General features: G+C 67.5%; 108 protein-coding genes (1 of these 108 only partly in view). 41 read left to right on the forward strand and 67 right to left on the reverse strand.

The window, feature by feature from the left end:
• Positions 1-237 precede the first annotated feature (237 nt).
• Complete coding sequence (dacB, locus tag HFGMBDPB_RS07845; RefSeq protein WP_034363446.1) at positions 238-1,806, reverse strand: D-alanyl-D-alanine carboxypeptidase/D-alanyl-D-alanine endopeptidase; 1,569 nt, start codon at positions 1,804-1,806, stop codon at positions 238-240.
• A 69-nt stretch (positions 1,807-1,875) separates the two neighbouring features.
• On the opposite strand from dacB, the gene tsaB reads away from it, so the two are divergent.
• The 4 genes from tsaB (at position 1,876) to corA (ending at position 5,262) form a co-directional block, all read left to right on the forward strand.
• Positions 1,876-2,616: a tRNA (adenosine(37)-N6)-threonylcarbamoyltransferase complex dimerization subunit type 1 TsaB gene (gene tsaB, locus HFGMBDPB_RS07850; protein WP_016449115.1), complete on the forward strand. Its 741-nt coding sequence runs from the start codon at positions 1,876-1,878 to the stop codon at positions 2,614-2,616.
• Complete coding sequence (rimI, locus tag HFGMBDPB_RS07855; protein ID WP_016449114.1) at positions 2,613-3,137, forward strand: ribosomal protein S18-alanine N-acetyltransferase; 525 nt, start codon at positions 2,613-2,615, stop codon at positions 3,135-3,137. The genes tsaB and rimI overlap by 4 nt, the downstream gene beginning before the upstream one ends.
• The gene (locus tag HFGMBDPB_RS07860) at positions 3,128-4,102 is read left to right on the forward strand and encodes a uracil-DNA glycosylase family protein (protein WP_212645169.1); all 975 of its coding nucleotides are present in this window, start codon (positions 3,128-3,130) and stop codon (positions 4,100-4,102) included. The genes rimI and HFGMBDPB_RS07860 overlap by 10 nt, the downstream gene beginning before the upstream one ends.
• 173 nt (positions 4,103-4,275) lie before the next feature.
• Positions 4,276-5,262, forward strand: coding sequence for a magnesium/cobalt transporter CorA (gene corA, locus HFGMBDPB_RS07865; RefSeq protein ID WP_016449112.1), 987 nt, complete (start codon positions 4,276-4,278; stop codon positions 5,260-5,262).
• Between the two features lie 34 nt (positions 5,263-5,296).
• On the opposite strand, the gene HFGMBDPB_RS07870 is transcribed toward corA, so the two are convergent.
• The 4 genes from HFGMBDPB_RS07870 to HFGMBDPB_RS07885 form a co-directional block, all read right to left on the reverse strand.
• Complete coding sequence (locus HFGMBDPB_RS07870) at positions 5,297-5,692, reverse strand: RidA family protein (RefSeq protein ID WP_212645170.1); 396 nt, start codon at positions 5,690-5,692, stop codon at positions 5,297-5,299.
• Positions 5,682-6,824, reverse strand: a complete 1,143-nt coding sequence (locus HFGMBDPB_RS07875; RefSeq protein WP_212645171.1) for a DSD1 family PLP-dependent enzyme — start codon at positions 6,822-6,824, stop codon at positions 5,682-5,684. Before HFGMBDPB_RS07875 ends, HFGMBDPB_RS07870 begins: the two co-directional genes overlap by 11 nt.
• A gap of 19 nt (positions 6,825-6,843) precedes the next feature.
• Complete coding sequence (locus tag HFGMBDPB_RS07880) at positions 6,844-7,857, reverse strand: tripartite tricarboxylate transporter substrate binding protein BugD (protein WP_016452041.1); 1,014 nt, start codon at positions 7,855-7,857, stop codon at positions 6,844-6,846.
• Between the two features lie 66 nt (positions 7,858-7,923).
• Positions 7,924-8,589 carry an HAD family hydrolase gene (locus HFGMBDPB_RS07885; RefSeq protein WP_016449108.1) on the reverse strand — a complete coding sequence of 222 codons (666 nt, stop codon included), beginning with the start codon at positions 8,587-8,589 and terminating at the stop codon, positions 7,924-7,926.
• A gap of 72 nt (positions 8,590-8,661) precedes the next feature.
• On the opposite strand from HFGMBDPB_RS07885, the gene HFGMBDPB_RS07890 reads away from it, so the two are divergent.
• Entirely contained in the window at positions 8,662-9,570 is a 909-nt protein-coding gene (locus tag HFGMBDPB_RS07890) for a LysR family transcriptional regulator (RefSeq protein ID WP_212645172.1), read from the forward strand.
• A gap of 6 nt (positions 9,571-9,576) precedes the next feature.
• On the opposite strand, the gene HFGMBDPB_RS07895 is transcribed toward HFGMBDPB_RS07890, so the two are convergent.
• The 12 genes from HFGMBDPB_RS07895 to HFGMBDPB_RS07950 all read right to left on the reverse strand — a co-directional run bounded on the left by HFGMBDPB_RS07895 (position 9,577) and on the right by HFGMBDPB_RS07950 (position 22,036).
• The gene (locus tag HFGMBDPB_RS07895) at positions 9,577-10,872 is read right to left on the reverse strand and encodes an MFS transporter (protein WP_016449106.1); all 1,296 of its coding nucleotides are present in this window, start codon (positions 10,870-10,872) and stop codon (positions 9,577-9,579) included.
• Between the two features lie 29 nt (positions 10,873-10,901).
• Positions 10,902-11,969, reverse strand: coding sequence for a porin (locus HFGMBDPB_RS07900; protein WP_013804504.1), 1,068 nt, complete (start codon positions 11,967-11,969; stop codon positions 10,902-10,904).
• 77 nt (positions 11,970-12,046) lie between these two features.
• Positions 12,047-13,006 (reverse strand): PDR/VanB family oxidoreductase, encoded by a 960-nt coding sequence (locus HFGMBDPB_RS07905; protein WP_016449105.1) that lies wholly within the window; start codon positions 13,004-13,006, stop codon positions 12,047-12,049.
• A complete protein-coding gene (locus HFGMBDPB_RS07910; protein ID WP_016449104.1) occupies positions 13,003-14,028 on the reverse strand; it encodes a Rieske 2Fe-2S domain-containing protein in 1,026 nt (341 codons plus the stop codon). The genes HFGMBDPB_RS07905 and HFGMBDPB_RS07910 overlap by 4 nt, the downstream gene beginning before the upstream one ends.
• Before the next feature lie 24 nt (positions 14,029-14,052).
• On the reverse strand, positions 14,053-14,274 hold the full coding sequence (locus tag HFGMBDPB_RS07915) for a recombinase-like helix-turn-helix domain-containing protein (RefSeq protein WP_016452043.1): 222 nt from the start codon (positions 14,272-14,274) through the stop codon (positions 14,053-14,055).
• A 38-nt stretch (positions 14,275-14,312) separates the two neighbouring features.
• Positions 14,313-15,290 carry a Bug family tripartite tricarboxylate transporter substrate binding protein gene (locus tag HFGMBDPB_RS07920; RefSeq protein WP_047217886.1) on the reverse strand — a complete coding sequence of 326 codons (978 nt, stop codon included), beginning with the start codon at positions 15,288-15,290 and terminating at the stop codon, positions 14,313-14,315.
• 52 nt (positions 15,291-15,342) lie between these two features.
• Complete coding sequence (locus tag HFGMBDPB_RS07925) at positions 15,343-16,305, reverse strand: VOC family protein (protein WP_016452044.1); 963 nt, start codon at positions 16,303-16,305, stop codon at positions 15,343-15,345.
• Between the two features lie 12 nt (positions 16,306-16,317).
• Positions 16,318-17,793 (reverse strand): aldehyde dehydrogenase, encoded by a 1,476-nt coding sequence (locus tag HFGMBDPB_RS07930; RefSeq protein ID WP_047217884.1) that lies wholly within the window; start codon positions 17,791-17,793, stop codon positions 16,318-16,320.
• A gap of 35 nt (positions 17,794-17,828) precedes the next feature.
• The gene (locus tag HFGMBDPB_RS07935; protein ID WP_016452045.1) at positions 17,829-19,535 is read right to left on the reverse strand and encodes a thiamine pyrophosphate-binding protein; all 1,707 of its coding nucleotides are present in this window, start codon (positions 19,533-19,535) and stop codon (positions 17,829-17,831) included.
• Between the two features lie 34 nt (positions 19,536-19,569).
• Positions 19,570-20,367, reverse strand: coding sequence for an SDR family oxidoreductase (locus tag HFGMBDPB_RS07940; protein WP_047326348.1), 798 nt, complete (start codon positions 20,365-20,367; stop codon positions 19,570-19,572).
• A complete protein-coding gene (locus HFGMBDPB_RS07945; RefSeq protein WP_212645173.1) occupies positions 20,360-21,253 on the reverse strand; it encodes an IclR family transcriptional regulator in 894 nt (297 codons plus the stop codon). Before HFGMBDPB_RS07945 ends, HFGMBDPB_RS07940 begins: the two co-directional genes overlap by 8 nt.
• Positions 21,254-21,265: 12 nt before the next feature.
• On the reverse strand, positions 21,266-22,036 hold the full coding sequence (locus HFGMBDPB_RS07950) for an SDR family oxidoreductase (RefSeq protein WP_012202888.1): 771 nt from the start codon (positions 22,034-22,036) through the stop codon (positions 21,266-21,268).
• A 554-nt stretch (positions 22,037-22,590) separates the two neighbouring features.
• Between HFGMBDPB_RS07950 and HFGMBDPB_RS07955 the strand changes: the two genes are divergently transcribed.
• The 3 genes from HFGMBDPB_RS07955 to HFGMBDPB_RS07965 all read left to right on the forward strand — a co-directional run bounded on the left by HFGMBDPB_RS07955 (position 22,591) and on the right by HFGMBDPB_RS07965 (position 23,782).
• Positions 22,591-22,866 carry a hypothetical protein gene (locus HFGMBDPB_RS07955; protein ID WP_046989307.1) on the forward strand — a complete coding sequence of 92 codons (276 nt, stop codon included), beginning with the start codon at positions 22,591-22,593 and terminating at the stop codon, positions 22,864-22,866.
• A 263-nt stretch (positions 22,867-23,129) separates the two neighbouring features.
• Positions 23,130-23,477, forward strand: coding sequence for a type II toxin-antitoxin system RelE/ParE family toxin (locus HFGMBDPB_RS07960; RefSeq protein WP_017406311.1), 348 nt, complete (start codon positions 23,130-23,132; stop codon positions 23,475-23,477).
• Positions 23,474-23,782, forward strand: coding sequence for an XRE family transcriptional regulator (locus HFGMBDPB_RS07965; RefSeq protein ID WP_016449816.1), 309 nt, complete (start codon positions 23,474-23,476; stop codon positions 23,780-23,782). The genes HFGMBDPB_RS07960 and HFGMBDPB_RS07965 overlap by 4 nt, the downstream gene beginning before the upstream one ends.
• Positions 23,783-23,794: 12 nt before the next feature.
• Here the strand turns inward: HFGMBDPB_RS07965 and HFGMBDPB_RS07970 are convergent, their stop codons facing one another.
• The 9 genes from HFGMBDPB_RS07970 to HFGMBDPB_RS08010 form a co-directional block, all read right to left on the reverse strand.
• Positions 23,795-24,556 (reverse strand): 5'-methylthioadenosine/adenosylhomocysteine nucleosidase, encoded by a 762-nt coding sequence (locus tag HFGMBDPB_RS07970; RefSeq protein ID WP_016452051.1) that lies wholly within the window; start codon positions 24,554-24,556, stop codon positions 23,795-23,797.
• A 103-nt stretch (positions 24,557-24,659) separates the two neighbouring features.
• Positions 24,660-25,457 carry an aspartate dehydrogenase gene (locus HFGMBDPB_RS07975; protein ID WP_016449818.1) on the reverse strand — a complete coding sequence of 266 codons (798 nt, stop codon included), beginning with the start codon at positions 25,455-25,457 and terminating at the stop codon, positions 24,660-24,662.
• Between the two features lie 54 nt (positions 25,458-25,511).
• Positions 25,512-26,318 (reverse strand): IclR family transcriptional regulator, encoded by an 807-nt coding sequence (locus HFGMBDPB_RS07980; RefSeq protein WP_126311145.1) that lies wholly within the window; start codon positions 26,316-26,318, stop codon positions 25,512-25,514.
• Between the two features lie 22 nt (positions 26,319-26,340).
• The gene (locus tag HFGMBDPB_RS07985; protein WP_212645174.1) at positions 26,341-27,195 is read right to left on the reverse strand and encodes an alpha/beta fold hydrolase; all 855 of its coding nucleotides are present in this window, start codon (positions 27,193-27,195) and stop codon (positions 26,341-26,343) included.
• 14 nt (positions 27,196-27,209) lie between these two features.
• Complete coding sequence (locus HFGMBDPB_RS07990; RefSeq protein WP_016449821.1) at positions 27,210-27,740, reverse strand: cupin domain-containing protein; 531 nt, start codon at positions 27,738-27,740, stop codon at positions 27,210-27,212.
• 198 nt (positions 27,741-27,938) lie between these two features.
• Positions 27,939-29,135, reverse strand: coding sequence for an MFS transporter (locus tag HFGMBDPB_RS07995; protein ID WP_212645175.1), 1,197 nt, complete (start codon positions 29,133-29,135; stop codon positions 27,939-27,941).
• Between the two features lie 22 nt (positions 29,136-29,157).
• A complete protein-coding gene (locus HFGMBDPB_RS08000; protein ID WP_016452055.1) occupies positions 29,158-30,042 on the reverse strand; it encodes an NAD(P)-dependent oxidoreductase in 885 nt (294 codons plus the stop codon).
• Positions 30,043-30,178: 136 nt separating this feature from the next.
• Positions 30,179-30,769: a TetR/AcrR family transcriptional regulator gene (locus tag HFGMBDPB_RS08005; RefSeq protein WP_013804518.1), complete on the reverse strand. Its 591-nt coding sequence runs from the start codon at positions 30,767-30,769 to the stop codon at positions 30,179-30,181.
• Between the two features lie 81 nt (positions 30,770-30,850).
• Positions 30,851-31,342, reverse strand: coding sequence for an Lrp/AsnC family transcriptional regulator (locus tag HFGMBDPB_RS08010; RefSeq protein ID WP_016449824.1), 492 nt, complete (start codon positions 31,340-31,342; stop codon positions 30,851-30,853).
• 143 nt (positions 31,343-31,485) lie between these two features.
• Here HFGMBDPB_RS08010 and HFGMBDPB_RS08015 point away from each other — a divergent pair, with 143 nt between their 5' ends.
• Complete coding sequence (locus HFGMBDPB_RS08015; protein ID WP_212645176.1) at positions 31,486-32,931, forward strand: L-lactate permease; 1,446 nt, start codon at positions 31,486-31,488, stop codon at positions 32,929-32,931.
• 68 nt (positions 32,932-32,999) lie between these two features.
• Here HFGMBDPB_RS08015 and HFGMBDPB_RS08020 read toward each other — a convergent pair whose 3' ends face one another.
• A complete protein-coding gene (locus tag HFGMBDPB_RS08020) occupies positions 33,000-34,679 on the reverse strand; it encodes a long-chain-fatty-acid--CoA ligase (RefSeq protein ID WP_016449826.1) in 1,680 nt (559 codons plus the stop codon).
• A gap of 158 nt (positions 34,680-34,837) precedes the next feature.
• Complete coding sequence (gene dkgB, locus HFGMBDPB_RS08025; protein ID WP_212645177.1) at positions 34,838-35,659, reverse strand: 2,5-didehydrogluconate reductase DkgB; 822 nt, start codon at positions 35,657-35,659, stop codon at positions 34,838-34,840.
• A gap of 142 nt (positions 35,660-35,801) precedes the next feature.
• On the opposite strand from dkgB, the gene HFGMBDPB_RS08030 reads away from it, so the two are divergent.
• Complete coding sequence (locus HFGMBDPB_RS08030) at positions 35,802-36,695, forward strand: LysR family transcriptional regulator (RefSeq protein ID WP_212645178.1); 894 nt, start codon at positions 35,802-35,804, stop codon at positions 36,693-36,695.
• A gap of 101 nt (positions 36,696-36,796) precedes the next feature.
• On the opposite strand, the gene HFGMBDPB_RS08035 is transcribed toward HFGMBDPB_RS08030, so the two are convergent.
• The 6 genes from HFGMBDPB_RS08035 to tkt form a co-directional block, all read right to left on the reverse strand.
• Entirely contained in the window at positions 36,797-37,156 is a 360-nt protein-coding gene (locus HFGMBDPB_RS08035) for a tRNA-binding protein (RefSeq protein ID WP_046985618.1), read from the reverse strand.
• Between the two features lie 70 nt (positions 37,157-37,226).
• On the reverse strand, positions 37,227-37,460 hold the full coding sequence (locus tag HFGMBDPB_RS08040) for a hypothetical protein (protein WP_212645179.1): 234 nt from the start codon (positions 37,458-37,460) through the stop codon (positions 37,227-37,229).
• Between the two features lie 127 nt (positions 37,461-37,587).
• On the reverse strand, positions 37,588-38,589 hold the full coding sequence (gap, locus tag HFGMBDPB_RS08045; protein ID WP_047326356.1) for a type I glyceraldehyde-3-phosphate dehydrogenase: 1,002 nt from the start codon (positions 38,587-38,589) through the stop codon (positions 37,588-37,590).
• A gap of 40 nt (positions 38,590-38,629) precedes the next feature.
• Positions 38,630-39,418 carry a hypothetical protein gene (locus tag HFGMBDPB_RS08050; RefSeq protein WP_152683518.1) on the reverse strand — a complete coding sequence of 263 codons (789 nt, stop codon included), beginning with the start codon at positions 39,416-39,418 and terminating at the stop codon, positions 38,630-38,632.
• 16 nt (positions 39,419-39,434) lie between these two features.
• Positions 39,435-39,896, reverse strand: a complete 462-nt coding sequence (locus HFGMBDPB_RS08055; protein ID WP_209672469.1) for a hypothetical protein — start codon at positions 39,894-39,896, stop codon at positions 39,435-39,437.
• Positions 39,897-39,951: 55 nt separating this feature from the next.
• Positions 39,952-41,988, reverse strand: a complete 2,037-nt coding sequence (tkt, locus tag HFGMBDPB_RS08060) for a transketolase (protein WP_212645180.1) — start codon at positions 41,986-41,988, stop codon at positions 39,952-39,954.
• A 117-nt stretch (positions 41,989-42,105) separates the two neighbouring features.
• On the opposite strand from tkt, the gene HFGMBDPB_RS08065 reads away from it, so the two are divergent.
• Together HFGMBDPB_RS08065 and HFGMBDPB_RS08070 are read left to right on the forward strand one after the other, a co-directional pair.
• Complete coding sequence (locus HFGMBDPB_RS08065) at positions 42,106-42,894, forward strand: nucleotidyltransferase family protein (protein ID WP_034363410.1); 789 nt, start codon at positions 42,106-42,108, stop codon at positions 42,892-42,894.
• A 132-nt stretch (positions 42,895-43,026) separates the two neighbouring features.
• Positions 43,027-43,863, forward strand: coding sequence for a sulfite exporter TauE/SafE family protein (locus HFGMBDPB_RS08070; protein ID WP_034363409.1), 837 nt, complete (start codon positions 43,027-43,029; stop codon positions 43,861-43,863).
• A gap of 55 nt (positions 43,864-43,918) precedes the next feature.
• On the opposite strand, the gene fba is transcribed toward HFGMBDPB_RS08070, so the two are convergent.
• From fba to HFGMBDPB_RS08085, 3 genes are all read right to left on the reverse strand, one after another.
• Positions 43,919-44,983, reverse strand: a complete 1,065-nt coding sequence (gene fba, locus HFGMBDPB_RS08075) for a class II fructose-bisphosphate aldolase (protein WP_013804528.1) — start codon at positions 44,981-44,983, stop codon at positions 43,919-43,921.
• A gap of 129 nt (positions 44,984-45,112) precedes the next feature.
• Positions 45,113-46,498: a histidine kinase dimerization/phospho-acceptor domain-containing protein gene (locus HFGMBDPB_RS08080; RefSeq protein WP_212645181.1), complete on the reverse strand. Its 1,386-nt coding sequence runs from the start codon at positions 46,496-46,498 to the stop codon at positions 45,113-45,115.
• On the reverse strand, positions 46,495-47,193 hold the full coding sequence (locus HFGMBDPB_RS08085; RefSeq protein ID WP_026062623.1) for a response regulator transcription factor: 699 nt from the start codon (positions 47,191-47,193) through the stop codon (positions 46,495-46,497). Before HFGMBDPB_RS08085 ends, HFGMBDPB_RS08080 begins: the two co-directional genes overlap by 4 nt.
• Before the next feature lie 93 nt (positions 47,194-47,286).
• On the opposite strand from HFGMBDPB_RS08085, the gene HFGMBDPB_RS08090 reads away from it, so the two are divergent.
• Positions 47,287-48,063 carry a phosphatase PAP2 family protein gene (locus HFGMBDPB_RS08090; protein ID WP_074920863.1) on the forward strand — a complete coding sequence of 259 codons (777 nt, stop codon included), beginning with the start codon at positions 47,287-47,289 and terminating at the stop codon, positions 48,061-48,063.
• 12 nt (positions 48,064-48,075) lie between these two features.
• A complete protein-coding gene (locus tag HFGMBDPB_RS08095; protein ID WP_046238297.1) occupies positions 48,076-48,660 on the forward strand; it encodes a phosphatase PAP2 family protein in 585 nt (194 codons plus the stop codon).
• Between the two features lie 142 nt (positions 48,661-48,802).
• Here HFGMBDPB_RS08095 and pyk read toward each other — a convergent pair whose 3' ends face one another.
• Positions 48,803-50,239, reverse strand: a complete 1,437-nt coding sequence (gene pyk, locus HFGMBDPB_RS08100) for a pyruvate kinase (protein ID WP_016449840.1) — start codon at positions 50,237-50,239, stop codon at positions 48,803-48,805.
• A 466-nt stretch (positions 50,240-50,705) separates the two neighbouring features.
• On the opposite strand from pyk, the gene HFGMBDPB_RS08105 reads away from it, so the two are divergent.
• Positions 50,706-51,977: a TIGR03118 family protein gene (locus HFGMBDPB_RS08105; RefSeq protein WP_212645182.1), complete on the forward strand. Its 1,272-nt coding sequence runs from the start codon at positions 50,706-50,708 to the stop codon at positions 51,975-51,977.
• A 39-nt stretch (positions 51,978-52,016) separates the two neighbouring features.
• Here the strand turns inward: HFGMBDPB_RS08105 and HFGMBDPB_RS08110 are convergent, their stop codons facing one another.
• From HFGMBDPB_RS08110 to HFGMBDPB_RS08125, 4 genes are all read right to left on the reverse strand, one after another.
• The gene (locus tag HFGMBDPB_RS08110; RefSeq protein WP_016449842.1) at positions 52,017-52,835 is read right to left on the reverse strand and encodes a hypothetical protein; all 819 of its coding nucleotides are present in this window, start codon (positions 52,833-52,835) and stop codon (positions 52,017-52,019) included.
• Entirely contained in the window at positions 52,828-54,210 is a 1,383-nt protein-coding gene (locus HFGMBDPB_RS08115; RefSeq protein WP_016452064.1) for an aminopeptidase P N-terminal domain-containing protein, read from the reverse strand. The genes HFGMBDPB_RS08110 and HFGMBDPB_RS08115 overlap by 8 nt, the downstream gene beginning before the upstream one ends.
• Positions 54,211-54,312: 102 nt before the next feature.
• Positions 54,313-54,843 carry a rhodanese family protein gene (locus HFGMBDPB_RS08120; protein ID WP_016449844.1) on the reverse strand — a complete coding sequence of 177 codons (531 nt, stop codon included), beginning with the start codon at positions 54,841-54,843 and terminating at the stop codon, positions 54,313-54,315.
• A 25-nt stretch (positions 54,844-54,868) separates the two neighbouring features.
• Positions 54,869-55,186 (reverse strand): ArsR/SmtB family transcription factor, encoded by a 318-nt coding sequence (locus HFGMBDPB_RS08125; RefSeq protein ID WP_017404646.1) that lies wholly within the window; start codon positions 55,184-55,186, stop codon positions 54,869-54,871.
• Positions 55,187-55,267: 81 nt separating this feature from the next.
• Here HFGMBDPB_RS08125 and HFGMBDPB_RS08130 point away from each other — a divergent pair, with 81 nt between their 5' ends.
• Positions 55,268-56,164, forward strand: a complete 897-nt coding sequence (locus HFGMBDPB_RS08130) for an MBL fold metallo-hydrolase (RefSeq protein ID WP_017404645.1) — start codon at positions 55,268-55,270, stop codon at positions 56,162-56,164.
• 57 nt (positions 56,165-56,221) lie between these two features.
• Entirely contained in the window at positions 56,222-56,632 is a 411-nt protein-coding gene (locus tag HFGMBDPB_RS08135; RefSeq protein WP_016449847.1) for an OsmC family protein, read from the forward strand.
• Between the two features lie 81 nt (positions 56,633-56,713).
• On the opposite strand, the gene HFGMBDPB_RS08140 is transcribed toward HFGMBDPB_RS08135, so the two are convergent.
• The gene (locus HFGMBDPB_RS08140; RefSeq protein WP_016449848.1) at positions 56,714-57,010 is read right to left on the reverse strand and encodes a hypothetical protein; all 297 of its coding nucleotides are present in this window, start codon (positions 57,008-57,010) and stop codon (positions 56,714-56,716) included.
• A 191-nt stretch (positions 57,011-57,201) separates the two neighbouring features.
• Between HFGMBDPB_RS08140 and HFGMBDPB_RS08145 the strand changes: the two genes are divergently transcribed.
• Positions 57,202-58,140, forward strand: coding sequence for a pirin family protein (locus HFGMBDPB_RS08145; RefSeq protein WP_016452068.1), 939 nt, complete (start codon positions 57,202-57,204; stop codon positions 58,138-58,140).
• A 97-nt stretch (positions 58,141-58,237) separates the two neighbouring features.
• Here HFGMBDPB_RS08145 and HFGMBDPB_RS08150 read toward each other — a convergent pair whose 3' ends face one another.
• Positions 58,238-58,618 (reverse strand): HPF/RaiA family ribosome-associated protein, encoded by a 381-nt coding sequence (locus tag HFGMBDPB_RS08150; protein ID WP_016449850.1) that lies wholly within the window; start codon positions 58,616-58,618, stop codon positions 58,238-58,240.
• Between the two features lie 371 nt (positions 58,619-58,989).
• Between HFGMBDPB_RS08150 and HFGMBDPB_RS08155 the strand changes: the two genes are divergently transcribed.
• Positions 58,990-59,871 carry a gamma-glutamyl-gamma-aminobutyrate hydrolase family protein gene (locus HFGMBDPB_RS08155; protein ID WP_012202849.1) on the forward strand — a complete coding sequence of 294 codons (882 nt, stop codon included), beginning with the start codon at positions 58,990-58,992 and terminating at the stop codon, positions 59,869-59,871.
• Here the strand turns inward: HFGMBDPB_RS08155 and HFGMBDPB_RS08160 are convergent.
• Positions 59,773-60,792 carry a LysR family transcriptional regulator gene (locus tag HFGMBDPB_RS08160; RefSeq protein ID WP_212645183.1) on the reverse strand — a complete coding sequence of 340 codons (1,020 nt, stop codon included), beginning with the start codon at positions 60,790-60,792 and terminating at the stop codon, positions 59,773-59,775. The genes HFGMBDPB_RS08155 and HFGMBDPB_RS08160 overlap by 99 nt on opposite strands.
• 76 nt (positions 60,793-60,868) lie before the next feature.
• Here HFGMBDPB_RS08160 and HFGMBDPB_RS08165 point away from each other — a divergent pair, with 76 nt between their 5' ends.
• Both HFGMBDPB_RS08165 and HFGMBDPB_RS08170 read left to right on the forward strand, forming a co-directional pair.
• On the forward strand, positions 60,869-61,210 hold the full coding sequence (locus HFGMBDPB_RS08165) for a protocatechuate 4,5-dioxygenase subunit alpha (RefSeq protein ID WP_016449852.1): 342 nt from the start codon (positions 60,869-60,871) through the stop codon (positions 61,208-61,210).
• 47 nt (positions 61,211-61,257) lie between these two features.
• Positions 61,258-62,103: a class III extradiol dioxygenase family protein gene (locus tag HFGMBDPB_RS08170; RefSeq protein ID WP_212645184.1), complete on the forward strand. Its 846-nt coding sequence runs from the start codon at positions 61,258-61,260 to the stop codon at positions 62,101-62,103.
• Positions 62,104-62,190: 87 nt separating this feature from the next.
• On the opposite strand, the gene HFGMBDPB_RS08175 is transcribed toward HFGMBDPB_RS08170, so the two are convergent.
• Both HFGMBDPB_RS08175 and HFGMBDPB_RS08180 read right to left on the reverse strand, forming a co-directional pair.
• A complete protein-coding gene (locus HFGMBDPB_RS08175) occupies positions 62,191-62,661 on the reverse strand; it encodes an FKBP-type peptidyl-prolyl cis-trans isomerase (protein WP_026062580.1) in 471 nt (156 codons plus the stop codon).
• A 111-nt stretch (positions 62,662-62,772) separates the two neighbouring features.
• Positions 62,773-63,666, reverse strand: a complete 894-nt coding sequence (locus HFGMBDPB_RS08180) for a LysR family transcriptional regulator (RefSeq protein WP_212645185.1) — start codon at positions 63,664-63,666, stop codon at positions 62,773-62,775.
• A gap of 197 nt (positions 63,667-63,863) precedes the next feature.
• Here HFGMBDPB_RS08180 and HFGMBDPB_RS08185 point away from each other — a divergent pair, with 197 nt between their 5' ends.
• The 3 genes from HFGMBDPB_RS08185 to HFGMBDPB_RS08195 are packed head-to-tail and all read left to right on the forward strand — an operon-like array spanning position 63,864 to position 66,691.
• Positions 63,864-64,817 carry a Bug family tripartite tricarboxylate transporter substrate binding protein gene (locus tag HFGMBDPB_RS08185; protein WP_212645186.1) on the forward strand — a complete coding sequence of 318 codons (954 nt, stop codon included), beginning with the start codon at positions 63,864-63,866 and terminating at the stop codon, positions 64,815-64,817.
• Between the two features lie 16 nt (positions 64,818-64,833).
• Positions 64,834-66,222 (forward strand): lyase family protein, encoded by a 1,389-nt coding sequence (locus HFGMBDPB_RS08190; RefSeq protein WP_212645187.1) that lies wholly within the window; start codon positions 64,834-64,836, stop codon positions 66,220-66,222.
• A gap of 16 nt (positions 66,223-66,238) precedes the next feature.
• Entirely contained in the window at positions 66,239-66,691 is a 453-nt protein-coding gene (locus tag HFGMBDPB_RS08195) for a carboxymuconolactone decarboxylase family protein (protein WP_016452075.1), read from the forward strand.
• 26 nt (positions 66,692-66,717) lie between these two features.
• Here HFGMBDPB_RS08195 and HFGMBDPB_RS08200 read toward each other — a convergent pair whose 3' ends face one another.
• The 3 genes from HFGMBDPB_RS08200 to HFGMBDPB_RS08210 all read right to left on the reverse strand — a co-directional run bounded on the left by HFGMBDPB_RS08200 (position 66,718) and on the right by HFGMBDPB_RS08210 (position 69,306).
• Positions 66,718-67,764: a pirin family protein gene (locus HFGMBDPB_RS08200; protein ID WP_012202840.1), complete on the reverse strand. Its 1,047-nt coding sequence runs from the start codon at positions 67,762-67,764 to the stop codon at positions 66,718-66,720.
• A 132-nt stretch (positions 67,765-67,896) separates the two neighbouring features.
• Positions 67,897-68,619 (reverse strand): glutathione S-transferase C-terminal domain-containing protein, encoded by a 723-nt coding sequence (locus HFGMBDPB_RS08205; protein ID WP_016449860.1) that lies wholly within the window; start codon positions 68,617-68,619, stop codon positions 67,897-67,899.
• A 237-nt stretch (positions 68,620-68,856) separates the two neighbouring features.
• Positions 68,857-69,306 (reverse strand): DUF1439 domain-containing protein, encoded by a 450-nt coding sequence (locus HFGMBDPB_RS08210; RefSeq protein WP_223275342.1) that lies wholly within the window; start codon positions 69,304-69,306, stop codon positions 68,857-68,859.
• A gap of 497 nt (positions 69,307-69,803) precedes the next feature.
• On the opposite strand from HFGMBDPB_RS08210, the gene yjjJ reads away from it, so the two are divergent.
• Together yjjJ and HFGMBDPB_RS08220 are read left to right on the forward strand one after the other, a co-directional pair.
• Entirely contained in the window at positions 69,804-71,156 is a 1,353-nt protein-coding gene (gene yjjJ, locus HFGMBDPB_RS08215) for a type II toxin-antitoxin system HipA family toxin YjjJ (RefSeq protein WP_212645188.1), read from the forward strand.
• A 200-nt stretch (positions 71,157-71,356) separates the two neighbouring features.
• A complete protein-coding gene (locus HFGMBDPB_RS08220; protein WP_034366891.1) occupies positions 71,357-72,004 on the forward strand; it encodes a DUF924 family protein in 648 nt (215 codons plus the stop codon).
• A gap of 80 nt (positions 72,005-72,084) precedes the next feature.
• On the opposite strand, the gene HFGMBDPB_RS08225 is transcribed toward HFGMBDPB_RS08220, so the two are convergent.
• The 3 genes from HFGMBDPB_RS08225 to HFGMBDPB_RS08235 form a co-directional block, all read right to left on the reverse strand.
• Positions 72,085-73,233 carry an acyltransferase family protein gene (locus HFGMBDPB_RS08225; RefSeq protein ID WP_016449864.1) on the reverse strand — a complete coding sequence of 383 codons (1,149 nt, stop codon included), beginning with the start codon at positions 73,231-73,233 and terminating at the stop codon, positions 72,085-72,087.
• Positions 73,234-73,727: 494 nt separating this feature from the next.
• Complete coding sequence (locus HFGMBDPB_RS08230; protein ID WP_212645189.1) at positions 73,728-74,576, reverse strand: tRNA-uridine aminocarboxypropyltransferase; 849 nt, start codon at positions 74,574-74,576, stop codon at positions 73,728-73,730.
• The gene (locus HFGMBDPB_RS08235; protein WP_016449866.1) at positions 74,573-75,184 is read right to left on the reverse strand and encodes a class I SAM-dependent DNA methyltransferase; all 612 of its coding nucleotides are present in this window, start codon (positions 75,182-75,184) and stop codon (positions 74,573-74,575) included. The genes HFGMBDPB_RS08230 and HFGMBDPB_RS08235 overlap by 4 nt, the downstream gene beginning before the upstream one ends.
• A gap of 368 nt (positions 75,185-75,552) precedes the next feature.
• Here HFGMBDPB_RS08235 and HFGMBDPB_RS08240 point away from each other — a divergent pair, with 368 nt between their 5' ends.
• The gene (locus HFGMBDPB_RS08240) at positions 75,553-76,194 is read left to right on the forward strand and encodes a peptidoglycan recognition protein family protein (RefSeq protein WP_212645190.1); all 642 of its coding nucleotides are present in this window, start codon (positions 75,553-75,555) and stop codon (positions 76,192-76,194) included.
• 32 nt (positions 76,195-76,226) lie between these two features.
• On the forward strand, positions 76,227-76,628 hold the full coding sequence (locus HFGMBDPB_RS08245; protein ID WP_016449868.1) for a hypothetical protein: 402 nt from the start codon (positions 76,227-76,229) through the stop codon (positions 76,626-76,628).
• Positions 76,629-76,767: 139 nt separating this feature from the next.
• Here the strand turns inward: HFGMBDPB_RS08245 and HFGMBDPB_RS08250 are convergent, their stop codons facing one another.
• On the reverse strand, positions 76,768-77,154 hold the full coding sequence (locus HFGMBDPB_RS08250) for a VOC family protein (protein ID WP_012202828.1): 387 nt from the start codon (positions 77,152-77,154) through the stop codon (positions 76,768-76,770).
• A gap of 135 nt (positions 77,155-77,289) precedes the next feature.
• Between HFGMBDPB_RS08250 and sbcD the strand changes: the two genes are divergently transcribed.
• The 4 genes from sbcD (at position 77,290) to HFGMBDPB_RS08270 (ending at position 83,897) form a co-directional block, all read left to right on the forward strand.
• Complete coding sequence (gene sbcD / locus HFGMBDPB_RS08255) at positions 77,290-78,567, forward strand: exonuclease subunit SbcD (RefSeq protein WP_212645191.1); 1,278 nt, start codon at positions 77,290-77,292, stop codon at positions 78,565-78,567.
• On the forward strand, positions 78,564-82,061 hold the full coding sequence (locus HFGMBDPB_RS08260) for an SbcC/MukB-like Walker B domain-containing protein (RefSeq protein ID WP_212645192.1): 3,498 nt from the start codon (positions 78,564-78,566) through the stop codon (positions 82,059-82,061). Before sbcD ends, HFGMBDPB_RS08260 begins: the two co-directional genes overlap by 4 nt.
• A gap of 82 nt (positions 82,062-82,143) precedes the next feature.
• Complete coding sequence (locus HFGMBDPB_RS08265) at positions 82,144-83,082, forward strand: GSU2403 family nucleotidyltransferase fold protein (RefSeq protein ID WP_026062422.1); 939 nt, start codon at positions 82,144-82,146, stop codon at positions 83,080-83,082.
• Positions 83,083-83,288: 206 nt separating this feature from the next.
• Positions 83,289-83,897, forward strand: coding sequence for a hypothetical protein (locus HFGMBDPB_RS08270; RefSeq protein WP_046988673.1), 609 nt, complete (start codon positions 83,289-83,291; stop codon positions 83,895-83,897).
• A 102-nt stretch (positions 83,898-83,999) separates the two neighbouring features.
• Here the strand turns inward: HFGMBDPB_RS08270 and HFGMBDPB_RS08275 are convergent, their stop codons facing one another.
• From HFGMBDPB_RS08275 to HFGMBDPB_RS08285, 3 genes are all read right to left on the reverse strand, one after another.
• Positions 84,000-84,458 carry an RDD family protein gene (locus HFGMBDPB_RS08275; RefSeq protein WP_212645193.1) on the reverse strand — a complete coding sequence of 153 codons (459 nt, stop codon included), beginning with the start codon at positions 84,456-84,458 and terminating at the stop codon, positions 84,000-84,002.
• Between the two features lie 113 nt (positions 84,459-84,571).
• On the reverse strand, positions 84,572-85,636 hold the full coding sequence (locus HFGMBDPB_RS08280) for an asparaginase (protein WP_016452086.1): 1,065 nt from the start codon (positions 85,634-85,636) through the stop codon (positions 84,572-84,574).
• 109 nt (positions 85,637-85,745) lie between these two features.
• Entirely contained in the window at positions 85,746-86,252 is a 507-nt protein-coding gene (locus HFGMBDPB_RS08285; protein WP_212645194.1) for a glutathione peroxidase, read from the reverse strand.
• Positions 86,253-86,484: 232 nt separating this feature from the next.
• Here HFGMBDPB_RS08285 and HFGMBDPB_RS08290 point away from each other — a divergent pair, with 232 nt between their 5' ends.
• Entirely contained in the window at positions 86,485-87,054 is a 570-nt protein-coding gene (locus HFGMBDPB_RS08290) for a ferritin-like domain-containing protein (RefSeq protein ID WP_016449875.1), read from the forward strand.
• A gap of 163 nt (positions 87,055-87,217) precedes the next feature.
• Positions 87,218-89,743, forward strand: a complete 2,526-nt coding sequence (locus HFGMBDPB_RS08295) for a penicillin-binding protein 1A (RefSeq protein ID WP_212645195.1) — start codon at positions 87,218-87,220, stop codon at positions 89,741-89,743.
• 627 nt (positions 89,744-90,370) lie between these two features.
• On the opposite strand, the gene HFGMBDPB_RS08300 is transcribed toward HFGMBDPB_RS08295, so the two are convergent.
• Together HFGMBDPB_RS08300 and HFGMBDPB_RS08305 are read right to left on the reverse strand one after the other, a co-directional pair.
• Positions 90,371-91,150 (reverse strand): tyrosine-protein phosphatase, encoded by a 780-nt coding sequence (locus tag HFGMBDPB_RS08300; RefSeq protein WP_016449410.1) that lies wholly within the window; start codon positions 91,148-91,150, stop codon positions 90,371-90,373.
• A gap of 218 nt (positions 91,151-91,368) precedes the next feature.
• Positions 91,369-94,284 carry a DNA topoisomerase III gene (locus HFGMBDPB_RS08305; protein ID WP_034368856.1) on the reverse strand — a complete coding sequence of 972 codons (2,916 nt, stop codon included), beginning with the start codon at positions 94,282-94,284 and terminating at the stop codon, positions 91,369-91,371.
• Between the two features lie 128 nt (positions 94,285-94,412).
• Between HFGMBDPB_RS08305 and HFGMBDPB_RS08310 the strand changes: the two genes are divergently transcribed.
• From HFGMBDPB_RS08310 to HFGMBDPB_RS08320, 3 genes are read left to right on the forward strand one after another with little or no spacing between them, the layout of a single operon-like run.
• A complete protein-coding gene (locus tag HFGMBDPB_RS08310; protein ID WP_016449408.1) occupies positions 94,413-95,063 on the forward strand; it encodes an SET domain-containing protein in 651 nt (216 codons plus the stop codon).
• Positions 95,060-95,890 carry a biotin--[acetyl-CoA-carboxylase] ligase gene (locus HFGMBDPB_RS08315; protein ID WP_016449407.1) on the forward strand — a complete coding sequence of 277 codons (831 nt, stop codon included), beginning with the start codon at positions 95,060-95,062 and terminating at the stop codon, positions 95,888-95,890. The genes HFGMBDPB_RS08310 and HFGMBDPB_RS08315 overlap by 4 nt, the downstream gene beginning before the upstream one ends.
• Positions 95,891-95,924: 34 nt before the next feature.
• Positions 95,925-96,659 carry a hypothetical protein gene (locus tag HFGMBDPB_RS08320; RefSeq protein WP_034368854.1) on the forward strand — a complete coding sequence of 245 codons (735 nt, stop codon included), beginning with the start codon at positions 95,925-95,927 and terminating at the stop codon, positions 96,657-96,659.
• 74 nt (positions 96,660-96,733) lie between these two features.
• Here HFGMBDPB_RS08320 and HFGMBDPB_RS08325 read toward each other — a convergent pair whose 3' ends face one another.
• Together HFGMBDPB_RS08325 and HFGMBDPB_RS08330 are read right to left on the reverse strand one after the other, a co-directional pair.
• Positions 96,734-97,666 carry an N-formylglutamate amidohydrolase gene (locus HFGMBDPB_RS08325; RefSeq protein WP_047218928.1) on the reverse strand — a complete coding sequence of 311 codons (933 nt, stop codon included), beginning with the start codon at positions 97,664-97,666 and terminating at the stop codon, positions 96,734-96,736.
• Positions 97,667-97,841: 175 nt separating this feature from the next.
• Positions 97,842-98,810 carry a Bug family tripartite tricarboxylate transporter substrate binding protein gene (locus tag HFGMBDPB_RS08330; RefSeq protein ID WP_026062916.1) on the reverse strand — a complete coding sequence of 323 codons (969 nt, stop codon included), beginning with the start codon at positions 98,808-98,810 and terminating at the stop codon, positions 97,842-97,844.
• Positions 98,811-98,919: 109 nt separating this feature from the next.
• On the opposite strand from HFGMBDPB_RS08330, the gene HFGMBDPB_RS08335 reads away from it, so the two are divergent.
• A complete protein-coding gene (locus tag HFGMBDPB_RS08335) occupies positions 98,920-99,900 on the forward strand; it encodes a LysR substrate-binding domain-containing protein (protein WP_016454232.1) in 981 nt (326 codons plus the stop codon).
• Here HFGMBDPB_RS08335 and HFGMBDPB_RS08340 read toward each other — a convergent pair.
• The 3 genes from HFGMBDPB_RS08340 to HFGMBDPB_RS08350 all read right to left on the reverse strand — a co-directional run bounded on the left by HFGMBDPB_RS08340 (position 99,884) and on the right by HFGMBDPB_RS08350 (position 102,754).
• The gene (locus HFGMBDPB_RS08340; protein WP_016449402.1) at positions 99,884-101,383 is read right to left on the reverse strand and encodes a sensor histidine kinase; all 1,500 of its coding nucleotides are present in this window, start codon (positions 101,381-101,383) and stop codon (positions 99,884-99,886) included. The two genes, HFGMBDPB_RS08335 and HFGMBDPB_RS08340, sit on opposite strands and share 17 nt — an antisense overlap.
• Positions 101,384-101,478: 95 nt before the next feature.
• The gene (locus HFGMBDPB_RS08345) at positions 101,479-102,153 is read right to left on the reverse strand and encodes a response regulator (protein WP_012202808.1); all 675 of its coding nucleotides are present in this window, start codon (positions 102,151-102,153) and stop codon (positions 101,479-101,481) included.
• Between the two features lie 100 nt (positions 102,154-102,253).
• The gene (locus HFGMBDPB_RS08350) at positions 102,254-102,754 is read right to left on the reverse strand and encodes a MarR family winged helix-turn-helix transcriptional regulator (protein WP_017407164.1); all 501 of its coding nucleotides are present in this window, start codon (positions 102,752-102,754) and stop codon (positions 102,254-102,256) included.
• 147 nt (positions 102,755-102,901) lie between these two features.
• On the opposite strand from HFGMBDPB_RS08350, the gene recA reads away from it, so the two are divergent.
• Both recA and recX read left to right on the forward strand, forming a co-directional pair.
• Positions 102,902-104,005: a recombinase RecA gene (recA, locus tag HFGMBDPB_RS08355; protein ID WP_151019362.1), complete on the forward strand. Its 1,104-nt coding sequence runs from the start codon at positions 102,902-102,904 to the stop codon at positions 104,003-104,005.
• A 202-nt stretch (positions 104,006-104,207) separates the two neighbouring features.
• A complete protein-coding gene (recX, locus tag HFGMBDPB_RS08360; RefSeq protein WP_016449399.1) occupies positions 104,208-104,687 on the forward strand; it encodes a recombination regulator RecX in 480 nt (159 codons plus the stop codon).
• Here recX and yddG read toward each other — a convergent pair.
• Genes yddG through argC form a run of 3 tightly spaced genes read right to left on the reverse strand, consistent with a single transcriptional unit; the run spans position 104,684 to position 108,439 of the window.
• Positions 104,684-105,604 carry an aromatic amino acid DMT transporter YddG gene (gene yddG / locus HFGMBDPB_RS08365; protein ID WP_212645196.1) on the reverse strand — a complete coding sequence of 307 codons (921 nt, stop codon included), beginning with the start codon at positions 105,602-105,604 and terminating at the stop codon, positions 104,684-104,686. The genes recX and yddG overlap by 4 nt on opposite strands.
• Positions 105,605-105,626: 22 nt before the next feature.
• Positions 105,627-107,510, reverse strand: a complete 1,884-nt coding sequence (locus HFGMBDPB_RS08370) for a hypothetical protein (RefSeq protein WP_212645197.1) — start codon at positions 107,508-107,510, stop codon at positions 105,627-105,629.
• Positions 107,507-108,439, reverse strand: coding sequence for an N-acetyl-gamma-glutamyl-phosphate reductase (gene argC, locus HFGMBDPB_RS08375; RefSeq protein ID WP_212645198.1), 933 nt, complete (start codon positions 108,437-108,439; stop codon positions 107,507-107,509). Before argC ends, HFGMBDPB_RS08370 begins: the two co-directional genes overlap by 4 nt.
• Positions 108,440-108,874: 435 nt before the next feature.
• Between argC and sucC the strand changes: the two genes are divergently transcribed.
• Positions 108,875-109,576, forward strand: partial view of an ADP-forming succinate--CoA ligase subunit beta gene (sucC, locus tag HFGMBDPB_RS08380; protein ID WP_016449395.1) — the 5' portion only. 459 nt of this gene lie beyond the right edge of the window; the window shows 702 of its 1,161 coding nt (coding positions 1-702); the start codon lies at positions 108,875-108,877; its stop codon lies beyond the right edge, outside the window.

Here is a 109,576-nt window from a genome sequence, read left to right on the forward strand (position 1 = left end):
TAGCACGACCGTGCTTTTTTTGGTGATTGCCATCGTAGCGACAGTCGCACCTTGGCGACACCGGGCAAGTACCGATAGGAATCGCGGGCCGACCGGGCATTTCGCACGCGGGCGAATAGACGATAAATACCGGTCTGGCGCCCGCAGGCAGGACAAGGCCCTTGCCGGGCAGGAGGCGGAAACACAACGGAAAGGGCCTGCAAAAGCAGGCCCTGGAACAGGAGCGCAGGCGGCGTATCAGCGGTCGTGCGCCGTCCAGTCCACCAGCGCATCCCAGGCCGCGCGCGCGGCGGCCGCATTGGCGTGGTTGGCCATGGCCACCAGCACGTATCGGCGGCCGCTGGCGCCATCCACATAGCCGGCCAGGGCCGAGGCATCGCGCAGCGTGCCGGTCTTCAGGTGCGCCATGCCCTGGACGCGGCTGAGGCTGCGGCGCAGCGTGCCATCGACGCCGACGATGGGCATGGAGGCCACGAACTCCGGCATCACGGGCGAGGCCCAGGCCTGCTGCAGCATGCGGCCCAGGCCGGAGGCCGTGATGCGCGCCTCGCGGCTCAGGCCCGCGCCGTTGTCGGCCACGGGCTGCTCGGCCGCACCCCAGCGCGCCTGCCACCACTGGCCCAGCGCCTGGCGCGAGGCCTCGAAGCTGGCCACGCCGGTGCGCTGCATGCCCATGGTCAGGAACACCTGCTGGGCCATGACGTTGTTGCTGTATTTGTTGATGTCCCGCACCACCTCGGCCAGCGAGGGCGATTCGCTCTGGAAGGCCGGCTGCAGGCCGGCCGGCACGCGGCCGTCGCGCACGGTGCCCGTGAGCTTGCCGCCCAGCTCGCGCCACATGCCCTCGATGGCGCGCGCCGCGAAGGCCTCGGGCTGGGCCGGCGCCAGCGACCAGCTCTTGTCGCCGCAGCTGGCCGGGAACGTGCCGGCAAAGGCGATGCGCAACGGGTCGGCCATGTCCAGCTGCAGCCGGGCGCGCCAGTCGCCGCACTCGCTGCCTGCCGGCGCCAGGGGCACGGTTTCCTGTTGCTGGATTCCGGCCAGCGGCGGATCGTATTGCAGCCGCGCCACGCCCGCCGCGGCGTCGGGCACAAAGCCGACCGTCACGGCCTTGTAGTTGACCAGCAGGGCGTCGGGCGCGACGTTGTAGGGGCGCCAGGGCTCGTTGTCGAAGGTGGAGGGATCGTGGGCGGGGACGGAGAACGCGCTGCGGTCCAGCACGATGTCGCCCACGATGACCTTGATGCCCATGCCCTGCAGGCGGCGCAGCATCAGCCACAGCCGCTCCATCACGAGCTTGGGATCGCCCTGGCCCTGGATGTAAAGCGGCCCGCGCAGCACGCCGTCCTGCACCGGCCCGCCCAGGAAGACGGGCGTGCGCCAGACATGGGCAGGACCCAGCTGGTCCAGCGCCGCATAGGTGGTGACCAGCTTCATCACCGAGGCCGGGTTCATGGCCACATGGCTTTGCCAGTCCAGGCGCGGAGCGGCCCGGCCATCGACCTCCACCACCAGGGCGGAGACCGCCTCGCGCGGCAGCTTGGCGCGCGCCAGGGCGGCTTCCACGGGAGGCGGCAGCCGGCTTTCGCGCGCAGTCTTGGTGGAAAGGGCCGCCGGTGACGTGGGCGCATCGGCCTGGGCAATGGCCATGCCGGGCAGGGCAGCCGCCGCCAGCAGCGCGGCTGCCAGGCCCCGGTGTGAACGCGGCGTTCCGAGTGAGAAGGCGGAGGAAATCGAGGAAATAAGGAAAGAAGACAGCGAAAGATGCAACATGGCCGGCAAGTCTACGCCGGTCATTGCGGCCATGCCGCGCGCGGGCCGGGCGGGGCACCGATAATCCAGGGCTTGCTGCGGCACCGCCGCCTGCCCCACGCCATGAATCTTCTTGCCCTAGACACCAGTACCGACACCCTCTCCATCGCCGTGCAGCGCGGCGATGCCGTCTGGGAACACAGCGGCCCCGGCGGCCCGCAGACCTCGACCGAGCTGATCCCCGCCATCCTGGCCCTCATGGCCCAGGCCGGACTGGAGTTCGCCGAGCTGCGGGCCATCGTCTTCGGCAGGGGTCCGGGCTCGTTCACGGGCCTGCGCACGGCGTGCTCCGTGGCCCAGGGCCTGGCCTTTGCCGCCCGCGTGCCCGTGCTGCCCATGGACAGCCTGCTGGCCGTGGCCGAGCAGGCGCGCATGCAATACGGCTGCACCGACCTCATCGCCGTGATCGATGCGCGCATGAACGAGGTCTACCACGCCGCCTACCACTGGGCCGATGGCCGCTGGAACGACATCGGCGAGCAAAGCGGCGACTTCGGCCTGTGCGCGCCCGAGGCCCTGCAGCTGCCGCCCGGCACCGTGGTGGCCGGCAACGCCCTGGCCGCCTATGGCGAGCGCCTGGCGCCCCAGGCCAGCCATGTGGCTGCGCTGCCCACGGCCGCCGCCATGCTGCGCCTGGCCCCTGCGATGCTGGCGGCCGACCGCGCCCTGCCGGCCGACCAGGCCCTGCCGCGCTACATCCGCGATAAAGTCGCGCAGACCACGGCCGAGCGCGAGGCTGCCAAGGCGGCAGCCGCGCTTGCTTCACCCGTGCAGACCACAGAGACCCCTCCTGCCCAGGCATGAGCACGCACACGCCACAGCCCTCGCGGCCGCTGCCGCCCCTGACCGACGCCTTGGCGTCGGAGCGGGACAGCGTGCGCTTCGAGCCGCTGAACGTGCTGTGGCTGGACACGCTGCTGCCCGTGGAGCAGCAGGCCTATTCCCATCCCTGGACGCGCGGCAACTTCATCGACGCCATGGCGGCCGGCTATGAAACCCAGCTGCTGGTGGATGCCCAGGGCGGGCTGGTCGGCTACTTCGTCGCCATGATCGTGCTCGACGAGGTGCACCTGCTCAACATCACCGTGGCCCCGGCGCGCCAGCGCCAGGGCTGGGCCCGCATCCTGCTGGACGCCCTGGCCCTGTGGTCGCGCCAGCGCCAGGCCCAATGGATCTGGCTGGAAGTGCGCGAGAGCAATGTCCGCGCACGCAGCATCTACGCCGCGCATGGCTACCAGGAGGTGGGCCTGCGCAAGAACTACTACCCCATGCACGACGGCCCGCGCGAGCATGCCGTGCTCATGAGCCTCAAGCTATGGCCCTGAATCTAGACACCCGCCAGCGGGCCATGCTGCATGCCATGGGCATCACTGTCTGGCTGCCCGAACCCGAGACCGCGCCCGCCGTGCTGTCCGAGGCCCTGGCTGCGCCCGCCGATGCGCCTGCAGCGGCGCACCTGGCGGATCCGCTGGTGGCCCGCCCCGTTCCGCCGCCCGTGCAGGAGGCGCCCTCCCCGGCGTCTGCTGCACCGGCGCCTGATGCATCGTCGCCTGTCGCCGCGCCAACGCCCGCACGCGTCCAGGTGCCTGTTCAGGCGCCGGTCCAGGCGCCACCGCCTCCCGCACCCGTGCACGCCTCTCCCGCACCCGTCACCCCCGAGCGCGAACGCCCGCCGCGCCGCTACGTGCAGCAGCCCGTGGCCGGCGCACCGGGCCTGGGCTGGCGGCTGGGCCCCGTGCGTCCCGTGTATGCGGCAACGCCGCCGGCCGGTGATGGCGGCGAAGGAGGCTGGCTGATCCTGCTGGAGCCGCCGGCCAACTCCCTGCCGCTGCCGCCCGCCCGGCGCCCCGGCCCCGACTGCGCGCGCACCGCGCTGGAAGGCGACGCGGCCCGGCTGCTGGACAACATGCTGCGCGCGCTGAACCTGCAGGACCATCCGCGCCTGTACAGCGCCGCCCTGCACCGCGTGCAGCCTCCGGCCGAAGGCCAGGAGGCGCCCGAGGTCCCGGCCCTGCAACCGTCGCTGGAGGCACTGCTGCGCGATCTGCGCCCGGCCTGCGTGCTGGTGCTGGGCCTGGCCACGGCGCGCGCCGTGCTGGGGCGCCAGGAGGCCCTGGGCCGCCTGCGCGCCGAGCCGCACCGCATCGCCGGTGTGCCGGCCGTGGTCAGCTACGACCCCAACTACCTGCTGCGCGCCCCCCAGGCCAAGGCCGGCGCCTGGGCCGACCTGTGCCATGCCCAGGCTTTTGTGACAGGCCGCCAGATGCCCCCTGGAGCCGCTTCCGAATAGCGCGGCCGGCCCGCATGCTGCAGCGCAACGCTGCATAATCCGATGCTTTGCATCTTGGAGAAAGCTCCGTGGAAACCTACCCCAGTTGGTAGCTTTCAACTCCCGGTTGGCCTGTGGGGTTGAAAGCACCCCCGATACCCCGCACGCCTGAGAAGAACACCTGGAGTGAGCCTATGCTCAACATCTTTACGCTGGCCAATGGCCGCCTGGTTCAAGAAGAGATCGAGTCGCTGGAGGAGCTGTCCCGCTTCAAGCCGATCTGGGTGGACCTGGAGTCGCCCACGGTCGAGGAAAAGCGCTGGATCAAGCAGCACTACGAGTTGTCCATCCCCGAAGATGCGATGGACGACGACATCGAGGAATCGGCCCGCTTCTACGAAGAAGACAACGGCGAGCTGCACATCCGCAGCGACTTCCTGATCGACGATGACGAGGACCCCCGCTCCGTGCGCGTGGCCTTCATCGTCAACGAGCACAACAAGAACCTGCGCAGCTGCGGCGTGCTGTTCTCCATCCATGACGAGGACGTGCCGGTCTTCCGGCTGCTGCGCATGCGCGCGCGCCGCGCGCCGGGCCTGATCGACGAGGCCAAGGACGTGCTGCTCAAGCTGTTCGACGCCGACGCCGAGTACTCGGCCGATACGCTCGAAGGCATCTACGACGACCTGGAGAAGGCCAGCAAGATGGTGCTGTCCGGCGACGTGACCGACGACGTGGCCCGCGAAGTGCTGGGCGCCATCGCGCGCCAGGAAGACCTGAACGGCCGCATCCGCCGCAACGTCATGGACACGCGCCGCGCCGTCAGCTTCATGATGCGTTCCAAGATGCTCAATGCCGAGCAGTTCGAGGAAGCGCGCCAGATCCTGCGCGACATCGAATCGCTGGACAGCCACACGGCCTTCCTCTTCGACAAGATCAACTTCCTGATGGATGCCACGGTCGGCTTCATCAACATCAACCAGAACAAGATCATCAAGATCTTCTCGGTGGCCAGCGTGGCCCTGCTGCCGCCCACGCTGATCGCCAGCGTCTACGGCATGAACTTCCGCTTCATGCCCGAGCTGGAGTGGGAGTTCGGCTACGTCTACGTCATCGCGCTCATGGTGCTCAGTGCCGTCGGGCCCATGCTGTATTTCCGCAAGCGCGGCTGGCTGAAGTAGCGGCAGCCGGCCCCCTCCTCGGGCCGGGCTTTCTTCAGGCCAGCGCCACGGCCTCGATTTCCACCTTCAACCCGAAATGCAGCGCCCCGGTGGGCACCACGGCGCGCGCGGGCCGGTGTGCGCCGGCCCAGTCCGCGTAGATGCGGTCGAAGGCCGGCCAGTGCGCCATGTCGTCCAGGTACACGCGCACCTGCAGCAGGCGAGGCACGCCGCTGCCGGCCAGCTCCAGCGCCGCCGCCAGATTGGCCAGCGCCTGGCGCGCCTGGTCCTCGAAGCTGGCGTCCACCAGGCGCGTGCCGTCGGGCCGTATGGGCAGCTGCCCTGACACGAAGACCAGCCCCTGGCCCATGGCCGTGTGGCTGTAGTGGCCGCCCGGCGCAGGCAGCTGCGGCGATGCATGGCGCAGATCGATCCCGTTTTCACCAGCCATGGAGCCGCTCCCAGGTTTGCACCGAGCCATCTGCCGCCAGCGCCTGGTAGGCCGGGAACTGCGCGCCCGTGGCGCAGGCATGGTTGGGCAGGATGCGCAGCCGCGTGCCCAGGGGAAAGCGGGCGGCGATGTCGGCCACTATCGCGCCATCAGCGCGCGCCAGGATGCCGTGCTCCTGGTTGGCGCCGGTCAGCACGAAGCCCGGCATCACCTCGCCATGCAGGTCGCAGACCTGGCCGTAGCCGAAGTCCTGCCGCTGTTTCGCCGTGCCCCGGTCGCGGCTCATGGCCATCCAGCCTGCGTCCACGATGGCCCAGCCCTTGTCGGCCTGGTGGCCGATCACGGTGGCCAGCACCGACAGCGCCACGTCCTCGGCCGTGCACACGCCGATGTTGCGCATCACCAGGTCGAAGAACACATAGACGCCTGCGCGCACCTCGGTCACGCCGTCCAGCCGGCATGCCGCCAGCGCGGTGGGCGTGGAGCCCACGCTGACCACGGGGCACGGCAGGCCAGCCGCGCGCAGGGCTTCGGCGGCCTGCACGCAGCCGGCGCGCTCGCGCTCGGCCAGCGCCTGCAGCGCCTCGGGCGTGTCCAGCTCGTAGCTGGAGCCGGCATGCGTGAGCACGCCGCCCAGGCGCATGCCGCCGTCGTGCAGCGTGCGGCCAATGGCCAGCAGCAGCGGCGCATCTTCGGCGCCCACGCCGGAGCGGTGGCCGTCGGTGTCGATCTCTATCCATACCTCGAAGGCCTCGCCCTGTTCGCGGCCGAACGCGGCAATGGCCTGGGCCGCCGCCACGCTGTCCACGATGAGCTTGAGATCGCAGCCGCGCCGGCGCAGTTGCAGGGCGTGCGGCAGGCGGTGCGGCGCCATGCTGACTGCATAGAGGATGTCGGTGGTGCCAGCGGCAAAGAACTGCTCGGCCTCCTTCAGGGTGGAGACCGTGATGCCCGAGGCCCCGGCCGCGCGCTGCGCGGCGGCCACGGGCACGCTCTTGCTGGTCTTCACATGGGGGCGCAGGCGCACGCCCTGCGCGTCCATGCGCTGCTGCATGCGGTGGATGTTGCGCTGCATGCGTGCGAGGTCGATCACGGCAGCGGGCGTGTCCAGGGTCAGAAGTGTGTCTTGCATGGTGTTTCTCTCTCCATCGTCAATCCAGGTATTGGCCTTTGGCCTTGAGGGCAGGCACGTCGTTGCGCAGTCCCTGTTCGATCAAGGCGGAGACCGTGGCCGGCACGGCCTGCTCGGGCGACGGCAGCTCCACCCCCAGCGCGGCCATCTGTGCGCGCAGGCCCGCATCGCCCATGGCGTGCTGCAGCGACCGCGTCAGCCGCGCGAGCACCGCCGGCGGCGTGCCGCGTGGTGCGAAGATCGCGTTCCATGAGCGCGCCTGCAGGGGGTGGCCGGCCTCGGCGCTGGCCGCCGTGCCCGGCAGCTGAGCCAGGCGCTGTGTTCCCAGCACCGCAATCGCCTTGATGCGGCCGCCCGCGATCTGCGGCAGCGCCGTCGTCGTCTGGTCGCACATGAAATCGGTCTGTCCGCCCATGAGATCGTTCATGGCAGGCGCGATCCCGCGATAGGGAACATGGGTGGGGCTTTGGCCCAGCGCCGACAGCAGCAGCACGCACCCATAGTGCGATATCGAGCCCACGCCGGCACTGCCATAGGAGGCTGCGGCCTGGTTGCGCTTGAGCCAGTCGGCGAACTGGCGCAGGTCGGAGGCCGGCAGATTGGCACGCGCCAGCAGCAGCATGGGCGCCGCGCCCGCAGGTCCCACAGGGGCGAAGTCGGCCACGGGGTCATAGGGCAGCTTGCGGTACAAGGCCACATTGACCACATGCGTGCCTATGCCGCCAAAGGACAGGGTGTAGCCGTCGGCGGCAGCCTTGCGCGCCTGGTTCAGGCCGATGGTTCCATTGGCGCCACCCAGGTTCTCGATCACCAGGGGTTGGCCCAGATGCTCCCCCATCTTCTGAGCCACGGCACGGGCCAGCGCATCGCTGGGGCCTCCCGGGGGAAACGGCACGACCAGCGTGACCGGCCTGGCCGGAAAGGCAGCGCCGGCCTGCGCCAGGGCTCCCTGGCTCCACGCCATGGCACAGACGATGGACAGGACCGGGAATGCGGACACAAGGGACAACGGCAGGGCTGGACGCAGCTGCATGGCAGGATCCTCACAAGGGTGGACAGGATAGGAGGGCGGGCACAGCACCGGCTGCACCCTCGGGGTTCAACCCTGCTGCAGGGAAAAGTCCCTGAGCCAGGGCAGTGCCGGCGCCAGCGTGGGTGCTTCGGCCTCGGCCTGCGGCGCGCCCGTGGGCCGCGACAGGCCCACGCGGTTGTGCCAGAAGGTACGCAGGCCCACGGCCGAGGTGCCGAACAGGTCATAGCCCGATCCGGCCACGAAGGCGGCCTGGCCCGCAGGCAGCCCCAGCCGGTCCAGCGCCAGCTGGTAGGGCCGGGGGTCGGGCTTGTAGAAGCCTGCTGCTTCCGAGGTCACCACCACATCCCAATCCACGCCCAGCAGCGCGGCGGCACGTTGACCCAGGCGCTCGGAGCAATTGGTCACCACGGCCAGGCGGCAGTGCGGGCGCAGGGCGGCCAGCAGCTCGCGTGCGCCATCCCAGGGCTGCAGCTGCTCCCATTGCGCCTCCAGCCTGTCGGCCACCGCCTCGGGCAGGCCCCGGTTGCGGGCCGCCGTGCGCACCAGGTCCTCATAGGGCTGGTAGGCGCCGCAGCCATAGGTCAGGCGAAGGTATTCGGCGCGCCAGTCGCGCCCGGCAGCCTCGCTGCCGGCGGCCGCATTCCAGACGGTCCAGGAGTCCAGCAAGGCGGTCAGCAGGTCGAAGAGCACGGCCCGGGGCCATGCGGCAGAGGTGGGGTATGGGGTGTTCATGCCTTGGCACTGTACGGACCAAGACCATGGTCGTGGTTAAATCCGCCGTCATCAATCGTTAAGGCAAATTGAATGATTGCCATCGAAGACCTGCAGCTTGCCGCCGCCTTGCTACGCGAAAGCTCGCTGAGCGCGGCGGCCCGTGCGCTTGACGTGACACCGCCTGCACTGTCCATGCGCCTGCGCCGGCTGGAGGCCGAACTGGGCCTGTCCCTGGCCAACCGCAGCGCGCGGCGCCTGGCGCTGACGCCCGAGGGCGAGCGCTTTGCCCGCGAGGCCGTGCGGCTGCTGGGCCAGATCGAGGAGCTGCGCGACTCGCTGCACGGCGATGCCCGCCAGCTGGGCGGCACGCTGCGCTTGGCCGCGCCCTTTGGCTACGGGCGCAGCCGGCTGGCCCCGGCCCTGGTGCCCTTCACGCGCCAGCACCCGCAACTGAAACTGCAGCTGGACCTGCGCGAAACGCCTTTCCCCGACCGCCACGATGCCGATGCCGTGGTCCACATCGGCACGGTGCGCGACTCCTCCTGGGTGGCGCGCGAGCTGGCTGCCAACGACCGCTGGCTGTGCGCCAGCCCCGGCTACCTGCGCCGCCATGGCACGCCCGCCACGCCGCGCGAATTGCTGGAGCACGCCTGCATCTGCATCCGCGAGAACGAGGAGGATGTGACGCTGTGGCACCTGCGCCCGGCCGCCAACCGGCGTGCCGTGGACGGCCAGACCCTGCGTGTGACGCCGTCCTATGTGACCAACGATGGCGGCGTGGCCCGCCACTGGGCCGAACAGGGCCTGGGCCTGGTGCTGCGTTCGCAATGGGACATGGCACCGGCCATTGCCGAGGGCCGGCTGGTGCGCGTGCTGCCCGACTGGCATTTCGGCAGCGCGCCCGTCACCCTGCTGGTGCCCACGCGCAAGGGCCGCACGGCGCGCGTGCAGGCCCTGGTGACGTTTCTGGAGCAGTGCGCCGCAGCGGGCGCGCTGTAGTGCCGGTCAGGCCGTGCGCGCGGACGTATCCCGGGCATCGCTGGCACCGTGGGTGCCCTGGCCGCGCTCGCGCAGCCACAGCACCAGGCCGCAGACCATGACCACCAGCTGCGTGCCCACCAGCAGGCCGAAGCCGGCAACGAAACCGCCGCCGGCCGAATGCGATGTCCAGCCGATGACCGCCCCCATGAGCGCAGGCATGAAGCCCGCCACCAGGGTCGCCGTGCCGTTGACGACGCCATAGGCGCTGGCCACATGCTCGGGCCGCGCGCAGTACTGCACGGTGCTGGGGATGGCCGGGCTCATCAGGCCCCAGCAGAAGTTGGCGGCGATCAGGCAGTAGGCCGCCGCGTAGCGGTCTTCCATGTGGATGGCCAGCCATATGGCCAGCGCCAGGCCCAGGCTGCCGCCGACGAAGATCAGCGGCACCTGGCGGCGCGGCAGGCGGTCGATGACGATGCCACCGACCAGCACGGCCAGCACCGTGGCGTACTGGGGCAGCGAGGCCAGCCAGCCCATCTCGCGCAGCGAAAAGCCGCGCGACTCCAGGTAGGCCGGCAGCCAGTTGCTGCTGCCCCAGAGGTAGGAGAAGAAGGCCGCCGACAGCACGGCCACCAGCACCAGATAGCGCGTGTGCATGGCGCCGCGCACGATCTGCCCGACCTGCCCCACCGCCTCGCCCAGCGAGCGCGGGCGCGGCATGCCGGTGTCCACGCGGGGCATGCGGATGAAGGCCAGCACCAGCGGAATGCCGATGGCCACATTGATCAGGCCCAGCACGTGGAACGAGGTCTGCCAGTCATGGCCGGCCACCAGGTAGCCGATCAGCGGATAGCCCACCGCCAGCCCCAGTCCCGTGCCCATGTTCACGAAGGAGTTGGGCAGGCCGTTCTCGTGGCTCTGGAAATGCGCCTTGATGTAGCTGCCCGCCAGCGAGTACAGAGGCCCTTCGGAGATGCCCAGCAGGATGCGCGAGGCCAGCAGCAGGCCATAGCTGTTCATGGCCGGGGACAGAAAGGACACGGCGCCCCACAGCAGCAGGCCGACCACCAGGCTTCGGCGCACGCCGAAGAGCGCCGCGCAAAACGGCGTCAACACGAAGGAAGAAACGCCGTAGCCCACCATGAAGGCCGTGGCCAGCAGGCCCTGGCGCGTGCGGTCGTCGTGCGTCAGCCCGATGTGGTCCAGAAATCCCTGGTCGAGGATGAGGATCGAAAGGTTGATCCGGTCCACATAGGAGATGGCGACGATGATGAAGAGGCTGATCACCCCCCACCAGCGGGCCGCACGCATATCTTTCATGGCAAGTCTCTATCGCCCGATGGGCTGTATCAGAAGAAGTGGCGCACGCCCACCTCGAAGCCGGAGGAGCGGCCGCCCAGCGTGGTGCCCGGGGCCGACAGGCCCTGCACGCCGATGGACTTGGCCGCGCCGTCCTTGTTCTTGAGGAAGGCCACCGTGCCGTAGACCTGGGTGCGCTTGGACAGGTTGTGCCCGTAGCCCACGCTGATCTTGTTCCAGTCGGCATTGCTGCCGTCGGTGTTGTAGTGGCCGTAGGAGGCCTTGAACTCGCCCATGCCCACGGGCGCGGTCACGCCCAGCTGCAGGGCGGTGACCTTGAGGGCGCCGCGCTTTTCGCTGGCCCACAGCAGCATGGGCTTGGCCACGCCGAAGTCCCAGCTCAGGCCCACGTTGCTGGCCGTGAGGTTGGTCGCATCGCTGTCGCCATAGAACTTGCCCGTGGCCAGTGCGCCGTTGAAGGGGCCCTGGCGGTAGCCGAAGCGCAGGCCGCGGTAGTCGCCCTGGTTCTTGTTGGGTGCGCTGCGCGCCTGCTCGCCCATGGCCACCTGCACCTGGCCGTAGAAGCCGCCCAGGTTCTGCGGCAGGAAGTAGCTGACCGCGTTGCTGATCTGGATGGGCGCGCCGCCCGTGGCCGTGCCCGTACCGGGAATGCCCAGCATGGTGAAGCCCATGGTGCCGCCCACGCCGTTGGTGAGGAAGGGGTCGAAGATCAGCGTGCTCAGGAAGGTGGCCGAGTCATCGCGGCCCAGGCGCACTTCGCCGAAGTCGCCCGACAGGCTCACGGTGGAGCGGCGGTTGAAGCTCAGGCCGCCACCGCTGGCCTTGCCCGAGCCGCTGTCCACGTCCATGCCCGCCTCCAGCCAGAAGCCAGCGCGCAGGCCGCCGCCCAGCTCTTCCGTGCCGCGAAAGCCGAGGCGACTGATGTTGGCGCCGCCCGTGGACAGGCCGGTCTTGGAGGGGCCGGAGCCGTTCAGGTGCGTGACGCCGACATCGACGACGCCGAAGATCTCGACCTTGGACTGCGCCGAAGCGGCACCGGGCAAGGACGCCAGGCAGGCTAGCGCCACGCCCAGCATGGGCGTATGGATGGTTTTCATGGGGTTGTCTCCTCTGGGGTGGTGGCTTGGGGGGCTTGGGGGTGGTGGGTTGTTGCCGTGCAGGTCTGATTGCCTGCTCAGATATCGAGCACTAAACGTTCGCTCTTGCAGCCGGAAACGCAGACCATCATCACTTTGTTGCTGGCCTTTTCCTTGGGGCTGAGCACCGAGTCGCGGTGGTCCGGAATGCCTTCGAGCACGCGCGTCTCGCAGGAGCCGCAGACACCTTCGCAGCAGCTGTGGTCCATCTGGATGCCGGCATCCAGCAGGGTGTCGAGCAGCGACTTCTCGGGCGTGATCTCGATGAAGCGGCCGCTGCGCTTGAGTTCCACCGTGTAGTTGCTGCGCGCATCGTCGGCGGCCTTGACCTCCACGGGCGTGAAGCGCTCGATGTGGGCGTTGGCGTGGCCCAGCTCGGCGCAGAACTTCTCGAAGGCGTCCAGCATGGGCGTGGGGCCGCAGGCGTAGTGGTGCGTGCCCGCGTCGGGCTGGCGTTGGGCCAGCAGCGCGCGCAGGTCGGGCGGGCCGCCGGCCTCGCTGTCGAAGTGCAGGTGCAGCGGCATGCCCAGCGCCTGCAGCTCTTCCAGGAAGGCCGCGCCCTTGCGCTCGCGGGCGAAGTACAGCATCTCGAACGAGCGGCCCTGGCCCTTGAGGCGGCGTGCCATGCACAGCAGCGGCGTGATGCCGATGCCGCCGGCCACCAGCACGGTGTGCGCGGCGCTTTCGTCCAGCGCGAAATGGTTGCGCGGCTCGGAGATGGTGATGGGCATTCCCACGCGCAGCGACTCGTGCACGCAGCGCGAGCCACCGCGGCTGGCGCGGTCGCGCAGCACGCCGACCACGTAGCGGTGGCGCTCCTCGCTGGGGTTGCTCAGCGAGTAGCTGCGCACCAGGCCGTTGGGCAGGTGCAGATCGATGTGCGAGCCCGGCGTGAAGGCGGGAAGCTCCCCGCCCGCCACGGGCCGCAGGTCCACGCTGATGGTGTCCTGGGCCTCGAAGCGCAGCGTGTGCACGAAGGCCTGGAGGTTGGTGCTCATGATGCGGCGCCTTCGTCGATCTGCTCCTGGGCCAGGCGGCGCAGGTGGCGGCGCAGGCGCACCAGGCCGATGTCGTGCTGGTAGAGGTTCTCGCGCTCGTTGGCGTCCAGCTCCATCTGCTCCATCATGATCCGGTCCTGCTCCAGCACGGCCCAGTGGCGCGCCTCCAGGCGGTTACGGTACAGGAAGCGCCAGGTGTCGCGCATCCAGCCCTGCACCTTGCGGCAGCGCCAGAAGAACACGGCGCACAGGTCGGCGCTGATGGGCGTGACGCAGGCCACGATGGCGAAGTTGCCGCCGGGGCCGCCGGTCTTGGGGTACGGAATCTCCAGGCGCATCCAGTGCACGCCCGTGCTGCCCCACTCGGTCCAGTCGAAGTTCACGCCGCGCTGGCCCACCTTCTCGAAGACGAAGCCGTCATCGGTCTCGCGCACCTGGAACGTGGCCTTGCTGTCACCCTCGGCCATGGAGTGCGACTGCTTGTGCAGGAAGGTGCCGTGCATGGGGTCCATGACGTTGTCCAGCGCATAGCGGTAGTCGCTGCGCCACTCGGCATAGCACAGGAAGTTGGAGTACTCGGGCGAGGTCAGCTCCTCGGGCAGCGTGAACTCGGGCGCCTCGTCAACGGCCTTGTCGCTGTTGTAGAGAAAGATGGCGCCATGCGCCTCGCGCGCATGGAAGGCCAGCGCCGCGCGCGAGCCTTCGAGCTTGCAGCCGGGGCTGCCGGGCACCTTGGTCACGGTGCCGTCGCAGCGCACTTCCACGCCGTGGTAGGGGCAGGCCAGGCGGTCGCCCAGGATCACGCCCTGCGACAGCGGCGCGCCGCGGTGCGGGCAATGGTCTTCCAGCGCGTGGACCTGGCCGGCGGCATCGCGCCACAGCGCGATCTTGCGGCCGAAGCGGCGCACGGACACGGGCTGAGTCTTCACGAAGTCCGAGGGGCAGACCGCGTACCAGAGGTTCTTCAGGCCTTTGTTGAGCAGGCCGTCCACCGGATCGATGGTGATGGTTTGTACGTTCATGGGGCTCTCCAGTCCTGCTCGGTATCAATAGCCCAGCCGCGCCATCAGCGCCTGGAAGCTGTCTTCGGTCCAGGCCTCGCCGTTCTCGCCGGAGGGGCCGCTGCGGTTGAGGTAGGCCACCAGTTCGGGCAGGGTCTGCACGCCTTCGCCGAAGGCGCGTTCGATGGAATCGCCCAGCAGGTCTTCCATCAGGGTGGGGGCACGTTCGCGCGCCTGGTGCGGCTCGAGATAGCGATCAGCGGCCATGGTTCTCTCCTTCGAAAACTGTCTTGTGTGGGGGGTGCTCAATCAGCCCTGATATCCAGGTCTTTGATGAGCTTGCCGAAGCGATTGAAATCGGCGGCATTCGTCTTTTCCAGGCGCGCGGGCTCGCCGCCTGCGGGCAGCGCGCCGAAGGTGGCCATCTTGGAGACCACGTCGGGCATCTTCAGGATCTCGTTGAGGTGCGTGTTCAGCAGCTTCACGGTCTCGGGCGACATGCCCTTGGGGCCGAACAGGCCCTGCCATGCGGACACTTCCACATCCTTGACGCCCAGCTCGGCCAGGGTGGGCACATTGGGGGCCAGCGCGCTGCGCTGGCTGTCGGCCACGGCCAGGGCGGTGACCTTGCCGCCGACGTAGGGCGCGATCGGTCCCCAGGTCATGAAGGTCGTGGGCACATGGCCGCCGATCAGGTCGTTGACGGCAGGTGCCACGCCCTTGTAGGGAATGTGGGCGATGCGCGTGCCGGCTGCGCGGTTGAACATCTCGCCCAGGATGTGCATGGGCGAGCCGCTGCCGGGGCTGGCGTAGGTCAGGCCGTCGCGCTTGCCCTGGGCGATCAGGGTCTTCATGTCCTTGATGCCCGAGGCCTGGTTGGTGGCCACGAACATGGGCTGCACGCTGGTCTGCACGATGGGCGTGAAGCCGTGCAGCACGTCGTAGCTGGAGCCCGAGGCCGTCTTGAGTACGAACTGCGCGATGGCGAAGGTATTGGGCGCCAGCAGCAGCGTGTAGCCGTCCGGCGAGGCCTTGGCCACATGCACGCTGCCGATGGTGCCGCTGGCGCCGGGGCGGTTGTCCACCAGCACGGGCTGGCCCAGGCGCGTGGACAGCTTCTCGGCATACAGGCGCGCCATGGCATCGGTGTCGCCACCGGCCGGATAGGCCACGATGATGGTGATGGGCTTGGCCGGATAGGCCTGGGCCATCGCGGTGCCGGACAGCGTGGCTGCAGCCAGGAATGCAGCGGCAAGAGAAACCTGGCGACGTGTCTTGTTCATGGTGGGGGCCGTGGGGTGGTTGGGTTGTGGGGGTAGGCCGTCAGGCGCGGTCTCAATGCCGCTTGTCGGTGATGAATTTCCCGTCGCTGGTACCCACGCCCTTTTGGCGCCGGGTGTTGCCGTCGATGCCGCCATCGATGGCCCATTCGGCAAACACCGTGGGGCCGGGCTCGAACTCGCGGGGCTGCCAGTCGGCGGTGAGCTGGTCCTCGTCGGCGTAGTACTCGACCAGGGCGCCGGCCGGATTGCGGAAGTACCAGAAATAGGCCGAGGACACGGGATGGCGGCCCGGGCCCAGCTGGGTGTCCCAGCCGCAGCGCGAGATGTGCATGCCGCCGCCGAAGACCTCGTGGATGTCGCGCACCGTGAAGGCCACGTGGTTCAGGCCAGCGTCCTTGGCGGGGCGCTGCAGCAGGAAGATGTCGTGGTGGCCGCCGTCGGGTGCGCAGCGCAGGAAGGCGCCGCGCTCGGGGTAGCGGTCCGAGGCCGCGAAGCCGAAGTTGTCCACGTAGAAGCGCTCGCAGGCCTGCACGTCCTTGACGAAGAACACCACATGGCCGACCTCGATGGGCTGGGCGCGCTCGTAGGCCGGGCTGGCCTGGTTGACGCGGTCCTTGCGGTCCCAGGTGTTGTAGGCGGCGCCTTGCACATCCACATCACGCTTTTGCGTGACCTGCAGGCGCACGGACAGGCCGTTGGGGTCGGTGCAGCCTATGCGCCCCTGGCCCTGTGTGAAGCCCGGCAGCGCGGCAATGCGGCTGGCGTACAGCGCAAGGTCCGCCTCGCTTTCCACACCCCAGACCACCTCGCGCAGCGTGGGGCCGGCCTCGATGGCAGGCGGCAGATCGGGATGGTCCACGGTGGCCACGATCACGCGGCAGCCGTTGAGGGTCTCGAACACCAGCCGGTCGTCCGCTTCCTGCACCAGCGCCAGGCCCCAGTCCAGGAAGAAGCGGCGGCAGGTGGCCAGGTCGTCCGCTCCGTAGGTGATTTCGTCTATGCCCAGTACGCTCATGTCGATTCCCTTTCAGTTCGCCCAGGCCAAAGGCTGGTCGTTCAAGCCCCAGTACATGCTCTTCTGCTCCATGTACTGCTGTATGCCCAGCCGTCCCTTCTCGCGGCCCAGGCCGCTGTCGCGCCAGCCGCCGAAGGGCGTGGAGATGGAGAACTGCTTGTAGGTGTTGATCCAGACGGTGCCGGCCTGCACGGCGCGGCCAATGCGCCAGGCGCTCTTGTAGTCGCGCGTCCAGATGCCGGCGGCCAGCGCGTAGACGCTGTCGTTGGCCTGGGCGAGCAGGTCGTCCTCGTTGTCGAAGGGCATGGCCACGAGCACGGGGCCGAAGATTTCCTGCTGGCAGATCTGCCAGTCGTTCTTCACGCCGTCGATGATGGTGGGGCGGTAGTAGTAGCCGCGCTCGAACTGCGCGCCCTCGGGCCGCTGGCCGCCCGTGAGCAGCCGGCCGCCCTCGGACAGGCCCAGGGCCACATAGCTCTCTATGGATTCGCGGTGCTTGGCGGTGATCAGCGGCCCCATCTGCGTACGCTCGTCGGCCGGGTCGCCCACCTGCAGCGCGGCGGCCTTGGCCGTCAGGCGCTGCATGAATTCGGCATGCAGGCTGCGCGCCACGAACAGGCGCGAGCCCGCGATGCACGACTCGCCCGAGGAGCTGAAGATGCCGTAGAGCACGCCGTTGACGGCATGGTCGATGTCGGCATCGGCCAGCACCATGGTGGCCGACTTGCCGCCCAGCTCCAGCGAGACCGGCATCATCTTGTCGGCCGCGATGTGGGCGATGTGCTTGCCCGTGGACGTGCCGCCCGTGAACGACACGCGCTTGACCAGCGGGTGCTTGGTGATGGCGTCGCCGATCACCGAGCCCCGGCCCGGCAGCACGCTGACCAGGCCCTTGGGCACGCCGGCCTCTTCGCAGATCTTCGCCAGCTCCAGCGCCAGCAGCGGCGTGGCCTCGGCGGGCTTGACGACCACGGCGTTGCCGGCGGCCAGCGCCGGAGCGAGCTTTTGCGCCTCGCTGGCGATCGGCGAGTTCCACGGCGTGATGGCCGCCACCACGCCCATGGGCTCGTACACGCTCATGGTCATGAAGTCGCCGCGCGAGGGCGTGATGGTTTCCTCCATGGTCTCGCAGGCGGCTGCAAAGAACTGGAAGGTGGCGGCGGCGCTGGCCACCAGCATGCGTGTTTCCTTGATGGGCTTGCCGTTGTCCAGGCGCTGCAGCTGGGCCAGGGGCTCGGCGCGCTCGCGGATCAGCTGGGCCACGCGGTGCAGCACGGCCGCGCGTTCATGGGGCTTTTTCTGGGCCCAGCCGCTGGTGCGGAAGGCGTGGTCGGCCTTCTGGATGGCCTCCTCCACATCCTCCAGGCTGGGCGCGCGCAGGCGGCCCACCACTTCGCCGGTGGCGGGATAGAGCGTGGTGGATTCGCCACCGCCGCCCAGGCGCCATTCGCCGGCGATGTTGATGGGGAGCAGTTCCAGGTTCGACATGGTGAGCCTCTCTCGTTCGTTCGAATCCAGCCGCCTCAGGCGGCCTTGGTGGCCGTGGTGGTGGCCGGGATCTGGTCCAGCTTGTTCACGGGCGGGCCAGAGAACGTGGCCTTGAAATTGCCGATGGCGCGCATGTCGATCTCCAGCAGGAAGGGGCCCTTCTTCGTCCAGGCCGACTGCAGCACCGCCGGCAGCTCCTTGAGGTCTTGAACGCGGGCATGGGGCAGCTGGATGGAGGCGCACAGCTGCGCGTAGTCGGGCGTGTGCAGCTCCACATAGCAGCGGCGGCCGCCGTAGGAGGCGTCCTGGATGTTCTGGATCACGCCGTAGCGCTGGTCGTTCATCAGCACGATCAGGGTGTCGCACTCTTCCTGCACCAGCGTGGCCAGCTCGCCCAGGTTCAGGATGAAGCCGCCATCGCCCGCCAGGCCCAGCGTCTTGCGGCCCGAGCCGCTGACGGCCGCGCCCACGGCTGCGCCGATGGCCATGGGCATGCCCATGCCGATGCCGCCGCCCGTGGCGTGCACACCCGCGTTGGGCTCGAAAAAGCGCAGCTCGCGGTTGCCCCAGGTGCTGTTGGAGACGGTCACGTCGCGCACCCAGTTGAAGTTGCGGCCCACGGCCTTTTGCAGCTCCTGCACCAGCACGCTGTACGGGCCCAGGCCGTCGCGCATGGTGGCCACGGCCTCGTCGTGCACCTGGCGCAGGTCGGCCAGCAGCTCGGGGTCGGCCTTGTAGCCGCGTGCCTCCAGCCGGTCGGCCAGGCCCGTCAGCGCCAGGGCCGAGTCGCCGCAGACAAAGCCGTCGTCGGCGTAGCAGCGGCCCTGCTGGGCGGCGTCCACATCGATGCGCAGCAGCGGGCGCGGCAGCTTCAGTTCGTACTTCAGCGTCTCATTGCTGCGCAGGCGCGTGCCCACGGCCAGCATGGCGTCGCAGCGCTGGTAGAAGGCCTCCACGGGCTTTTGGATGTTGTAGGCGCCCAGCGAGGCCGGATCGTCCTCGGCCACGATGCCGCGGCCCTGGCCCGTGCTGACGATGCCGAAGCCCAGCGCCTTCAGGCGCTGCACGGCAGCGACTGCGTGGCGTGCGCCGCCACCCAGCCACAGCAGCGGGCGGCGTGCCTTGGCCAGCGTGTCGGCCAGCGCATCCAGCGATGCCTCGCTGGGGGCCAGCACGGCCACCGGCAGCGGCGACAGGTCGGCCGGCATGTCGATCACGGTCTGCTGGATGTCGATGGGAATCTCAACGCTCACCGGACCGGTCGGCGCGGTCATGGCGGCCTGCACGGCGGCCTTCAGGGTGGACAGGCAGGTCTCGGCGCTGCGCACGCGGAACGCCGCCTTGGACACGGCGCCCAGCATGGTCAGCTGGTCGGGAGCCTCGTGGATGTACGACAGCTTCTGGTCCAGGTACTGCGTCTCGATCTGCCCCGTGATGTGCAGCAGCGGCGTGCCGGCCGTATAGGCCTCCACCAGGCTGCCCGCAATGTTGCCGGCGGCCGGGCCGGTGCTGGTGATGCACACGCCCAGGCTGGAGGTGGAACGCGCGCAGGCATCGGCCATGTTGCCGGCGCCGGCCTCGCCGCGCGCCATCACGAAGCGGACCCTGCCGCGCGCATGCATCGCGTCCAGGATGGGCATGTTGTGGATGGAGATCACCCCGAACGCGGCCTGCACGCCGCAGTGTTCGAGGAACTGGGCCACAACGGCGCCGACGGTGATTTTGGATGCGGAAGAAGTCATGTTCTGCTTTGAATCGGGTGAAGGGGCTGAAGCACTACGCTTGCCGTGCAAGACCACCGGAGACGTCGATGTGGCTGCCGGTCGTGTAGGAGGACAGGGGCGTGGCGAGATAGAAGATGGCGCGCGCGGCCTCGTCGGGCGAGCCCAGGCGGCCCAGCGGAATGGACTTCTTGCGGGCGAGGTCGGCGCTCCAGGCGTTCCAGTCCTGGCTGCGGTCCTCGCGCGCCTCGAAGCGGCGGCGCCACTGGCCGGACTCGATCAGGCCGACCAGGATGCCGTTGACGCGCACGCCCTTGGGCGCGAACTCGGTGGCCATGGAGCGCACCAGGTTCTTGAGGCCGGCGCGCGCGGCCGAGGTGGCCACCATGTGCGGCTCGGGCTGCGAGGCCAGCAGCGAATTGACGCAGACGATGGCCGGCTCAGCCGTGCGCTCGAGCTGCGGCAAAAAGGCGCGCGTGGGATGCAGCACCGAGAAGAACTTCAGGTGCAGCTCCTCGGTCCAGGCCGCATCGTCGGTGCTGGCAAACGTCGAGACCCGGCCCTGGCCCGCGTTGTTCACGAGGATGGAGGCCGGACCCAGCGCAGCCTCGCTGTCGCGCGCGAATTGCTGCACCTGGGCGGCGTCGAGCACGTCGCAGGCCTGGGCGAACAGGCGGGCCTCGGGATGGCGTCCGCGCAGTTGCTGCACGGCCTGATCCAGGCGTTCGGCGCTGCGCCCGCACAGGGCGACACGCGCGCCCTGCGACAGCAGCAGATCGACCGTGGCCAGGCCAATGCCCGAAGAGCCGCCGGTGACGACGGCCGTGGTGTCCTTGAGTTGGGAATCAAACATGGCCGCCTCCTGCGCGCCGGGAATTGAGGGAAAGCAGCTGTGCCGTCTGCGTCTGCGTCTGCGCTTGCGGTCGGTAGTTCAGCAGCTCGGACAGCTCGGCCGCCGCGTCGCAGACGCCGGCGATCAGGGTCTCGGCACGGCCCTCCTCCACATGGGGCGCGGGGACCGTCGTGCCCAGCGCCGCCACCACGCGGCCGCTGTGGTCGCGCACGGGGGCGGCGATGGTGCAGATGGAGCTTTCGTAGAAGCCTTCGCTGAACACATGGCCGCGCTCGCGGTCGGCCTCGACCAGGTTGAACAGGTCCAGCACCGTGCGCGGCGTCTTGGGCGTGTGCGCTTCCAGGTGCTCCTCGGGGTAGAGCGCGCGCAGCTCGGGCAGGGACAGGTCGGCCAGCAGCACGCGGCCCAGTGCCGTGGCATGGGCGGGCAGGCGCGTGCCCACGCGCACCGAACTGGTCAGCGGCGTGGGTGGCGTGACCTTGGCCACATAGACGATGGAGCGGCCATCGCGCACCACGATGTTGCAGGGGTAGCGAATCTCGCCGCACAGCCGCGCGATCACGGGCTGGCCCAGCTCGGTCAGGTCCATGGACGACAGGAACTCGAAGCCCAGGCGCAGCACGGACAGGCCCAGCCGGTAGTCATTGCTGCCCTCGGCACGCTGCAGAAAGCCCATGGCCTCCAGCGTGTTGAGCATGCGGAACACCGTGGCGCGCGGCAGCTGCAGGCGGCGGGCCAGCTCGGGCGCGCCCAGCGTGGCATTGCCGCGCCCGAACTCCTGCAGCAGGCGCAGGCCGCGCTCCAGCGCGGGCACCATGTACTTGTCGGCGCCGTTGTCCGCGCTCTCGGCGCTCTCGGCATTCCCGGAAGAGGGGGTGTCGGTCATGGCGAAACCCCTTCAATTCATGACGAAGCCGCCGTTGACGGGCAGCACCTGCCCCGTCACGAAGCGCGCGCCATCGGACAGCGCATAGGCCACGGCGCCCGACACATCCTCGGGCCGCTGCTCGCGCTGCAACGCGCGCTGGTCGATGTACAGGCGGTGGCGGTGCTCGGGCACGTATTCCGTGGCCTCCACCAGCACCAGGCCCGGCGCCACGGCGTTGATGGTGATGCCGTCGGCGCCCAGCTCGCGCGCCATGGAACGCGTCATGGCCATCACCGCGCCCTTGCTGGCCACATAGGCCATCAGGTTGGGGGCGCCCCACATCGCGGTATCGGACGCCAGGTTCACGATGGCACCCCGGCCGCTGTCGCGCAGCGCGGCGCGGCAGGCGCGCGTCATCAGCCACACGCCGCGCACGTTCACGTTCATCACCTGGTCCCACTTGTCCAGATCGATGTCGTCCATGCCCTTGCCGCCCGAATCGGTCACGGCCGCGTTGTTCACCAGGCCGTCCAGCCCGCCCAGCGCCTGCACGGCCTGCTGCGCGCAGCGCTCTATCGACTCCGGATTGCCGGCATCCAGCCCGAAGCCATGGGCCTCGAAGCCCTGCGCACGCAGCCGGGCCACGGACTCGGCCAGCAGCTCCTCGCGCAGATCGGCCATGGCGACACGCGCGCCCTGCTCGCAAAAGGCCTTGGCGAACGCAAAGCCCAGGCCGCGCGCCGAGCCTGTGACGAGGATGCGGCGGCCGGCAAGCTGGCCTGTGGAGGGCGTGGTGTTCATGGCGTACCTCAATCGAAGGGGGTTTGTGTCTGTTTCAAATTTGAAATGACACTTTTTTCTTGAAACAAGCGTGAGTTTAGGACTGATGGGGCGGGGGGGGATTGGGGAAAACACGGAGACGTGTGGGAAATGGATGACAGAGGTGTGTCTGGGTGTGTTTTGGATGGGGGCGTTTTTATGGCTTGCGAGGACATGCCCGCCCTGCGGGCGCGTTCATACGGGGAGTGGGGTGCGGGCCGTCGCTTCGCTCGGCCTGGGGTTTGAGGCGGGGTTGTGGAATGCCTCTATGATTTCGGTGGCCCCCTGTTCCGGGGCTGGTGCTTGAAAACACCATCAACACACAGCGGCAGAGCCTCCCCGAAAGTGAGGCCTCGTCACGTCTGAACACTTGGACAGTGGGCATCGCACCCGCACGTCCACACGGTTTTGGATGGGATGGGGCTACCCGCAAGGCTGCCCGCACGTCTGTGTGCGTGTTTTCAACATCCCATCCACCCTTTCTGCGCTTGAAAACGCAGGTCGGGTGTTTCCGTCTCGCACAGGAGTACGAAAACATGAACGATCAGCGCACCGCTCTTCCCACACGCGCCAGCTTCGAGCAACTGGCTCGCACCATCACCGAAACCAATGGATGGGTACAGGAAGGCTGCAACGAAATACGGGCCCTGGCCCAACTTGCATTGGCCAGCCTCCATGCCCCAGAAGACTTGCGACGTCCGCAAGCCATGGCTCACGCACTGCGCGCCATCCGCGATGGCGCTGAGTCACTGGCCGACTATGTGCAAGGCGAAGCCAGAAGCGTAGGTTGCGACCCCACTCAAAGCCCATAGCCACGAGTGCGGCCACATCCGGCCGAGCGCAGCGAAGGGGTCGCGGGCATTCGGGTTGCCGTCTTTGACCTGACCTTTATTGGCGCATCAAGATGGGCCATCGGCTGCCAGGCCAGGAACCAGGCATCGAAACCAAGCAATCGCAGTAGCAGGAATTCCCCTCGCGTCCAGCGTCAAGGCTTTGGCCTCCGATGACACACGGGCTACACGGTCATCAGTAAAGATACGCAGCAAAATAGTACTTTTTTAGATACACTTTTCCGATGGAAGAGCCCATTCTTTCCGTTGTCTTCTACCGGTCCGATGCCGGCAAGGAGCCCGTGCGTGACTGGCTTCTTGAACTTACGGTGGAAGACCGCAAAGCCATCGGCGCCGATATCAAGACTGTCCAATACAACTGGCCTCTGGGCATGCCCGTAGTACGCAAGATGGAGCCAGGACTGTGGGAGGTGCGGTGCAGCATTGGCGATGGCATCGCACGTGTCCTATTCACGGCCCAGAATGGAAAAATGGTTCTGCTGCATGGCTTCATCAAGAAGTCGGCCAAGACCCCCGCGCCGGATCTGACAACTGCCAGAAACCGGCTCAAGAAGCTGAGGAATACCCCATGAACAAACATCTAGGCAGCAATTTCGATGACTTCCTCGAAGAAGAAGGCCTGCTTGAGGAGGCCACAGCTATCGCAGTGAAGCGGGTGATTTCCTCGCAATTCGCACAGGCGATGAAAGCCCAGAAAGTCAGCAAGACCGAGATGGCGACACGCATGCGCACCAGCCGCATGGTGGTGAACCGCCTGCTGGACGAAAACGACACCGGCGTCACCCTGGCCACGTTGGCCCGCGCCAGCGTGGCGCTTGGCACGGCTTTGCACTTTGAACTGGACGATGCGACGGTTCTCCAGGCATCAGCGGCATAAAAGCACGACCGCTCAGCGCTGCGCTGACAGCCGCCGCAAAAACCCATCCACCACCCGCAACGCATACCGACTCGCCACCACCCTCACAAACTCCGCAAAGTCCACATGCGCACTGTCATCCGCCCGATCGGAAACAGTCCGCATGGCCGCAAACGGCACGCCATAGTCCAGGCAGGCCTGCGCCACCGCAGCCCCTTCCATCTCCACCGCCAGCACTTCATGCCCTGCAGCACGCAGGCCCTGCGCCAGGGCGCAAGAAGCGCCCGCCGTGCCCACGAACTGGTCACCGCTGGCAATCAGCCCCTGGTGCGCGCGCGGCGCCGTGGTGGCGTGGGCAGCGCGCAGGTCTTCGCCCGCCTCGGCCACGCAGGCCTGGGCAGCCGCCAGCAGCGCGGCGGTCATTTCAGGGTCGCAGGGCAGGCGCGTGCGTCCGTAGCCGGGCATTTCCCAGCGCGGGAAGATGGGCGAGGCGTCCAGGTCGTGCTGCAGGTATTCGTCGGCCACGACGACATCGCCCACGCGCACGCCTTCGCCCAGGCCGCCGGCCACGCCGGTGAAGGCGATGCGGCGCACGCCGAAGCGCTCGATCAGCGCCGTGGCCGTGGTGGCGGCCGCCACCTTGCCTATGCCCGACAGCGCGCAGACCACGTCGTGCCCGTGCAGGCGCCCGCGCCAGAACATGCGGCCGGCGTGGGCCGTGCCCTGGGCGTCGGACAGGGCATGGACCAGGCCTTCCTGTTCCTGCGGCAGGGCACTGAGGATGGCGATGGTCATGGTGGCTTCTCTTTCAACGGCACAGGGAAAAAGCAAAGGCGGCCCGGGGGCCGCCTGCGGGGCGAAAGCGCCCATTGTGCCGCGAGCCTGTGCCCGGCGCGACTCAGATGGCGATGGCCGTGGCCTGGTTGAGCACGGCGCGCACCACGCTGTACACGGTGAGGGCCGAGGTCTTGGGGTTGGCCGCCAGCGGCTTGCCGCGCATGGTCAATTCCATGGACCCGAAGGCGCCGCGCGCGGCCACATGGTGCACGTTCTCGTCCACGCCCGGGTCGGCGTACAGGCGCACCGTGGTGCGGTCCAGGCCCATGCCGGCCAGCGACAGGGTGGCGGCCACGTTGGCGTTCTTGGGGTAGAGCTGGGCGGCCTCGCGTGCGCTGCCTTCGAAGATGCAGAAGGCTTCCTTGAGGCTGGCAAGGTCGCAGCGCTGTTCTGCGGGCGTGCCGGTCCAGGCCAGGGGCGGCTTGCGGCCGGTGTAGACCACTTCATCCAGGCCGCCGATGCGCGCAGCGGCCAGCGCATCCACGCCGCCGATGGCACCCGACAGCAATTGCACCTGGGTGCCTCCGGCCTCGGCCGCCGCCTGCACGGCCTCGGCCATGCCCGGGGCGCTGAGTGCGCCGATGGAGGCCACGACGGCAGGAATGCCGCGCCGCAGGGCGGGCAGCACATGCTCCTCGATGGCGGCATGGCCCGCGCACTCCACGATGAGGTCGGGCCGGTCTTCGGCCGCCAGCGCAGGCACGGCACGCGCCTGGGGCGCATGCAGGGCCAGGGTGGCGCGCACGGCGTCGGTCACTTCCGGCACAAGCACCCAGCCCACCTGCACGGCGGCATGTCCCTTGAGCAGTTCGAGCACGCTGGCGCCAATCGCACCGCAGCCAATCACAGCAATCTTCATCGTCATATCTTTCTGGGAAGGAATGCGCTGGCGGCCGGTGTGCCCACCATCCGTTCAGCGCAGAAAACCGGGATGCTGGGTGCGCAGGTGGCCGGCCAGCTCATCGGCGGCGGCACGTACCTGCTCCACCCAGTCGGCCATGCGGCCGGGAGCGATTTCGGTGAAGGCCACGGCCATGCCCAGGCCCGCCACGATGCGCCCCTGCGCATCGCGCACGGGCGCGGCGATGCTGGAGACGCCGGGCTCGTAGAAGCCCTCGCCCATGGCGTAGCCGCGTTCATGGTCCTGCTGCAGCAACTGCAGCAACTGTTCCACGCTGCGCGGCGTGCTTTCCGAGAACTGGGGCAGTTCGCTGCCGCCGAACAGGGCGCGCAGCTGGTCCGCGTCCATGTCCTGCAGCAGTGCCCGGCCCAGCACGGTGGCATGGGCCGGCAGCCGCGAGCCCACGCGCACGGCGCCCTGGAAGGCGCCGGCCGGCGCGATGCGCGCCACATAGACCACGGAGGTGCCGTCCAGCAGCGCCAGGTTGGTGGTGAAGCCCAGCCGGTCGCACAGCGACTGCAGCACGGGCTCGGCCAGCTGGGCCAGCGGCTGGGTGGACAGGTAGTCGTAGCCCAGGCGCAGCACGGCCAGGCCCAGCCGGTATTCGGTGCCCGAGCGTTGCAGATACCCCATGCCCTCCAGCGTCGTCAGCATCCGGAACACCGTGGACCGGGGCAGCGCCAGGGTGCGCGCCAGGTCGGGCGCGCTCCACACGGGCTGCGAAGGCGTGAAGCAGGCCAGCAGGCGCAGGCCGCGCTCCAGCGCGGGAACGGTGTAGCGGTCGTTGTCGGTGGAGAGGGTTTCGGAGGTATCGCTCATCGCAATTCGGGCAGGTAGGCCATCAGGTCAGCAGGGTGGCCAGCCTCTGTGCGACATCCGCAGGTTGTTCGACGACAGAGGCATGGCCGGCTGCCGCAAGCGTAACGTACCGCGCCCCCAGTCTTGCGGCCCAGGCCGCGCAGGCAGCCGGCGGCGTGACGACGTCGTGCTCTCCCACCCAGACCTCGACCGGCATGGCAAGGTGCCCCTCCGCCTGCCCCAGGTCGCTGCCGCACAGCAGCTCCACGGCCTGGGCGTAGCCTGCGGCATGCAGGCGCGCCGTGTTCCAGCGCACCCATTGGCGCACGGGCTCGGGCGCGGCGGGCGAGACCAGGCGCTGGTCGATGGCGGCGGCCAGGCCTTCGATGCCTTTTTCCTGCAGGGCCGCAAGACGGCCCTGGCGTACCTTGGCCTGCTGCTCGCCCATGCCGGGTGCGCCATAGCCGCCAGCGGGGCTGATCAGCACCAGTTGCTGCACGCGCCCGGCACCGGCCTGCACCGCCCAGGGCGTGCCCATGAGCGCACCCAGCGAGTGGCCCACCAGCAGGCAGCGGCGCACGCCCAGCGCCTGCAGCGACTGCTCCAGCACGCGGGCGTAGTCGGCGCCCGTGGGCGCGGCGGGTGCCAGCGGCGTGGAGCGGCCATAGCCGGGCGCGTCCCAGGCCAGCACACGCGTGCGCGGCGCCAGCGCCAGGGCCACGTCCAGCCAGGAGGCGGCGCCCGAGCTGATGCCGTGCAGCATCACCACGGCAAAGTCCGAGGCCGTGTCGCCGGCCTCGCGCCAGGCGACCTGGGCGCCACCGGGCAGGGCGATGAGGTGTTCGGGAAACTGCGCCTGAAGGCGCTGCTCCATGCGTTGCAGCGTCTGCGCGGTCATGGCAGGCCCGCTACTCAACGTTTGATTTTTGCCAGGGGGTGTTCTGGGGGATAGGTGGGCGTGATGGGCTTCTTGGCACCCAGCATCACGCACATTAGCGCGTCTTCGTCGCCGATGTTGATTTCCTCGCGGTACACGCCGGGCGGCACGGAGACCACGTCGCGGTCGGTCAGGATGGTCTCGAAGCGCTGGCCGTCCTTCTCCAGCACGAGCTTGAGCTTGCCGCGGATCAGGAAGAAGACTTCCTCCACATCGGTGTGCAGGTGCGAGGGGCCTTCATTGCCGGCCGGGATGACCATGGTGGAGAAGGTGAAGTGCTCGGCCGGAATGGTGTTGCTGTCCGCAGCCACGCCCGTGCCGCCCGTGCCGATGTAGCGCATCTGGCCACGGCGGTACTTGGGATCGAAGTCGGCCTGGAACTTCAGCGCGTCGAAGTCGTACTTGCGCGTGGAAAACCGCGCCACGCGCGACTCCATCCATTGTTCGAAGCTGGAGCCTTCGGGCTGGTCCCAGGTGCGGGGCGTGTTCTGAGCGGATTCGGACATGTGTCTCTCCATCAACGTCGGTGGACATGGCGGGGAAGGCGCCATTTGTTTTATCCATGAATCACAGTTCATGGGGTAAAACAATTATAGGAAGATTGATCGCACGCAACAAGGGCCACATGCGCAGCGGCATGTGGCCCCTTTGCTGCCCATCTGTTGAGGGAACAGCGATGCGGGTGCAACAGCGATGCGGGTGCCTCAGGCAGCCATGCTGCGCCGCCCAGGCCGAAAGCCCGCATGGCTGGCCGGCCAGACCACGGACAGGCAGGCCAGTGCCAACACCGCCAGCGCCCAGGGCAAGGCGCGGGCACCCAGCCAGCCCAGCAGCAGTCCGCCGGCCACGCCGCCGCTCGCCACGGCCAGGTTGAAGACCGTCACCAGCATGGACTGGGCCACGTCGGCGCCCTCGCCTGCCGCGTCGGCCAGCGCGGTCTGAAGCAGCGTGGGCGCGCCGCCAAAGCTCAGGCCCCAGGCCGCAACGCCGATCAGAACGGCCACGGCCGACTGCCCGGCCAGGCCCAGCACCAACGCAGACACGGCGAACAAGGCCAGGCTCAGCACGGTGAGTGCGCGCAGCCAGCGGTCCACCAGCAGGCCCGTGAGCCAGATGCCGGCAATGGCCGCAAGGCCGAACAGCAGCAGCACCCCATCCACCCTTTGCCCCAGACCCGCCGAAGCCAGGAAGGGCGCGATGAAGGTGTAGAGCATGTTGTGGGCCAGCATCCAGCCGAACAGCGCCAGCAGCACGGGGCGCACGCCGGGCATGAGCAGGATGCGCGCCACGGGCAGGCGCTGCTGCGCCGTCTGCCCGGCGTAATCCGGCACACCCAGCCGCACCCAGGCCAGCAGCAGCAGGCACAGCGCCGACAGCGCCCAGAACACGCCGCGCCAGTCGAACAGGCTGCCCAGCCAGGCGCCCAGCGGCACGCCGGCCGCCAGGGCCAACGGCTGGCCCACGCCCGCCACGGCCAGTGCACGCCCCTGCAGATGCGGCGGCACCATGCGCCGCGCATAGCCGGCCACCAGCCCCCAGATCACGCCCGCAGCCATGCCTGCGGCAAAGCGGGCGACCAGGGTCAGGCCGTAGTGGCCGGACAGCGCGGTGAGGCTGTTGAACAGCAGCAGCCCGCCCACCGCCGCCATGAACAGCGGCCGGCGCCTGAGGCCGCGCGTGGCGGCCACGACGGGAATGGCGGCCAGTACCGAACCCAGCGCGTACAGCGTGACCATCTGGCCGGCCATGGCTTCGGACACTGCCAGTCCCGTGCCGATCTGGGGCAGCAGGCCGGCCGGCAGGGCCTCGGTCATGATGGCCAGAAAGCCTGCCATCGCCAGGGCCAGCAGCCTGCCCAGTGGCAGGCCTGTGTCGAAGGAGGTGTCCATGGGCGAATTCATTGCCTTGTCCTTGCTGCGCATCTCAGGCATGGGAGGCTGGATGGGATGCCAGGTGGGATGCCGCCATGTCCTTGTCGCCATGCCCGGCGGCCAGCGCGCGCTCGAAGCGGCGCAGCCCGGCCTGGGCGCCATCCAGCAGCAGGCCTGCGCCGGCGGCGGCATCGGCCACCAGCTGCGCGTCCTTGACGGCATTGGCCACGGTGAAGCTGGCGTCGTAGCGGCCTGACAGCATGGCAGCGGCCTTGGCCTGGAAGAAGCCGCTGTCCATGGGCCCGCCCGTGACGGCATCGACCACCAGGGCCGGTTCTATGTCCAGCCCCTTGGCCAGCGCCAGGCTTTCGGCCAGGCCATGCGTGAGTGCGAAGGCCCAGTGGTTGAGCGCCAGCTTGAGCCGGCTGGCGGCGCCTGCCTGCTGCGCAATCCACAGGCTGCGTTTGCCAATGGCATCGAACACCGGCTGCACCTGGCCGCGCTGCGCCAGCGGGCCTGCGGCCAGGATGACCAGCTGGCCCTGCTCGGCCGGCTGGCGCGTGCCCTGCACGGGGCAGTCGTAGAACGCCAGGCCATGCCGATCGGCGAACTGCGCCAGCGGCGCGATGGCGTCCACCCCCACCGTGCTCAGTTGCAGCCACAGTGTGCCCGGCTGCAATGCGGGCGCTGCAGCCTGCATGGCCTGCAGCACGGCCGGCCCGTCCTTGAGCACAGTGACGACGATGCGGGCGCCACGCACGGCGTCGGCCGCGTCGCCACAGGCCTGAACGCCGTCGGCCGCAAGGGCCTGGGCCTTGGCGGCCGTCCGGTTCCAGGCCCGGACGGTGAAGCCCTTGCGTTGCAGGTTACGCGCGACGGGCGCACCGATCAGGCCCGTGCCGAGCACCGCAATGGTGGTTTGAAGGTTTGAATGCATGGGAACTCCTGGGTGATGAGAGAGTGAAACAGACACGGAAAACTGAAATCCGCATTACTGGAACGATCATTCCAATTCAAGGAAAATAAAAACCCGCAACGGCACGACATGCGCGCGGCGGGTGACGGGTGGCCGGCTATTGCGCCTGCAGCGCCATGTCGACCACGTCGACCACGTCCATCAGGCACTGGCGGCGCTGCGGCGCGCTGCTGCCCTTGCCCAGCACGCGCAGGCCCTGCACGGTGTTCAGGACGAAGCGCGCCAGGGCGCGCGGCTTTTTGCTGTCGGTGATGTCGCCTTCCTGCTGGCCGCGCAGGATGAGCTTTTCCAGCGCCTTTTGCAGGCGCTGGAAGTTGCCGGCCACCCTCTCGGCCACGGCCTCGTCATGGCCGGCCAGCTCCAGCGCGGCATTGGCGACCAGGCAGCCCCGGCGCCCGGCATCGCTCAATTCGTCCTGCACGATGCGCAGCAGCAGTTGCCGCACCAGGTCCCGGGCGCGTCCCGGGCCGGACAGCAGTTCCACGTTGGAGGTGGTCACGGCCTCATAGCGGCGCAGCGCATGCTGGAACAGCCCCTGCTTGTTCTCGAAGGTGCCGTACAGGCTGCTGCGCGACAGGCCCGTGCCGTCCACCAGGTCCTGCACCGAGGTGGCCGCGTAGCCGCGCTGCCAGAACACCTGCATGGCGGCGTCTGCAATGTCATCGGGGTCGAAGTCCTTGGTGCGCATGGTGGCTCATTGAATTGGAACGATCATTCCATTCAATGTAGGCGGCCGTTTAGCGGCTGTCAAGATTGCGCCAAAGGGCCTTCACTCGCAGGGAATTTCCAGCCCGACCTTCACGCGGTCCAGCGCCACGATGGTCTTGAACCATTTGACGTTGGGGTTCTCGGCAAACAGGCGCCTCGCCAGCGCCTCGTACTCCTGCATGGTGGCCACGGTGAGCACGAGCACGAAGTCCACCTCGCCCGTGACGTAGTAGCACTGCTGGACCTCGGGCACGGCGAAGTGCGATTTCATGGCGTTGAGCGCGTCGATGCTGGTGCGCTCGGTCATGACCTCCACGATGATGGTGATGGGCCGGCCCACGCGCGTGGGGTCCACGGTGGCGGCCTGGCCGGTGATCACGCCTTCGGCCTGCATGCGCTTGAGCCGGCGCTGCACGGCGGCCGTGGACAGGTTGACCTGCTCGGCCAGCAGGCGCAGCGGCACCGTGCTGTCGCGCTGGACGATGGCCAGGATGGCGCGGTCGAAGCCGTCGAGGTCGGCCAGGTGTGCAGGGTGGGCGGTGTGCTTGGTCATGGGACGCGAGGATTTTTGGAGGGTGAGAAATTTTCTCGCAAACACCCTAAATTCAGAGACCAAAAAACAGGTGCTGCGAAATAGTATTTCGTCGTTTTCCGCATCCAACGCATGCGGACCTGCCTGCCGAGAAAGCCCATCCCATGGCCACCCTGCTCCACCTGTCTCCCGTGTTTCTTGTGATGTCCATGCTCATGGTTTTGCGCCGCCCGCCTGTGCAGGCGGCCATGGCCGGGGCGGCGCTGGTCGCCCTGCTGTGGCTGGTCGATGCCTGGATGGCCAAGGGCACCGCCGCTTCCGGCGCCGCCCTGGCCGCAGCGCGCGACACGGGCGTGCTGTTCCTGAGCACGGCCTTCGTGATCGTGCCGGGCCTGGGTTTCGTGATCCTCATCGAACGCATGGGTGTCAACCAGGCGCTGAGCCAGTGGGTGCGCTCGCTGGGCCTGGGGCCGGCCGATCAGGTGGTGTTCATCGTGCTGGGCCTGGCGCCGCTGCTGGAGGCGATGACGGGTTTTGGCGTGTCGCTGATCGCCACCGTGCCGCTGCTGCTGAGCCTGTTCGAGCGGCGCGCCGCACTGCGCATGGCGCTGGCGGGCATGGCCATCATGCCCTGGGGCACGCTGGGCCTGGCCACGGTGATCGGAGCCTCGCTGGCCCATGTGGATGCGGCCGCGCTGGCCGCTGTGTCCTCGCTGACCAGCGCGCCGGTGTTCCTGGTGCTGGGCGCCCTGTCCCTGCACCTGGCAGGCGAGCGCGGTGCGCGGGCCTGGCTGCTGCTGGGCGGCTTTGGCCTGCTGTTCGTGGGCGTGCTGCATGGCATCAGCCGCTGGCTGGGTCCCGAGGTGGCGGGCGTGGGCGCAGGCTTTGCGGTGGCGCTGGGCATGCTGGTACGCGCACTGCTGCTGCGCGGCACGGCCCAGGCGGCACCCGGCTGGCCGCGACAGGCCTGGCCGTATCTGGCGCTGGCCCTTGCCATCGTGCTGCTCAAGCTGCTGGCCCTGGCCACGCAGTGGGACCAGCGCTGGATCGTGCAGGGCGCCCAGGTGGCCTGGAAGCCGCTGGCCTCGCCGGGTGTGGCGCTGACCCTGGTGCTGGCCCTGCTGCTGGCGCGCGGGGCCGGCCGTGGCGTTGCCCTGGCTGGTGCACTGGCCGCCCGCGCCAAGCGCCCGCTGCTGACCATCTTCTTCTTCCTGGCGATGTCCCAGATGATGGTCAAGGCCGGTTTCCTGTCCGGCCTGGTGCAGATGCTGGCCGAGCTGGCGCCTGCGGCCCTGGCGCCGATCGTGGCCGCCTTCGGTGCGCTGGCCGGCTACATGACGGGCTCCAACGTGGGCGGCAACGCGATCTTCATGCCCGCCATCGCCCTGCTGCCCGAGTCCTCGCGCCTGCTGCTGGCCGCCGTGCACAACAGCGCCGCCGGGCATGCGGCGCTGGGCTCTTTGTCCATCGTGATGCTGGTGCTGGGCTTGGCACGGACCACCGCGCAGGAAGAAGGCGAGCTGGTGCGCTTCGGCTTTGCGCTGGCCTGCCTCAATGCGGCGGCCGTGGCGCTGGCGGCGCTGGTCCTGGCGGGTCCGGGCGTGTTCTGAAGACGTGTTCCCTCCCAATGAAAAGAGGCGCCGCAGCGCCTCTTTGCAAACACGGCAAGCCGCCCGCGTTACTTGCTGTCGCGCAGCTCCCGGCGCAGGATCTTGCCAACCGGGGTCTTGGGCAGTTCGGTGCGGAACTCGATCACGCGGGGCCGCTTGTAGCCCGTGAGGTTGTCGTGGCAGAAGTCGCGCACGGCCTGTTCGGTGAGGCTGTCGTCCTTGCGCACGATGACCAGCTTGACGGCCTCGCCGGTCTTCTCGTCGGGCACGCCGACCACGGCGCATTCGAGCACGCCGGGGCAGTTGGAGACCACGTCTTCCACTTCATTGGGATAGACGTTGAAGCCGCTGACCAGGACCATGTCCTTCTTGCGGTCCACGATCTTGAAGTAGCCGCGCTCGTCCATGGTGCCGATGTCGCCGGTGCGAAAGTAGCCGTCGGCGGTGAACACCTTGGCGGTTTCGTCGGGGCGCTGCCAGTAGGCGGCCATGACCTGCGGGCCCTTGATGGCGACCTCGCCGCGCTCGCCGATGGTGGTCACGTCGTTTCCTTCGTCATCGACGAGCTTCATCCAGGTGCTGGGCAGGGGCACGCCGATGGTGCCCGAGAACTCGGTGGAGGTGACGGGGTTGCAGCTGACCGAGGGACTGGTCTCCGACAGGCCGTAGCCCTCGCAGATGGGACAGCCGGTCTTTTGCAGCCACAGCTGGGCCACGGCGCTTTGCACCGCCATGCCGCCGCCGACCGAGACCTTCAGGTGCGACCAGTCCACGGTGTTGAAGTCCGGGTGGTTGGCCAGGCCGTTGAACAGCGTGCTCACGGCCGGGAAGCTGTGAAAGCGCTGCGTGGACAGCTCCTTGAGCGTGGCCTTGAGGTCGCGCGGATTGGGAATCAGGATGGTTTTGCCGCCCGTGCGCATGGACAGCATCATGTTCACCGTGAAGGCGAAGATGTGGTACAGCGGCAGCGCGCAGATGCTGGTGGGCTGCTCGCCGGCCGGCACCTTGCCCATGGCGGGCTGGTTCCAGGCCTCGGACTGCAGCACGTTGGCGATGATGTTGCTGTGCAGCAGCACCGCGCCCTTGCTCACGCCCGTGGTGCCGCCCGTGTACTGCAACAGGGCCATGTCGGAGGCCTGCAGCTGCGGCGCCTGGAAGGGCGAGCGCATGCCCTTGGCCAGCGCGTCGTTGAAGCGCACGGCCCCTGGCAGCGAGAACGGCGGCACCAGCTTCTTGACCTTGCGCACCACGTAATTGACGATGGCGCCCTTGAGCATGCCCAGCTGGTCGCCCATGGTGCACAGCACCATGTGCTGCACGGGCGTGGCGGCCTTGCAGGCCTGCAGCGTGTGGGCGAAGTTCTCGATGATGACGATGGCCTTGGCGCCCGAGTCCTTGAGCTGGTGCTCCAGCTCGCGCGCCGTGTACAGCGGGTTGACGTTGACCACCACGAAACCGGCGCGCAGCACGGCGGCCACGGCCACGGGGTACTGGGGCACGTTGGGCATCATCAGCGCCACGCGGTCGCCGCGGGCCAGGCCCAGGCTCTGCAGATAGGCAGCGAAGGCGCGGCTTTGCGCATCGACCTGGGAGTAGGTCAGCTCCTTGCCCATGAAGGAATAGGCCACACGGTCCGCGTAGCGGCTGAAGGCCTCCTCCATCAGGGCCACCAGCGAAGGGTATTGGGAGGGATCGATGTCGGCGGGCACACCTGCCGGATAGGCACCCAGCCATGGGCGGTCACTCATGCTGCTTGTCTCCTGGTTGTCTCGACTAATCGTGCATTCTCATAAAAAGCACGGTCGTTCGATACTGTGATAACCCTAGTACTACCCCTAGGGTCCGCATTGCGTTGCTCCAGGTCAAAGCTCGCCGGGCCACCCAGGCCCTCCGTCACGACCGCGGTTCAATCCCAGGCCGGAGCCAGCCCGTCTGGGCTGACCTGGCGGTCGCCGCGCTCCAGCGCGGCGATGCGCTGCATGTCTTCGGCGCCCAGCACCAGCTGGCAGCTGTCCAGGTTGGCCTGCAGGTGGGCGCGCCGGGTGGACGAGGGAATGACGGCATACCCCATGGCCATGGCCCAGGCCAGCGCCACCTGGGCGGGCGTGGCGCCGCGGGCGGCGGCGATGTCGGCCAGCACGGGATCGGCCAGCAGCTTGCCGTAGCCCAGCGTCATGTACGAGGTGGTGTGGATACCCTGCTGGCGTGCGAAGTCGGTGACGGCGCGGTTTTGCAGATAGGGGCTGAGCTCGATCTGGTTGGTGGCGATGTTCGTGGCGCCCACGGCGGCGATGGACTGCTGCAGCAGCGCGATGTTGAAGTTGGACACGCCGATGTGGCGCGTCAGCCCCTGCTCCCTGGCGCGCATGAGGGCGCCCAGGCTGTCCTCCAGCGGCACGCTGCGCGAAGGCCAGTGGATCAGCGTCAGCTCCACATGGTCGGTGCGCAGGGCTTCAAGGCTGAGCTCCAGGCTGGGGATCAGCGCGTCGGCGGACAGGTTCTCGGTCCAGATCTTGGTGGTGAGGAACAGCTGATCGCGCGGCACGGCGCTGGCGGCGATGGCGGCCCCCACATCGGCCTCGTTGCCGTAGATCTGGGCGGTGTCGATGGCGCGGTAGCCCACTTCCAGGGCCTGGCCCACGGAGTGGCGCACCACCTCATCCTTGAGGCGGAAGGTGCCCAGGCCGAAGGCGGGCACCACGGAAGCGAGAGAGGCAGTCGATGTCATGCAGGACTTTCAAAAAAAGCAAAAAAGGCGCGGAACAACGCCTCGAAGACTGCAGTCTGGCGCGTTCACGCTTGCAGATAAAGCCTGGTATCGGCAGAAAATATTTGACGCTGCAGCAACAATTGCGCCAAGCTGGCATCCCATGAAAACCACGCTGGACGAACTGCAGGCCTTTCGCGCCGTGATCGACTGCGGCAGCATCACGGCGGCGGCCGAGCAGTTGGGACAGACCACCTCGGGCATCAGCCGCAGCCTGTCGCGCCTGGAGAAAAAGCTGGCCACCACCTTGGTGCGGCGCACCACGCGCAGCCTGGAGCTGACCGAGGAAGGCGCGCGCTTCCTGGCCCGCACGCGCGAGGTGCTGCAGGCCCTGGACGCGGCCGAGGAGGAACTGGCCGCGCGCCGTGAGGCGCCGGCCGGGCTGCTGCGCGTCAACGCGGCCTCGCCCTTCATGCTGCATGCCATCGTGCCGCTGGTGGGTGAGTTCCGCGCGCTCTATCCGCTGATCACGCTGGAGCTGAACACCGATGACCTGCACATCGACCTGCTGGCCCAGCGCACCGACATCGCCATCCGCATCGGCGAGCTGCGCGACTCCACGCTGCATGCGCGGCTGCTGTGCCACAGCCTGCTGCGCGTGCTGGCCAGCCCCGCCTACCTGCAGGCCCATGGCCCCGTGGCGAGCGTGGCCGCGCTGGCGCGCCACCAGCGCATCGGCAACAGCCAGGTGCCGGGCCTGAACCACTGGCCGCTGCGCACGCCCGAGGGCGGCGACCGCTGGGATGCCGCGCCCCAGCTCACGGCCTCCAGCGGCGAGACCATGCGCCAGCTGGCCCTGGCCGGCCAGGGCGTGGTCTGCCTGGCCGACTTCATGACCGTGCGCGATCGCGCCCAGGGCGAGCTGGTGCAGGTGCTGGCGCGCGAGACCGTGCAGCAGCGCCAGCCCATCCACGCCGTCTACTACCGCAACACGGCGCTGGCCGCGCGCATCACGGCCTTCCTGGACTTTCTCGCGCAGCGCATGGCGTCAGGTTGAGAGGTGGCGTCGCATTCCGGCGCCGCCCCGGGAACGACTGGGAGGCAGCCGGCCGCATCGTCAAGGCGGCCGGCGCGCGCATCGAATAGTCCGCAAGGCCGTCACAGCAGCTTGGTGCCCAGCGGCACCTCGCGGTCGGGCACGCACAGCGCGACCTCGCCGCTCTCGTTGTGGAATCCCGTGACCAGGCATTCCGAGCGCATGGGACCGATCTGCTTGCTGGGAAAGTTCAGCACGGCCACCACCTGGCGGCCTATCAGTTCCTCGGGCCGGTACAGCGCCGTGATCTGGGCGCTGGACTTGCGCAGGCCCAATTCGGGGCCGAAATCGACCTGCAGCACATAGGCCGGGCGGCGCGCCTCCTTGAACACCTGGGCGTCCACGATGCGGCCCACGCGCAACTCCACCTTGAGGAAGTCGTCAAAGCCAATGGTCTCGTGCAATGCGGATGAAGTAGTCATGCGGCCATGATGCCGCGCCGCCAGTGCCGGCTTTGTCGAGCAACGCTTGCAGTGCGGAACAGTGGCGGGCTCACGAACGCGCGCAGGCATGCGCAAGCCGTGCCATCGCTTCCTGCTGCGGCAAATGCGTGAGGGCCTTCGCAGCCGGCAGATGCACAGAGCAGAAATAGGCCAGTCCCTGCGGATGGGACAGCATGTCGGCCTGCTCGGCGCAATGGTCGGCAAAGCACAGCCAGTCTCCGTGCAGCAGGCCGGGTTCCTGCGTCGGGTCCTTGTTGCAGACGCTGCAAAGGGCGGGTTGCATGGCGGTCGAATCACGGGAGTTGAACAGGCCGCCAGTGTCGCAGCCTCCATGAAAAAGGCCGGCATCGCGTCCGATGCCGGCCTGGTGCGAGGCCCTTCGACAGGCCCCGCAGCGGTTCACGCCAGGATTACTTGGCGGCGACCACGCGCACCATTTCCAGGCACTTGTTGGAGTAGCCCCACTCGTTGTCGTACCAGGACACGACCTTCACGAAGGTCTTGTCCAGGGCGATGCCGGCTTCGGCATCGAACACCGAGGTGCAGGACTCGCCGCGGAAGTCCGTGGCCACGACCTTGTCTTCGGTGTAGCCCAGCACGCCCTTGAGCGCGCCTTGCGACTGGGCCTTCATTTCGGCGCAGATCTCTTCGTAGCTGGCTTCGCTGTTCAGCTCCACCGTCAGGTCCACCACCGACACGTCGGAGGTGGGCACGCGGAAGGACATGCCGGTCAGCTTCTTGTTGAGCTCGGGAATCACCACGCCCACGGCCTTGGCTGCGCCCGTGCTGGAGGGAATGATGTTTTCCAGGATGCCGCGGCCGCCGCGCCAGTCCTTGTTGCTGGGGCCGTCCACGGTCTTTTGCGTGGCAGTGGCAGCGTGCACGGTGGTCATCAGGCCGCGCTTGATGCCCCACTTGTCGTTGAGCACCTTGGCCACGGGAGCCAGGCAGTTGGTGGTGCAGGAGGCGTTGGAGATCACGTCCTGGCCAGCGTAGGTCTTGCAGTTCACGCCGAAGACGAACATCGGGGTGCTGTCCTTGGAAGGCGCGGACATGATGACCTTCTTGGCGCCGGCAGCCAGGTGCTTGCGTGCGGTCTCGTCGGTCAGGAACAGGCCGGTGGCCTCGATCACGATGTCGGCGCCGACTTCGTTCCACTTCAGGTTGGCGGGGTCGCGCTCCTGCGTCAGGCGGATGGTCTTGCCGTTGACGATCAGGTTGGAGCCCTCCACCGAGACCTCACCCTTGAAGCGGCCGTGCACGCTGTCGTACTTGAGCATGTAGGCCAGGTAGTCGGGCTCGAGCAGGTCGTTGATGCCCACGACTTCGATGTCGCTGAAGTTCTGCACGGCAGCGCGGAACACCATGCGGCCGATGCGGCCGAAGCCGTTGATACCAATTTTGATTGCCATAGAAATTTCCTCAGTAAAAAAGTTTCAAGAACCTTGCTAATCAAATACCGCCCAGCATATTATTCATAAATAGTTCACCTTTTTTTGCAGGCTTTATTTTTTCGAAAAAAACGGGTGCACGAGGAACAATACCACGACATTCATCAATACAAGATTTGTCTGACAACATAAAGGTATCTGGGCTATACATCGGTTTGAACCCTCTATTTTTATGACTGCCCACTGCGCCATTTCGGTCCCATATAGCCAAGGCCGTTTCCTTTGAAACAGGCTTCGCCATTGCGATTACTTCCGCCAAGGTCACCGTTCCGACACCTATATGAAAGCCAATCAAATTAGAGACCAAATCTTCCTGACTGAACCCACTATCAGTGACAAATTTCGGAAATAATTCTTGATGAGCCTCGAATTCCAAACTCACCTCCATGAAAATGGCTAATGCAACCGATTTTTTCTCCGCCACAGATAAATTGTGTCGAACAATATATTCCCGCTTAACTCCTGAAGAAATTCTATTGCCAAGTGCAAACATTTCTTGAACGTGCACCACTCTAAAACCTGTAGAAATCTTGTCCGGAAACGTCACTAATGGGTAAGCATTCGCCCTTGAAGGGAGGGTACAAAGCTGCGGATGTGAGCCAAGGCACTGTCTAACATCGGGACCACCAGCATTGATTTCGCGCCAAAGAGTCTCCGCGCCAGTATGAGCTCTCTTGGATTTTGGATTCATATGCCCTAAATCGAGCCATCCAAAGTTGCAGGTATAGACAAGCCCATAAACGCTGTTCGCGGCCAGCGAACCATCCAATATATCTTCGCGCTTACTCATCCCTTCCCCCCTGTGTTTACTCGTTACCTAAGAATTCAACAGTAACATCCTTGCACACACCATCTCCCGAAAGAAATACTCTAGCCGTCAGAAAATCACTATTCTCACAATCCATATTCAATATAATTGACGAATTTGAATTCGATATGGAAGAATTATTTTTGCAAGATTTATTCTTATATATTGATTCGTATTCTTTTAAAATATCAACACCTGGCGCCAAGCTGCCATAAGTCACCGAGCTGAATGGGGCACCCGCACCATCACGGCCTTTCCATCGATACTTGGGATCTCTACATTCCGCCACAAGCTCAACAGATCGAAGATGTGCGGGCGCTCCAACGCGTAAAGCAATCGAATATCGACCAGCACCGCTCACATCAAAAGTAGACCAAACGAAACCCCAGAACAGTAAAAATGCAGCCACCAGGCCGACCAAAACGAGACGTATCACCTTGATGGTTTTTCTGTCTTCCATTTCGCTCGTCCGTGGTGGCTGCATTGCACTGGTTACGAAGAGGCGGGCTGTCGACTTAACGCTTGAGCGCAGCCTGCACGGTGTCGGCCACGTTCTCTGCCGTGAAGCCGAAGTGCTTGAACAGCACGGGCGCGGGGGCGGATTCGCCGTAGGTGTCGATGCCGACGACAGCGGCGCAGCCGTACTTCCACCAGAAGTCGGTCACGCCCATTTCCACGGCGATGCGCGGCAGGTTGGCCGGCAGCACCTGGCTCTTGTACTTGGCGTCCTGCCTGTCGAAGGTGGTGGTGCTGGGCATGGAGACCACGCGCACGGCGACCTTGCGCTCGGCCAGCAGCTTCTGGGCGGCCAGGGCCAGCTGCACTTCGGAGCCGGTGGCGATGATGACGGCCTGGGCCTTCTTGTTCAGGCCGACGGCCTTGGGCTCGGACAGCACGTAGGCGCCGCAGGCGATGTCGTCCAGCGCGTCTTCGGTCTTGGCTGCGTAGGCCAGGTTCTGGCGCGACAGCAGCAGGGCCGTGGGCTTGTTCTTCTGGCTCAGGGCCACGGTCCAGGCGACGGCGGTTTCCGTGGTGTCGGCAGGGCGCCAGACATCCAGGCCCGGGATCAGGCGCAGAGAGGCGGCGTGCTCGATGGACTGGTGGGTCGGGCCGTCTTCGCCCAGGCCGATGGAGTCGTGCGTGAAGACATGGACCACGCGCTGCTTCATCAGCGCGGCCATGCGGATGGCGTTGCGGCTGTAGTCGCTGAAGGTCAGGAAGGTGCCTGCGTAGGGGATGTAGCCGCCATGCAGGGCGATGCCGTTCATGATGGCGGCCATGCCGAACTCGCGCACACCGTAGTTGATGTGGCGGCCGATCTTGCCGTCTTCGGTCATGACCACGGCACCCTTGTCGTCCACGCGCAGCGAAGGCGTGCTCTTGGTGTTGGTCAGGTTGGAGCCGGTCAGGTCGGCCGAGCCGCCCAGCAGTTCGGGCAGGGCTGCGGTCAGGCCTTCCAGGGCCAGCTGGCTGGCCTTGCGGCTGGCCACGGTGGCGCCTGCGTCATGCGCGTCGGAGGCGATCTGCGCGGCGATCTCGCCGAAGTTGGCGGGCAGGTCACCGGCCATGCGGCGCTTGAATTCGGCAGCCAGTTCGGGGAAGGCCTTGGCATAGGCGGCGAACTTCTTGTTCCAGGCCGCTTCGGCCTTGGCGCCGGCGGCCTTGGCATCCCAGTCGCCGTAGACGCTGGCGGGGATGTCGAAGGGGCCGTGCTCCCAGCCCAGGGCTGCGCGGGTCAGTGCGATTTCCTCGGCGCCCAGGGGCTCGCCGTGGGCCTTGGCCGTGTCCTGGCGGTTGGGCGAGCCCTTGCCGATGCTGGTCTTGCAGCAGATCAGCGTGGGCTTGTCGCTGCTCTTCTTGGCGGCGGCGATGGCGGCATCGATGGCCTGCACGTTGTGGCCGTCCACGTCGCGCACCACGTTCCAGCCATAGGCTTCGAAGCGGGCGGGCGTGTTGTCGATGAACCAGGGGGCGACCTTGCCGTCGATGGAGATGCCGTTGTCGTCGTACAGCGCCACCAGCTTGCCCAGCTTCCAGGCGCCGGCCAGGGCCGCGGCCTCGTGGCTGATGCCTTCCATCAGGCAGCCGTCACCCAGGAACACGTAGGTGTGGTGGTCGACGATGGCGTGGCCTGCGCGGTTGAACTCGGCGGCCAGCAGCTTTTCGGCCAGCGCGAAGCCCACGGCATTGGTGATGCCCTGGCCCAGCGGGCCGGTGGTGGTTTCCACGCCGGGGGTGATGCCCACTTCGGGGTGGCCGGCCGTCTTGCTGTGCAGCTGGCGGAAGTTCTTGAGCTCGTCGATCGGCAGCGCGTAGCCCGTGAGGTGCAGCAGCGCGTAGATCAGCATGGAGCCGTGGCCGTTGGACAGGATGAAGCGGTCACGGTCAGCCCATTGCGGGTTGACGGGGTTGTGCTTGAGGTGACGGCTCCACAGTGCCACGGCCATGTCGGCCATGCCCATGGGGGCGCCGGGGTGGCCGGAGTTGGCTTGTTGAACGGCATCCATTGCGAGTGCGCGGATCGCATTCGCCATTTGTTGAGTGTTGGCCATCAGGGCGCTCCGTGAAGGAGGGGGTAATCAGAGTAAGCCGGCTATTTTAAAGGACGCGGGTTTTCGGCTCCCGCGCGCGGGGCAATGGCCGCTGGCAATGGTCTACAGTTGCGCTCCATGACCGCCTCGCCCATCCAGCCGTTCCCCGCCGCCAAGGCGCTTTTCCTCACCGAGCAGCCACCGGCCATGCTGCTGGCCGCAGGCCGTGGCGAGCGCATGCGGCCGCTGACCGACACCTGCCCCAAGCCGCTGCTGCAGGTGCAGGGCCGGCCACTGCTGCAGCACCACCTGCAGGCCCTTGCGCAGGCCGGCGTGCGCCGCGCCGTGGTCAACACGGGCTGGCTGGGCGAGCAGATTCCCGCGCGCTTCGGGGCGCGCTTCGCGCCCGACACAGGTGGCGAGCCGCTGCATCTGGCCTATTCCCCCGAGCCCGAGCAGGCGCTGGAGACCGCAGGAGGCATTGCGCGCGCGTTGCCGCTTCTGGACACGGTGTTCTGGCTGGCGGCCGGCGATGTCTACGCGCCCGACTTCGATTTCCCGTTCGAGGCGGCCCGCGAATTTGCCGCCAGCGGACGGCTGGCCCATCTGTGGCTGGTGCCCAACCCCGAGCACCATCCGCGTGGCGACTTCGGCGTGGACGAACTGGGCCTGGCCTGCGACTGGCCCGAGGGCGATGCCCGTCCGCGCCAGACCTACGGCACCATTGCGCTGCTGCGCGCCGAGCTGTTTGCCGCGCCCTGGTGCGACATCCCGCCCGGCAACCCCGACGGTTGGCGCGTGCCGCTGGTGGCGCTGCTGCGCCGGGCGATGGCCGCCGGCCAGGTGAGCGCCAGCCTGTATGCCGGGCGCTGGACCGACGTGGGCACGCCCGAGCGGCTGCAGCGGCTCAACACGCCAGCCGCCTGAGACGTCGGACTGACACGCCGGCCTGGCACGTTGGCCTGGGGCGCCCGCTGGTGACTTCGGCGCCCGGGCAGGCGAAGGCGCTCCGTGTTAGCGTCGCCGGTTCGGCGCAGCGGCGCGCCAGAAAGCGTTTCGATGAGTGTGATCCAGTATGTGATGTTCCTGGCCCTGGTGGGCCTGGCCACGTTTTGCCAGAACCTGACGGGCTTTGCCTTCGGGCTGATCTTCGTGGGCGTGGCCGGTGCCACGCACCTGATGGGCATTGGCGATGCGGCCAACGTGGCCTGCCTGCTGTCCGTGGTCAACGGCGTGGCCTACCTGCGCGCCCACCGCCAGGTGCCGCAGTGGTCCCTGCTCAAGCCCATGCTGATCAGCAGCGTCATCGGCGTGATCGGCGGCGTGCTGCTGCTGCAGTGGCTCAGCGGCAATGCGCTGAGCGGGCTGCGCATGCTGCTGGGCCTGGCCATCGTGGCCTGCGCGCTGTTGCTGCTGCTGCAAAAGCAGGTCAACGCGCAGGTGTCGGGGCCGGTGTCGCTGTGGGTGGCCGGTGTGGCCTCGGGGCTGCTGGGCGGGCTGTTTGCCACGCCAGGCCCGCCCATGGTCTACCACCTGTACCGCCAGCCGCTGGACCGCCTGGTGGTGCGCCAGTGCCTGTTTGCCATGTTCCTTACCTGCGCGCTGCTGCGCCTGGTGATGGTGGCCTGGGAGGGCGAGATCACCGCCAGCGTGCTGCTGGCGGCGGCCCTGGCCTTTCCCGTGGTGACGGTGGTGACCTGGCTGCACATGCGCCATCCGCCCGCCCTGCCCAAGCGGCTGGTCGAATGGATGGTCTGCCTGCTGCTGGTGCTGTCGGGCACCAGCCTGCTGGTGTCGGGCTGGAACGCCAGCCACCCCCAGCCCGTGGTGCCCGATGACGAGATGGCCATGGCCGTGCCCCAGCGGTCCCAGGCTGCGGCCCCCGCGCCGCGCTGACAACAAAAAAGCCCGCAGGCGGACCGGCGGGCTTTTTTGAAGGGGAAGGAACCGTTCAGTTCACGACCTGCTGCAGCGAACCGGCAGCGTACTTGGCGGCCATCTGCTCCAGCGTGTAGCCCTTGATCTTGGCGCCCTGGCCTTCGCAGCCGAACTCGATGTAGCGGGCCTTGCAGATCTGCTTGGCGGCTTCGCGGGCGGGCTTGAGCCATTCGCGGGCGTCGAACTTCTCGGGGTTCTCGGCCAGGAACTTGCGCACGGCGCCGGTCATCGCCAGGCGGATGTCGGTGTCGATGTTGATCTTGCGCACGCCGTGCTTGATGGCTTCCTGGATTTCCTCGACGGGCACGCCGTAGGTTTCCTTCATGGCGCCGCCGTACTGGCGGATGATTTCCAGCAGTTCCTGGGGCACGGAGGAGGAGCCGTGCATGACCAGGTGGGTGTTGGGCAGGCGGGCGTGGATTTCCTTGACGCGCTGGATGGACAGGATGTCGCCCGTGGGCTTGCGCGTGAACTTGTAGGCGCCGTGGCTGGTGCCGATGGCAATGGCCAGCGCGTCCAGTTGCGTGGCCTTGACGAACTGGGCCGCTTCCTCGGGGTCGGTCAGCAGGGCCGAGTGGTCGAGCACGCCTTCGGCACCCACGCCGTCTTCCTCGCCGGCCATGCCGGTTTCCAGCGAGCCCAGGCAGCCGAGTTCACCTTCGACGGTGGCGCCCAGCTTGTGGGCCATTTCCACGACCTTGCGGGTCACGTCCACGTTGTATTCGAAGGAGGAAGGCGTCTTGCCGTCTTCCATCAGCGAGCCGTCCATCATCACCGAGCCGAAGCCCAGGTTCAGCGCGCCCTGGCAGATGGCGGGCGAGGTGCCGTGGTCCTGGTGCATGACCAGGGGGATGTGGGGATACTGCTCGGCGGCGGCCTGGATCAGGTGCTTGATGAAGGGCTCGCCGGCGTACTTGCGGGCGCCTGCGCTGGCCTGCAGGATGACGGGCGCGCCCACTTCGTCGGCGGCCGACATCACGGCTTGCACCTGCTCCAGGTTGTTGACGTTGAAGGCGGGAAGACCGTAGCCGTTTTCGGCAGCGTGGTCCAGCAGTTCGCGCATCGAAACGAGAGGCATGTGTAGGGTCCGTATCAAGTTGTTGAGAGGGGGATGCCCCTGCCGCATGGCGGCCGCCGCTGCGTCATGGGTTCGCTGCGGGGCTGCGGCCGGGGGATCGCGGCAGTAACCGCTTGGTAACTGGCGATTTTAACCAGCTGCCGCCAACCCTGTCCCGGGCATTCCCATGCGGTAGCAGGTCGTGAAGCCTTCGGGCGGCGCGGCCTCGCCAAAGCTTCCCTGGTGGGCGCGCAGCACGCGCGCCACGATCTCGTGGCCCAGGTGCAGGCTGTCCACGGGCGCTGCCGCGCGCTCTGCGCCGTCACGGAGGCCGTCGCTACGGCGGCCGTCATCGCAGACCTGCAGCCAGACCTCGCCATCCGGCCCCTGCCCGGCCTGCACCTCGATCTGCGTGCCGTGCGGTGTGTGCTTGAGGGCGTTTTCCACCAGGTTGCGCAGCGCCAGCTCCAGCAGCACGGCATTGCCCATCACGCCCAGTGCCTCAGGCGCCTGCACGGACAGGCTGCAGCCGCGCTGCCAGGCCGCCTGCGCATGGGCGGCCACCACCTGGCGGGCCAGCGCGGCCAGGTCCACGGGCACGGGCGGGTCGGCCAGCATGGCGCGTCCTGCGCGCGCCAGTGCCAGCAGCTGGCTGAGCACATGGCCGGCGTGCAGCGCGTCCTGGCCTATGCGCGCCAGCGCGGCGCGCTGGGCCGGAGCGTCCATGGCGCCGGCCGGCGCATCGCCCAGGGCACGCGCCTGCAAGGCGATGGAGGCCAGCGGCGTGCGCAGTTCATGGGCCACTTCGTTGGCCAGGCTGCGCTCTCGCTCCAGCGCCTCCTGCTGGCGGTCCAGCAAGGTGTTGATGGAGTTCACCACGGGCATGAATTCCCGAAGCGCGTGGCGGTGCGAGACGCGCTCGGCCTGGGCCAGGTCCAGGCGCTCGACCTCGCGCGAAAGTTCGTTGAGCGGCCGCATGCCGCGTCGAATGGCCAGCCCCAGCGCCAGCGCGACCACAGGCAAAAGCCACAGGCCCGGCTCGATCATCTGGCCCGCGATGTCGTCGGCCAGTTCGTCGCGCTCCTGCAACTCGATCATCACGCTGACCTTGCGTGCATGGTCGCGGCTCCATTGGGTGAAGCTGCGCCAGGCCCGATGCTCGGGACCCAGGCGCAGGGTGGCAAAGCCCTGCTCGGTGTCGAAGGCGGGCTCGGGCGCATCGCCCGTGCGCGAGATCAGCCGCCCCGCGCCATCCCACAGGGCCACGCTCAGCGACTGCTGGTAGTCGTGGGCCATGAGGCCGGGGGGCTCATGCACGGGCGTGGCTGCTCCCTGGCCTACGGCGCCTGCGACTTCCAGGTTGAGCACCAGCGCAGCGACGCCGGCCAGGTGGCCGTCGGTGAGCTCGTCTGCCTCGTGCACGCCGGTCTGGTAGCCCAGTGCCACGAAGCTGGCCCAGACCACGACCAGCGCGCCCAGCATCCAGGCCATCAGATGCCAGATCAGCGAGGGGCGGCGCTGCTGCGCGGTGCTCATGGGTTCTCCGCAGGAAGAAAGTAGCCCACGCCGCGCATGGTGACGATGCTGGCATTGCCCAGTTTCTTGCGCAGGTGGTGGATATGGACCTCGACGGCATTGCTTTCCACGGCCGTGCCCCAGCTGTAGAGATGTTCCTCGATCTGCTGGCGCGAGAGCACGCGCCCGCGCGCCTGCAGCAGCACCCAGAGCACGGAGAACTCGCGCGGCGACATCTCCACCAGCTTTCCGTCGCGGCGCACGGTGCGCGCGGCCGGATCGACTTCCAGCTCGCCATGGCGGATCACGGGTGCCGCCTGGCCTCCTGCGCGGCGCAGCATGGCGCGCAGCCGCGCCTCCAGCTCGTCGATGTCGAAGGGCTTGACCAGGTAATCGTCGGCACCCAGGTCCAGCCCGGCGATGCGCTCGCGCACCTGGTCGCGCGCGGTGAGGATGAGCACGGGCGTGTTGGGGTCCGGCAGGGCGTGGCTGTCGCCACCCGGGCGGCGCGGGCTCCGCAGGCGGCGCAGGATTTCGCTGCCATCGCCGTCGGGCAGGCCCAGGTCCAGCAGCACGGCGTCGAAGCGCTCCATCTCCAGCGCATGCCAGGCATCGGCCACGGTGGAGCAGACGTCGACCGCATAGCGGCGCTGTTGCAGATTGGCCTGCAGGCCTGCGGCAATGCCCGCATTGTCTTCGACGACCAGTATTCGCATGCGCGCATTGTGCAATGGCCGCTGCCGGCTGCGGCGCCAGACGATGGCCGCACGCCGGGGCATGCGTTAAGACGGGTTTAAGCCGCGCTTCTCATGCTGCCGGCCATGCCGACACCTGAACCCCGAGATTTTTCCGCCGCCCCTGCGCAGGGCCCCTCCTTCAAAAGCACCCTGCTGTGGACCCTGGCGGCGCTGGCCGTGGTCCTGGCCTGGGATGCCGGCGCCCTGGACCTGGCCATGGCCCGCTGGTTTGGCGACGCCGATGGCTTTGCGCTGCGTTCGGACTGGTTCTTCGTGAACATCGCCCACGAAAGCGCACGCCGCCTGGCCTGGCTGGTGGTGCTGGGCCTGACGCTGTGCGTCTGGCGGCCCATCGGCCCGCTGCGCCTGCTGCCTCACGGGCGGCGCGTGCAGCTGGTGGCGGGCATCTTGCTGTCGCTGGCCCTGATCTCGCTGCTCAAGTACACCAGCGCGACCAGTTGCCCCTGGGACCTGGCCGAGTTCGGCGGCGTGGCGCGCCATGTCTCGCACTGGTCGCTGGGCCTGGCCGACGGCGGGCCGGGCCGCTGCTTTCCCGCAGGACACGCCTCTGCAGGCTTCGCCTTTCTGGCCGGCTATTTCGCGCTGCGCCGCCATGCACCGCGCGCAGCCTGGATCTGGCTGGCCGTCTCGCTGGCCGCAGGCCTGTCGATGGGCCTGGCCCAGCAGATGCGCGGCGCCCATTTCATGAGCCACACGCTGTGGACCGGCTGGCTGTGCTGGACGGCGGGCTGGCTTTTCGACCTGGCGGTCACGCGTGCGCTGCGCACCCGGGACAGCGCGCCTGACTCCCTGTGGCCCGCCGCCAGCCTTCCGCCTTCCACTCCCTGATCAAGCGTTGCCATGCTGCCCCTGGACCCCGCCCTGTTCACGCTGCTGAACGCCAACGCGCAAACGCCCGCCATCTCGATCGAGGCGGCGCGCGCCATCTCCTCCTGGCTTCCCTCGCTGTGCGCCCTTCCCGTGATGGCCGGGTTGCTGCGCGGCTCGCCCGCCCTGCGCCGCACGCTGGTGCTGGCCCTGCTGTCCATGCTGGCCGCCTGGGCCGTGGCACGGCTGGTCCGCTGGGGCTTCCCCGCGCCGCGTCCTGCCCAGCTGGGCATGGGCGTGCAATGGGTGGAACACGCGCTGCGGTCCAGCTTTCCGAGCATGCACGCCACGGGCGCCTTTGCCCTGGCCCAGGCGCTGACCCTGGGCTGCACGCTCCACCGCCGCTGGGTCATGGTGTCCGCCTGGTCGCTGGCCCTGGGCATGGGCTGGAGCCGCGTGCACCTGGGCGTGCACTTCCCGTCCGATGTGGTCGGCGGTGCCATCGTGGGCATCTGCAGCGCCACCCTGGTCTGGCATGCTGCGCTGTGGCGCCGCCTTGCCGTCATGCCCAACCTGCTGCCCTACAACGCACGAACCCACTCAGGCAGGCCCCGATAGACCATGGCGAAGGCATAGCGCACGGCACATAAAACTGGCGCCCCCCAGAACGAGGGACACCGAGCAAGGGCCGCCCCGCCGCGAGGGTGTCGTCCCCCCCCCCGCGTAGCGAGAGGGGGAAGGCGCGAAGCGCCTCAGGGGGTTAGTTCACACGACATATCTTCAGCATGTTCGTGCCACCGGGCTGGCCCATGGGCTCGCCGCAGGTGATGGCGTAGACATCGCCGCTTTGCACGATGTTGCGCGCGCGCAGATGGCCTTCGGCCTGGTCCAGCGCGGTGTCGCGGTCGGCGCTGGTGTCCATGAGCAGGGGGCGCACGTTGCGGTACATGGCCATCTTGCGCTGCGTGGAGATCTTGGGCGTGAGCGCGTAGATGGGGATGTGGATGCGGTGGCGGCTCATCCACAGCGCGGTGGAGCCGCTGTCCGTCATGGCGACGATGGCCTTGGCGCCCAGGTGGTGGGCCGTGAACAGCGCGCCGATGGCGATCGACTGGTCGATGCGCGAGAACTGGCGGCCGGTGAACTCGGCATCGCTGTCCGGGTCTTCGGCCGCTTCCGCGGCGGCGCAGATCTTGGCCATTTCCTGCACGGTCTCCAGCGGGTACCTGCCGGCGGCGGTCTCGGCGCTGAGCATGACGGCGTCCGTGCCGTCCAGCACGGCGTTGGCCACGTCGCTGACCTCGGCGCGCGTGGGCACGGGGTTGGTGATCATGCTCTCCATCATCTGCGTGGCGGTGATCACGAACTTGTCCATGTCGCGCGCCATGCGGATCATCTTCTTTTGCAGCGCGGGCACGGCCGCGTTGCCCACTTCCACGGCCAGGTCGCCGCGCGCCACCATGATGCCGTCGGAGACATGCAGGATCTCTTCCAGGCGCGGAATGGCCTCGGCGCGCTCGATCTTGGCGATCAGGCCGGGCTTGTGGCCGTACTGGGCCGCAGCCACGTTGCACAGCTGGCGCGCCATCTCCATGTCGGTGGCGTTCTTGGGAAAGCTCACGGCCACGTAGTCGGCCTGGAAGCTCATGGCGGTCTTGATGTCCTCCATATCCTTGGCCGTCAGCGCCGGGGCCGTCAGGCCGCCGCCCTGCTTGTTGATGCCCTTGTTGTTGGACAGCTCGCCGCCGAGCTTGACGGTGGTGTGCACCTCGTCGCCACGCACATGGTCCACGGTGAGCACGATCAGGCCGTCGTTGAGCAGCAGCACGTCGCCGGGCTTCACGTCGCGCGGCAGTTCCTTGTAGTCCAGGCCCACGCCGTTGATGTCGCCGGGCTCGGTGCGCGACGCGTCGAGCACGAAGCGCGCGCCGGGCTCCAGCATGACCTTGCCTTCGGCGAACTTGCCGACGCGGATCTTGGGGCCCTGCAGGTCGGCCATGATGGCCACCTCGCGGCCTGCGCGCTGGGCCGCCTCGCGCACCATGGTGGCGCGGTCGATGTGGTCCTGCGCCTTGCCGTGGCTGAAATTCAGGCGCACCACGTTGACGCCTTCGCGCACCATCTGTTCCAGCAGTTGCGGGTCGCTGGAAGCGGGGCCCAGGGTGGCGACGATCTTGGTGGCACGGCTCACTTGCATGGAATGTCTCTCGCTCAGGGTTTGTAATCGGGTTTCAATTCTCACACGAATGCGGTTACATGAAGGCAACATTCCGGCATGCGGTGCGGGCCTGAAGACCCCGCGTCCTGAGCCTGCGCAAGGGGGCGGCCGGATGCCGCTGCCATCGCCGAACACTGCGGTGCACTGCCTTTGCCGCTATTGCTTTTGATGCTGCACGGCAGCATTCCCGGCAAAGGCGCTGTGCCATGCCGGCCTCCTGTGAAAGCAGTTTTGCCCGCCGCGTTCGCAATGCTCACCGCGCCGCAGGACACCACAGAATCAGACTGGTCCACATTGACGCGGCCCGCCCCTGCTTCCTAGCATCGCCTTCATATTCCTGTGGTCCACCCGGCCCGCAGGCCGCAGCCAGAACATACGGTTCCCCTTGGTTTCGCATGCTCAGCCAGTCCATCCACAGCTTTGCCATGCCACCAGGAAATCCACCATGCTTGACCGCAGACGCTTTGTTCTGACCACCCTGGCCTCCCCGGCGCTGACCGCCTGCGGCGCGGGTGGCGATGTTGCCGCCAACCGCTATGTCCAGACTCCCCTGCTCGCCAGCCATGCGCGCTACGGCGCGCGCTTCACGCAGCCCGGCTTCGTCAACGGCTGGGGCATCGCCATCCGCCCGGCCGGCGCGGGAGGCCATTTCTGGATTGGCGGCGGGGGCACGTCCTGGCAGTTCATCGGTGACGTGGCTCGCTCGGCCGATCCCGGGATGCGCGCCCTGCACCAGGACGGCCTGCGCGAAGTGGCCGTTCCGCGCTCCGATGCCCTGACCGGCGATGACAGTGCCGGCAAAGTCACCGGCGTGGTCTACAACGGTGCGCCCCTGGACTCGCAGCTGCTGCGGGTCCGGCAGCAGCCTGCCGCCGGACGCCTGCTCGAGGGCTCGGCCCGCTTCGTCTTCGTGACCGACAGCGGCAGCGTCAGCGCCTGGACGGAGCGCGATGCGCAGACGGGCGCCATCGTCCGGGTGGACGGCCCTGCGGTGGAAATGTTCAATGGCGCCGACCAGGGCATGGCTTTCTTCGGGGCCGCCATCCACACGGGCCGATGGGACCGCGTGTGGATGGCCGACTTCGGCGCCCGGCCCCAGATCCGCACGCTGGACGCGCAGTGGCAACTGGTGCCCACCCAGGGCTTCGCCAACCCGTTCGCATCAGGCGCGGCAGGCGAGGCCCGGCCCGGTGATCCGGTGCCCTTCAACATCCAGGTCGTCAACGACGGCCGCCGCGACCGCGTGTTCGTGCTCTATGCGATCAGCCAGCCCGACCCGGACGATCCCCTGGCGTTCCATGCCGGCGAGGAGGATGCGCTGGACGCAGCCGCAGAAGCGGCCAGCGGCAACCGGCCTGCGCGCGGCAGGCTGGCCGAGTTCGACCTCGACGGCCGCCTGCTGCGCATGTATGAGGACGATGGACGCCTGAATGCGCCCTGGGGCGTGGCCATCGCTCCTGACGGCTTCGGCGCACTGGCGGGGCACCTGCTGGTCGGCAACTTCGGGGGAGCAGGCCGCATCTGTGCCTTCGACCTGTCCACGGGCCGCTATGTGGACGATCTGCGCGACGCGCAGCACCGCCCCGTGGCCATCCCCGGCCTGTGGGCCCTGCAGTTCGGCAACGGCGTGGCCCTGGGCGACAGCGACGCGCTCTACTTCGCCGCCGGCCCCGAGGACGAGACCGAGGGCCTGTTCGGCTCGCTGAGGCTTCTGTGACGCTTCATCCTGGCGGTGTCAGTGCGCAGACGCCAGGCCTCACACCAGCCCGTGCGAGAGCAGGTAGGTGATGGCATGGGCCACCATGGCCGCCTCCAGGCCATAGCGCCAGAACAGGAAGCCGCCCACGGCGCCGTGGACGACCTCGAACAGCAGCAACTGCAGCACCAGCGCGTCCGACAGGCCGCCCCAGGTGCTCCAGGCCAGGGCCAGCTGCAGCATGCCCCACAGCAGGGCCGACAGCATGACGGACCACCAGCCCAGCGTCCATCCCGGGCGGCGGTCTGTGCGCCCGCTCAGCCGCCACAGCAGCCACATCACCAGCGTCATGCCGCCCAGCCGCATCACCAGCTCGGCCGTGATGCCCGCGTACAGCATCTTGGCGCCCAGCGGCATGGCGTAGACGGGGTCGATCAGGGTCAGGTCGTCGGGCCAGGCCAGGGCCAGGGTCACCAGCCAGGCCGCGCCGACCACGCCGCCGGCCAGCCCCGGCAGCGTGAGGTAGCGCACGGCGCGCTGGGGCGAACGCCCGGCCACCCAGGTGGTCAGCAGCGGTGCGGACAGGCCCAGCCGCGGCCCCAGCCACACGCCCACGCCCACGGGCAGGGCCAGCAGCGCGGCCATCACGCCGATGCCGGTGAGCGGCGTGACCAGCGGCTCCACGGGCAGGCCCAGCATGCGCATCCAGTCGGGCAGCACGAACCAGGCCATGGCCGCCACGCCGGGCAGCCCCAGCAGCCAGAGCACCGTGAAGATGCGCCAGCTCAGCCGGGGCAGTGCGGGTGCGGCATAGGCCGATGGGGCGGGCATGAGAGTGGACACGGGGCCGGTGGTGGGCAGGCTGGCGTTGTCAGTCACGCATCAAGGCTTCTATCTCGTCGGGCTCCACGGGCACGCCGCGCGTGATCAGCTCGCAGCCGGTCTCGGTGACGATGGCATCGTCCTCGATGCGGATGCCGATGTTGTGGAACTGCTCGGGCACGCCGGCCGCAGGGCGCACGTAGATGCCCGGCTCGATGGTGGTGCACATTCCCGGACGCAGGATGCGGCTGGGGCGGTTGGTGATGGTCTCGCCCGACAGCGGGTCCTTGCGCTCGTGCGACTGGCCCAGCTCCGAAGGCTCCACATAGCTGCCGCAGTCATGCACGTCCATGCCCAGCCAGTGGCCGGTGCGGTGCATGTAGAACTGGAAGAAGGCGCGCTGCTCGATCACGTCCTGGGCATTGCCATAGACCTTTTTGTCCAGCAGGCCCAGATCCAGCATGCCCTGCGCCAGCACGGCCACGGTGGCGTCGTGCGGATCGTTGAAGCGCGCGCCGGCCCGCGTGGCCGCCACGGCAGCCTTCTGGCTTTCCAGCACCAGCTCGTAGAGCGCGCGCTGCGGGCCGGTGAAGCGGCCATCGGCGGGGAAGGTGCGCGTGATGTCGCTGGCGTAGCCGTCGAGCTCGCAGCCGGCGTCGATGAGCACCAGTTCGCCCGCGCGCACGGGGGCCTTGTCGGCCTGGTAGTGCAGCACGCAGGCATTGGCGCCGGCGGCCACGATGGAGCCGTAGGCCACGTACTGCGAGCCCTGCTGGCGGAATTCATGCAGCAGCTCGGCATCCAGGTGGTATTCACGCACTTCCTGGCCTGCGCGCAGCATGCGCGCCGAGCGCTGCATGGCGCGGATATGGGCCTGGGCGCTGATGGCGGCGGCGCGGCGCATGATGTCCTGCTCGTGGGCGTCCTTGACCAGGCGCATCTCGTCCAGCAGCGTGCACAGGTCGCCCTGCTCGGACGGGCACAGCGCGCCAAAGCGCACCCGTGCGCGCACCTGGCCCAGCCAGCCTTCCACGCGCACGGCCAGCCCTTCATGCGTGGCGAACGGATACCAGAGGCGGCCCCGGTTCTCCAGCAGGCGCGGCAGGCGCGTATCGATCTCGGCGCTGGAGAACGCCTGGCTCACGCCCAGCGTGGCCACGGCAGCCTCGGGGCCCAGGCGGATGCCGTCCCAGATTTCGCGCTCCAGGTCCTTGGGCTGGCAAAACAGCACGCTGGTGCCATCGGCGGCCAGTACCAGGCAGGCATTGGGCTCGGCAAAGCCGGTCAGGTAATAGAAATAGCTGTCGTGGCGGTACAGATAGCCGGTGTCCCGGTTGCGCTGGCGCTCGGGAGCGGTGGGAATGATGGCGATGCCGCCGGCGCCCAACTGGGCGGCCAAGCGTGCGCGGCGTTGGGCATAAACAGATGTCATGCAGCTATCGTACTGCCGTCCGGGGTTCTCCACAGTCCCCGGAACAGGGGAAGGAGGGGGGGGCAGCCGGCCGGCGTCAGGTGGACTTCAGCGCAGACACCGTCACTGCCCCAGGGCGCGCCGATTCCAGGGCGCCTTCATCAGCATGCGCGCCAGTCCGCAAAAGCCGGTGGCACCAGCCACGATCAGACCGCAGCCCACGAAGGCCGAAAGCAGGTGCCACCACGGTGAAACCGTGGCACCGAGCACGGCGCCCAGCAGAGCCAGCCCGCCCGCACCCAGTTGCACCTGGCGCTGCAGCTCCAGCGGCTGGCGGCTGTCTTGCAGCACGGGCAGGCCTTCGGCCTTCCAGGCGTCCAGGCCGCCGTCGAGCACATGGCCGACACAGCCGGGCGGCAAGGCAGCCGCCAGGGCCTGGGCGTTGAGCCGCGTGCGGTTGCCGGAACGGCAGTGAAAGACCACGGCGGCCGGCGCATCGCCCCAGGCCTGGGCGCCCAGGCGCTCCATGGGCATGCTGCGGGCGCCTGCCATGCGTTCGCGCGCATGTTCGTCGGGCGCGCGGATGTCGATGAGCCAGGCGCCTTGCGCCTGCAACTGGCGGGCGGCCTGGGCCGAGATGAGGGGAAGGGACATGGGACGACTCCTGGGGTGGGGGTTTTCAGGGACAGAAGATGCTCTTGAGTGCCGCCACCAGCTTTTGCGCATCGGGATCGGCGATGCGGTAGTACAGGGTCTGCGACTCGCGGCGGTAGGCGACCAGGCCCTCCTCGCGCATGCGCGCCAGATGCTGGGACAGGGCCGACTGGCTCAGCGGGATACGCTCCAGCAGCCCGCCCACCGACAGCTCGCCATGCTCGATCAGCAGGCACAGCACCAGCAGGCGCCTCTCGTTGCCCACGGCGCGCAGCAGGGCGGCGGCGCGCGCCGCACCCTGCTGCAGGAAAGCCTGTTCGGAGGAGAGGATGGGTTGGTTCATGATTAAGAAAAATCTAATTTAGCAAATTCTAATATACTTGCCGGCAGGCTGCACTGGAGCCATCGACAAAGGAGTGCTTTCATGACCTCGCCGCTGCGCATCGCGCCATTCTTCGACGAAGCCACCCATACCGTGACCTACCTGGTCTGGGATGCGAACACGGGCGAGGCCGCCGCCATCGACCCCGTGCTCGACTACGACCATGCCAGCGGCCAGGCCCACACCGGCTCGGCCGATGCCGTGCTGGCCGCCGCGCAGGCCCAGGGCCTGCGCCTGCGCTGGATCCTGGAAACCCATGCGCATGCCGACCACCTCAGCGCGGCCCCGTACCTGCGCGAGCGCACGGGCGCCCCGATCGCCGTGGGCGAGCACATCCGCGAGGTGCAGCGCATCTTCCGCCCCGTCTTCAACCTGCCCGCGCCCGCCGGGGAGCCGCCTTTCGACCGACTGCTGGCAGACGGCGACAGCCTGCCCCTGGGCGGGCTGCGCATCGAGGTGCTGCACACGCCCGGCCATACGCCCGCCTGCGTGTCCTACCGCATCGAGGATGCGGTCTTCGTGGGCGATACGCTGTTCATGCCCGACTACGGCACGGCGCGCGCCGACTTTCCGGGCGGCGATGCGCGCACGCTGTTCCGCTCCATCCAGCGCCTGCTGGCCCTGCCGCCCGCAACACGCCTGTTCATGTGCCATGACTACAAGGCGCCGGGCCGCGACCGCCACGCCTGGGAAACCACCGTGGCCGACCAACGTGCCGGCAACGTGCATGTGCACGCGGGCGTGGACGAGGCCAGCTTCGTGGCCATGCGCAACCGGCGCGACGCCACGCTGTCCGCGCCAGCCCTGCTGCTGCCCGCCATCCAGGTCAACATGCACGCAGGCCATTGGCCCGAGGCCGAGGCCAACGGCGTGCACTACCTCAAAATTCCGCTGCGCATGAAGCATCGGCCCCAGGCAGCGGACGCGAAGCAGGCGTAGAGTCGTCCGTTGGCTCCCCCACCCCTCTTGCGACACCCCCAGGACAAAGGACCTTCCATGATCCACAGCGCCCATGCCACCAGCACGGACACCCCCTATCGCGTCACGCTCGCAGACCCCCAAGGACACCGCTGGCACGTGGACGAGCCCGCGGACAAGGGCGGCGGCGACACGGCGCCCAACCCCCTGCAGCTGCTGCTGTCGGCCCTGGGCGCCTGCACCACGGTCACGCTGCAGATGTATGCGGCGCGCAAGCAGTGGAAGCTGGAGCAGGTGGATGTGCAATTGCGCCTGAACCCCGAAGGCACGCCGGCCAGCGGCAACCTGATCGAACGCCAGATCACCCTGCAAGGCGACCTGGACGACGAACAGCGCCAGCGCCTGCTGCAGGTGGCCGAGGCCTGCCCCGTGCACAAGCTGCTGGCCGGCGAAGTGCACATCCAGACCGCGCTGCAGCTGCCCGCCTGAGCGAAGGACTGGCCACCATGCAAAAGGCCCTGCGGCAGGTATGCCGCAGGGCCTTCGGAGTGGACGGGGACATGGCCGGCGTCAGGCTTCGCTGACCTCGATCTCCCCCGTATCGACATAGAGTTCGAACTCCCGCTTGGCCAGCGACACGGTGATCGGCTGATCCTCCTGGGTCCAGGACAGCACATAGCTTCCGATGGCCGTGGCCACCTGCACACGGGTGCCACGCGGAATGTCTTCCAATTGGCCATCGCCTACCCGGTGCTGCACATTGCCGGTGACCGTGGCTTCGAATTTCTCGGGGAATCGCTGGACTTCCACGGCGCTCTGGACCGCCTCTTCAGCGGCTTCGGCGTGCGTCTGTACGGATGTATTCATGGCGTTTTCTCCTGTAAGAGTGAGGCCGGCGCCCGCCAAAAGGACGGGCGCCGGGCCGTTCCTCGAATGTAAACAATGTTCCTGAGAATGCGCTGTCAGCGAACAGGCCCAATATCTGCGATCCTGGTTTGCCTGCTGCGCCGAGCTGCACGACACTGGTGGCCTCCCCCACGAACCAGGCCGATCCGCCCATGTCCGACACGTCCCCACCCAACTCCCAGCCCCAGCACCTTCCCACCCGCACCGCTGACGTGGGCGGCATTCCCATCCAGCGCGCCATTCCGCAGCGCGCCCTGCGCAAGGTCGGTGCCTGGTGCTTTCTCGACCACGCCGGCCCCGCCGATCCCGCGCCGCCCGGCATGCAGGTCGGCCCGCATCCCCATATCGGCCTGCAGACCTTCACCTGGATGATCCGCGGCGAAGTGCTGCACCGCGACAGCCTGGGCAACACCCAGATCATCCGGCCCGGACAGGTCAATCTGATGACGGCAGGCCACGGCATCGCCCATTCCGAGGAAAGCCAGACGCCCTCGCACATCCACGCCGCCCAGCTGTGGATTGCGCTGCCCGAATCGCACCGCAACGGTCCGCCTCGCTTCCAGCACTACCCCGAGCTGCCCAGGACCACGGTGGGGGACTTCACGGCCACGGTGCTGGCCGGCGAGGCGCTGGGCCTGACGTCGCCCGCCGAGGTGCACACGCCCCTGATGAGCGTGGACCTGCATGCGGACAGCGCACGCAGCGCCAATGCCGTCGCCACGTTGCCGCTGCGCGCCGATTTCGAGCATGCCGTGCTCAGCCTGGAAGGCGACGTGCGCGTGAACGGCCAGCCGCTGCCGGTGGAGGAATTGCTCTACCTGCCCCTGGGCACGCCCTCGGTCGCCATCGAAGCGGCGCCCGGCAGCCGCCTGCTGGTCATTGGCGGCGAGCCCATGGATGAAGCCATCTTGCTGTGGTGGAACTTCGTGGCGCGCACGGGAGAGGAAATCGCCGAGGCCCGCGCGCAGTGGGAGGCCGAGACCCGGCAGCCCGCCACTGCGGCGCGCCGCTTCGGACCGCCGCTGGCTTCGCCCCTGGCGCCGCTGCATGCGCCTTCACTGGACGGCGTGGTGCTGCGCGCCTCGCGCTGAAACGCGCCGTACCGCAGTCTTCGCGGCGATCGCCGCCCCAGCAAAAAGGCGCCCCGAAAGGGGCGCCTTGCCGTTGATGTTGCGGGAGTTTCGAGGGTCAGGCCGGGCTGGCCGCATCCACCTCGGTGCCATCTTCCACGCCGCGCACGCTCTCGCGGCCATGCTTGTCCTTGAGCTTGCCCAGATCGGTTTCCACCGCCCGCTTCAGCTTATCGATGGCGGCATTGAAGGCGTCCTTGACCTTCTCGGCCTCGGCGTTCACGGCGATCGGCGGGCGTCCGTTGGCCCGGGTCTCCAGAACGCAGCGCTTGCCGGGAGCCCCCGAGGTCTTGAGCGCATCGACACCCGTGAGGAACACCTCCACGCGCACCACATAGTCCTTCAATCTCGCCAGCTTGGCGTTGATTTCTTCCTGCGCCCATTGCGCCAAGGACTCGCCACCCTGGATCGAATCGTCGGCATGAACCTGAACTTGCATGCATATCCTCCTAGTCGCCAAAAGCCGCACCACCGGCGCGGCGGGGTTGTCGGGGCCATTGATGAACTGGCGAAACCATCGTAACGCCATGCGGGCTGCCTGCACAGCAAGTCGCACCCTGCGTCGTCAGGTTTTTCGCACTGCAGCATCCGCAGTCCCCACCCTGCCTACAGGCTACACCCAGAGGGGCGACGCCGGGTTCAGCGCGCTGAAGAAGCTTGAGATGCCTCAAGACAACTCTTGCATTCACCTACACCTATTTGCGGTGATGGCCCTGCGCCGGTCGCGGGCGTTCAACCCCTTCCTACAGGTCGCAGGCACGATTGGGCTTACAACGTGACCATCAGGACTTTCCCCTTGCCCACCACCCCATGAGCCCACTTGCCTCACGCCGCCTCAAGATCGGCCTTTCGGCCTGTTTCTCCCATGCGGACCCGCAGCGTCCGCTGTTCACGGGCAAGACGCTGCAGTACGTGGAGCAATCGATAGCGCACTGGATCATGTCGGCCGGCGCCATGGTGGTGATGGTGCCCTGCCCCACAGGCGAGACCGCACGCGGCGACGTGACGCTGGAGCACTACGCCGAATGGCTGGATGGGGTGGTCATGCATGGCGGCGCCGACGTCTGGCCCGGCAGCTATGGCGAGGAACCCATGCGCCCCGAATGGCTGGGCGACCGCGTGCGCGATCTCTACGACCTGGCCGTGGTCGAGGCGTTTTCCCAGGCCGGCAAGCCCATCTTCGGCGTCTGCCGCGGTCTGCAGCTGATCAACGTAGCCTTCGGCGGAACGCTGTACCAGGACATCGAGACCCAGGTGCCCGGCTCGCAGCTGCACCGCAATCCCACCGAGTACGACCGCCACTACCACGACATCGCCATCGTGCCCGGCAGCCGGCTGGAGGCGCTGTACCCCACGCTGGACCGCGCACGCGTCAACAGCATCCACCACCAGGGCATCAAGGACGTGGCGCCAGAGTTCGATGTGGAGGCCTGGAGCCTGCCCGACCGCATTCCCGAGGCCATCTTCCGCAAGCCCGGCACGCTCAAGAGCTATATCGCGGCCACGCAGTGGCACCCCGAATTCCAGTTCCGCAACCCGGACACCAGCACGCTGGATGACAGCGTGCTGCTGCGCGACTTCCTGGCCGCCTGCTCACGCGCCCGCGTGAGCCCGGCCGTGAGCCACAGCCCCTTCCAGATCCGCAACCGGGCAGCGCGCCTGCTGCGGCGCGCCTTGCTCCGCAGGCATTGACGGCCCGGCGCCGCCAAGCGCCTGCGCCACCACCTGCTGCAACTGCCCGCGCAGCCACGCATGGGCGGGATCGGCCTGGTGGCGCGCGTGCCAGATCATGAACATGGGCAGCGGCGGGCAGTCCACGGGCACCGCAACGCTGGCCAGCGATGACAGGGCCGTGCGGCCCAGCAGCGATGGCGCCGTCGCCAGCAGCGGCGTGCCGCGCACGAAGGCGGCCAGCGCCGCAAAGCCCGGCACGCGCACGGCAAAGCGGCGCTCCAGCCCGCGCGCCTGCAGTTGCAGGTCCAGGTCCAGCGCCTGGCGGTCGGCATAGGCCACGGTGGCGTGGTCGGCCTGCAGATAGTCGGCCAGGCTGGCCGGCGGCTGTCGCACGGCGCTGTCATAGAAGACGGCGTACTCATCGCTGAACAGGCGCTTTTGCACGATGTCCGTGGCATCGGGCGGGCGCGGGCTGATGGCCAGCAGGCAGGCGTCCGAGCGCAGCAGTTCGGCATCGGGCGCGCCGCTGTCGATCACGCGCAGCACCGTCCGGGGCGCGGCTGAGCGCAGGCGCCGGGCCAGCGCTGGCAGTAGCAGCTCGCGCTGCAGGTCGTTGGCGGCAATGGTGATCTCGGCACGCCAGTGCGCGGGGTCAAAGCTGGGCCCTCGGCCGAACTGCTGCATCTGCCGCAGCAGCTCGCGCGCAGGGTCCTGCAGCGCCAGTGCATGGGCCGTGGGCGCAATGCCCCGCCCCTGCCGCACGAACAATCGGTCGCCCGTGATGGCGCGCAGCTTGTCCAGCAGATGGCTGACGGCCGATTGCGTCACGCCCAGGCGCTGCGCCGCCGCCGTGACGCTGCCGGTCTCCAGCACGGCCAGCAGCAGTTGCAGCAGCCTGCCATCGAGCTGCGATCCATCGATTTGTCTCATGCATTCCATGATTGGCCGCCGCTTTATCTTTGGCAACGCGCGCCGGACACTGCCGCTGATCCAACGCAAATACCGGAGACAAAACATGGCCGATCAGCCGCAGATTCCCGGCACCACCCTGTTCGACGGCAGGCAGGCCCGCAAGGGCTATGCGCTCAACAGCATGTGCTTTTCCTTCAACGAGCTGGCCAACCGCCAGGCCTTCCTGGCCGACGAGGAGGCCTATATGCGCAGCTACGGGCTGAACCAGGAGCAGGCCGAGGCCGTGCGCGCGCGCAACGTGCTGCAGATGATCGCGGCCGGCGGCAACGCCTACTACCTGGCCAAGCTGGCCGGCATCTTCCACCTGGACATGCAGGACATAGGCGCCCAGCAGACCGGCATGACCAAGGCCGAATTCCAGGCCCTGCTGCGCTCGCACGCCTGAGCCCCGCCACAGACCATACGCAAGACACAGTACAGGAGACACCCACCATGGCACATCTCATCGGCGGCCTCGGCACCTCGCACATTCCCGCCATCGGCAACGCCATCCACAAGGGCCTGCAGAACGAGCCGTACTGGAAGCCCTTCTTCGACGGCTTCCCGCCCATCCGCGAATGGCTGGCCGCCCAGCGCCCCGACGTGGTGGTGGTGTTCTACAACGACCACGGCCTGAACTTCTTCCTCGACAAGATGCCCACCTTCGCCGTGGGCGCGGCCGAGCGCTACTGCAACGCCGACGAAGGCTGGGGCATTCCCACGCTGGCACCGCTGCGCGGCCACGCGGAGCTGTCATGGCACCTGATCGAGTCCTTGGTGGGCGAGGACTTCGATGTGGTCAGCTGCCAGGAGATGCTGGTGGACCACGCCTGCACGCTGCCGCTCAAGCTGTTCTGGCCCGAGGGCGACTGCCCTGTGGCCGTCGTGCCGGTGTGCATCAACACCGTGCAGTTCCCGCTGCCCTCGGCGCGCCGCTGCTATGCGCTGGGCCAGTCCGTGGGCCGGGCGATTGCGCGCTGGAACAGCGACCAGCGCGTGGCCGTCATTGCCTCAGGGGGCCTGTCGCACCAGCTCGATGGCGAGCGCGCGGGCTTCATCAACAAGGCCTTCGACCTGCAGTTCCTTGAAAGCATGGCCACCAATCCCGAATGGGCCACGCAGTTCAGCGTGCATGAACTCGTGGAAAAGACCGGCACCCAGGGCGTGGAACTGCTGATGTGGCTGGCCATGCGCGGCGCCCTGTCAAGCGCCGCGCCCGGCGTGCGCCGCGTGCACGGCAACTACCACATACCGATCTCCAACACCGCCACGGCGCTGCTGGCGCTGGAGGCGGTCTAGTCGCAAAGCACAAAGGCCGCCGGGCATGCCAGGCGGCCTTTGTGCTCTGCGTAGCCGTGCGGACCGGGTGTATCCCGGCCGTGCCTCTCAATGGTGGTGGCCGTGGCCGCCGTGCACGTGGCGGTGCTCGATTTCCTCGGGCTTGGCCGCGCGCACTTCGGTGACCTTGCAGGCAAAGTGCAGCGCCATGCCGGCCAGCGGGTGGTTGCCGTCCAGCAGCACCACGGGGCCCTTGATCTTGACCACGTGGTAGATCTGGGGCTGGCCCTGGTCATCCGTGCCGCGCAGCTGGCCGCCCACCTTCACGCCGGGCGGGAACTCGCCCTTGGGGATGGTGCGGGTCAGGCTCTCGTCGCGCGCGCCGAAGGCGTCTTCCACGGCCAGGTCCACAGTCAGCGTGTCGCCCACGGTCTTGCCGTCCAGGGCGGCTTCCACCTTGGCGAAGATGTTGTCGTAGCCGCCATGCAGATAGGCCACATCGCCCTTGTCGAGCAGCTTGCCCAGCTTGTCGGTGATCTTGTAGTTGATGGTGACGGCGGTGTCTTTGGTGATGTTCATGGCAAAGGCCTTGGAAAACCGCAGCGCAAAAGGCGCGCCGCGCAAAGCCGCCATTGTCGGCGACCTGGGGCATTCCAGCGTCGGGACCGGGGGTTCACCGGCTGCCCAGCCTCAGCCCAGGCACTCGCGCGCGCATTCGAGCAGGCTGCGCGCCCAGCGCGCGCGGGCCGAGGTGTTCAGCCACAGCAGGCCGACCTTGCGCGCGTCGGCAGGCCGAGGGCCCTCGCCGCCGGCCTGATCGGGCAGCGCCAGCACGCGCACGTCGCGGCCCTGGGAGAGCACGGGGCCGATGTCAGGCACCAGGCCCACGCCCAGCCCCTGGTCCACCATCATGGCCACCGCCAGCACCGAGTTCAGCTCCATGCGCTCCAGCGGCGCAATGCCCTGGGAGCGCAGATAGCGGTCGGCCAGCCGGCCACCGGCCAGGGAGCGGTCGTAGCGCACCAGGGGCCGGGTGCGCAGCAGGGCCAGCGGGTCCTGCTGCGCATCCCGGGCGCGGCACAGCACGACCAATGGCTCCTGGCGCAGCTCGGCCCAGCACACGGTCTTGGGCAGGTCGAACGAGGGTTGCAGGCAGATCAGCACGTCCAGCTCGGACTGGACCAGGGCCGTGTACAGCTCGGGCGTGAGGCCGGCGCGCACGCTGATGCGCACCTCGGCGTGGCGCGCCACGAAGGCCCGCATCACGGCGGGCACAAAGCCGTGCAGCGCCGTGTTCACGGTGCCCAGCCGCAGCTCGCCGCCGTCCGCGTCCGAGGCCACCCATTCGCGCAGGCCCTCGAAGTCCTGCAGCAGCTGGCGGCCGCGCTCGAACAGCCGCTCGCCCGCCTCGGTGGCGCGCACGCTGCGGCCATGGCGCACCAGCAGCGGCGCACCCAGCTCGCCTTCCAGCACGCGCATCTGCTGGGCAATGGCCGAGGGGCTCAGATCCAGCTGGCGAGCGGCTTCGGACATGGAGCCGGTGTCCACCACTCTCAAGAAATTGTGTATGTATCTCACGTCCATTTCACACATTTTCTTGAATCACAACGCAGATGCAACTGCTGTTTTCCCAGGCTGCGCTGCACCACACTGCGTGACAACGACTATTTCCAGGAGACAGACGCATGGATTCCCGGCCCACCGCTCAAACCGCTCAAACCGCTCAAACCTCTCAAACCTCTCAAACCGCTCAAGCCTCTCAGACCTCTTTGCCGCGCCGGATGTGGCTGTCCGCCGCCGCCGCGCTGGCCGCCTGTGCGCTGCCGGCCTGGGCCCAGAAGCGCGGCAGCCGCCTGGTGGTGCCGTTTGCGCCAGGCGGCGGCAACGATGTGTTTGCGCGGCAGATGGCGCACGGCCTCAACGAGTCCTTCGGCTACGGGATGATCGTGGAGAACAAGGCCGGCGCGGGCGGCAACCTGGGCACGGAAGCCGTGGTGCGTGCGGCCGGCGACGGCGGCACCTGGCTGCTGGGCCATACGGGCACGGTGTCCATCAATCCCTCGCTGTACCCGGGCCTCAAGTTCAATGCGGCCACCGATCTGCAGCCGGTGGCCATGTTCGCCTCGTCGGCCCTGCTGCTGGTGGTGCCGGCTTCCTCGCCCGTGCGCAGCGTGGCCGACCTGGCCGAGCAGATGCGCAAGCGCAGCGGCGAGATGAACTACGCCTCCAGCGGCTCGGGCACGGGCGGCCACCTGACGGGCGAGATGTTCGCCCACGCGCTGGGCGCCAAGGCCATCCACGTGCCGTACAAGGGCACGGCCCCGTCGCTGACCGACCTGGTGGGCGGCAATGTGGACTTCAGCTTTGGCGTGATTCCCGCGGCCATGGCCCTGGTGAAGGCCGGCAAGCTGCGCGCCCTGGCCGTGACCGGAGCCAAACGCCAGCCCCAGCTGCCCGACGTGCCCACGGTGGCCGAGTCCGGCGTGCGTGCACTGGCCGACTTCGAGAGCTCGCTGACCTACGGCATCCTCGCGCCCAGGGGCACGCCTGCCGAGACGGTGCGCGCGCTGGGGCGCGACATCCTCAAGGTGGCGTCTGCCGAGTCCTTCCAGTCGCGCCTGGGCATCGAGGGCGCCGTGCCGCTGCTGGGCGATGGTGCGCAGTACGCGGCCCGCATCCAGGTGGAGAGCGCCAAGTGGGCCGCCGTGATCAAGGCCTCGGGCGCCACGGCCTGAGACCGGCAAGGACAGCATGTCATTGGTGAAGGACTATCTGGGCCCGGCCGACAGCGGCCAATGGTTTGCAGACGCGCGCTGGCTGGACGCGCTGCTGCGCTTCGAGAGCGCGCTGGCCCAAGCCCAGGCCGACTGCGGCCTGGTGCCGCGCCCGGCCGCCGAGGCCATAGCGCGCGCCTGCGCGCAGGCGCCGCTCACGTGCGAAGGCGTGGTGAAGCAGGCACGCGCCAGCGGCGCGCTGGGCCTGGCCGTGGTGCGGCCGCTGCAGCAGTGGCTGCAGGGCCACGCCCCCGAAGGCTTGCCCTGGCTGCACTGGGGCGCGACCACGCAGGACGCCGTGGACACGGCGCAGGCCCTGCTCACACAGCAGGCCCTGCAGGCGCTGCTGGCCGAGCTGGACGCGCTGCAGTCCGCACTGCAGGCCCTGGCCCGCACGCACGCGGCCACGCCCATGCTGGCGCGCAGCCTGCTGCAGCCCGCGCAGATCACCAGCTTCGGATTCAAGTGCGCGCAGTCGGCTGCCGCCGTGGGCCGCAGCATCGAACAGTTTGAAAGGCTTGCCACCGCTGCGCTGTGCGTGCAATTGGGCGGCGCCGTGGGCAATGGCGCGGTGCTGGGAAGCCACCGTGCCGAGGTGGAGCAGGCACTGGCCCGGCGCCTGGGCCTGTCGGCCTGCGGCCGCAGCTGGCATACGCAGCGTGACGACTGGATGCGCCTGGCCATGGAAGCGGCTGTGTGCGGCGGCAGCCTGGCCAAGCTGGCCCGGGACTGGTCGCTGATGGCGCAGTACGAGGTGGGCGAGATCGCCGAGGCGCCGCGCGGCAGCACCTCCAGCGCCATGCCGCACAAGCGCAATCCCGTGCACCTGATGCAGGCGGTGGCACAGGCCCAGGCCATCCCCCAACTCGCGGCCCTGCTGCTGGGCTGCATGGCCCAGGCCCATGAACGCGCGCTGGGCGAGTGGCAGGCCGAGGTCGCGCACTGGCCCGACCTGTGGCGCCATGTGCATGGCGCCGCCGCCGCATTGCGCCAGGCCGCGCAGTCGCTGCAGGTGCTTCCGCGGCGCATGCTGGGCCATGTGCGGGGCCTGCACGGACTGGTGTTTTCAGAGGCCTGCGTGCACGCCATGGCGCCCTGGACGGGCAAGCCCGAGGCCCTGGCCGCCGTGGAGCTGCTGGCCCCGCAGGCGCTGGAGCAGGGGCGCGAGCTGCGCCTGCTGCTGGCCGAATGGGCCGCGCCCCGGCTGGACGCAGCAGCCCTGCAAGCGCTGCAAGATGCGCTGGCCCGGGCCTGCGACCCGGCACGCGCCGTGCAGGCATCGCATGATGCGTGCCTGGCGCTGCTGGCAGCGCCGCAGACCCACGCCAACGCCAACGCCAACGCCAATGCCCATGCCCATGCCTGACACAGGACCCCCCGCCATGACCGAACCTTCCGCCGACGCCCTGCAGCGCGGCCTTGCCAACCGCCGCCGCGTGCTGGGCGATGAATGGGTGGACCAATCCGTGGCGCGCGCCAACGAACTGAATGTGGAGTTCCAGCGCATGATCACGGCCTATGCCTGGGACGGCATCTGGAGCCGCCCCGGCCTGGAGCGCCGCACGCGCCGCATCATGGTGCTGGCCATCACGGCCTCCATGGGCCGCTGGGAAGAGTTCGAGCTGCACATCCGCACAGGGCTGCTGGCCGACCCGGCCGATGCCGAGGCCGCGCCGCTGGACCTGGACACCATCCGCGAAGTGCTGCTGCAGACCGCCGTCTATGCCGGCGTGCCCGCAGGCAACACCGGCATGGCCATCACGCTGAAGATCCTCAAGGAGCTGGGGCGCACGCCCGCGCCGGCCAGCTTTCATCCACCCTCAGACACGGCCTGACACGGCCTGACGCGGCCTGACCGGACTCAGGCGGCCGGCGGCTGTTCCTCGGCCGCAGCGCCCGGGTAGCGCGCAAAGCGCCGGTTCTCTGCGCCATGCACCGGGTCCTGCTCGGCCCAGGGCCATCCGCCGAACTGGGTGCGCCGGTAGTCCTGCATGGCCTGCATGATTTCCTGCTGCGTGTTCATCACGAAGGGGCCGTACTGCGCCACGCTCTCGCCAATGGGGCGGCCCTGCAGCACCAGGCATTCCACGGCGTCGGCGCCGCTGTTGTGCAGCTCCCAGTCCTGCGTGGCATCCACATGCAGGGCCGCATGCTGGGCCAGGGCCGTGGGCCCGACCTGCAGTGCCTGGCCTGCAAAGAAATACAGCATGCGTTGCGTGTCCGCACCGGCTGCGCGCGGCAGCGTCCAGCGTGCGCCGGGCTCCAGGCGCAGCGTCCAGATGGCCACGTCGCCCTCGGGTTGCGAGGCCCAGGATTCGGGCGGCGGAGGCAGGGCGGCCGCCGTGCCGGGCAGGCTGCCTGCGACCACGGTGACCACGGTCCTGCGGCCTGCGGCATCCGCATGCTCCAGGCGGGGGATGCGTTCGTTCCAGAACATGGTGAAGTGCGGCTCCACCATCTTGGAGCGCGCAGGCAGGTTCAGCCAGATCTGGAACAGCTCCAGCGGATTGGGCGCGTCGCTGTTGAGCAGCGGGAACATCTCCGAATGCTGGATTCCCTTGCCGGCCGTGAGCCACTGCACGTCGCCGCCGCCAAAGCGCGCGGCCGCGCCCAGCGAATCGGAATGGTCGATCAGGCCCTTGCGCACCAGGGTCACGGTCTCGAAGCCGCGGTGCGGGTGGCCGGGAAAGCCCGGCACGCCATCGCCGTGGTACATGGAAAAGCCGTCCTTGCGGCTGAAGTCGCTGCCCATCTGGCGGCCTTCCAGGTCCACGGCCTGCACGCCCAGTCGGCCATCGCTGGGCGGATAGGCATCGTCATGGTGGGCACAGAACAGGAAGGGGTCCATGGTGGGCCACAGCGGGCCCAGCGGCTGGCTCTGGAGGACGGGGGTGGTGGCTGCGGTCATCGTGGCTCCTGTGAGGCTGCGCCCGCAAGAAAAAAGGGGGCGCTGCATTCTCGGACAGATGCGGCCCCCGCGCCCGTTTTGAAAGCCACCATGGCTGGGACAGTGCGGCCCAGGAATGCAACGCCCGCCGGCTCAGTTGCGCGGCGGCGTCACCAGGCCCTTTTGCACGGCCGGGCGCGCCACGAAGGCGGCCAGCACGCGCTGCAGCTCGGGAAAGCGCTCCCAGCCCAGCAGTTCGGCCGCGTTGTAGCCCTGCTCCACCACCATGTTGCGCACCCAGGGCCACAGGGCGATGTCGGCAATGGTGAACTGCTCGCCCATCACCCAGGCGCGGCCTGCGAGGCGGCGCTCCAGCACACCCAGCAGGCGCACGGACTCGTTCACGTAGCGGTCGCGCGGGCGCTTGTCCTCGAAGTCCTTGCCCGCGAATTTGTGGAAGAACCCCAGCTGGCCGAACATGGGGCCGACGCCACCCATCTGGAACATCAGCCACTGCAGCGTTTCATAGCGCGCGGCCGGGTCGGCGGGCAGCAGCGGGCTGCCGGACTTCTCGGCCAGGTAGACCAGGATGGCGCCCGACTCGAACAGCGCCAGCGGCTTTCCGCCCGGACCCTGCGGGTCCAGGATGGCCGGGATCTTGTTGTTGGGAAAGGTGTCCACGAACTCGGGCGAGAGCTGGTCATTGCTCTCGAAGCCCACGCGGTGCGCCTCATACGGCAGGCCCATCTCCTCCAGAGCGATCGACACCTTGACGCCGTTGGGCGTGGGCAGGGAATACAGCTGGATGCGGTCCGGCTGCATGGCCGGCCACTTGCGCGTGACGGAAAAGGCGGAAAGCGGATTCTGTGGAGTCATGGGGCACCTTGAAGGCTGGACGGGTTCGCCAAGAAATCGATGGCCGCTGCATCGTAGCGTTCGGTGCCCAGCCATGCTTGGCACGCCAAATAACGGCGGACCCGGCCCTGCCGCCGGGTCATGACAACCCACGCAGATTGCATGGCCAGTCTCCCCGCTCGCCGCCATGCACCGGCTACCGAGGCGCTCGGATGGAGGCGCACGGCTGAACCGTGCACCGCCCGCCCGGCGCAGCTCTCAGCGCGGCGCGACGGGCTTCTGGACCAGGGCCACGCTCAGGCCGTCCGGCGTCACCGTGATGGCGCCGGGCTCCATGTTCAGAGAGTCCATCAGGGCCAGGTCCTTGTCCTGCAGCTGGTAGAGCACGAGCTGGCCCAGCGCCTGCTCGGCCAGGGCGCTGGCGTAGGTGGTGATCATGTCGCTCATGGCGGGGGCCAGGTCGTTGATGACCAGGCTGTTGACCTTGATCTGGTGGGCGCGCAGCGTGCGGTCCGTGGGCTCGTAGCGCAGCGCGAAGTCCAGGTTCAGATGGCCGCCATAGGCTTGCTTGAGTACGGGTCCCGACAGATCGGCCTGCAACACCGCATTGAGCGCGTTGCGCTCGGGCAGCAATCCCAGCACCGGCGAATGCAGCTTGAGCTGCAGCATGCCGGCCACGGGGAATTGCCGTGGAAAGCGCTGGGCCACCACCTCCTGCAGCCTTTGCCGCGAAATCGAGACATTTCCAGGCCCGGACTTTCCCGAACATCCGGTCGCAGCCAGGCTGCAGCCCGCGGCCAGGACCATCAACAAAAAGCGGCGATTCATCACGACAGCACAAGCCCCAGAAAGCCCGACACGAAACCCTGAAGCGCCATGCATGCCATACGCATGGCGCTATGTTTTTTGAGATCGGCATTGTCCCGCCAGGGGCTATTCCCTGTCCCTGCAGTGGGTGTTGCCCGGCACCTGCGCGAAGGCGCTTCACAGCGAGCGCCCATCAGACATAGGCAGTACCGCCACCCGTACGGAAACATCACCCAATCCTTCTGGCCGGCCCTCCCGCCCGCCCAGCTTTGCCGCGGCCTTGGGCACGGCCCTCCACCGGCGCATGAATCTATTCATATATTCATTCATTGATTTGCATAAATCATTGATTTTTAATAAATTACCCCCTATTTTTATTCATTCATCAATTGATTCCCATGGCCTTGGAAGACCTCTCCACCCAGATACTGGCGGCACTGCGCCGCCAGGGCGGTGCGCTGGCGGCGCGCGAGCTGCAGCAGATGCTGGGCGTGAGCCAGCCCACCGTGTCGCGCGCGCTGGCGCCGCTGATCCGGTCGGGCCAGGTGCGCAAGGTGGGTGCGGCGCGCACGCAGCGCTATGTGCTGCCGCGCCAGGTGACGGGCGTGGGCGCCGAGGTGGCCATCATGCGCGTGGATACCGAAGGCCACGCATCGCCCTTCGGCCGCATGATCGCGCTGCACGGCGGCGGCTTCTGGGTGGACGAGGCCGATGGCCTCAGCGAGCAGCACGACGGCCTGCCCTGGTTCCTGGACGACATGCGGCCCCAGGGCTTCATCGGCCGCACCTTTGCGCACAGCCATCCCGAACTGCAGTTGGGCGGCGACCCGCGCCAATGGGGCGAGGACGACGTGCTGCGCGCCCTGGCCCGCTTCGGCGAGGACCTGCCGGGCAACCTCATCGTGGGCGAAGCCGCGTTCGAGCGCTTCCACACCCTGCCCGCCCGCGCGCTGCGCGCCGAGTCGCCGGCCGAGTATTCGCGCCTGGCCATGCAGGCCATGCAGGGCACGCATCCGGGCTCGTCGGCGGGCGGCGAGCAGCCCAAGTTCTGCTGCACCACGGCCGGGCGCAGCGTCATCGTCAAGTTCTCCCCGGCAGGCGACGCGCCGGCCGAGCAGCGCATACGCGACCTGCTGGTCTGCGAGCATCTGGCGCTGCAGACCCTGGCCGAAGACGGCCTGCCCGCCGCGCGCACGCGGCTTTTCATTGATGGCGGCCGGGCCTTTCTCGAATCGGAGCGCTTCGATCGCAGCCAGCCCGAGCCGGGCTGCGCACCGCCGCCGGACCGCAACCCCGGACGCATAGGCATGGTCTCCCTGCAGGTGCTCAATGCCCAGTACGTGGGCGAGGTGGACAACTGGGCCGCCACGGCCAGCCGCCTGGCAGCGCGTGGCCTCATCACCGAGACCGATGCGCGCAGCCTGCGCCTGCTCGAGGCCTACGGCCAACTCATCGCCAACACCGACCGGCACTACGGCAACATCTCCTTCGTGCTGCCGCAGCCGCAGGGCGACTGGGCGCTGTCGCCCACCTACGACATGCTGCCCATGCTCTACATGCCCATCAATGGCGAGATCGTGGAGCGCGACTTCAGCGCCCAGCCCCCGCGCCCCACGGCCGCCACGCTGGCCGAATGGCCGTGCGCCCAGGCACTGGCGCGGCGCTTCTGGCGGGCCGTGGCGCAGGATGCGCGCATCTCCGGGGAATTCCGCAGTATTGCCGAAAGCAATCTTGATGCCCTTGCCGCTTGATTTTCAAGCACCTCCAATGGAATCAATGACACCACCTGTTGATAACCAATAGAAATCCTCTTGAAAAATCTGTGCATATTGGCTGGAAAAACCTCTGCACAAACTGTTATCCATCTGCGTAGAACCGGCCATCCACAGCCTCGGCCCGCCACCGCCTGCACAATCGAAGCTTTCCTCATCCGACCAGACACGGGCCCCCGATGACCAGCATTGCACCCTCCTCCGCCGCAGACCCCCGCATTGCCGACGTGCTCGGCTACTGGCTGGGCTCCACCCGCCCCGACAATGCAAGCGCCCTGGCCTGCAAGAACCTGTGGTTCATCAAGTCCGAGGCCACCGACAACCAGATCCGCGAGCGCTTCGGTGCCCTGGTCGAAGACGCGCTGGCCGGCCGACTCGACGCCTGGGCCGGCACGGCGCTGGGCAGGCTGGCGCTGATCGTGCTGCTGGACCAGTTCACGCGCAACCTGTTCCGGGGCACGGCGCGCAGCTTTGCGGGCGACCCGCAGGCGCTGCAGCTGGCGCTGGACGGCATCGCCCAGGGCCATGACCGGCATGCCGACCTGCCCGCCGTGGCCCGCATCTTCTGCTACCTGCCGCTGGAGCATGCCGAGGACCTGGCCCTGCAGGACCGCAGCGTGGCCGCCTTCCAGGCACTGGCCGACCAGGCCGGTGACACTGGCGGCGAGGGCGTGCGCGAGTTCCTGGCCGGCACGCTGGACTACGCCCACCGGCACCGCGACGTCATCGTGCGCTATGGCCGCTTTCCGCATCGCAATGCCATCCTGGGCCGCACCAGCACGCCCGAGGAACTGCAGTACCTGTCCCAGCCCGGCGCAGGGTTCTGAGAGCGCAGCAGATCTCCTTCACCCACAAAAAAAGGGAACGTGCCAACGTTCCCTTTTTGCTTTCGGCGCCCTGCCGGCATTCAGGCCGGCTGCGCCTGCGGCTGGCGCTCGCCGCCCTTGCGCTCGCCATCGCGCATGCGCAGCGCCCAGCGCTCGATGGTGTAGAAGGACAGCGCCGACAGCACCACCGAGATCGCCAGGCCCAGCACCACGACCACGGGCCACGAGAAGTCGGCGCGCAGATAGCGCACCACCGGGTAGTGCCAGAGATAGACGCCATAGGACAGGCGTCCCAGCTTCACCAGCATGGGCGACGACAGCATGTCGTAGACCAGGCCCGAGCCCTGGCTCACCGCCACCAGCAGCACAACGGCCGCGCACTCCACCACGGTGATGCCCCAGACCATGGCGTCCTGGTTGTCCCATTGCAGCGCCATCAACAGCGGCACGGCCAGCGGCACCCACATGGCGTGGTGCATGCGCGCCTTCAGCGCAGCGATGAAGTCCGGGCGCTCGATCATCAGCGCCGCCAGCAGCGCACCGGCGAACAGGCCCGAGGCGCGGGTGTCGAAGCGGAAGAAGATCTCATAGAAGTGCTGACCCTGGTCCACCCAGTACACGCGCCACAGCCAGCTCAGCGCCCACAGCAGGGCAATCGGGCGCCACAGGCGGCCCGGCTTGGAAAAGCGCAGCAGCAGCACCAGCAGCGGCGGCCAGATCAGGTAGAAGTGCTCCTCCACCGACAGCGACCACATGTGCAGCAGCGTGTCCGGGCTGTCGAAGAAGGCGATGCCGTAGTCGGCCAGATAGAGGATGGAGACCAGCGCATCGGAGTAGATGTCGTTCAGGTCCGGCCACAGCATGGGCGCGAAGATGCAGTACGCGGCCAGAAACAGGGCCAGCGCCGGCATCAGGCGGAAGAAGCGGCGGCGGTAAAAGCGCCAGAAGCCGATGCGGCCCTCGGAATCGTTTTCCATCAGCAGCAGCGAAGTGATCAGATAGCCGCTGAGCACGAAAAACAGGTCGACCCCGAAGAACGCGCCATCAAACAGAGGCGCATGGGAGTGCGACAAGATCACCAACAGGATCGCCACGCCCCTCAGCCCGTCAAGGGCGGGGTTGTAGCGCAGTTTGAAATCCTTGACCACCAAAACCGGACACCTTTCCAACGCCGGAGCAATGGGCCCCGAGCCATGAACAAACCCCAAGAAAATGGAGCACGCGGCCATGGCGCAGCCGGCCCCGAAGGGTGCAACGCATGGTCCAGCGCGATAAGAGAGACGGCACGTCCCAAGGTTCCCGGCGGATGCGGTGAACAGCAATCCGCGTGCCGCGGTGCGGCGCGCCCTGAGGATGCGGGCCACCTCGACGGGCAGCCCTGCGTGCACGAACAAGCCCCGCTTGAGCGGGGCCAGGCCGATGAATTTCAGCGAAATCCAATTCTAGCCATCACCGCCCGGGGACGAGGTTCGATGGACATTCAGCCCGGGATCCGATGCCCCCGCCCTGCCGTCCATCCGCCTTTCTTCGCACGCCGCGAGTATGGGAGGCGCCCTGCAGCCAGAACGTAACAGGAGGTTTGTGCTGGCGCCGCTGCACCCTGGCCCATTCCACCCCGTGAAGCCGCCGGCGCGCACCGGGCCTGGGCGATGGATGTGCCGTCAACAATTTGGAACAAAACGACGCCAATCCCAATGAACACAAGCGTTTACCGCTATCGTTTTTATTCTTCAGGCGTACAGCGGGATGAGACGGCGTCCTGCAGACCCCGGTGCGCGGCACTGTCTGCCTGCACCGGCTGCTGGTTCTTGGCGCGCAGATAGTGCTCGGTGAACAGCGCCAGGTAGCTCTCCAGCGCGCGGCCCGCGCGCCGGTCGCCCGCATCGCCCGTCAGCTCCAGGCACAGGGCGGCCACCTCGCTGGTGCAGAAGTGGTCTTCGCGCTGGGAGCGGCGCAGGCGGTACTGCGAGACCTGATCCGGGTGCAGGCTCAGCACCGGAAAGCGGTCCAGGTAAGGGCTCTTGCGGAACATCTTGCGCGCCTCGGGCCAGGTCGCATCCAGCAGGATGAACAGCGGGCGCCGCTCCTGGCCCGGCACGACCGCGGCCTGGGGCACCGGCAGCGTGTGCACCACGCGATGCGGCGGCTGTACGAACTCGCCCGGAAACACCACATAGGGCTGCCACTGCGGATCGGCCAGCAGCGCCAGCAGGCCCGCATCGGCCTCGGTGCGCGCCCAGCCGAAGGCGTGCGTCTGCTCCACCACATCGGCGATCAGCCAGCCCGTGTTGCTGGGCTTGAGCGGCTCGGCATCGTGCATCAGCAGGCAAAAGCCTGCCCGCGTCGGCAGCATGGGCCGCAGCGCGCAGATGCAGTGCGAAGGCCGCAGCCGGCAACCCTCGCAGCGCTCACCACGCGGCCCGCCGCGCGACAGGAACGGCCGCGTGCTGCGCGCCAGCCGCTGCGTGCGCAGGCGCGACACCGCATGCGGCGCCACGCCCGAATCCACGCCACGCAAATAGGACAGGGGCACCGGAGACGCCGGAGCCTGGTCAGGCAGCTCCATGCTCATCCCACGCTTTCCAGCTCGAACAGCGGCAGCTCGGCGCGGCGGCTCAGCCACACGCCGCCGCCCAGTTCCTTGAAATGCTCGGCCAGCCCGCGCCGGTACAGATCGGCCCGGTGGCGGAACAGGCGCGGATCGGTCAGATCCTCATCGATCACGCCGCGTTCGTAATCCTCGCGCGCCACTGCCTCCACATACAGACCGCCTCGGCTCAACCGCCCCAGATTGGCCAGCGCGCGCTTGAGATCCGGCGGGCTCAGATAGGGCAGCACGCCCTGGCAGATCACCAGATCGAAGGGCTCTGCAGGATCATGCGCCGCATAGTCCACCACCGAGCCGCGCTCCCAGCCGAAGCGCCCGCACAGGTACTCGCTGAACTCCACGCCGTGGTAGCTGGCACCGGGGAAGTGGCGCTGCACCGCCTCGCGCCACAGACCGATGCCGCAGCCCACATCCAGCACGCGGCGCACCGGCACCCGCACATAGTTCAGATAGGAACACACGAAAGCGCCCAGCCGGTTCACATGCTCGGTGTCGACCACGCTGGTCTTCTTGTCGAAGTAGTAGCGCTGGTAGTACGCCTCGTCGAACCACTGGTCACTTGCTGATTGCACGCATTCTCCTTGGGGGTGAGCGCCCGGTGGGCGCGTTCGGGCGGGAGTATGGCGCAGAGGGCAGTGGGTATGGGAACGCGTGTTTTTTGCCCCTGCCGGGTGATGCTTTTTTCCGAGGCCGGGCCTGTCCGGTTGTCGACCAATTTCTTGATCGCCCGCATAAGCCAAGACAGTTGCTACTCCGCAAGACAGACTGATTTGCATATCAGATCACAACAACAGCCGCCCAAACATCTAAAAAACTGCGAGATATGACAAAAAGATCAGGATTGCATAATTTTACAAATTCAACCCAACCACTCAATACCCATCATGGATAACATATCAACGGCAATTACGATATCCAGCAAAATACCAAATTAACACCCATGGGCCATCGGCAGGCCTACATCATTGGTACTAAAATGCTAATAATTGATAGAAATGGAATAGCAATCCACTCCCTTATAAAGCGAGCCATCGCACCCACCATTGAACGTGGTGAAATGAAGGAAATTCATGGCATCATTGTTCATCAAACTGGAGGATCGACAGCACAGTCTTCAATTGATAGTTACAAAAACCCATCAGCAAATGGAGCACATTTCCTGATAGAGAAAGATGGAACAATATATCAAACCGCTTCCCTTTACAAACAAACATGGCACATTGGCAAAATAAAAGCGCGTTGTTTACTGGAAAAGCGATGCACGCCAGTTGAATTAAAATCGTTGCAACGCTTCAATCCAACCCAAGAGAACAAGCGCGAGATGCTGAAAAAGGTTCCAGCACGATTTCCGGCCAACCAAGACAGCATTGGCATTGAATTGGTAGGTGAAGCACTTCCTCGTGGCGGGAACATACCAGACGAAAAGAAAACTTATCAGGCCGTTACAAGCGAGCAGAACAATGCACTACAGTGGATTATCGCGGAATTAACGCTGACACTAAGAATATCTATGAGCGAAGTTTTCAGGCACCCAGAAGTCTCTAGAAAAAATCCTACGGAAGCGATTTCAGCAAAATGGTGAGATCACTATTAACCTTACCCCTGCTAGTTGTTATGGCTAGCACCGCCTCCGCCGCCAATCAATGCACAAAAGGCTCAGAGTTCGAGCCGCCACTGTGCCCACTGATACTTCCCAAGATCAGCCAGATCACCATCCAGGAAAACGCGGCCAAATCGCCCGTCGAAAAAGACCCAGCGGTGAGTTGCGCCAACTTTGTCCTGACCATCTCCCAGGTGCGCCGTTATTTTCAACAGGCAAAAACCACCAACGAAAACGACGCACACTACACGCTAGACTGGTCGCCCTGCTATGCAAGCGGCGAAATCGCATTCAGCGATGGCAGCCGTGGAAGTTGGAGCATCAACCAGTTCCGGGGCGGTGCGCTGTTCCTGGAGGGCAGGGACAAGACGGTATTGCACTGCCCAAAATGCAAGTTCAAGCCATTTCAATGGTGATTGTTCTGGCGCGGCACCACGTTGGCCAATCGCAATAAAAACAGCCGAGTGCAGCTATGGCACATCGGCTATTTGCATTTTGGCGTTTCGACGTCAGGGCTCCAGCCCCGAAAAAACACCGTCCGGCACGGTCAGAAACTTAGGCCTTCGGCGGCCGATGCAACAGGCACAGCTTGTTGCCATCCAGATCCCGCACATAGGCCAGGTACAGCCGGCCACCGGGCGAAGCCTCGCGCCAGCCGGGCGGATCCTCGCAGGTCACGCCCCCGGCTGCCACGGCGGCGGCATGGGCCGCGTCGGCCTGCTCGGGCGACTGCGTCGCAAAGCCGATGGTCGCGCCATTGCCGTGGCAGGCGGCCTCGCCGTTGATCGGTGTGGAAATGGCAAACGTGCCGCCCGCGCTGCGGTAGAAATAGCGGTTCTTGTTGGCCATGCCCGGCGCAATGCCGAGCGCGCCCAGGAATGCGTCGTAGAACTGCTTGGATTTTTCGAGGTCGTTGACCCCGACCATGACGTGGCTGAACATGCCTGTGTCTCCTTGGTTGATGCGAACCGGGATGTTAGCTGCGGCAAGCCGTCCTGCTGTCACCCATGCGCGCCAGCGACCATACTGTCGCCCCCGCCAGAGCCGGCGGACATTGGACCCCGCGATACCGAAACCATGCGCCTTCTTCACACTTCCGACTGGCATCTGGGCCAGCACTTCATGGGCAAGAGCCGCCAGGCCGAGCATGCCGCGCTCATCGACTGGCTGCTGGAGCAGGTCGATGCCCAGGCGGTGGATGCCGTGCTCATCGCGGGCGATATCTTCGACACCGGCGCGCCGCCCAGCTATGCGCGCGAGCTGTACAGCCAGCTCGTGGTGCGCCTGCACGCGGCGGGCGTGGCCCTGCTGCTGCTGGGCGGCAACCATGACTCCGTGGCCACGCTGGCCGAAAGCCGCGCGCTGCTGGCCTGCCTGGACACCACCGTGGTGGCCGCCGTGGGCGAGGCGGCCAGCCACGTGGTGGAGTTGCCGCTGCGGCGCCGGCCGGGCCAGCCTGCCATGCCTGGCTGCATCGTCTGCGCCCTGCCCTTCATGCGCCCGCGCGACGTGATGCTGAGCCAGGCGGGCCAAAGCGCCGAGCAAAAACAGCAGGCGCTGCAGGCCGCCATCGAGGCCTGCTACCGCAACGTGCACGACGCCGCCATCGCTCGCCGTGATGCGCTGGCTGCCACACGCGGCGAGCGCCTGCCCATCGTCGCCACGGGCCACCTCACCACCGTGGGCGCCAGCAGCAGCGAGTCCGTGCGCGAAATCTATGTGGGCTCGCTGGACGCCTTCCCCACCTCGGCCTTTCCGCCCGCCGACTACGTGGCCCTGGGCCACATCCACCAGCCGCAGAAAGTGGGCGGCCTGGAGCACATCCGCTACAGCGGCTCACCCATTGCGCTGAGCTTTGACGAGGCCCGCCAGTCCAAGCAGATGCTGCTGGTGGACCTGGGCCCCGAAGGACTGCAGGCCGTCACGCCGCTGCCCGTTCCCTGCTTTCAGCCCATGGCCTCGGTGGCAGGCAGCCTGACCGCCTTGCCGGATCTGATGCGCGCCACCGCCCAGGCCGGCAGCCCTGCACGGCCCGTGTGGTTGGAGGTGGTGGTGGAGCAGGACGACTACCTGCTCCAGCTCACCGACCGCGTGCAGGCCTTGGCCGACGAGCTGCCCGTGGAACTGCTGCGCGTGCGGCGCCAGCGCGGCCGGGCGGTGGCCGGCATGGCCGCCGCCGCTGGCGAGTCGCTGCACGAGATCAGCCCCGCCGACGTCTTCGAGCACCGCCTGGCGCTGGAAACACTGGAGCCTGGCATGGCCCAGGCCCTCACCCGGCGCTACCAGGAGGTGGTGGCCGGGCTTGATGCGCCCCACCCAGGCGCCGGCGAACACGGCGAGGAGGCCCGCGCATGAAGATCCTTACGCTGCGGCTCAAGAACCTCAACTCGCTCAAGGGCGAATGGCGCATCGACTTCACGCAGGCACCGTTCGCGGGCAACGGCCTGTTCGCCATCACCGGGGCCACGGGCGCGGGCAAGTCCACCCTGCTCGATGCCATCTGCCTGGCGCTGTACCACGAGACACCGCGCCTGAAGACCATCTCGGCATCCGCCAACGACCTCATGACGCGCCACACGGCCGACTGTCTGGCCGAGGTCGAATTCGAGGTCAAGGGACAGGTCTACCGCGCCTTCTGGAGCCAGCGCCGCGCACGCGACAGGGTGGATGGCGCACTGCAGGCGCCCAAGGTGGAACTGGCCCGGGGCGACGGCAGCATCCTCAGCAGCCAGACGCGCGACAAGCTCGAGCAGACCGCCGCCATCACGGGGCTGGACTTCGATCGCTTCACCAAGTCCATGCTGCTGGCCCAGGGCGGCTTTGCGGCTTTTCTGCAAGCCAATGCCAATGAGCGCGCCGGCCTGCTGGAAGAGCTGACAGGCACCGAGATCTACGGCCTCATCTCGCAGAAAGTCTTCGAACGCGCCCGCGATGCGCGCCAGCGCCTGGACCAGCTCAAGGCCCAGGCCGATGGCGTGGAGTTGCTGACGCCCGAGGCGCGCGATGCCCTGCATGCCCAGGCCGACAGCCTGGTGACGGAGCAGGCCACGCTGCAGGCCGACTACCTGCGCGCCCAGGCCCAGCACCAATGGCAGCAGCAACTGGCCCAGGCCACCCAGACACTGCAGTCCGCCCGCACCGGCTGCGCAGACGCCGCCCAGGCACTGGAGCAGGCCACGCCCGAACTGGAAAGACTGGCCAACGACGAGCCTGCTCAAGCGCTGCAGCCGTTGCACCAGGCCTGGCAGCGCAGCACCGCCGCCTGCAATGACAGCCGCCAGCAACTGCAGCAACTGCGCGAGCACGAACAGCAGACCCAGACACGCCTGCTGCTGCAGCACCGCCATGCCCAGGCCCTGTCCGCCCGCCTGGCCCAGGCTGCGCAAGACACCCTGGCCCGCCAGCAGGCCGAGCACCAAACGCTGGAACAGTTCTGCACCCACCATGCAGCCCATGCCCTGCTGGGCGAGCGCCTGGGCAGCTGGCGCCAGCAGTTCAAGCTGCGCGCCAGCCAGCAACAGCAGGCGGCCCACCAGCAGCAGGCCCTGCGCAAGCTGGATGCCGAACAGGCCCGCATGGCGCAAAGCGTCGAAGCCGGCGCGGCCCAGGTCCAAGCCGCCACCGATGCCCAGGCCCGCGCCAGCGCCGCACTCCAGCACGCGCAGGACGAACAGGCGCAGCGCCTTCAAGGCAGCGGCGGCATGGCCGAGCTGCGCGCGCGCGAGCAGGCAGAGCAGGACCGCCTGCACCTGTGGCGCCAGGCAGAAACCCAGGCCGCGCAGCGCCGCGAACTTGCGCGCCAGCAACAGACACTGGCCCGGGAATTGCGCGAAGGAACAGCACTGGCGCAGCAGCAGACGGACACCTGGCAAGCCCTGCGCACGCGCTACATAGACGTGCGAGAACAGGTCCGCGACAAGCAAAAGCTGCTGGCCCAGGAGCAGCGCATCCAAAGCCTGTCCGAGCACCGCCACGCCCTGCAGCCCGGCCAGCCCTGCCCGCTGTGCGGCGCGCAAGAGCACCCGGCCGTGGCCGCCTACGAAGCGCTGGACGCCTCGGCCACCGAAGCCGCGCTGCGCCGCAAGCAGGAGGAACTCGACGCCCTGCAAACCCAGGGCGAAACCGCCCGCGCCACGCTGGCCGCCACCACGGCCGCGCAGGCGGCGCGCCAGCGCCAGGCCGACGAACTGGAACAGGACATCGCACGCTGGCACGACACATGGAACGACACATGGCAGGGCCTCACGCAACCCCTGCAACTCGCGCCAGACAGTTGGCAACAGGCCGACACCCTCGCCGCATCGGCCCAGGCCTGCGCCCGGCAGCTGGACACGCTCAAGCGCGCCGTGCAGGCCGCCGAGCAAGGCGAGCAGGCCGTGCAACAGGCCAAGGACGCCGCCCAGCACAGCCGCCAGACACTGCAGACCGCGCAAGGCCAGCTTGCGCTGCAGCAGCAGGCCCTGGCCGACCACAGCGCACGCCGCGAAGAACTGCAGCAATCCATCGCCGGCCTGCAGGCCGAAGCCCAGGCGCTGAACGCGCAGTTGCAGGCTTCGCTCGGCGAGGCCGGCCACACCCTGCCCGACGACGCCCAGCCCTGGCTTGAAGCGCGCGAAGCCGAATGGCAGCACTGGCAGCAGGCCCGGCACGACCTGCAGCAACTGGCCCAATCGATGGCCTTGCAGCGCAAGGAATGCGAGGCGGCCGAGGCCGATGCGCAGCGCTGGAAAAAGCAGTCGGAAACACAGTGGGAGGCACAGTGCGAGGTGCAGAGAACGGCGCAGCACCATCCCGTCGATACGGCTGTGGCAGAGCCGCCTTCCCTGCCCTTGCCGCCCCTGGAACAGCTGCCGCAGGCCCTGGCCGAATGCGCCAGCGACATCGCCGCTCTCACGCGGCAGCAGGATGCCCTGCAAGGCCAGCAGCAACAGGCCCAGGCCACGCTGGCCCGCCAGCGCGAGGAAGCGGCCAAGGCCGAATCCGCATGGCAGGCCGCCCTGAGCACCAGCCCCTTTGCCGACGAACCCGCCTACCTGCAGGCCCTGCTGCCCGCACCCGAACGCCAGCGCCTGGTCGCGCTGCGCCAGCAACTGCAGGCGGCACAACAGCGCGCTGCCACCCTGCTCGAAGCCGCACAGCGCGAGCACGCGCAACTGCAGGCCCAGGCCCTGACCGAGGCGGCGCCCGAAGAAATCCAGGCCCGCCTGCAAACGCTGGAGGAACGCCGCAACGCACTCAGCGAACAACTGGGCGGCGTCCGCACCCAGCTGGCCGACGACCAGGGCCGCCGCCAGGGCCAGCAGGCCCTGTTCGAGCGCATTGCGGCCCAGGCCAGCGACAGCGAGCTGTGGCAGCACCTGGACGGCCTCATCGGCTCGGCCAAGGGGGACAAATACCGGCGCTTTGCCCAAGGCCTCACGCTGGACCACCTGCTGCACCTGGCCAACCTCCACCTGTCGCGCCTGCACGGCCGCTACCTGCTGCGCCGCAAGCCCGAGGGCGAGCTGGAACTGGACATCGTCGACAGCTGGCAGGGCGACACCCCGCGCGACACGCGCACGCTATCGGGCGGCGAGGCCTTCCTCGTCAGCCTGGCCCTGGCCCTGGCGCTGTCCGACCTGGTCAGCCACAAGACCTCCATCGACTCCCTGTTCCTCGACGAAGGCTTCGGCACGCTCGATGCCGACACGCTGGAGATCGCACTCACCGCGCTGGACCGGCTCAACGACAGCGGCAAGATGATCGGCATCATCAGCCACGTGGAGGCGCTCAAGGAACGCATCGCCGTGCAGGTGCGGGTGGAGAAAGGCGGTGGCGTGGGGCATTCGAGGCTGGTGGTTTCTTCGTGATCCGAAGCGTTTCAAAATCTCTTAGGCTGTTGTTTTTAAAAGAATTTCGGTATAAAAGAGAAATTCTCAAAAAAATACCGAAATGCAAGACCTCCAGCCATCAGCGGCCCGCCAGTACATAGACGCCGTATCCACCTTCGAAGCCCTGGAAGAAGCCCGGGATGAAGGGGCTCAAGTACGCGGTGGCATGTATTGGCATGCGGGTCCGGCGTCGTCTCCTCAATCCAGCTACCTGATCCGCACCACGCCTGCGGGCGCCGAAACCAGCCTCGGTCTTCGCACGCCGGAAACCGAAGCCATCTATGAACGCTTCATGCAGCGCAAACAGGAAAGCGCCGAGCGTTTGGCCGGGCTCAAGGCCGCATTGGCCCAGCACCAGCGACTGAATCGTGCGCTGCGCGTAGGCAGGGTGGACCCGCTGGTGGTGGAGCTGCTCAACCGTCTGTCGATCACCGGGCTGAGTCCGCACTTTCGCGTGGTAGGAACGCATGCGCTTTACGCGTACGAGGCAGCAGCCGGCTTGCGGCTACAGGCAGATGCCCTGGCCACGCGCGACATGGACCTGTTGTGGGATACCCGCAAGCGGCTGCAATTTGCCACGCAACTCGCCCGCGTAGACAGCTCCATGCTCGGCGTACTGAAGAAGGTGGACAGCACGTTCCGCCTGCGCAAAAGCCAGCTCTACACGGCCGTCAACAAAGACGGTTTTGAAGTGGACATCATCCGTCGCGAACGTGTGGCAGACGATCCCCACCCCATCAAACTCAGCGACGCCGAGGAAGACTTCTGGGTGGCCCAGGCCAGGCGTGCCAACGTGCTGCTGGATGCGCCACCGTTTTCAGCCGTCATCGTCGCCAGCAATGGAGCCATGGCGCGCATGCATACCGTCCACCCGGCAACCTTCGTCGCGTTCAAGCGATGGATGGCCGGCCTGCGCGAGCGAGAGGCCATCAAGCGCAGGCGGGATGTACTGCAAGCGGACGTGGTGCAAGCGCTGGTGGACGGGTACTTGCCTCTATGAGTGCTTTCGGATACGTCTGAGACCTGTGCAATTTGTGAGCAGGCAGGCCTGGGTTCAACGCACATATGGGAAGTCATTGCGTGCCACTGCTTTGCTCTGCTCTGCAGCTCAATACAGAACTGTCACCAAACTGCCTCCCAACGCCTGCACCATCCTGCGGGCACGGCCTGCGTGGCCGCCGTTCACTCCTTTTCAAGGACCGTTCCATGCAAGTGCGCTTTCCCAATCCCTTCGGCCTGGCCCTGCCCGACGCCCAGGCGGTGCGCGAATACCAGGCCGAGCAAGGCTTCTCCGACGCCTACGCGCAGTTCCTGATCACGCAGAACGGCCTGGACTTCGACCGGCTCGAAGCGGCGCCCGACCGCGAGGACTACCTGCAGGCCGACGACGAGACCGGCGACAACCACGCCTGGCTGCGCACCCTGCACCACTTCCGCGCAGGCTCGGAGCACTGCGACGTGGAGGACCACCAGCGCGAGAACCTGTTTGCCGCGCACTTCATGGTCATTGGCCATGACCCCGGCGGCAACCCCTTCGTGGAAGTGCTGCACGGCGCCTTCAAGGGCCGCATCGGCAGCCTGGACCATGAGCTGTTTGCGGGCTGCGAGGACCTGGAGCAGTTCCTCGAAGAAATGGAACTGAACGGCTTTGCCGCCGCCAGCGTGGACGAGCAGACCGACATGCTTTGCGACGAAGACCAGGGCCTGATCTGGTTCCACGCCAGCAGCATGGACAGCTTCTTGCAGCAATGCGTGTTCTGCGACGAGGACGGCTCGGGCTTCGTGGTGGACGAGCCGGGGTTGGAAGAGGATTGAGCCACGGGGCGGGCCTTGCTCGCAGCCTGGCAGACAGCCAGAAGGCGTTGAAGCAGGCCGAGGCACAAACGGCCAGCGCGCTGGAGCAGTGCGATATGGATATCAGTGAAACTTCACCGGCTGCACGCCCCGGTGCTTGGGCCTGACCACCACGGTGCCCGCAATCTTGTCGTGCCAGCCTTGCTTGCGCGGGTCAAAGGCCACCCAGATCAGCCCCAGGCACAGCGGGATGATGGACACGAAATAGGCCAGATAGCGAATGACGGCCTGCTGTGTGCTCATGTCCGCGCCGGTCTGCGCGTCCACGATCCGGGCGGCGATGAGCATCTTGCCCGGCGTGGCCTGTTTCTTGATCCAGAAGATGACGACGGCAATGGCAGGCAGCACCCAGGAGATGACGAAATCGGCCGGGCCGTGCAACAGTTTTTCGGACTCCAGGTATTCCCATCCGTAGATGGAGATCAGGGCCGGCAGCATGAGCACGAGCAGGATCACGGTGTCGATCAGCGCGGCGCCGGTGCGGGCCCAGAAGCCTACGTATTCGAGATCGTTATCCTGCATGGTGCGCCCTGGTTGGCATATGGGGCTGCCAGTGTGCCACCTCGGTGCCCCGCCAGAAATGCCGCGCAAGGCCAGGGCCTGCGCGGCAGCGTTGCGGCGGCCTGTCGGTCGAACTATCGATCGAATACCGCCTGCAGGTCCTTCTGCCCCGTCACGCCGGACTGCAGCGCCAGCATCAGCAGGATCCGCGCCTTGGGCGCGCGCAGGTCGTCGGCCATGACGGCGCCGGCCTCGAACGAGGTCTTGCCGCCGCCCTCGAAGCCGTAGCTGGGCATGACGCGGCCGTTGTGCACGCGCGTGCTGACGACCACGGGCACGTTCTTGCCGATGGCGTACTTGGCGGCATCGAGCATGGCGACGTTCATGTTGCCCATGCCCAGGGCGTCGATGACGATGCCCTTGACGCCACGGTCCACCGCCTGGCGCACGGCCTGGCCGTTGGCGCCGCCGTACATGGGGAAGATCTCCACCTCGGGCATGGTCTGCGCCTGGATGGGCAGGTGCTGGCGGCGCGCGGGGGCGGAGGCGAAGCTGACGCGGTCCGGGTAGACCTCGCCCAGAAAGCCGAATTCACCCGAGCGGAAGGTCTCCACGTTGGCCGTGTGTGTCTTGGTAACGTAGCGCGCGGCGTTGATCTGGTTGTTCATGGCCAGCATGGCGCCCTTGTCGCGCGCCTTGGGGTCCACGGCGATGCGCACGGCGTTGAGCAGGTTGCGCGGCCCGTCGAAGTCGGACACCGAGGCATTGCGCTGCGCGCCGATGAGCACGACGGGCTTGGACGACTGCACGGTCAGGTCCAGCCAGAAGGCGGTTTCCTCCAGCGTGTCCGTGCCGTGCGAGACGATGGCGCCAGCCACCTCAGGGCGGGCCAGCGCGGCCTGTACGGCCTGGGTGAGCTGCACCCAGCGGGCCGGGTCCATGTAGTCGGAGGGCACGTTGGACAGGTTGTTGACCTGGATACGCGCGTACTTGCCCACGTCGGGCACGGTGGCCAGCAGGTCGTCGCCCGAGATCGCGGGCACGGGCGCGTTCTTGACCGGGTCGATCTTCATGGCGATGGTGCCGCCCGTGGCGATGAACTGGACCACGGGCTTGTCCTGGGCGGCGGCGCTGGTAGCAATCATGGGCAGGGTGCAGGCAGTGAGCAGGGCGAGGGCGGTGCGGCGGAAGGCTTTCACGGGTGTTGTCTCCTTGTTGTGATGTCAAGGAGCATGCTAATCATGGCGTGCGGCCGGCCCGCGCTGCCGGCCCTGCGTGAAACCCTGATGGACAGGCGCGGTCAGCGCATCAAAGCGCCAGCGCGGCCTCGATGTCCGTGGACAGCTTGGCCGGCGCATCCTGCGGCGCATAGCGGCGGATGACCTGGCCGTCGCGGCCGACGAGAAATTTGGTGAAGTTCCACTTGATGGCCTTGGTGCCCAGCACGCCCGGCGCCTCGGCCGTGAGCCAGCGGTACAGCGGGTGGGCGTTGGCGCCGTTGACGTCGATCTTGCCCATGACCGGGAAGCGCACGCCAAAGTTCAGGTCGCAGAAACTGGCGATTTCCGATTCGCTGCCCTTTTCCTGGGAACCGAACTGGTTGCACGGAAAGCCCAGCACCACCAGGCCGCGCTCGCCGTACTGCTCATGCAGCGCCTGCAGTCCCGCGTACTGCGGAGTGAAGCCGCAGGCGCTGGCGGTGTTGACGATGAGCAGCACCTTGCCGCGGTAGTCCGACAGGGGGACGGCCTGGCCCGTGATGGAGGTGGCCTCGAAGTCGTAGGCCGAGCGGGGCGCGGCGGCGGTGTCATTCATGCGGTGCTCCTGGAGTGGAGCATCCATGGTAGCGCCGGGACACCCGGGGGCGCGCTGGCCGGGCATGGGGATGCGGACTTGTCTCACAGACAGCAGGCGGCCAAAAACTTACCTTGGAAGGCAACAGGCGGGCACAGCGGCCCGCCTGGTCCCGTTTCGCTGGCAGGTGTTTACAAGCCGCATAGGCGCATGCCTGCCGTAGTTTCCGTCCCACGATGAAGAGACCACCTGTATGAACACCAACAGCACCCCCACGAAGCAAGCCAAATCCAACCCCGGCAACGGCCACCTGGCGCTGGACCCCAAGGCCCTGGAGGCTGCCAAGCGCAGCCTGGACGATGGCGCCGTGACCCCGCATTTCGGGCCCTGGCGCGAGGACATCATCAAGCTGCTCAATGACTCGCTGGCCACCGAGCTGGTGTGCGTGATGCGCTACAAGCGCCATCACTTCACCGCCGTGGGCCTGGCCTCGCCGGCCATCGCCGACGAGTTCCTGGTCCATGCCAACGAGGAAATGGCCCACGCCGACAAGCTGGCCCAGCGCATCGTGCAGCTGGGCGGCGAGCCCGACTTCAACCCCCAGACGCTGACCCAGCGCAGCCATGCCGACTACAACGGCGAGACGGACCTGAAGGCCATGATCCGCACCAACCTGATCGCCGAGCGCGTGGCCATCGAGGCCTACAGCCAGATGATCGACCTGATCGGCGACAAGGACCCGACCACGCGCCGGCTGATCGAATCCATCCTGGAGCAGGAGCAGGAGCATGCGGACGAGCTGTCCGACTGGCTGGAGAAATAAGCACTTCCCGCCAGTACACGCCAGCCCGACAATACCGGGGCTTGGCCCATAGGCAAGGCACCCCGCGCGAGCGGGGTGCCGTTTTTTTGGGCATTCTCTAGCCTTCGCGGAATGGTCCCGCCCTATCGGCCCTGATGTCCTGTCATCAGGGCCGTCTTGCAATATGCGCTTTTCTTTCAATGACTTGAAGCTGCCCGACGCTGTGCTCGCAGCCTGGCAAAGGCTGCTGGCCAGCCGCATCGGCCAGCGCGTGGCGGCCCTGCCCTGGTGGCACCGCTGGCCCACCCGGCGCGAATGGCTGCTGTTCGCCGCTGCGCTGCCGCTGCTGTTCGCGCTGTATGTGCTGGCCCTGATCCCGTTCACGCCCGGCATCCGCGACATACGCAAGGCCAAGCTGGAGCAGCCAGCCCAGATCATGAGCGCGGATGGCAAGCAGCTCGCACAGTTCAAGCGCAGCAACCGGCAGTGGGTGAAGCTCGACGAGATGTCGCCCTCGGTGATCAAGGCGCTGATCGCCACCGAGGACCACCGCTTCTACGAGCACCACGGCATGGACTGGCGCCGCACGCTGGGCTCGGTGGTGCACACGCTGCGCGGCGATCCGCAGGGCGGCTCCACCCTCACCCAGCAGCTCGCACGCAACCTGTACCCGACCGAAATCGGCCGCGCGCCCACGCTCAACCGCAAGCTCAAGGAGGCGATCACGGCCTTCAAGATCGAGGCGCTCTACACCAAGGACGAGATCCTCGAGACCTATCTGAACACCGTGCCCTTCCTCTACAACGCCTTCGGCATAGAGATGGCGGCGCGCACCTATTTCGACAAGCCGGCCGCGCGGCTGACGGTGCTGGAAAGCGCCACGCTGGTGGGCATGCTCAAGGGCACGAGCTACTACAACCCCGTGCTCAACCCCGACCGCGCGCTGTACCGCCGCAACACGGTGCTGTCGCAAATGGTCAAGCGCGGCGTGCTGCAGGAGGCCGAGTTCGCCCAGCTCAAGAAGCGCCCCATGCGCATCAACTTCGAGCGCCAGGAAGAGCCCCTGGGCATGGCGCCGCACTTCGCGCAGCATCTGCGCAAGTGGCTGATCGACTGGGCCGACCGCAACGACTACAACATCTACACCGATGGCCTGGTGGTGCACACCACCATCGACTCGCGCCTGCAGAACTGGGCCAACCAGGCCGTGGCGCGCCAGACGCGCACGCTGCAGGGCGTGGCCAATGGCGCCTGGAGCCAGCGCGACGGCTGGAACGCCTCCAACCCGCTGGTGCAGCAACTCGTGCGAGAGACCCCCGCCTGGCGTGCCGCGCGCAAACGCGCGGACAGCCAAGGCAAGGACAAGGCAACGGACAAGGACAGCGAGGAAGATACCCTCAAGGCCCTGCTGGCCGACAAGGCCTTCATGAAGCAGCTGCGCGAGGACAAGACCCGCGTGCAGGCAGGCTTCGTGGCGCTGAACCCGGCCACCTCCGAAGTGCTGGCATGGGTAGGCAGCCGCGACTTCACGCAGGACGCCTACGACCACGTGCAGCAGGCACGGCGCCAGCCCGGCTCCACCTTCAAGCCCTTTGTCTATGGCGCCGCGCTGCAGCAGGGCGCCACCCCCGACGACAAGCGCGTGGACAGCCCCGTGGAAATCCAGCTGGCCGGCGGCGAAGTCTGGCGCCCCACCGACGCCACGCCCCCCACGGGCCGCGAGATGACGCTGCGCGACGCCCTGGCCTACTCCAAGAACACCATCACCGCCGAAGTCATGCAGTCCGTGGGTCCCGCCCGCGTGGCACGCCTGGCCCGCGCCCTGGGCGTGCGCCAGAGCCCGCTGGACGAGGTTCCCGCCCTGGCCCTGGGCAGCAGCCCGGTGTCACTGCTGGAGATGGTCAACGCCTATGCCAGCCTGGCCCACGGTGGCCGCTGGCTGCCACCCATGATGGTCACGCGCATCGAGGACGCCGACGGCAAGGTCATCGCCGAGTTCAGCCCGCCCAAGCCCGAGCGCGCGCTGGACGAAGGCCACGCCTACGCCCTGGTGGACATGCTGCGCGCCGTGGTGGACAAAGGCACGGCCGTGGCCGTGCGCCAGCGCTACGGCATCCACGCCGACGTGGCCGGCAAGACCGGCACCACCCAGGGCAATGCCGATGGCTGGTTCATCCTCATGCACCCGGAAATCGTCACCGGCGCCTGGGCCGGCTTCAACGACGCGCGCATCACCCTGCGCAGCGACCGCTGGGGCCAGGGCTCGCGCAGCGCCCTGCCCATGGTGGGAGACTTCATGTCCCGCGCCCTGCGCAGCCCCGTCATCGACGCCAAGGCCCGCTTCGAGCCACCCGAACAAAGCCACTGGTGGTCCGACATGGTCGGCCGCCTGCGCGAACGCATGCAGGGCTGGTGGGCCGACCAGCAGCCGCCCGCACAGCCCGGCCAACCCGCCACCCCGGAGCCGGCTCCGACCCCTGAACCCGCACCCGAGCCCACGGAGCCACCCGGCCCGGGCCTGTCGCCCGGCGAGGAAATCATAGAAAGCACCCCCGCCCTGCCCGCCCCCAACATCCCCCTCACCCAGGGCACGCTGGGCCCCACGGACCAGCGCGCAGTGCAGGAAGCCACCCCCGCCACGCCCGCCCTGCCCGGCGGCGAAGACGCCCCCGCAGGCACCGGCGTGGTGATCACGCCGATCCAGCCCTGACCCGGCTGGCTGTTGGCTGTTGGCTGTTGGCTGTTCCCCAGCCTCCCCCCCTTCTGCCCACGCCTGCGTTGGGCGGGATGCGGGGTGGCAAGCCTGCCGAAGGACAGGCTTGCTTCGTTGTCTAGCTCGCCGTGAGTTTTGAGTGAAGCGCGCAGCGCGCAACGAGTTTCACGGCGCACCCCGCATCCCGCACAACGCAGGTCGCCCGCAGCGAAGCGAAGGGTCGTGGGCAGTGGGGCGCGCTTCTTTGCCTACTTTCTTATCGCGCGATAAGAAAGTAGGTCGGCCGCCGGGCCGAAACCCGGCCTCGAAAAACAACCACCCGGCAGGGACAAATCCAGCGAAAGAACCAAAGCACAAAGAGTCACCGCGAAGTCCGCGTATGACTCACATTGGCATCCACAGTCCCAAACACCGTCACCCCACTGCCACTGGACGCCTGGCTCCCCGCAACATCCCCAGGCACCCCGCCCGCACAGCCAGCCAGCCCCACACTCAGGGCCACCAGCACCATCGCGGCCAGCTCACGCATGCCGTATTTCATCGCAATCTCCTTGAACTCCGGCGCAACCGACCGGCACAGCCCATGTTAGCCGCGCCACCCTGCCGCCCCGTGAGCGAAGGTAATCACCCTTCGAGGTAAAGCGCGGCCAGCCGCTCGCGTGCCGCACTGTCGATGCCCAGCGCATCCCGCAGATACCCTTCCATCCCCCCGAAGTCGGCCCGCACCATGTCGGTGGCGGCCGCAAGGTAGGAGGCCTGCACGCGCCACAGCACATCCATCACTTCGGCTGGCATGGGGGCGAAGGTGGTAGCGGGCCGCTGGTAGAGCTGGTTGGTCAGCAGGTAGTCCTGCATCACGGTGTCCTCGTCCACGCCCAGCGCGGTGAGCAGCAAGGCGGCAGCCCAGCCCGTGCGGTCCTTGCCGGCCGTGCAGTGGAAGACCAGCGGATCCTGGCTGTCCAGCAGCAGCTGGAACAACTGTGCAAAGCGCGGTGCGTAGGCGTGCACGAAGCTGCGGTAGGTGTCCTGCATCAGCTCCTCGGCATGGGCGGCCGTGAGGTCGTTGCCTGCGGCGATCAGGGCACTGGCGCGCTGCACCACGGTGGGCTCGACGATGAGCGCATGGCGGGCAATGCCCGGCCATTCGTAGGCCAGGTGGGCGCTTTCCATCTTGCCCCGGAAGTCCGCGCTGCGCGCGAGCTTCAGGCCCTGCAGCACGTCCAGGTCCGCTGCGCTGAGGCCAGCCAGGTGGTCTGCACGGAACAGCGTGCGCCAGCGCACGCGCCGGCCATCCAGGCCCGCGTAGCCACCGAGGTCTCGGAAGTTGGAGGCGCCGTCCAGGCGGATGGAGCGCGAGGGCGCCGGGGAGGAAGCAGCGGCGGCAGCTGCTGCCGGGGTGAGCATTTCGGTATCCATGCCCGCTAGATTAGCCCAAGCATGTGTTGCCCCCATGTCAGGCCGGCGACCCGCTGGCGTAGAGCTCAAACACTGCCCTCAAAACTGGCGCGCCCCAAAGCCAGGGACACCGAGGAAGGGCCTAAGCCGGCCGCGCCGCCCCGCACCGAGGGTGTCGTCCCCCTCCCTCGCGGAGCGAGTAAAGAGGGGGAAGGCGCGTAAGCGCCTCAGGGGGTGAGATGTTTCCCCACGATGCCGGCCAGCTCGAACATGTTCACGCTGTCCTTGCCGAAGACGGGCCGCAGCTTGTCGTCGGCGCGGATGACACGCTTGTCCTTGGGGTCCTGCAGGTTCTGGGCCTTGACGTATTCCCACAGCTTCTTGACCACCTCGGTTCGCGCCACCGTGCCTTCGCCGATGACGGCGGCCAGGGCCGCGCTGGGCTGCAACGTGCCGGCGGCCGGCTTGCGCGCAGTCTTGGTGGCGGTCTTTGCCGTGGTCTTGGCCGCGGCCTTCTTGGCAGGTGCCTTCTTGGCCGGCGCGCTCTTGGCGGCCGCTGTCTTGCGCGGCGGGTATTTGCTGTCGCGCTGCTCGAACTCGAAGTTCACCTTGCCGGCCGCGCCGTCCCACACCAGGAAGGCCTTGAAGCTGCGCCGCGTGCGGTTGGAGACGAACTTGTCCAGCAGGTCGGTCTTGCCGGTCTGCAGCAGCTTTTGCATCTGCTCGCGCTCTATGGGCTGCTGCAGGATGATCTGCCCGCTCTTGAAGTCGCAGCTGGGCGTGGCCTGGGCCAGCGTGGGCACGGCCTTGGCGCAGACGTAGTTGCTGCCGTGCTCGAAGACGGGCGCGCCGCACTTGGGGCAGGGGCCCAGCGATTGCTGGCTGGCGAAGTCCACCAGCTCGCCCGTGTCTTCGGAAGCGGCGTCGTCGCCGAAGTCGAACTCGAGCTTGTAGTTGCCGCCTTCCTCATCGTGCACGATGGTGACCTCGGCCACGAAGGGCCAGCCTGCCTTGGAGCGAAAGCCGTCCAGAGGGCCCAGGCGGCGGTCGCGCAGCAGTTGCTCGGCCTCGGCCGTCTCGAAGGTGCGGCCTGCAGGCGACTTGGTGAACGAGAAGCCGCAGCCCGCGCCCTGGCCGTCGCTGCCCGTGCAGCCGTAGCGGCGGTAGTTCTCCTTGACCACGCCGCCGCAGTTGGGGCAAGGCGTGGACAGGGTGGCGTAGTCGCCGGGCACGGTGTCTCGGTCGTATTCCTTGGCCTTCTTGACCAGCTTTTCCGTCATGGACTGGATCTGCTGCATGAAGGCATCGCGCGAGAGCTGGCCCTTTTCCATCTGGGCCAGCTTGTATTCCCATTCACCGGTGAGGTCGGCGCGCGAGAGCTCTTCCACGCCCAGGCCGCGCAGCAGCGTCATGAGCTGGAAGGCCTTGGCCGTGGGAATCAGCTCGCGGCCTTCGCGCAGCATGTACTTTTCGGTCAGCAGGCCTTCGATGATGGCCGCGCGCGTGGCAGGCGTGCCCAGGCCCTTTTCCTGCATGGCCTCGCGCAGCTCGTCGTCCTCCACCTGCTTGCCCGCGCTTTCCATGGCGCCCAGCAGCGTGGCTTCGGAGTAGCGCGCGGGCGGCTTGGTCTTGAGGCCCTTGGGATCGACCTGGCCGGCGCGCGGCTGCTCGCCGGGCTGCACCGCGACCAGGGGCTGGCCCTTGTCGCCGTCCTTGCCGCCTTCGACCTCGTTGGCGGCCTCCTTGCCGTAGATGGCCAGCCAACCGGGCTTGACCAGGATCTTGCCTTCGGTCTTGAAGCTGTGCTGCTCGACCTTGCTGATGCGCGTGGTCACCTGGTGCTCGGCACTCGGGAAGAACACGGCCATGAAGCGGCGCACGACGAGGTCATAGAGCTTTTGCTCGGCCTCGGACAGGCCGCTGGGCGCCTGCGTGGTCGGGATGATGGCAAAGTGATCCGACACCTTGCTGTTGTCGAAGATGCGCTTGGTCGGGCGCACATAGTTCTCGTCCAGCGCCTGCTGGGCAAAGGGCGCCAGGTGGCGCATGCCGCTGCCGGCCAGCATGGCGAAGGTCTGGTGCGCCACGGGCACGTAGTCCTCGGGCAGGGCGCGCGAGTCGGTACGCGGGTAGGTCAGGGCCTTGTGGCGCTCGTACAGGCTTTGCGCCAGCGCCAGCGTGGTCTTGGCCGAGAAGCCGAACTTGCCGTTGGCCTCGCGCTGCAGGCTGGTCAGGTCGAACAGCAGCGGGCTGGCCTGGGACGTGGGCTTGGACTCCTCGGTGACCTGGGCCGGCTTGCCGCGCACGGCGTCGGCGATGGCCTGGGCGTCGCGCTGGTTCCAGATGCGGTCGGCGCGGGCTTCCGCATCCTCGCTCTTCTTCCATTGGGGATCGAACCACTTGCCCAGGTACTGGCCGGCCTGCGCGTCGAAGGCGGCATGCACTTCCCAGTAGTCGCGGCTGACGAACTTGCGGATCTTTTCCTCGCGCTCCACCACCAGGGACAGCGTGGGCGTCTGCACGCGGCCCACGGTGGTCAGGAAGAAGCCGCCGTCGCGCGAATTGAAGGCCGTCATGGCGCGCGTGCCGTTGATGCCCACCAGCCAGTCGGCCTCGGAGCGGCTGCGCGCCGCGCTGGCAAGGCCCTGCATCTGGCTGTCGCTGCGCAGGTTCTGGAAGCCGTCGCGGATGGCCTGCGGCGTCATGGACTGCAGCCACAGGCGCTTGACCGGCTTGCCCAGACCCTTGCCGTCCGGCTTGGCACCTGCAGCGTACTGCTCGATCAGGCGGAAGATCAGCTCACCCTCGCGGCCCGCGTCGCAGGCGTTGATGAGTTCGGTGACGTCCTTGCGCTTGGCCAGCTTGACCACGGCATTGAGCCGGCTCTTGGTCTTGTCCACGGGCTTGAGGTCGAAATACGGCGGGATCACCGGCAGGTTGGCAAAACTCCATTTGCCGCGCTTGACGTCGAATTCCTCGGGCGCCTGGATTTCCACCAGGTGGCCCACGGCGCTGGTCACGACGTAGTGTTCGCTCTCGAAGTATTCATCGTGCTTGTCGAATTTGCCCGCCACCGGAGTCAACGCGCGGACGATGTCCTGCGCGACCGAAGGCTTCTCAGCAATCACCAGGGTCTTTGTCATTGTGTGTACTCGTCATTCCCCGCAGGAGCTGCATGTCGCATGCCTGCGCTTCTACAATCCATGGCTCACGCGTGTACGTACGTGTACGCGCACGCGCATGTGTGCCTATTCAAGTTATCAGAGAAAACATGCCCCGCACAGCTTTGGCCCCTTCCGGCGGCCGCCGTATCCAGACCCGCCGCTCGGGTGTCCATGGCAAGGGCGTCTTCGCCGTGCAGGATCTTGCCGAAGGCGAGGTCCTTGTCGAGTACGTAGGGGAAATCGTCAGCTGGCAGGAAGCCCAGGACAGGCACCCGCACGACCCCAGCCAGCCCAACCATACCTTCTACTTCCACATCGACGAAGACCGCGTGATCGATGCCAACTACGGCGGCAATTCCTCGCGCTGGATCAACCACAGCTGCGCGCCCAACTGCTACACCGACGAGCGCGATGGCCGCATCTTCATCGTCGCACTGCGCAACATCGCCGCCGGCGAGGAGCTGAGCTACGACTACGGCCTGATCATCGACGAACCCTACACCAGGAAGCTGAAGGCCGAGTATCCCTGCTGGTGCGGTGCGGCCACCTGCCGCGGCACGCTGCTGGCGCCCAAGCGCGGCTGGCGCCCGCCCATGCCCGGCGATGCGTTGCCGGCCGGCGCAAAGCCGAAATCGGAAAAGTCTGAAAAGGCAAAGCGGCCCCAAAAACAGCAGGCCCAAGCGCCAAAGCCTTTGGGCAAACCCACCCAAGAGCCGAAGAAAAAATCCGGCACATCCTCGACAAAGGCGGGCGCATGATGGCTTCGTCCCCCATCCACTGGCCTGCGGAGTCGCTGTGGCAGGCCATCGAGCCGCAACTGCCGGGCTTTTCCGTGGAGATCGTGCCCAGCATCGGCTCGACCAATACCGAGCTGATGGCGCGCGCCCGCGATGGCCGCAACGAACCCGTGCTGCTGGTGACCGAAGTGCAGACCGCCGGCCGGGGCCGGCTGGGCCGCCAGTGGACCAGCGGCGTGGGCGATTCGCTGACCTTCTCGCTGGGCATGCCGCTGGCGCCTGCCGACTGGTCCGGCCTGTCGCTGGCCGTGGGCCTGAGCGTGGCGCAAAGCCTGCAGCCGCAATTGCCCGCCCCGGGCTCGCAGCGCCCGCGCATCGGCCTCAAATGGCCCAACGACCTGTGGATCGACGGCGACCGCAAGCTCGGCGGCATCCTGATCGAGACCGCCAGCTTTGTCGGCAGCGCCGCGCATGAGCCCGGCACGCCGCGCTACGTGGTCGTGGGCATCGGCCTGAATGTGCGCCCCCGCCCCGGCGACGGCATGCGCACGCCGCCGGCCAGCCTGCTGGAACTGGACGAGCGCCTGGACGCGCCCACCGCCCTGGCCTGCGTGCTGCCGGGACTGGTGTCCGACATCCAGGCCTTTGCCGCCCAGGGCTTTGCGCCGCTGGTGGACCGCTTTGCACAGCGCGACCTGCTGCGCGGGCGCGCCGTCAATCTCAGCGACGGCGAAAGCGGCATGGCCGAAGGCGTGGGCCGCGATGGCGCGCTGCTGGTGCGCACGGCGCGCGGCCTGCAGGCCATCACCAGCTCGGAAATCAGCGTGCGGCCGGCTGCTGTAGGCTAGAGCGATTGATGCACTAGGCCCGCCGAGAAACGACATGCTGCGAATTGCCTTTCTGCTGCTGGTGCTGGCCAATGCCGGCTACTACCTCTGGAGCCACGGCCAGCTCCAGGCCCTGGGCCTGGCCCCCCCGTCCACGACCGAGCCCGAGCGCCTGGCCCAGCAGGTGCGCCCCGAGGCGCTGAGCCTGCTGAGCGTGGACAACGCATCCACCACGCCCTCGCCGGCCGCCGCCGCCCCGTCCACGCCAGCGCCGGCCGCCACCCCGGCAGGCGGCGAGGAGCCCGCCCCTGCACCCAGGCCCGCCCAGGCCGCAGGCCAGCCCACCAGCTGCCTGGTGGCCACGGGCATCGAAGACCGCCATGCCGAGGCGCTGCGCCGCGGCCTCATCGCCCAGGTCGCCAGCGACCAATGGGACCTGAGCAGCACGCACCAGCCGGGCCGCTGGATGGTCTACATGGGCAAGTTCCCCGACGCCGAATTCCTGGAACGCAAGCGCGCCGAACTGCGCGCCCGCAAGATCGATTTCGACCGTGCGGGCGGCGCGCTGGAGCCGGGCCTGTCGCTGGGCCGCTTTTCCACCGAGGAAGCGGCCACGCGCGAGCTGACCAACTTCGCGCGCCAGGGCGTGCGCACGGCCCGCGTGGTGCAGGAGCGCCCCGACATCACGCTCTACACCCTGCGCCTGCCCCAGGCCACGGCCGCACTGCGCAGCCAGGTCGAGGCCATGGGCGGCAAGGCCTTCGAGGGCAAGCCGTTCAAACCCTGCTGAACCCGTTGGGCACGCCATGCGAAAAGGCCCGCGATCACAGGATCGCGGGCCTTTTTCATTTCAGCCGCAGCGGGTCAGAGCGCGCGCGGGTCGGTGGCCATGAGCTGCTCGACCAATACCTTCAGATCGGTGGTCAGGCGCAGGTAGCCGGCCTGGTCCAGTTCCAGGGTCTGCTCGTTCATGTAGAGCTTGCGGTTGATCTCGATCTGGATGCTGTGGCGGTGCTCGGCAGGCTTGCCGTAGCGGCGCACCAGCTCCACGCCCTTGTAGGGATGGTTGTAGTCCACGCTGTAGCCGCGCTCGCGCAGGAAGGCGCAGATGCGCTCGGACAGCGCGGGGCTGGCCGTGCTGCCGTCGCGGTCGCCGATGACGAAGTCGGCATGCACCAGGCCCGGGTGCAGCGTGGCATGGCTGGCGGCGACGGAAGGCATGGAATGGCAGTTGATGTGGATGCTGTAGCCATGGCGCGCATGGGCGGCGTCAATGGCGCGCTCCACGGCGGCGTGGTAGGGCTTCCAGCAGCGCTCGATGCGCTGCAGCAGCTCGGAGGCCGGCAACTGGCGGTCGTAGATGGGCACGCCCTCGTCGGTGAACTTCCAGATCAGGCCCTTGCCCAGGCGAACCTTCTGCAGCACGACCTGGTCGGTGGTGACGGGCAGCGGCCAGTCGCCTTCGATCATGGTGGTGTCGATCTCGGTGGTGTCGCGGTTGGCATCCAGGTAGATGCGCGGGAAATGCGCCTCCACCCAGCCCACGCCCATGCCTGGCGCAAAGGCATAGATCTTCTCCACATGCGTGTCCTCGGCCTGGCGCAGCGTGGCCAGCGGCAGGCAGGAGCCGAAGTCCTGCGGGTAGACCGTGCCGCTGTGCGGCGAGTCAAGCACCACGGCGCTGGTGCCGGCCACGCTGGTCACCATGGGCTGCGCGGCATCGGCCGCGCCGGAGCCTGCCGCGCCGGGCAGGGATTGCAGGAAGTTCTGACTGATCAGTCGCAGGACGGGATGCATGAGGAAGTGGTCTATCTCGGTTACGCATTGCACCGCTACGCTGCGGCCAGCCCGCCATGAAACTGGCGCGTCCCAGGCCAGGGACGCCGAGCAAGGGCCGCCCCGCAGCGAGGGCGTCGTCCCCCTCCCGCGAAGCGAGAGAGGGGGAAGGCGCGAGGCGCCTCAGGGGGAGCCTTTAATCCAGCTGGATCTGGGCCGTGGCGGCAATCTTCTTCATCTTGGCCACTTCGCTGGCGATCTGCTTGGTGAAAGCATCGCTGCTGGTGCCGGAGATGTACAGGCCCTGGGCAGCCATGCGCTTTTGCACGGCCGGGTCCTTGAGCGCGGCCGCGATGGCCTTTTGCACGCGGGCGATCTGCTCGGGCGGCGTGCTCTTGGGGGCCACGAGGCCGAACCAGGAAGGATCGTTCAGGTCGGCGTGGCCGGCTTCGGCATAGGTCTGCACATCGGGCAGCACGTCCAGGCGCTCATGCCAGGACACGGCCAGGGCCTTGACCTTGCCGCCCTTGATGTGGGGCAGCGAGGACGCGACCTGGTCGAAATACACGGGCACCTGGCCGCCGAGCACGTCGTTGATGGCCGGGCCTGCACCACGGTAGGGAATGTGCTGCATCTCGGTGCCCGTGCTCTTCATGAACTGGGCGCCCCACATGTGGCCGATGGTGCCGTTGCCGGGCGTGGCGAAGCTGACCTTGCCGGGGTTGGCCTTCAGGTACTTCACGAACTCGGCAAAGTTGTTGGCAGGCACCAGCTTGGGGTTGATCACGATCACGCCGGGCGCCTTGACGATCTCGGTCACGCCGACAAAGTCGTTGATGGCGTCATAGGGCAGCTTCTTGAACACGGCGGGGTTCACGCCATGGGTGGACAGCGTGGCAATGCCGAAGGTCACGCCGTCGGTGGCACGTGCCACTTCGGCCATGCCGATGGAGCCGCCGGCGCCGGCCTTGTTCTCGATCACCACCGCCTGGCCGCCCAGCAACTTGGGCAGCACGTCCTGCATGTTGCGCGGGACCATGTCGGTGGAGCCACCGGCAGGGAACGGAACGACGATGCGCAGGGGACGGGTGGTTTCCTGGGCGAAGGACATTCCAGGAACGACAGAAGAAGCGGCGATGGAAGCAAGGAAATGGCGTCGTTGCATAGGATCTTTCTTACAAACAAGGTCAGATTAAAAGAAATCTGCTCACAAAAAAAGCAAATACTGTGCCTGTTAATATTCCGAACAGGAATAGTTTCATCATATCCCTGTCATGAGTTTGCGCCGCCTCAACCCGCCCATACATCTGCTGCGCGCCTTCTCCACCGTGGTGCGCTTCGGAGGTGTCTCGCGCGCGGCCGAAGCCTTGCACTTGACGCAAAGCGCAGTCAGCAAGCAGATCCAGGAGCTGGAGAAGTGGGTGGGCGTGCCGCTGTTCGAACGCGAGCGCAAGCGCTTGAGCCTGACGCCTGCGGGCGAACGCTACGAGCGCGCCGTGCGCGCCCTGCTGGGCCAGCTGGAGGCGGCCACCCTCGAACTCATCACCAGCGATGACAGCCGAGGCGCGCTGCACCTGTCATCGCTGCCGACTTTCGCGGCCAAGTGGCTGATCCCCAGGCTGCCCCAGTTTCAGCAGCGCTATCCACAGATCACGCTGCACTTTGTACCCTACGTACACAGCTACCAATTTGACAGTCCGGGTCTGGACTGCGCGATTTTGTTCGGGGACGGGCATTGGAGCGGCGCGCACGCCCACTATCTGGTGGGCCGCCAGGTGGCGCTGATCGCACCGCCACATGGCACGGGCCCCGAGGCGCGCATCACCACGCCCCAGGACGTGGCGCGCTGCACGCGGCTGCGCCACGTGACCATTGCCGACGCCTGGGCGCGCTGGAGCGAGGCCCACGGCATCCACGGCATCAGCCCGCTGGCGGGCCCGCAGTTCGACCAGTTCCAGACCATCATTCGCGCCGTGATGGCGGGCATGGGCATCGCCCTGGTGCCACGCTGCCTGGTGCTTGACGAGCTTGCCGCCGGCCTGGTGAACGAGCCCCTGCCCCAGCACGGCTACCAGAGCGCCCTGGGCTACTGGCTGTGCTATCCGGCCGACCGTGCCAACCATGGCACGCTGGGCATCTTCCGCAACTGGTTGGTGGACCATGCGGCGCAGACACCGGGACGGGTGGCGATGGCCCCTGTAGCCCCCGATGCCCCTGCGGCAGCCGGTCAGGCGCCACCTATGCCGCAGGCTTAGGCGGCGGCGGCGAGCGCAGTGCCGTGAAGCGCACGCTGAAGCGTGCGCCCGGTGGCTGCTGGCCCGGATGCGCATCCTCCAGCACCACCTGCCCGCCATGCTGGCGCGCAATCTCCAGCACGATGGGCAGGCCCAGGCCCGAGCCATCGGCCTCCGAACCCAGCACGCGGTAGAACGGCTGGAACACCAGCTCGCGCTCGGCCTCGGGCACGCCCGGCCCCGAATCCTCCACCTGCAGCAGCAGGACCTGACCAAAAGGATCGGCCAGCACACGCACGGTGACCATGCCCGGCCGGCTGCTGGTGGAAGGCGTGTAGTTGATGGCGTTGTCCACGAGGTTGCGTACCAGCTCGGTCAGCAGCGTGGCATTGCCCTGCAGCCAGACGCCGGCGGCCGAGGACTCGGCGCCGTCATAGCCCAGGTCCACATGCTTGTCCATGGCGCGCGGCAGGCAGTCGCGCACCACGTCGGTGACGATGCGCACCAGGTTGCACGGCTGCATGGCCAGGCCCCGCCCCAGGCCCGCGCTCTCGGCACGCGCCAGCGCCAGCAACTGGTTGACGGTGTGCGTGGCACGGATGCTGGAGCGCGCGATCTGGGCCAGGGACTGCCGCAGCTCGCCCGTACTCACGCCCTCGCGCTGGGCCAGTTCGGCCTGCATGCGCAGCCCGGCCAGCGGCGTCTTGAGCTGGTGGGCCGCGTCGGCCAGGAAGCGCTTTTGCGTGGCCAGCGAGTCGCCCAGGCGGCCCAGCAGGTCATTGACCGAATCCACCAGCGGCACGACTTCCAGCGGCACGTCCTTGTGGTTGATGGGCGAAAGGTCCTCGGGCCGGCGCGCGCGGATGCGCTCCTCCAGCCGGTGCAGCGGCTTGATGCCGCGCGCCAGCGCCAGCCACACCAGCAGCGCGGCCAGCGGCAGGATGACGAACTGCGGCAGCATCACGCCCTTGATGATTTCCGTGGCCAGCACGCTGCGCTTTTCGCGCGTCTCGGCCACCTGGACCAGGGCCTGCGGTTCGCCCGGCAGGGGCATGCGCACCCAGACATGGGCCACGCGCAGATCGATGCCGCGAAATTCCGCATCGCGCAGCTGCACGGTGCCGCCGGACGGCAAGCCTGGAGGCGCCGCGCCAGTCAGAGCCTCGTCGGGCTCGGGCGGCGGCGGCAGGTCGCGCTCGCCGGCCAGGTATTCGCCCTTCACGCCCAGCACCTGGAAATACACGGTGTCCGATTCGTCGGCACGCAGGATCTCGCTGGCCGACTGCGGCAGGTTGAACAGCACCTTGCCGTGCTGCACCATCACCAGTTGGGCCAGCGCCTGGGCGTTGTATTCCAGCGCGCGGTCGAAGGGTTTGTTGGCCAGGCCCTGGGCCACCAGCCAGGTCAGCGCCAGGCTCACGGGCCACAGCAGCAGCAGCGGCGTGAGCATCCAGTCAAGGATCTCGCCGAACAGGGAGCGCTGTTCACGCTGGAAGATTTTCATCGGCGGGCAGCCCCTTACGACGGGTTCACGGCCCCGCGGCAACCACCACTATGCGCAGGCAAGCCAACCCGGGCCTGACAGCCACGGCAGCGGCCTCAGGACGCGATCTTCTCAAGGCAGTAGCCCAGGCCGCGCACGGTGGCGATGCGGATGGGGCCGCGCTCTATCTTCTTGCGCAGCCGGTGGATGTAGACCTCGATGGCGTTGTTGCTGACTTCGTCGCCCCACTCGCACAGGCGCTCGACCAACTGGTCCTTGCTGACCAGCCGGCCGGCCCGCTGCAGCAGCACTTCCAGCAGGCCCAGCTCGCGCGCCGACAGCTCGACCATCTTGCCGTCGATGGTGGCCACGCGGCCGGCCTGGTCGTAGACCAGCGGGCCGTGCTTGATGGTGCTGCTGGCGCCGCCCATGCCGCGCCGCGTGAGGGCGCGCACGCGCGCCTCCAGCTCGGACAGCGCAAACGGCTTGGCCATGTAGTCGTCGGCACCGTAGTCCAGCCCCTGCACGCGCTCCTCCACGCTGTCGGCCGCCGTGAGGATGAGCACCGGCAGCGCATCGCCGCGGCCGCGCAGCTTCTTGAGCACTTCGAGACCGTGCATCTTGGGCAGGCCCAGGTCCAGGATCAGCAAATCGAATTCGCTGCTGGTCATCAGCGCGGTGTCGGCCTCGCTACCATTGGCCACATGGCTGACCACGGCGCCCGAGCCGCGCAGGCTGCGCAGCAGGCCATCGGCCAGGACCTGGTCGTCTTCGGCAATCAGAATGCGCATGGGGGATGTCTCCTGTAATGCAGGCGCGCTCTGGGAGTTGGAAATGCGCGCCTTTAATTCCCAGGATTCTAGGATGCGCCCCGCAGCGCGGGCAGGGACCTTACCCGAGTGAGCCGCCGCCCGCGTAGGCCTCCAGCCCCAGCGCCACCACAGTGGCGATGTCGTCGCCGACTTCCTCGCGGAATTCGGCCTCGGCCTGGGAGACGGCGTCATGGAAAGCCTGCAGCCAGGCCAGGCCCGCTGGCGTGAAGCGGATGCGGCGCGCGCGCGCATCGCGCTCGTCGCTCTCGCGCGTGACCAGGCCCCAGGCCTCGCACTGGGTCACCAGGTCGCCCATGGACTGCTTGGTCATGCCTGCGCGCTCTGCCAGGTCCGTCAGCCGGTCGCCAGCCAGCGACAGATGCCGCGTGATGTGGATATGGGCCGCCCCCACCTTGTCGCGCGCAGCGAGGTTGGACAGTGCCAGCGGCACCTCCACATCGCGCGCCATGAGCTGCAGCACACGCGCGTCGAACCGCCGCATGGCATGGCCGAGCAACCGGCCCAGGTGGGTCTGGCGCCAGGCGTCGGCGGGCGGCGTGACAGGGGAAAGCTCACTCATGGATGCATTGTGAAGGCAAATCCAACAAGTCAGGAAAACTGACCAAAAACACCAACAAATCAAGGCAGCAAGCCCATAAACTACTGTTCAAGCATCCAGCCTGAATGCAAATACAGAGCTGAATCCATACCCAACCCAGGAGTCCGCATGAACACCGCCGTCACCACCGCCAACAGTGAAAAAGCCAAGGCCCTGCAGGCCGCACTCGCCCAGATCGAAAAGCAGTTCGGCAAGGGCACGATCATGCGCCTGGGTGAAGGCGAAGCCATCCAGGACATCCAGGTCGTCTCCACCGGCTCGCTGGGCCTGGACATCGCCCTGGGTGTGGGCGGCCTGCCCCGTGGCCGCGTGATCGAGATCTACGGCCCTGAATCCTCGGGCAAGACCACGCTGACGCTGCAGGTCATCGCCGAAATGCAAAAGCAGGGCGGCACCTGCGCCTTCATCGACGCAGAACACGCGCTGGACACCAGCTATGCCCAGAAGCTGGGCGTGAACCTCAACGAAGTGCTGATCAGCCAGCCCGACACCGGCGAGCAGGCCCTGGAAATCGTGGACAGCCTGGTGCGCTCGGGCGCCGTGGACATGATCGTCGTGGACTCGGTGGCCGCACTGACACCGCGCGCCGAAATCGAAGGCGAGATGGGCGACCAGCTGCCCGGCCTGCAGGCCCGCCTGATGAGCCAGGCGCTGCGCAAGCTGACCTCCACCATCAAGAAGACCAATTGCATGGTCATCTTCATCAACCAGATCCGCATGAAGATCGGCGTGATGTTCGGCAGCCCCGAAACCACCACGGGCGGCAATGCGCTGAAGTTCTACGCCTCGGTCCGCCTGGACATCCGCCGCACCGGCACCATCAAGAAGGGCGACGAAGCCATCGGCAACGAAACCAAGGTCAAGGTCGTCAAGAACAAGGTCTCGCCCCCGTTCAAGACCGCCGAGTTCGACATCCTCTTCGGCGAAGGCATCTCGCGCGAAGGTGAAATCCTGGACATGGGCGTCAACGCCAAGATCCTCGACAAGTCGGGGGCCTGGTACGCCTACAACGGCGAAAAGATCGGCCAGGGTCGCGACAACGCCCGCGAATTCCTGCGCGAGAACAGCGGCCTGGCCGTGGAGATCGAGAACAAGGTGCGCGACAGCCTGGGCATCGCCCTGCTGCCCACGGCCGGTGGCGATGCCTCCGAAGCCAAGGCCGCCAAGGCGGGCAAGGCCAAGGCCGACAAGGACGGCGTGATCGAGGCCTGAGCGCCCAGACCCCTCACTGCAGGCGCCGCCGCGCCTGCACACACTGTGTTTGCCATCTTGGCGCAGGCTCACGTCTGCGCCTTTTTTATCGCCGGGACGCCCCAAGGCAAAAAAGCGGCCCCCTTGGGGGGCAGCGGACCTTGCGCAGCAAGGGGAGCGTGGGGGCCCTTTTTATTCGGGACGATTCAGGAGACATTGCCGCATGGGATTCGCCAAGCTGTCGCTCAAGGGCCGGGCGCTCAAGCTGCTGGGCCAGCGCGAACATTCACGGCTGGAGCTGGAACGCAAGCTCGCCCCCCATGTGGAGGAAGGCGAGGACCTGGGCGCCATGCTCGACGCGCTGGAGCAGCGCGGCTTCATCAGCGCCGAGCGCGTGGCCGAGTCCGTGCTGCATCGCAAGGCCGCGCGCTTTGGCACATCGCGCGTGGTGCAGGAGCTGCGCAGCAAGGGGCTGGACGATGGCCTGGTGCGCGCCGCCGCAGAACAATTGCGCGCCACCGAACTGCAGCGCGCCCATGCCGTATGGCGCCAGCGCTTCGGCACACCGCCGGCCACCCCACAGGAACGCCTCAAGCAGATGCGCTTTCTGGCCGCGCGCGGCTTTGGCGGAGAAATAGCGAGCAAGGTGCTGCGCGGGCGCAGCGAAGACTGGGATGACGGAGCTGCAGACGAAGGCAACTAATCCACGCGCCGGGTTGCGCCCCAGCACACCAGCGACCCCACGGTCACCAGCGCCACGCCCTGCCAGAAGCCCCAGCCCGGCTGCACCTGCAGCCAGGCACTGGCCAGCAAGGCAGAGAACACGGGCGTGAAGTACGAGGCCGCCGCCATCACGGCCAGATGCCCGTGCTGTATGCCGTGCTCCCAGCAGCTGTAGCCCATGGCCGTGAGCCCGCCCACGGCCAGCAGCTGCAGCACCACGGTGCCTGACCAGTGCATGCCGCCTTCGCCACCCAGCCACAACCACTTGATCCACAGCGCCAGCGCAGTCCAGATCAGGAACAACCCCACGGCATTGTGCCCCCCACCCCAGCGCCGAGCAGCCAGCGAATAGCAGGGCCACAGCAGGGCCGCGCCAAAGGCGAGTCCATAGGCCAGCGGATTGGCCAGCATGTGGTCTGCCATGTCATGCATCTGCAGGGACTCGCCGCCCAGCACGCGCGTCAGCCCCCACAGGCACAGCAGCACCCCGGGCCACAGCCACCAGCGCGCATGCTGCTGGCGCAGCAGCACCGCCAAGACGATGGTCAGGCTGGGCCACAGGTAGTTGATCAGCCCCAGCTCCAGTGCCTGAGCGCGGTCCTGCGCCAGACCGATCGCCAGCGACAGACAGATTTCATAGACCGCAAACAGCAGCCCGCAGCCCCAGAAATAGGCCGGGTGCATGGTTCGCCATTGCGAAGGCCTGGGCAGGCCGCGCACGGCGGCCACGCACAGGGCGCTGACCGTATAGAGCATGGCAGCGCCGCCCACGGCGCCCAGCGGCTCGGCCACTGAGCGCATCAGGCCCACGGTGCAGCTCCAGCCCACCACGGCCAGCAGGCCGATGGCGGTGGCCCGGCCTGCGGCTGCAGGGGAACTGCTGTGCGCGGAAGACATGGGAAAGGCTGCGCGCGGCAGGTCAGTGCGGCTGCAGCACCTGGCGCAGCGAGCGGTAAAGCGCGTCCGAGCCGTGCGCGCGGTTGTCCGCATCGAAGGAGAACTCGTTGCTGGACTGCGTGCCGGTCGCGTCCTCGGGACGCGCCTCCATGAAGAAGGACAGGAAGCGCGCGCCCTGGCGGCGGTGCATGGTCAGCACTTTCTCCAGCCGCTGCGGCGACAGTGCCACCAGCGGATGGAACTCCGTCACGCCATAGGCGGTGTGGCCATAGCGGCGCAGCATCTGGCCGACCAGCGGCCCATAGGTGTCTTCGCCATACAGGCTGACACCCAGGGACAGCCCCGGCATGCGTTGCAGGCTGCGCTCCACGGCGTAGCGGCTGGCGTCCCAGCTCGGATTCGCATGGGGGTTGAGCTGGTGGGCAAAGCGAGGCACCCGGCCCAGGCAGCCGTGCCCGATGTGCTCGGAAAAGCCCTGGATGTAGTCGGCCACCTGCTGCTCGCGAAAATCGTTCCAGTCCGTCGCCAGCGGGTTGTAGAACAGCGCCAGCCGGTCCTGCGGGCTGTCCACCCAGAATTCCACGCCGTCCGGCAGCTTGCCGAAGTCAGGCAAGGCCTCGGCGGCATGGGGCCTGGGCTCGCCCTGGTGGCGGTCCATCACGGCGATCTGGCGCGTGGCCAGCAGGCCCAGGCTGCGCCCGCCGGCCTGCAGCACCACGTCGATGCGGTGCAGGCCCTCGCCCAGCGCCGGATAGCGGATGTCGGCACGCCAGCCCACATCGGGCGTGAGGAAATCAGGCTTGGCATGGGCCACATCCTGGCGGTGCATGTGCACGGGGGCGTGCGAGTAAGGGCGCCCGTCCACGAAGACGGCCACGGCCAGTTGCTTTTGCAGCTTCGCGTCGGGCGAGTGGACCCAGCCGGACACCGGGACCGTGCCAGCCGCATAGCTGTCGATGTGCTGGAAGAAGTTCTGCAGCGGCTCGCTGCGGATGTTGCGCGACGGAGGCTCCACCGCATCGAAGCTGGCGAACTCCGACTTCAGATGGGCATTGAGCCGCGCAATGTCGCCATAGCGCTGGCGCAGGAATGCATGGAAGCCCGCCACGGATGCAGGGCTGTAGTCGGTGACCGCATAGCCTTCGGCCGCGAACCCCATGCCGGCCTCGAAACCCGGGAACAGCTGGTGCGTCTCGCCCAGCACGGTGAGCGCACGCAGCGGATGCATGGCGGCATCGCCCGCAGCGCACATGCGCTCGGCCAGGGCATCGACCACCAGCTTGCGCACGCGCGTGATTTCATTGTCCTGCCGCGCAACCGACCACGGGAAGATGCGCGCGCCCAGATAGGTGTCCAGCGGCAGCGGTCCCTTGGGCGTCCAGGCCAGATTGGCGGGATCGGCGGCCAGGCGCTCCTCGGCCTGGGAGTGGACCTCGAAATGCGTGGCGAACAGGTAGAGCACCACGGGCCGCTGCGCCTGCGCCACCGTGCGCACCACGCGGTCCAGCGCCTCGCCCCGGACTTCCCAGGCCCGGCCGTTCCACTGCACATAGCGCAGCAGAGGCACGCTGAGCGTATAGCCCAGCTCCAGCCCCTCGCCCTGCGGCCGACCCAAGCGCTGCAGCGTGGCTTTCACCATTTCCGCGGCCGAGCCCTGAGGGCCCAGGCAACTGGCAGGCACCTGCTGGAATTCCTTGGGAAAATCCTCGCGCAGCCCGTCCTGCACCAGGCAGGCTTCCATATTGCCCAGCAGCGGACTCAGCAGCAGGCGCGATGAGGAAGGCAATGCCGGCCGCAGCTTCCAGGCGAACACAACGATCAGCAGACACAGCACGGCCAGGGCCAGGACATGGCCCCAGACCGGACCGCGCCGGCCCGGCAAGGACGGGGGCGCGGGGGGCCTCACAGGCCCAGCATGATCTGCAGGTTCTGCACGGCGGCGCCGCTGGCGCCCTTGCCCAGGTTGTCCAGACGGGCGATCAGCACGGCCTGGCGGTACTGCTCATTGGCGAATACACGCAACTCCAGCTTGTTCGTGTCGGTCAGCGTATCGGCAGCCAGCTTCATGTCTTCGGTGGGCGGCAGCACCGACACCCATTGCTCGGGCGTGTTGGTCGCCGCGTAGTGGGCGGCCAGCGCATCGTGCAGATCGGCGGCCTTGGGCGCGCCCGGCAGCAGGTCCAGATGCAGGGGCAGTTGCACCAGCATGCCCTGGCGGAAATTGCCCACGGCAGGAATGAAGACCGGGCGGCGCGTCATGCCCGTGTAGTGCAGGATTTCGGGAATGTGCTTGTGCGACAGGCCCAGCGCATAGGCCTCGTAAGGCGCGGCCGTGCCGGCCTCGTAGGCTTCGATCATGCTGCGGCCGCCGCCCGAGTAGCCGGACACCGAGGGCAGGCTCAGCGCGTAGTCGGCTGGAATGAGGCCTGCCGCCACCAGCGGGTGCAGCAGTGCGATGGCGCCCGTGGCATAGCAGCCGGGGTTGGCCACGCGCGTGGCAGCCTTGACGGCGTCCAGCTGGCCCTTGCGCAGCTCGGGAAAGCCGTAGACCCAGCCCGGCGCCACGCGGTGGGCGGTGGAGGCATCGATGATCTTGATGGCGCGGCCGGTCTCGGCCTCGATGGCGTCGACCATGGCCACGGTTTCGCGCGCAGCGTCGTCATGCAGGCACAGGATGACCAGGTCCACGCCGGCGATCAGCGCACGCTTGGCAGTAGGATCCTTTCGCAGCTCGGGCGCAATGCTGACCAGCTCCACGCCGGACAGATCGACCAGACGCTCACGGATCTGCAGCCCTGTCGTGCCTGCTTCGCCATCGATAAAGACTTTTGCCATCGCTGTATTTCTCCTGCTGCGCGGCCCTCCTGGAGCCGCTGCGGCACCATTGCCGCGTTCCAGCTGCGGATTCTCACCGAAACCGGGTCCCCCTGCGCCCGTTGTCGCAAAACGGTTGGCAGCGGCGATCCAGGGCCGCTGACATGCGCCTGTTACAAACGGCGGGCAGGGCCGCCTGCAGATCCTCTATAAGACAAAAGAGCTGTGGCGCCTGAAAGAAATGTCGGGAAACCGTCTTTTCCCTGACATATCAATGCATTGCACAGTTCCTGGCATGCTGCTTGGCCCGCAGGAAATTGTGGATTCTGCGCATGGGGGCGTGTCGGATGGCGCAGTGCAGCATGGTACATTCGGCGATTGCCAGGTCACTCCGCCTTGAGGCAGCACCCCAGGGCTACCGGGTCAATCCCCCCCTATTTGTTTGAGAGAGACATCATGAAGATTCATGAATACCAAGGCAAGGACATCTTGCGTCAGTTTGGTGTGCCTGTACCTCGCGGTATCCCTGCGTTCACAGTGCAAGAGGCCGTCGAGGCCGCCCAGAAGCTCGGCGGCCCCGTGTGGGTCGTGAAGGCCCAGATCCACGCTGGTGGTCGCGGCAAGGGCGGCGGCGTGAAGGTTGCCAAGAGCATCGACGACGTCAAGGCACTGGCTGGCCAGATCCTGGGCATGCAGTTGGTCACGCACCAGACCGGCCCCGAAGGCCAGAAGGTCCGCCGCCTGTACATCGAAGACGGCGCCGACATCCAGAAGGAGTACTACCTGTCGTGCGTGACCGACCGCGCCACGCAGAAGGTGGCCTTCATCGCTTCCAGCGAAGGCGGCATGGACATCGAGGAAGTGGCCCACTCCACGCCCGAGAAGATCATCACCATCTTCGTCGATCCCCTGGTCGGTCTGACCCAGGCCCAGGGCGAAGAGCTGGCCAAGGGCATCGGCATGCCTGCCGACTCCACTGCCCAGTTCATCGACATCTGCCAGAAGCTCTACAAGTGCTACATGGACACGGATGCCTCGCTGGTCGAGATCAACCCCCTGAACCGTGACAGCAAGGGCAATGTCATTGCCCTGGACGCCAAGTTCAACTTCGACGCCAACGCCCTGTTCCGCCTGCCCGAAATCGTGGCACTGCGCGAC

Source organism: Delftia sp. PE138 (genome assembly GCF_018320755.1).
GTDB classification, from domain to species: domain Bacteria; phylum Pseudomonadota; class Gammaproteobacteria; order Burkholderiales; family Burkholderiaceae_C; genus Comamonas; species Comamonas tsuruhatensis.

Coding starts and splice junctions, on each gene's coding strand:
- HFGMBDPB_RS08005 (WP_013804518.1), bottom strand. CDS start 30,769: ATGCGCACCAAGGACTTCGACCCCGATGACATTGCAGACGCCGCCATG.
- HFGMBDPB_RS08270 (WP_046988673.1), top strand. CDS start 83,289: ATGCAAGTGCGCTTTCCCAATCCCTTCGGCCTGGCCCTGCCCGACGCC.
- HFGMBDPB_RS08285 (WP_212645194.1), bottom strand. CDS start 86,252: ATGAATGACACCGCCGCCGCGCCCCGCTCGGCCTACGACTTCGAGGCC.
- dacB (WP_034363446.1), bottom strand. CDS start 1,806: ATGGCCGCAATGACCGGCGTAGACTTGCCGGCCATGTTGCATCTTTCG.
- HFGMBDPB_RS08295 (WP_212645195.1), top strand. CDS start 87,218: ATGCGCTTTTCTTTCAATGACTTGAAGCTGCCCGACGCTGTGCTCGCA.
- HFGMBDPB_RS08190 (WP_212645187.1), top strand. CDS start 64,834: ATGTCATTGGTGAAGGACTATCTGGGCCCGGCCGACAGCGGCCAATGG.
- HFGMBDPB_RS08130 (WP_017404645.1), top strand. CDS start 55,268: ATGACCTCGCCGCTGCGCATCGCGCCATTCTTCGACGAAGCCACCCAT.
- HFGMBDPB_RS07975 (WP_016449818.1), bottom strand. CDS start 25,457: ATGAAGATTGCTGTGATTGGCTGCGGTGCGATTGGCGCCAGCGTGCTC.
- HFGMBDPB_RS07900 (WP_013804504.1), bottom strand. CDS start 11,969: ATGAAAACCATCCATACGCCCATGCTGGGCGTGGCGCTAGCCTGCCTG.
- HFGMBDPB_RS07860 (WP_212645169.1), top strand. CDS start 3,128: ATGGCCCTGAATCTAGACACCCGCCAGCGGGCCATGCTGCATGCCATG.
- HFGMBDPB_RS07890 (WP_212645172.1), top strand. CDS start 8,662: ATGATTGCCATCGAAGACCTGCAGCTTGCCGCCGCCTTGCTACGCGAA.
- HFGMBDPB_RS08315 (WP_016449407.1), top strand. CDS start 95,060: ATGATGGCTTCGTCCCCCATCCACTGGCCTGCGGAGTCGCTGTGGCAG.
- HFGMBDPB_RS08050 (WP_152683518.1), bottom strand. CDS start 39,418: ATGAGTAAGCGCGAAGATATATTGGATGGTTCGCTGGCCGCGAACAGC.
- HFGMBDPB_RS08040 (WP_212645179.1), bottom strand. CDS start 37,460: ATGCAACCCGCCCTTTGCAGCGTCTGCAACAAGGACCCGACGCAGGAA.
- HFGMBDPB_RS08095 (WP_046238297.1), top strand. CDS start 48,076: ATGCTGCCCCTGGACCCCGCCCTGTTCACGCTGCTGAACGCCAACGCG.
- pyk (WP_016449840.1), bottom strand. CDS start 50,239: ATGCAAGTGAGCCGTGCCACCAAGATCGTCGCCACCCTGGGCCCCGCT.
- yjjJ (WP_212645188.1), top strand. CDS start 69,804: ATGGCCTTGGAAGACCTCTCCACCCAGATACTGGCGGCACTGCGCCGC.
- HFGMBDPB_RS08300 (WP_016449410.1), bottom strand. CDS start 91,150: ATGCTCACCCCGGCAGCAGCTGCCGCCGCTGCTTCCTCCCCGGCGCCC.
- HFGMBDPB_RS08265 (WP_026062422.1), top strand. CDS start 82,144: ATGCAAGACCTCCAGCCATCAGCGGCCCGCCAGTACATAGACGCCGTA.
- HFGMBDPB_RS08275 (WP_212645193.1), bottom strand. CDS start 84,458: ATGCAGGATAACGATCTCGAATACGTAGGCTTCTGGGCCCGCACCGGC.
- HFGMBDPB_RS07945 (WP_212645173.1), bottom strand. CDS start 21,253: ATGACCGACACCCCCTCTTCCGGGAATGCCGAGAGCGCCGAGAGCGCG.
- HFGMBDPB_RS08230 (WP_212645189.1), bottom strand. CDS start 74,576: ATGAGCATGGAGCTGCCTGACCAGGCTCCGGCGTCTCCGGTGCCCCTG.
- HFGMBDPB_RS08320 (WP_034368854.1), top strand. CDS start 95,925: ATGCTGCGAATTGCCTTTCTGCTGCTGGTGCTGGCCAATGCCGGCTAC.
- HFGMBDPB_RS08330 (WP_026062916.1), bottom strand. CDS start 98,810: ATGCAACGACGCCATTTCCTTGCTTCCATCGCCGCTTCTTCTGTCGTT.
- HFGMBDPB_RS08030 (WP_212645178.1), top strand. CDS start 35,802: ATGAAAACCACGCTGGACGAACTGCAGGCCTTTCGCGCCGTGATCGAC.
- HFGMBDPB_RS08195 (WP_016452075.1), top strand. CDS start 66,239: ATGACCGAACCTTCCGCCGACGCCCTGCAGCGCGGCCTTGCCAACCGC.
- HFGMBDPB_RS08125 (WP_017404646.1), bottom strand. CDS start 55,186: ATGAACCAACCCATCCTCTCCTCCGAACAGGCTTTCCTGCAGCAGGGT.
- yddG (WP_212645196.1), bottom strand. CDS start 105,604: ATGTCTTCCGCGCACAGCAGTTCCCCTGCAGCCGCAGGCCGGGCCACC.
- HFGMBDPB_RS08120 (WP_016449844.1), bottom strand. CDS start 54,843: ATGTCCCTTCCCCTCATCTCGGCCCAGGCCGCCCGCCAGTTGCAGGCG.
- recX (WP_016449399.1), top strand. CDS start 104,208: ATGGGATTCGCCAAGCTGTCGCTCAAGGGCCGGGCGCTCAAGCTGCTG.
- HFGMBDPB_RS07960 (WP_017406311.1), top strand. CDS start 23,130: ATGGAAGAGCCCATTCTTTCCGTTGTCTTCTACCGGTCCGATGCCGGC.
- corA (WP_016449112.1), top strand. CDS start 4,276: ATGCTCAACATCTTTACGCTGGCCAATGGCCGCCTGGTTCAAGAAGAG.
- HFGMBDPB_RS08220 (WP_034366891.1), top strand. CDS start 71,357: ATGACCAGCATTGCACCCTCCTCCGCCGCAGACCCCCGCATTGCCGAC.
- HFGMBDPB_RS08185 (WP_212645186.1), top strand. CDS start 63,864: ATGTGGCTGTCCGCCGCCGCCGCGCTGGCCGCCTGTGCGCTGCCGGCC.
- HFGMBDPB_RS07910 (WP_016449104.1), bottom strand. CDS start 14,028: ATGAACGTACAAACCATCACCATCGATCCGGTGGACGGCCTGCTCAAC.
- HFGMBDPB_RS08010 (WP_016449824.1), bottom strand. CDS start 31,342: ATGACCAAGCACACCGCCCACCCTGCACACCTGGCCGACCTCGACGGC.
- HFGMBDPB_RS08200 (WP_012202840.1), bottom strand. CDS start 67,764: ATGACCGCAGCCACCACCCCCGTCCTCCAGAGCCAGCCGCTGGGCCCG.
- HFGMBDPB_RS08080 (WP_212645181.1), bottom strand. CDS start 46,498: ATGAGCACCGCGCAGCAGCGCCGCCCCTCGCTGATCTGGCATCTGATG.
- HFGMBDPB_RS07915 (WP_016452043.1), bottom strand. CDS start 14,274: ATGGCCGCTGATCGCTATCTCGAGCCGCACCAGGCGCGCGAACGTGCC.
- HFGMBDPB_RS08240 (WP_212645190.1), top strand. CDS start 75,553: ATGGGCCATCGGCAGGCCTACATCATTGGTACTAAAATGCTAATAATT.
- HFGMBDPB_RS08160 (WP_212645183.1), bottom strand. CDS start 60,792: ATGGAATGCATGAGACAAATCGATGGATCGCAGCTCGATGGCAGGCTG.
- rimI (WP_016449114.1), top strand. CDS start 2,613: ATGAGCACGCACACGCCACAGCCCTCGCGGCCGCTGCCGCCCCTGACC.
- HFGMBDPB_RS07895 (WP_016449106.1), bottom strand. CDS start 10,872: ATGAAAGATATGCGTGCGGCCCGCTGGTGGGGGGTGATCAGCCTCTTC.
- HFGMBDPB_RS07875 (WP_212645171.1), bottom strand. CDS start 6,824: ATGCAAGACACACTTCTGACCCTGGACACGCCCGCTGCCGTGATCGAC.
- HFGMBDPB_RS08245 (WP_016449868.1), top strand. CDS start 76,227: ATGGCTAGCACCGCCTCCGCCGCCAATCAATGCACAAAAGGCTCAGAG.
- HFGMBDPB_RS08055 (WP_209672469.1), bottom strand. CDS start 39,896: ATGGAAGACAGAAAAACCATCAAGGTGATACGTCTCGTTTTGGTCGGC.
- HFGMBDPB_RS08205 (WP_016449860.1), bottom strand. CDS start 68,619: ATGACTCCACAGAATCCGCTTTCCGCCTTTTCCGTCACGCGCAAGTGG.
- HFGMBDPB_RS08290 (WP_016449875.1), top strand. CDS start 86,485: ATGAACACCAACAGCACCCCCACGAAGCAAGCCAAATCCAACCCCGGC.
- HFGMBDPB_RS08345 (WP_012202808.1), bottom strand. CDS start 102,153: ATGCGCATTCTGATTGCCGAAGACGACCAGGTCCTGGCCGATGGCCTG.
- HFGMBDPB_RS08350 (WP_017407164.1), bottom strand. CDS start 102,754: ATGAGTGAGCTTTCCCCTGTCACGCCGCCCGCCGACGCCTGGCGCCAG.
- recA (WP_151019362.1), top strand. CDS start 102,902: ATGAACACCGCCGTCACCACCGCCAACAGTGAAAAAGCCAAGGCCCTG.
- HFGMBDPB_RS07955 (WP_046989307.1), top strand. CDS start 22,591: ATGAACGATCAGCGCACCGCTCTTCCCACACGCGCCAGCTTCGAGCAA.
- HFGMBDPB_RS08105 (WP_212645182.1), top strand. CDS start 50,706: ATGCTTGACCGCAGACGCTTTGTTCTGACCACCCTGGCCTCCCCGGCG.
- sbcD (WP_212645191.1), top strand. CDS start 77,290: ATGCGCCTTCTTCACACTTCCGACTGGCATCTGGGCCAGCACTTCATG.
- HFGMBDPB_RS08135 (WP_016449847.1), top strand. CDS start 56,222: ATGATCCACAGCGCCCATGCCACCAGCACGGACACCCCCTATCGCGTC.
- HFGMBDPB_RS07935 (WP_016452045.1), bottom strand. CDS start 19,535: ATGACTTCTTCCGCATCCAAAATCACCGTCGGCGCCGTTGTGGCCCAG.
- HFGMBDPB_RS08145 (WP_016452068.1), top strand. CDS start 57,202: ATGTCCGACACGTCCCCACCCAACTCCCAGCCCCAGCACCTTCCCACC.
- HFGMBDPB_RS08250 (WP_012202828.1), bottom strand. CDS start 77,154: ATGTTCAGCCACGTCATGGTCGGGGTCAACGACCTCGAAAAATCCAAG.
- HFGMBDPB_RS07985 (WP_212645174.1), bottom strand. CDS start 27,195: ATGACCGCGCAGACGCTGCAACGCATGGAGCAGCGCCTTCAGGCGCAG.
- HFGMBDPB_RS07980 (WP_126311145.1), bottom strand. CDS start 26,318: ATGAGCGATACCTCCGAAACCCTCTCCACCGACAACGACCGCTACACC.
- HFGMBDPB_RS08155 (WP_012202849.1), top strand. CDS start 58,990: ATGAGCCCACTTGCCTCACGCCGCCTCAAGATCGGCCTTTCGGCCTGT.
- gap (WP_047326356.1), bottom strand. CDS start 38,589: ATGGCAATCAAAATTGGTATCAACGGCTTCGGCCGCATCGGCCGCATG.
- HFGMBDPB_RS08115 (WP_016452064.1), bottom strand. CDS start 54,210: ATGACATCTGTTTATGCCCAACGCCGCGCACGCTTGGCCGCCCAGTTG.
- HFGMBDPB_RS08180 (WP_212645185.1), bottom strand. CDS start 63,666: ATGGACGTGAGATACATACACAATTTCTTGAGAGTGGTGGACACCGGC.
- HFGMBDPB_RS08170 (WP_212645184.1), top strand. CDS start 61,258: ATGGCACATCTCATCGGCGGCCTCGGCACCTCGCACATTCCCGCCATC.
- HFGMBDPB_RS08165 (WP_016449852.1), top strand. CDS start 60,869: ATGGCCGATCAGCCGCAGATTCCCGGCACCACCCTGTTCGACGGCAGG.
- HFGMBDPB_RS07905 (WP_016449105.1), bottom strand. CDS start 13,006: ATGAGCACCAACCTCCAGGCCTTCGTGCACACGCTGCGCTTCGAGGCC.
- HFGMBDPB_RS07880 (WP_016452041.1), bottom strand. CDS start 7,857: ATGCAGCTGCGTCCAGCCCTGCCGTTGTCCCTTGTGTCCGCATTCCCG.
- HFGMBDPB_RS07965 (WP_016449816.1), top strand. CDS start 23,474: ATGAACAAACATCTAGGCAGCAATTTCGATGACTTCCTCGAAGAAGAA.
- HFGMBDPB_RS08020 (WP_016449826.1), bottom strand. CDS start 34,679: ATGAGTGACCGCCCATGGCTGGGTGCCTATCCGGCAGGTGTGCCCGCC.
- HFGMBDPB_RS07930 (WP_047217884.1), bottom strand. CDS start 17,793: ATGTCGAACCTGGAACTGCTCCCCATCAACATCGCCGGCGAATGGCGC.
- argC (WP_212645198.1), bottom strand. CDS start 108,439: ATGGCAAAAGTCTTTATCGATGGCGAAGCAGGCACGACAGGGCTGCAG.
- HFGMBDPB_RS07950 (WP_012202888.1), bottom strand. CDS start 22,036: ATGAACACCACGCCCTCCACAGGCCAGCTTGCCGGCCGCCGCATCCTC.
- HFGMBDPB_RS07920 (WP_047217886.1), bottom strand. CDS start 15,290: ATGAACAAGACACGTCGCCAGGTTTCTCTTGCCGCTGCATTCCTGGCT.
- HFGMBDPB_RS08140 (WP_016449848.1), bottom strand. CDS start 57,010: ATGAATACATCCGTACAGACGCACGCCGAAGCCGCTGAAGAGGCGGTC.
- HFGMBDPB_RS07990 (WP_016449821.1), bottom strand. CDS start 27,740: ATGTCCGAATCCGCTCAGAACACGCCCCGCACCTGGGACCAGCCCGAA.
- HFGMBDPB_RS07970 (WP_016452051.1), bottom strand. CDS start 24,556: ATGACCATCGCCATCCTCAGTGCCCTGCCGCAGGAACAGGAAGGCCTG.
- dkgB (WP_212645177.1), bottom strand. CDS start 35,659: ATGACATCGACTGCCTCTCTCGCTTCCGTGGTGCCCGCCTTCGGCCTG.
- HFGMBDPB_RS07870 (WP_212645170.1), bottom strand. CDS start 5,692: ATGGCTGGTGAAAACGGGATCGATCTGCGCCATGCATCGCCGCAGCTG.
- HFGMBDPB_RS08305 (WP_034368856.1), bottom strand. CDS start 94,284: ATGACAAAGACCCTGGTGATTGCTGAGAAGCCTTCGGTCGCGCAGGAC.
- HFGMBDPB_RS08065 (WP_034363410.1), top strand. CDS start 42,106: ATGACCGCCTCGCCCATCCAGCCGTTCCCCGCCGCCAAGGCGCTTTTC.
- HFGMBDPB_RS08015 (WP_212645176.1), top strand. CDS start 31,486: ATGGCCACCCTGCTCCACCTGTCTCCCGTGTTTCTTGTGATGTCCATG.
- HFGMBDPB_RS07995 (WP_212645175.1), bottom strand. CDS start 29,135: ATGAATTCGCCCATGGACACCTCCTTCGACACAGGCCTGCCACTGGGC.
- HFGMBDPB_RS07925 (WP_016452044.1), bottom strand. CDS start 16,305: ATGAGCGTACTGGGCATAGACGAAATCACCTACGGAGCGGACGACCTG.
- HFGMBDPB_RS07885 (WP_016449108.1), bottom strand. CDS start 8,589: ATGAACACCCCATACCCCACCTCTGCCGCATGGCCCCGGGCCGTGCTC.
- HFGMBDPB_RS08310 (WP_016449408.1), top strand. CDS start 94,413: ATGCCCCGCACAGCTTTGGCCCCTTCCGGCGGCCGCCGTATCCAGACC.
- HFGMBDPB_RS08175 (WP_026062580.1), bottom strand. CDS start 62,661: ATGAACATCACCAAAGACACCGCCGTCACCATCAACTACAAGATCACC.
- HFGMBDPB_RS08090 (WP_074920863.1), top strand. CDS start 47,287: ATGCTGCCGGCCATGCCGACACCTGAACCCCGAGATTTTTCCGCCGCC.
- HFGMBDPB_RS08000 (WP_016452055.1), bottom strand. CDS start 30,042: ATGCATTCAAACCTTCAAACCACCATTGCGGTGCTCGGCACGGGCCTG.
- tkt (WP_212645180.1), bottom strand. CDS start 41,988: ATGGCCAACACTCAACAAATGGCGAATGCGATCCGCGCACTCGCAATG.
- HFGMBDPB_RS08325 (WP_047218928.1), bottom strand. CDS start 97,666: ATGCATCCCGTCCTGCGACTGATCAGTCAGAACTTCCTGCAATCCCTG.
- HFGMBDPB_RS08150 (WP_016449850.1), bottom strand. CDS start 58,618: ATGCAAGTTCAGGTTCATGCCGACGATTCGATCCAGGGTGGCGAGTCC.
- HFGMBDPB_RS08260 (WP_212645192.1), top strand. CDS start 78,564: ATGAAGATCCTTACGCTGCGGCTCAAGAACCTCAACTCGCTCAAGGGC.
- HFGMBDPB_RS08085 (WP_026062623.1), bottom strand. CDS start 47,193: ATGCGAATACTGGTCGTCGAAGACAATGCGGGCATTGCCGCAGGCCTG.
- HFGMBDPB_RS08070 (WP_034363409.1), top strand. CDS start 43,027: ATGAGTGTGATCCAGTATGTGATGTTCCTGGCCCTGGTGGGCCTGGCC.
- HFGMBDPB_RS08225 (WP_016449864.1), bottom strand. CDS start 73,233: ATGGCCGCGTGCTCCATTTTCTTGGGGTTTGTTCATGGCTCGGGGCCC.
- HFGMBDPB_RS08340 (WP_016449402.1), bottom strand. CDS start 101,383: ATGAAAATCTTCCAGCGTGAACAGCGCTCCCTGTTCGGCGAGATCCTT.
- fba (WP_013804528.1), bottom strand. CDS start 44,983: ATGCCTCTCGTTTCGATGCGCGAACTGCTGGACCACGCTGCCGAAAAC.
- HFGMBDPB_RS08035 (WP_046985618.1), bottom strand. CDS start 37,156: ATGACTACTTCATCCGCATTGCACGAGACCATTGGCTTTGACGACTTC.
- tsaB (WP_016449115.1), top strand. CDS start 1,876: ATGAATCTTCTTGCCCTAGACACCAGTACCGACACCCTCTCCATCGCC.
- HFGMBDPB_RS07940 (WP_047326348.1), bottom strand. CDS start 20,367: ATGTTTGATTCCCAACTCAAGGACACCACGGCCGTCGTCACCGGCGGC.
- HFGMBDPB_RS08335 (WP_016454232.1), top strand. CDS start 98,920: ATGAGTTTGCGCCGCCTCAACCCGCCCATACATCTGCTGCGCGCCTTC.